This window comes from Corynebacterium kroppenstedtii DSM 44385, from assembly GCF_000023145.1.
GTDB classification, from domain to species: domain Bacteria; phylum Actinomycetota; class Actinomycetes; order Mycobacteriales; family Mycobacteriaceae; genus Corynebacterium; species Corynebacterium kroppenstedtii.
Genome location: NC_012704.1, coordinates 1,326,445 through 1,441,787 on the forward strand (window position 1 = coordinate 1,326,445; position 115,343 = coordinate 1,441,787).

The 115,343-nt window shown below is 57.8% G+C and carries 92 protein-coding genes (2 of these 92 only partly in view); 17 read left to right on the top strand and 75 right to left on the bottom strand.

Going from position 1 to position 115,343, the window contains the following annotated elements:
• The 6 genes from CKROP_RS05540 to dapB form a co-directional block, all read right to left on the bottom strand.
• On the bottom strand, window positions 1-412 hold the beginning of the coding sequence (locus CKROP_RS05540; RefSeq protein WP_012731756.1) for a TerC/Alx family metal homeostasis membrane protein. It extends 611 nt beyond the left edge of the window; the window shows 412 of its 1,023 coding nt (coding positions 1-412); the start codon lies at window positions 410-412; its stop codon lies off the left edge, out of view.
• A gap of 345 nt (window positions 413-757) precedes the next feature.
• Window positions 758-3,877: an FtsK/SpoIIIE family DNA translocase gene (locus CKROP_RS05545; protein ID WP_012731757.1), complete on the bottom strand. Its 3,120-nt coding sequence runs from the start codon at window positions 3,875-3,877 to the stop codon at window positions 758-760.
• Window positions 3,878-4,538: 661 nt separating this feature from the next.
• Complete coding sequence (locus tag CKROP_RS05550; protein WP_012731758.1) at window positions 4,539-6,698, bottom strand: ribonuclease J; 2,160 nt, start codon at window positions 6,696-6,698, stop codon at window positions 4,539-4,541.
• Window positions 6,698-7,603: a 4-hydroxy-tetrahydrodipicolinate synthase gene (gene dapA / locus CKROP_RS05555; protein WP_012731759.1), complete on the bottom strand. Its 906-nt coding sequence runs from the start codon at window positions 7,601-7,603 to the stop codon at window positions 6,698-6,700. Before dapA ends, CKROP_RS05550 begins: the two co-directional genes overlap by 1 nt.
• A gap of 38 nt (window positions 7,604-7,641) precedes the next feature.
• Window positions 7,642-8,412 carry an FAD-dependent thymidylate synthase gene (gene thyX / locus CKROP_RS05560; RefSeq protein ID WP_012731760.1) on the bottom strand — a complete coding sequence of 257 codons (771 nt, stop codon included), beginning with the start codon at window positions 8,410-8,412 and terminating at the stop codon, window positions 7,642-7,644.
• Window positions 8,413-9,165, bottom strand: a complete 753-nt coding sequence (gene dapB / locus CKROP_RS05565) for a 4-hydroxy-tetrahydrodipicolinate reductase (RefSeq protein WP_012731761.1) — start codon at window positions 9,163-9,165, stop codon at window positions 8,413-8,415.
• Between the two features lie 349 nt (window positions 9,166-9,514).
• On the opposite strand from dapB, the gene CKROP_RS05570 reads away from it, so the two are divergent.
• The 5 genes from CKROP_RS05570 (at window position 9,515) to CKROP_RS11815 (ending at window position 15,052) form a co-directional block, all read left to right on the top strand.
• Window positions 9,515-10,456, top strand: a complete 942-nt coding sequence (locus tag CKROP_RS05570) for an ABC transporter permease (RefSeq protein ID WP_237698472.1) — start codon at window positions 9,515-9,517, stop codon at window positions 10,454-10,456.
• Window positions 10,457-11,317 carry an ABC transporter permease gene (locus CKROP_RS05575; protein ID WP_012731763.1) on the top strand — a complete coding sequence of 287 codons (861 nt, stop codon included), beginning with the start codon at window positions 10,457-10,459 and terminating at the stop codon, window positions 11,315-11,317. It begins immediately after the preceding gene.
• Window positions 11,314-13,251, top strand: a complete 1,938-nt coding sequence (locus CKROP_RS05580) for an ABC transporter ATP-binding protein (RefSeq protein WP_012731764.1) — start codon at window positions 11,314-11,316, stop codon at window positions 13,249-13,251. The genes CKROP_RS05575 and CKROP_RS05580 overlap by 4 nt, the downstream gene beginning before the upstream one ends.
• Window positions 13,252-13,322: 71 nt before the next feature.
• The gene (locus CKROP_RS11810; RefSeq protein ID WP_272867013.1) at window positions 13,323-14,294 is read left to right on the top strand and encodes an ABC transporter family substrate-binding protein; all 972 of its coding nucleotides are present in this window, start codon (window positions 13,323-13,325) and stop codon (window positions 14,292-14,294) included.
• Window positions 14,295-14,329: 35 nt separating this feature from the next.
• Window positions 14,330-15,052, top strand: coding sequence for an ABC transporter substrate-binding protein (locus CKROP_RS11815; protein ID WP_369688110.1), 723 nt, complete (start codon window positions 14,330-14,332; stop codon window positions 15,050-15,052).
• Between the two features lie 5 nt (window positions 15,053-15,057).
• Here CKROP_RS11815 and CKROP_RS05590 read toward each other — a convergent pair whose 3' ends face one another.
• The 4 genes from CKROP_RS05590 to CKROP_RS05605 form a co-directional block, all read right to left on the bottom strand.
• A complete protein-coding gene (locus CKROP_RS05590; protein WP_081429411.1) occupies window positions 15,058-15,930 on the bottom strand; it encodes a YwiC-like family protein in 873 nt (290 codons plus the stop codon).
• A gap of 112 nt (window positions 15,931-16,042) precedes the next feature.
• Window positions 16,043-18,325, bottom strand: a complete 2,283-nt coding sequence (locus CKROP_RS05595) for a polyribonucleotide nucleotidyltransferase (protein WP_052292364.1) — start codon at window positions 18,323-18,325, stop codon at window positions 16,043-16,045.
• Window positions 18,326-18,600: 275 nt separating this feature from the next.
• Window positions 18,601-18,870: a 30S ribosomal protein S15 gene (rpsO, locus tag CKROP_RS05600; protein WP_012731767.1), complete on the bottom strand. Its 270-nt coding sequence runs from the start codon at window positions 18,868-18,870 to the stop codon at window positions 18,601-18,603.
• Between the two features lie 215 nt (window positions 18,871-19,085).
• Window positions 19,086-20,051: a bifunctional riboflavin kinase/FAD synthetase gene (locus tag CKROP_RS05605; RefSeq protein ID WP_012731768.1), complete on the bottom strand. Its 966-nt coding sequence runs from the start codon at window positions 20,049-20,051 to the stop codon at window positions 19,086-19,088.
• Window positions 20,052-20,318: 267 nt separating this feature from the next.
• Here CKROP_RS05605 and CKROP_RS05610 point away from each other — a divergent pair, with 267 nt between their 5' ends.
• Window positions 20,319-21,374, top strand: a complete 1,056-nt coding sequence (locus CKROP_RS05610; RefSeq protein WP_012731769.1) for a tRNA pseudouridine synthase B — start codon at window positions 20,319-20,321, stop codon at window positions 21,372-21,374.
• Window positions 21,375-21,414: 40 nt separating this feature from the next.
• Here the strand turns inward: CKROP_RS05610 and CKROP_RS05615 are convergent, their stop codons facing one another.
• From CKROP_RS05615 to rimP, 8 genes are all read right to left on the bottom strand, one after another.
• Entirely contained in the window at window positions 21,415-22,260 is an 846-nt protein-coding gene (locus tag CKROP_RS05615) for a 4'-phosphopantetheinyl transferase family protein (RefSeq protein ID WP_148209647.1), read from the bottom strand.
• Entirely contained in the window at window positions 22,170-23,516 is a 1,347-nt protein-coding gene (locus CKROP_RS05620) for an MATE family efflux transporter (protein ID WP_012731771.1), read from the bottom strand. The genes CKROP_RS05615 and CKROP_RS05620 overlap by 91 nt, the downstream gene beginning before the upstream one ends.
• Complete coding sequence (locus tag CKROP_RS05625; protein WP_012731772.1) at window positions 23,513-24,580, bottom strand: DHH family phosphoesterase; 1,068 nt, start codon at window positions 24,578-24,580, stop codon at window positions 23,513-23,515. The genes CKROP_RS05620 and CKROP_RS05625 overlap by 4 nt, the downstream gene beginning before the upstream one ends.
• On the bottom strand, window positions 24,570-25,037 hold the full coding sequence (gene rbfA / locus CKROP_RS05630) for a 30S ribosome-binding factor RbfA (RefSeq protein ID WP_012731773.1): 468 nt from the start codon (window positions 25,035-25,037) through the stop codon (window positions 24,570-24,572). The genes CKROP_RS05625 and rbfA overlap by 11 nt, the downstream gene beginning before the upstream one ends.
• Before the next feature lie 99 nt (window positions 25,038-25,136).
• Entirely contained in the window at window positions 25,137-28,235 is a 3,099-nt protein-coding gene (infB, locus tag CKROP_RS05635) for a translation initiation factor IF-2 (RefSeq protein WP_012731774.1), read from the bottom strand.
• Window positions 28,236-28,464: 229 nt separating this feature from the next.
• Entirely contained in the window at window positions 28,465-28,794 is a 330-nt protein-coding gene (locus CKROP_RS11110) for a YlxR family protein (RefSeq protein WP_012731775.1), read from the bottom strand.
• 156 nt (window positions 28,795-28,950) lie between these two features.
• Window positions 28,951-29,937, bottom strand: coding sequence for a transcription termination factor NusA (nusA, locus tag CKROP_RS05640; RefSeq protein ID WP_012731776.1), 987 nt, complete (start codon window positions 29,935-29,937; stop codon window positions 28,951-28,953).
• A gap of 112 nt (window positions 29,938-30,049) precedes the next feature.
• A complete protein-coding gene (gene rimP, locus CKROP_RS05645; protein WP_012731777.1) occupies window positions 30,050-30,619 on the bottom strand; it encodes a ribosome maturation factor RimP in 570 nt (189 codons plus the stop codon).
• Window positions 30,620-30,689: 70 nt separating this feature from the next.
• On the opposite strand from rimP, the gene CKROP_RS05650 reads away from it, so the two are divergent.
• A complete protein-coding gene (locus tag CKROP_RS05650) occupies window positions 30,690-31,835 on the top strand; it encodes a DUF4439 domain-containing protein (protein WP_012731778.1) in 1,146 nt (381 codons plus the stop codon).
• Window positions 31,836-31,896: 61 nt separating this feature from the next.
• Here CKROP_RS05650 and CKROP_RS05655 read toward each other — a convergent pair whose 3' ends face one another.
• On the bottom strand, window positions 31,897-33,669 hold the full coding sequence (locus tag CKROP_RS05655; protein WP_041628839.1) for a proline--tRNA ligase: 1,773 nt from the start codon (window positions 33,667-33,669) through the stop codon (window positions 31,897-31,899).
• A gap of 387 nt (window positions 33,670-34,056) precedes the next feature.
• Here CKROP_RS05655 and CKROP_RS05660 point away from each other — a divergent pair, with 387 nt between their 5' ends.
• On the top strand, window positions 34,057-35,136 hold the full coding sequence (locus CKROP_RS05660) for an inositol-3-phosphate synthase (protein ID WP_012731780.1): 1,080 nt from the start codon (window positions 34,057-34,059) through the stop codon (window positions 35,134-35,136).
• Between the two features lie 56 nt (window positions 35,137-35,192).
• Window positions 35,193-36,068: a peroxide stress protein YaaA gene (gene yaaA, locus CKROP_RS05665; RefSeq protein WP_012731781.1), complete on the top strand. Its 876-nt coding sequence runs from the start codon at window positions 35,193-35,195 to the stop codon at window positions 36,066-36,068.
• A gap of 38 nt (window positions 36,069-36,106) precedes the next feature.
• Here the strand turns inward: yaaA and cobA are convergent, their stop codons facing one another.
• From cobA to mqo, 6 genes are all read right to left on the bottom strand, one after another.
• Complete coding sequence (gene cobA / locus CKROP_RS05670) at window positions 36,107-36,901, bottom strand: uroporphyrinogen-III C-methyltransferase (RefSeq protein ID WP_012731782.1); 795 nt, start codon at window positions 36,899-36,901, stop codon at window positions 36,107-36,109.
• Window positions 36,902-37,017: 116 nt separating this feature from the next.
• On the bottom strand, window positions 37,018-38,541 hold the full coding sequence (locus CKROP_RS05675) for a cobyrinic acid a,c-diamide synthase CobB (protein ID WP_012731783.1): 1,524 nt from the start codon (window positions 38,539-38,541) through the stop codon (window positions 37,018-37,020).
• Window positions 38,535-39,155: a cob(I)yrinic acid a,c-diamide adenosyltransferase gene (cobO, locus tag CKROP_RS05680; protein ID WP_012731784.1), complete on the bottom strand. Its 621-nt coding sequence runs from the start codon at window positions 39,153-39,155 to the stop codon at window positions 38,535-38,537. Before cobO ends, CKROP_RS05675 begins: the two co-directional genes overlap by 7 nt.
• A 132-nt stretch (window positions 39,156-39,287) precedes the next feature.
• Window positions 39,288-40,136: a vWA domain-containing protein gene (locus CKROP_RS05685; RefSeq protein ID WP_081429414.1), complete on the bottom strand. Its 849-nt coding sequence runs from the start codon at window positions 40,134-40,136 to the stop codon at window positions 39,288-39,290.
• Window positions 40,069-41,244, bottom strand: coding sequence for a magnesium chelatase ATPase subunit I (locus CKROP_RS05690; protein ID WP_012731786.1), 1,176 nt, complete (start codon window positions 41,242-41,244; stop codon window positions 40,069-40,071). The genes CKROP_RS05685 and CKROP_RS05690 overlap by 68 nt, the downstream gene beginning before the upstream one ends.
• Window positions 41,245-41,382: 138 nt before the next feature.
• On the bottom strand, window positions 41,383-42,879 hold the full coding sequence (mqo, locus tag CKROP_RS05695; protein ID WP_012731787.1) for a malate dehydrogenase (quinone): 1,497 nt from the start codon (window positions 42,877-42,879) through the stop codon (window positions 41,383-41,385).
• Between the two features lie 411 nt (window positions 42,880-43,290).
• Between mqo and mtr the strand changes: the two genes are divergently transcribed.
• A complete protein-coding gene (gene mtr / locus CKROP_RS05700; RefSeq protein WP_012731788.1) occupies window positions 43,291-44,832 on the top strand; it encodes a mycothione reductase in 1,542 nt (513 codons plus the stop codon).
• Between the two features lie 122 nt (window positions 44,833-44,954).
• Window positions 44,955-46,358 carry an MFS transporter gene (locus CKROP_RS05705; RefSeq protein ID WP_012731789.1) on the top strand — a complete coding sequence of 468 codons (1,404 nt, stop codon included), beginning with the start codon at window positions 44,955-44,957 and terminating at the stop codon, window positions 46,356-46,358.
• Here the strand turns inward: CKROP_RS05705 and CKROP_RS05710 are convergent.
• From CKROP_RS05710 to CKROP_RS05725, 4 genes are all read right to left on the bottom strand, one after another.
• Window positions 46,355-48,019: a cobyric acid synthase gene (locus tag CKROP_RS05710; RefSeq protein WP_012731790.1), complete on the bottom strand. Its 1,665-nt coding sequence runs from the start codon at window positions 48,017-48,019 to the stop codon at window positions 46,355-46,357. The genes CKROP_RS05705 and CKROP_RS05710 overlap by 4 nt on opposite strands.
• Before the next feature lie 33 nt (window positions 48,020-48,052).
• Window positions 48,053-48,994, bottom strand: a complete 942-nt coding sequence (gene map, locus CKROP_RS05715; RefSeq protein WP_012731791.1) for a type I methionyl aminopeptidase — start codon at window positions 48,992-48,994, stop codon at window positions 48,053-48,055.
• Window positions 48,995-49,108: 114 nt separating this feature from the next.
• Window positions 49,109-50,986: a penicillin-binding transpeptidase domain-containing protein gene (locus CKROP_RS05720; RefSeq protein WP_012731792.1), complete on the bottom strand. Its 1,878-nt coding sequence runs from the start codon at window positions 50,984-50,986 to the stop codon at window positions 49,109-49,111.
• Window positions 50,987-51,052: 66 nt separating this feature from the next.
• Window positions 51,053-52,339 (bottom strand): M50 family metallopeptidase, encoded by a 1,287-nt coding sequence (locus tag CKROP_RS05725; RefSeq protein WP_012731793.1) that lies wholly within the window; start codon window positions 52,337-52,339, stop codon window positions 51,053-51,055.
• Between the two features lie 267 nt (window positions 52,340-52,606).
• Between CKROP_RS05725 and CKROP_RS05730 the strand changes: the two genes are divergently transcribed.
• Window positions 52,607-53,023, top strand: coding sequence for a DUF2631 domain-containing protein (locus tag CKROP_RS05730; protein ID WP_012731794.1), 417 nt, complete (start codon window positions 52,607-52,609; stop codon window positions 53,021-53,023).
• A gap of 69 nt (window positions 53,024-53,092) precedes the next feature.
• Here CKROP_RS05730 and rlmN read toward each other — a convergent pair whose 3' ends face one another.
• The gene (gene rlmN / locus CKROP_RS05735; protein ID WP_012731795.1) at window positions 53,093-54,277 is read right to left on the bottom strand and encodes a dual-specificity RNA methyltransferase RlmN; all 1,185 of its coding nucleotides are present in this window, start codon (window positions 54,275-54,277) and stop codon (window positions 53,093-53,095) included.
• 115 nt (window positions 54,278-54,392) lie between these two features.
• On the opposite strand from rlmN, the gene CKROP_RS11695 reads away from it, so the two are divergent.
• Window positions 54,393-54,962 carry a LapA family protein gene (locus CKROP_RS11695; RefSeq protein WP_237698403.1) on the top strand — a complete coding sequence of 190 codons (570 nt, stop codon included), beginning with the start codon at window positions 54,393-54,395 and terminating at the stop codon, window positions 54,960-54,962.
• 20 nt (window positions 54,963-54,982) lie between these two features.
• On the opposite strand, the gene CKROP_RS05745 is transcribed toward CKROP_RS11695, so the two are convergent.
• The 5 genes from CKROP_RS05745 to rpsB all read right to left on the bottom strand — a co-directional run bounded on the left by CKROP_RS05745 (window position 54,983) and on the right by rpsB (window position 59,344).
• Window positions 54,983-55,861, bottom strand: a complete 879-nt coding sequence (locus tag CKROP_RS05745) for a phosphatidate cytidylyltransferase (protein WP_012731797.1) — start codon at window positions 55,859-55,861, stop codon at window positions 54,983-54,985.
• A gap of 33 nt (window positions 55,862-55,894) precedes the next feature.
• Window positions 55,895-56,452, bottom strand: coding sequence for a ribosome recycling factor (frr, locus tag CKROP_RS05750; protein ID WP_012731798.1), 558 nt, complete (start codon window positions 56,450-56,452; stop codon window positions 55,895-55,897).
• A gap of 102 nt (window positions 56,453-56,554) precedes the next feature.
• Window positions 56,555-57,319: a UMP kinase gene (gene pyrH / locus CKROP_RS05755; RefSeq protein ID WP_012731799.1), complete on the bottom strand. Its 765-nt coding sequence runs from the start codon at window positions 57,317-57,319 to the stop codon at window positions 56,555-56,557.
• Between the two features lie 303 nt (window positions 57,320-57,622).
• Window positions 57,623-58,450 carry a translation elongation factor Ts gene (gene tsf / locus CKROP_RS05760; RefSeq protein ID WP_012731800.1) on the bottom strand — a complete coding sequence of 276 codons (828 nt, stop codon included), beginning with the start codon at window positions 58,448-58,450 and terminating at the stop codon, window positions 57,623-57,625.
• Between the two features lie 33 nt (window positions 58,451-58,483).
• Complete coding sequence (gene rpsB, locus CKROP_RS05765; protein ID WP_012731801.1) at window positions 58,484-59,344, bottom strand: 30S ribosomal protein S2; 861 nt, start codon at window positions 59,342-59,344, stop codon at window positions 58,484-58,486.
• Window positions 59,345-60,237: 893 nt separating this feature from the next.
• On the opposite strand from rpsB, the gene CKROP_RS05770 reads away from it, so the two are divergent.
• The gene (locus CKROP_RS05770; protein ID WP_169302952.1) at window positions 60,238-60,732 is read left to right on the top strand and encodes a M23 family metallopeptidase; all 495 of its coding nucleotides are present in this window, start codon (window positions 60,238-60,240) and stop codon (window positions 60,730-60,732) included.
• An 87-nt stretch (window positions 60,733-60,819) separates the two neighbouring features.
• Here the strand turns inward: CKROP_RS05770 and CKROP_RS05775 are convergent, their stop codons facing one another.
• The 35 genes from CKROP_RS05775 to CKROP_RS05945 form a co-directional block, all read right to left on the bottom strand.
• Complete coding sequence (locus CKROP_RS05775; protein ID WP_012731803.1) at window positions 60,820-61,803, bottom strand: tyrosine recombinase XerC; 984 nt, start codon at window positions 61,801-61,803, stop codon at window positions 60,820-60,822.
• A 29-nt stretch (window positions 61,804-61,832) separates the two neighbouring features.
• Window positions 61,833-62,906 (bottom strand): DNA-processing protein DprA, encoded by a 1,074-nt coding sequence (dprA, locus tag CKROP_RS05780; RefSeq protein WP_169302953.1) that lies wholly within the window; start codon window positions 62,904-62,906, stop codon window positions 61,833-61,835.
• Between the two features lie 223 nt (window positions 62,907-63,129).
• The gene (locus CKROP_RS05785; RefSeq protein ID WP_012731805.1) at window positions 63,130-64,803 is read right to left on the bottom strand and encodes a YifB family Mg chelatase-like AAA ATPase; all 1,674 of its coding nucleotides are present in this window, start codon (window positions 64,801-64,803) and stop codon (window positions 63,130-63,132) included.
• Window positions 64,803-65,267, bottom strand: coding sequence for a YraN family protein (locus tag CKROP_RS05790; protein ID WP_012731806.1), 465 nt, complete (start codon window positions 65,265-65,267; stop codon window positions 64,803-64,805). The genes CKROP_RS05785 and CKROP_RS05790 overlap by 1 nt, the downstream gene beginning before the upstream one ends.
• Before the next feature lie 275 nt (window positions 65,268-65,542).
• Window positions 65,543-65,848 (bottom strand): DUF2469 domain-containing protein, encoded by a 306-nt coding sequence (locus CKROP_RS05795; RefSeq protein WP_012731807.1) that lies wholly within the window; start codon window positions 65,846-65,848, stop codon window positions 65,543-65,545.
• A gap of 71 nt (window positions 65,849-65,919) precedes the next feature.
• Window positions 65,920-66,627 carry a ribonuclease HII gene (locus tag CKROP_RS05800; protein WP_081429415.1) on the bottom strand — a complete coding sequence of 236 codons (708 nt, stop codon included), beginning with the start codon at window positions 66,625-66,627 and terminating at the stop codon, window positions 65,920-65,922.
• A gap of 88 nt (window positions 66,628-66,715) precedes the next feature.
• A complete protein-coding gene (lepB, locus tag CKROP_RS05805; RefSeq protein WP_012731809.1) occupies window positions 66,716-67,708 on the bottom strand; it encodes a signal peptidase I in 993 nt (330 codons plus the stop codon).
• A gap of 94 nt (window positions 67,709-67,802) precedes the next feature.
• Window positions 67,803-68,867: a lipase family alpha/beta hydrolase gene (locus CKROP_RS05810; protein ID WP_012731810.1), complete on the bottom strand. Its 1,065-nt coding sequence runs from the start codon at window positions 68,865-68,867 to the stop codon at window positions 67,803-67,805.
• Window positions 68,868-69,325: 458 nt separating this feature from the next.
• On the bottom strand, window positions 69,326-69,667 hold the full coding sequence (gene rplS, locus CKROP_RS05815) for a 50S ribosomal protein L19 (protein WP_012731811.1): 342 nt from the start codon (window positions 69,665-69,667) through the stop codon (window positions 69,326-69,328).
• 291 nt (window positions 69,668-69,958) lie between these two features.
• Window positions 69,959-72,364: a Tex family protein gene (locus CKROP_RS05820; RefSeq protein ID WP_041628840.1), complete on the bottom strand. Its 2,406-nt coding sequence runs from the start codon at window positions 72,362-72,364 to the stop codon at window positions 69,959-69,961.
• Entirely contained in the window at window positions 72,303-73,244 is a 942-nt protein-coding gene (gene trmD, locus CKROP_RS05825) for a tRNA (guanosine(37)-N1)-methyltransferase TrmD (protein WP_052292481.1), read from the bottom strand. Before trmD ends, CKROP_RS05820 begins: the two co-directional genes overlap by 62 nt.
• A gap of 39 nt (window positions 73,245-73,283) precedes the next feature.
• Window positions 73,284-73,931, bottom strand: a complete 648-nt coding sequence (locus tag CKROP_RS05830; RefSeq protein WP_012731814.1) for a ribosome maturation factor RimM — start codon at window positions 73,929-73,931, stop codon at window positions 73,284-73,286.
• Between the two features lie 40 nt (window positions 73,932-73,971).
• Window positions 73,972-74,244: a KH domain-containing protein gene (locus CKROP_RS05835; protein WP_052292482.1), complete on the bottom strand. Its 273-nt coding sequence runs from the start codon at window positions 74,242-74,244 to the stop codon at window positions 73,972-73,974.
• Window positions 74,245-74,371: 127 nt separating this feature from the next.
• Window positions 74,372-74,845 carry a 30S ribosomal protein S16 gene (rpsP, locus tag CKROP_RS05840; protein WP_012731816.1) on the bottom strand — a complete coding sequence of 158 codons (474 nt, stop codon included), beginning with the start codon at window positions 74,843-74,845 and terminating at the stop codon, window positions 74,372-74,374.
• 273 nt (window positions 74,846-75,118) lie between these two features.
• The gene (gene ffh / locus CKROP_RS05845) at window positions 75,119-76,735 is read right to left on the bottom strand and encodes a signal recognition particle protein (protein WP_012731817.1); all 1,617 of its coding nucleotides are present in this window, start codon (window positions 76,733-76,735) and stop codon (window positions 75,119-75,121) included.
• A 122-nt stretch (window positions 76,736-76,857) separates the two neighbouring features.
• Complete coding sequence (locus CKROP_RS05850; protein WP_012731818.1) at window positions 76,858-79,314, bottom strand: acyltransferase family protein; 2,457 nt, start codon at window positions 79,312-79,314, stop codon at window positions 76,858-76,860.
• Between the two features lie 296 nt (window positions 79,315-79,610).
• Entirely contained in the window at window positions 79,611-81,815 is a 2,205-nt protein-coding gene (locus CKROP_RS05855) for a [protein-PII] uridylyltransferase (protein ID WP_012731819.1), read from the bottom strand.
• 30 nt (window positions 81,816-81,845) lie between these two features.
• Complete coding sequence (locus CKROP_RS05860; RefSeq protein ID WP_041629389.1) at window positions 81,846-82,184, bottom strand: P-II family nitrogen regulator; 339 nt, start codon at window positions 82,182-82,184, stop codon at window positions 81,846-81,848.
• Between the two features lie 100 nt (window positions 82,185-82,284).
• Window positions 82,285-83,571: an ammonium transporter gene (locus tag CKROP_RS05865; protein WP_052292483.1), complete on the bottom strand. Its 1,287-nt coding sequence runs from the start codon at window positions 83,569-83,571 to the stop codon at window positions 82,285-82,287.
• 627 nt (window positions 83,572-84,198) lie between these two features.
• Window positions 84,199-85,014, bottom strand: coding sequence for a GDSL-type esterase/lipase family protein (locus CKROP_RS10720; RefSeq protein WP_012731822.1), 816 nt, complete (start codon window positions 85,012-85,014; stop codon window positions 84,199-84,201).
• Window positions 85,015-85,293: 279 nt separating this feature from the next.
• Window positions 85,294-87,201 (bottom strand): signal recognition particle-docking protein FtsY, encoded by a 1,908-nt coding sequence (gene ftsY / locus CKROP_RS05875; RefSeq protein WP_041629392.1) that lies wholly within the window; start codon window positions 87,199-87,201, stop codon window positions 85,294-85,296.
• A gap of 72 nt (window positions 87,202-87,273) precedes the next feature.
• Window positions 87,274-90,939, bottom strand: coding sequence for a hypothetical protein (locus tag CKROP_RS05880; RefSeq protein WP_012731824.1), 3,666 nt, complete (start codon window positions 90,937-90,939; stop codon window positions 87,274-87,276).
• Between the two features lie 67 nt (window positions 90,940-91,006).
• A complete protein-coding gene (smc, locus tag CKROP_RS05885) occupies window positions 91,007-94,591 on the bottom strand; it encodes a chromosome segregation protein SMC (RefSeq protein WP_012731825.1) in 3,585 nt (1,194 codons plus the stop codon).
• Window positions 94,592-94,625: 34 nt separating this feature from the next.
• Complete coding sequence (locus CKROP_RS05890) at window positions 94,626-94,940, bottom strand: acylphosphatase (protein ID WP_012731826.1); 315 nt, start codon at window positions 94,938-94,940, stop codon at window positions 94,626-94,628.
• An 81-nt stretch (window positions 94,941-95,021) separates the two neighbouring features.
• Complete coding sequence (locus CKROP_RS05895; protein ID WP_012731827.1) at window positions 95,022-96,551, bottom strand: alanine/glycine:cation symporter family protein; 1,530 nt, start codon at window positions 96,549-96,551, stop codon at window positions 95,022-95,024.
• A gap of 120 nt (window positions 96,552-96,671) precedes the next feature.
• Window positions 96,672-97,412 (bottom strand): ribonuclease III, encoded by a 741-nt coding sequence (rnc, locus tag CKROP_RS05900; RefSeq protein ID WP_012731828.1) that lies wholly within the window; start codon window positions 97,410-97,412, stop codon window positions 96,672-96,674.
• Complete coding sequence (locus CKROP_RS05905) at window positions 97,405-97,995, bottom strand: YceD family protein (RefSeq protein WP_052292484.1); 591 nt, start codon at window positions 97,993-97,995, stop codon at window positions 97,405-97,407. The genes rnc and CKROP_RS05905 overlap by 8 nt, the downstream gene beginning before the upstream one ends.
• Window positions 97,996-98,116: 121 nt before the next feature.
• Window positions 98,117-98,875 carry a FliH/SctL family protein gene (locus CKROP_RS05910; protein ID WP_012731830.1) on the bottom strand — a complete coding sequence of 253 codons (759 nt, stop codon included), beginning with the start codon at window positions 98,873-98,875 and terminating at the stop codon, window positions 98,117-98,119.
• Between the two features lie 103 nt (window positions 98,876-98,978).
• Window positions 98,979-99,452, bottom strand: a complete 474-nt coding sequence (gene coaD / locus CKROP_RS05915) for a pantetheine-phosphate adenylyltransferase (protein ID WP_012731831.1) — start codon at window positions 99,450-99,452, stop codon at window positions 98,979-98,981.
• A 103-nt stretch (window positions 99,453-99,555) separates the two neighbouring features.
• On the bottom strand, window positions 99,556-100,122 hold the full coding sequence (locus CKROP_RS05920; RefSeq protein WP_012731832.1) for an RsmD family RNA methyltransferase: 567 nt from the start codon (window positions 100,120-100,122) through the stop codon (window positions 99,556-99,558).
• Between the two features lie 112 nt (window positions 100,123-100,234).
• On the bottom strand, window positions 100,235-100,444 hold the full coding sequence (locus tag CKROP_RS05925; RefSeq protein ID WP_041629395.1) for an acyl-CoA carboxylase biotin carboxyl carrier protein subunit: 210 nt from the start codon (window positions 100,442-100,444) through the stop codon (window positions 100,235-100,237).
• Window positions 100,445-100,516: 72 nt separating this feature from the next.
• On the bottom strand, window positions 100,517-102,856 hold the full coding sequence (locus tag CKROP_RS05930; protein ID WP_081429419.1) for an ATP-dependent DNA helicase RecG: 2,340 nt from the start codon (window positions 102,854-102,856) through the stop codon (window positions 100,517-100,519).
• Window positions 102,856-104,673, bottom strand: coding sequence for a DAK2 domain-containing protein (locus CKROP_RS05935; protein WP_041628841.1), 1,818 nt, complete (start codon window positions 104,671-104,673; stop codon window positions 102,856-102,858). Before CKROP_RS05935 ends, CKROP_RS05930 begins: the two co-directional genes overlap by 1 nt.
• On the bottom strand, window positions 104,658-105,332 hold the full coding sequence (locus tag CKROP_RS05940; protein ID WP_012731836.1) for a uracil-DNA glycosylase: 675 nt from the start codon (window positions 105,330-105,332) through the stop codon (window positions 104,658-104,660). Before CKROP_RS05940 ends, CKROP_RS05935 begins: the two co-directional genes overlap by 16 nt.
• Before the next feature lie 49 nt (window positions 105,333-105,381).
• The gene (locus tag CKROP_RS05945) at window positions 105,382-106,380 is read right to left on the bottom strand and encodes a thiamine-phosphate kinase (RefSeq protein ID WP_041628842.1); all 999 of its coding nucleotides are present in this window, start codon (window positions 106,378-106,380) and stop codon (window positions 105,382-105,384) included.
• Between the two features lie 166 nt (window positions 106,381-106,546).
• On the opposite strand from CKROP_RS05945, the gene CKROP_RS05950 reads away from it, so the two are divergent.
• Window positions 106,547-107,635, top strand: coding sequence for a DUF3515 domain-containing protein (locus CKROP_RS05950; protein WP_012731838.1), 1,089 nt, complete (start codon window positions 106,547-106,549; stop codon window positions 107,633-107,635).
• 36 nt (window positions 107,636-107,671) lie between these two features.
• Here the strand turns inward: CKROP_RS05950 and CKROP_RS05955 are convergent, their stop codons facing one another.
• Window positions 107,672-108,748 carry a D-alanine--D-alanine ligase family protein gene (locus CKROP_RS05955; RefSeq protein ID WP_041629397.1) on the bottom strand — a complete coding sequence of 359 codons (1,077 nt, stop codon included), beginning with the start codon at window positions 108,746-108,748 and terminating at the stop codon, window positions 107,672-107,674.
• A gap of 179 nt (window positions 108,749-108,927) precedes the next feature.
• Entirely contained in the window at window positions 108,928-109,926 is a 999-nt protein-coding gene (locus CKROP_RS05960) for an NAD(P)H-dependent glycerol-3-phosphate dehydrogenase (protein WP_012731840.1), read from the bottom strand.
• Window positions 109,927-110,146: 220 nt separating this feature from the next.
• Between CKROP_RS05960 and CKROP_RS05965 the strand changes: the two genes are divergently transcribed.
• Window positions 110,147-111,256 (top strand): NUDIX hydrolase, encoded by a 1,110-nt coding sequence (locus tag CKROP_RS05965; RefSeq protein WP_012731841.1) that lies wholly within the window; start codon window positions 110,147-110,149, stop codon window positions 111,254-111,256.
• Between the two features lie 59 nt (window positions 111,257-111,315).
• On the opposite strand, the gene leuD is transcribed toward CKROP_RS05965, so the two are convergent.
• Both leuD and leuC read right to left on the bottom strand, forming a co-directional pair.
• A complete protein-coding gene (leuD, locus tag CKROP_RS05970) occupies window positions 111,316-111,903 on the bottom strand; it encodes a 3-isopropylmalate dehydratase small subunit (RefSeq protein ID WP_012731842.1) in 588 nt (195 codons plus the stop codon).
• Between the two features lie 99 nt (window positions 111,904-112,002).
• Window positions 112,003-113,457, bottom strand: a complete 1,455-nt coding sequence (leuC, locus tag CKROP_RS05975; protein ID WP_148209737.1) for a 3-isopropylmalate dehydratase large subunit — start codon at window positions 113,455-113,457, stop codon at window positions 112,003-112,005.
• A 193-nt stretch (window positions 113,458-113,650) separates the two neighbouring features.
• Here leuC and CKROP_RS05980 point away from each other — a divergent pair, with 193 nt between their 5' ends.
• Entirely contained in the window at window positions 113,651-114,403 is a 753-nt protein-coding gene (locus CKROP_RS05980) for an IclR family transcriptional regulator (RefSeq protein WP_012731844.1), read from the top strand.
• A 24-nt stretch (window positions 114,404-114,427) separates the two neighbouring features.
• Here CKROP_RS05980 and CKROP_RS05985 read toward each other — a convergent pair whose 3' ends face one another.
• A protein-coding gene (locus CKROP_RS05985) for an Nramp family divalent metal transporter (RefSeq protein ID WP_012731845.1) crosses the window boundary here: on the bottom strand, window positions 114,428-115,343 show its 3' portion. It continues 314 nt past the right edge of the window; only the last 916 of its 1,230 coding nucleotides appear in the window; its start codon lies beyond the right edge, outside the window; its stop codon occupies window positions 114,428-114,430.

The window sequence follows — 115,343 nt, forward strand, 5'->3', positions numbered from 1 at the left end:
AGATATCCGACCACGCGTTAATCGCCGCAGCACCCAAAGCGATGAAGATACCGCGAAAAACGATCGCCAGCGCGATGCCGTAGGCCAGGACTTTTTGTTGCAACTCTCGCGGGACTTTAAACGAGCTGATGATCAAGGCGAAGATGAAGAGATTATCGATGCTCAAGCTCAGCTCGGTGAAGTAGCCAGAGAAAAACTCAAGCCCGTGCTTGTGTGGGTCCCCCGGGGCCGGCCAGGACACCCACAAGAAAATCCCAAATATCGTGGCCAGACCGACGTACATGCCCAACCACAAGCCAGCTTCTTTCATGCTGGGCGTGTGGTCCCGCCGGACGTGCCCAACGAAATCGACCAACAAAATTCCAACGAGGACGACGATTGTGATCGCCCACGTTAACCCATCTACATGCATTAAATACCTCCGGTCGTCATTACCAAGGACCGGAGGTCTTTCCCACTAGGCTCACCACACCATCAACCATTGACAACCACGCGGACGCACCACCTTCTGCCTTACACAGAAAGCCGTGTGTCCTCGGCTGATCATGATCGGCCTAGCCGTTGATACCGGGTGCTGCTGTGCTCGTCACCTACTCACGTACTCCACACGAACACAGGCACCGTGTTGACGACACCAACGCGACGGGGATACTCCCCTCCAGCTACTAGAGGGTACATGAAGCATGTGTAAAAACCACGATCATGGTGCGTGACCAGCCAAGACAACACCGCACAGCCAGAAAAAGGGATTACCCAATCAGACGATGCCGCTCGACGGGTTGGCGCTAACTACCTTTGTCGTTGAGGCCGACGCCGACCCACCTGGTGCAGCGTCGGCTTCCCCGTTGTCACTCGGGTCTTCTTTCGGCGCCTCAGCAGGATCAGCACCCTTAATCATCCACAAAATGGTGTCCAGCTCCTCCGGTTTCACCAACACCTCACGCGCTTTCGACCCTTCTGACGGGCCAACAATTCCGCGCGACTCCATCAAATCCATCAAGCGACCAGCCCGAGCAAATCCCACGCGAAGCTTGCGCTGCAACATCGATGTCGAGCCATACTGGCTGGTCACAACGATCTCGACGGCTTGCAACAGGTCCTCGAGGTCATCACCGATATCTTCGTCAATCTTCTTTTTCGAGGATTCAGCCTGTTCGACCACCTTGGGATCGTATTCCGGCTCACGCTGGGCTTTCGCCGCATCGACGACGGCCTGCACCTCAGTGTCAGTGACAAACGCACCCTGGATACGCATCGGCTTGCCCGCGCCTTGAGGGATAAAGAGGCCATCGCCCATGCCGATGAGCTTCTCAGCCCCACCTTGGTCAAGGATGACTCGCGAGTCCGTCAGCGACGAGGTCGCGAAGGCCAAGCGCGAGGGAACGTTCGTCTTAATCAACCCGGTGACAACGTCGACCGACGGGCGCTGCGTCGCCAATACTAGGTGGATACCCGCGGCACGAGCTTTCTGGGTGATCCGGACAATCGAGTCCTCAATCTCTTTCGGAGCCGTCATCATCAGATCGGCGAGCTCGTCGACCACGCAGACGATAAAGGGGTAAGGCTTGACTTCCCGCTCAGAGCCGAGAGGAGCTGTGTACTCACCCGTCTCCACCTTGCGGTTGAAGTCCTTAATGTGCCGGACACCGGCGGACTTCATATCCATATAGCGCTGTTCCATTTCATCGACCAACCACTGCAACGCGCTCGCAGCCTTCTTGGGCTGAGTGATAATTGGAGTGATGAGGTGCGGTACTCCCTCATATGGCGTGAGTTCCACCATCTTCGGATCCACCAGGATCAGACGGACGTCCTCCGGTGTCGCGCGTGTTAGCAAGGAGACCAGCATGGAGTTCACGAACGCAGACTTACCTGAACCGGTAGCACCAGCCACCAGCAAGTGAGGCATCTTCGCGATCGAGTGGGCAACGAAATCGCCTTCGATGTCTTTACCCAACCCGATGAGCATCGGATCAGTGTTCTGCATAACCTCCGGAGCGTGCAGAACATCAGAGAGCCGAACCATTTCACGATCGGCGTTCGGCACCTCAATCCCCACCGCGGACTTGCCGGGGATCGGGGTGAGAAGACGCACGTTGTCCGTCGCTGCTGCATAAGCCAAGTTGGACTGCAGGTTCGTAATCTTGGACACCTTGACGCCTGGCCCGAGCTCAACCTCATACCGCGTCACTGTCGGCCCACGCGAGTAACCGGTGACCTTCGCATTGACCTTAAACTCCGAGAAGGTCTCCGAGATCGCAGCAATCATCCGGTCATTGGCTTCGGTCCGAGTCTTCGCTGCTTTGCCCGGGATGAGCAAATCGGCACTAGGCAGCTCATAGTGATGCCCCGCCTCCGATGACGATGCAGCAGTACTGCGGTCTTGGCTCCCCGAAGCCGACTTCGCCGCCGCCGAGGCACGCTGCGATCGCTTCTTCCCCGGTGCTTTACTTGCCGCATCAATACCCGAGCGCGCAACAATTGCCCGACGCATGGCCTCACGACTGGCACTGACCGCGTCCGTACTGCTCTCGCCGTGTTCACCGTCGCCATCGTCCACCAGCTCAGGTGCACCTTCACCCGCAGCATTAACTTTTACTGCCGACGATTGAGGCGAATCCTCATTCGCTGCGGAGGGAACATCATCATCCTCGGTGAGAGAGGCGTCGGCTCGCGTGTCGTTGACGTTACGTTGCTGCACAGCATCTCGCTGATGTGCCGCGTCTACGGACGTCGGCATTCCGCCATGGAAACCGGCGATGTCAACGTCGGTGGGCTGATCGTCCAGTGTCGGCGCAGGCCTTCTCCCCGAAGTATTGCGTGAAGAGCGGCCACAATCACTACCCCGCGACCCCGATGAGAACACTCGTGTGGGCGCAGCATCTTCGTCCAAGGGATAGTTGTCCATCGGCGTATTGCCATACGAACCGTACTGCTGAGCGCCCGAGGGCAGCTCGTCATCGTCAAACCCGGAGCCGTCGTCGATAATCGCGTGGGAAGAGGACTTCTGCGCCCCCTCCCCGACGATGAGGGGCTGCCCATCTCTGTGTACCCGAGGATCGGAAGGCACGTTGCGTGCCGGGTAATGTCTGCGCCCAGAATCGTAAGGAGTCAGGTCGCGGTCAGAGCGGGCATACCGAGGGTCGGCTCCAGCGCCATCGTCATAGGCGGCACCGTCATACTCGGCGTCGATGTCATAACCGGATTCGCCATACTCGTCGGGGCCATAGGAATCGTACGAAGCGTCGTCGTATGCTCCCCTGCCCCATCGGAAGCCCATCCAGTCGGACACGGCATAAACCGTATCTTTAATGGTCGTTCCAGCAAGTGTGATCGCCGACCAGACGATAATAAGGAGCAAAATCGGCACAGCAAGCCACACCGAAAACCCGGTTGCCAACGGCGTTCCGGAGAACAGACCTATGGCACCGCCTGCGTGGCTCCGCCCTGCCCATGTCGCCGGTTGGCCCGCGAAAAGGTGGGCGAGTCCCAGCATCGCAATCAACAGCAGTGCCAGTGCTCCCCCGGACCGATAATGATTCACTTGGCGGACGGTTACTCCCACCATCAGTACCCAGGCGACGAAAAACAGAGCAACCGGAACCAGGTATGCAGCTGCGCCGACGACCATCATGAGGCCGGTAGACAGGGCGCCACCCACTGGACCGCCAATCCCGAACCACAGTGATCCGGCGGTGATGAGCCCGAGGGCGGCGACGATCAAGGCGGGGGTGTCGTACCCGCCGCCAATCACCACTCCGGCATCGTCGGCGTAGGCATCACGATCCTGGTCCACACCCTCATCCATGAGGCCGCGCTGTGCGGAGGACGCGCGCCGTCGACTGCTGCCACCACGCCTATGTCCCCCCGACGACACGTTTTCTCCTTCGGAATAATCGTCAACATTCTCTTCACTATCGGCAGTATGCCGGGCTGAGGGCTCCGACGTCCTAGACGTCCGACGGAACCGGCCACTGCCCCGTCGCGGTTCCCGGTCAAGGCTCTGATGATGACTATCAGGGGTGCGATCGCCCGAAGCATCGTTACCGTCGGCACTATCGTCGAAGAGATCGTCATCATTCGACCCTCGGACACTACCTTGTGGTCCTCGAACGGAAGCGACTTTGCGTGTCAGACTTCCCAAACCCCGCGCTGTACTACTGAAAAAACCGGCCAGGCCAGAGCCCACGGCCGAAAACGCGCTGCCTGTGCGCTCGAATTCCTGGGTAGGAATCAGCTCCTCGCCGCGGTTAGCGGGCCGGGATCCCCCTCGTGGTCTCGATGCTGGCGCACCCCTCCGGGACCGTGCACGCGTAGAACTCGCAGGGTGAGTCTTCCGGTTACGTGTACTGGTTTTCCGAGGGGCAGTCATGCATGCCACTTTAGACTCTCAGATCACATCATTCACATTATTAACCTACGCAGGGCGTTTAGATGGCTGCTGCAGGACCGGCTCATTAAACACCTCATAATGAAAAAGTCCTGGCCCCAATTTCATGGGACCAGGACTCTCACCAAGCTATGAGGTAGTGCCTACATCACAGCGATTCGCGTGTACCTGTCACATCGGACACCAACGGCTCGTCGGATGTCATGGGAACAACTGTCGGGACAACAAATGGCTTCCGACGCCACTTCTCGCCCACAAACTTGGTGATCCGACGCTTGATCTGCTGAGCCATTCGGTAAGGATCATTTTCTCCCTCGCCTGACAAATCAAGCAGGGTGTTATCGACGAGATCCTCAACCTCATGCATCATCTCGCGCGACTCGTCCGAGAAGCCGGATGCCACAACGCGAGGCTTCTCCAACGCCATGCCCGTCCGGTTATCGATCACGACGGTGACAGAGATGACGCCGCCCTCGCCCATCTGGGCGCGGTCTTCCAGAACCTCAGCGTTCACGTCGCCCATGGTGACACCATCGACGTAGAGGTTTCCGACAGGGATCTGTCCAACAACGTCGGCGTGTTTATCCACGAGGTCAACAACGACGCCATTTTGTGCCAGCACGGTGTTATCTTCACGAACACCCGTCGAGATAGCCAGTTGCTTGTTGGCCCTCAGGTGACGCCACTCACCATGCACAGGCATGAAGTTCTTCGGACGCGCTGCGTTGTACAGGAACAACAGCTCACCGGCGAACCCGTGACCCGAGGTGTGGACCTTAGCGTCTTTACTCGTCACCACGTGGGCGCCGATCTGCGAGAGCATGTTGATCACGCCGAAGACGGCCTCTTCATTGCCCGGCACCAGTGACGACGACAGAACAATGAGGTCACCATCGCGGACGGTGATCTGGCGGTGCTCACGTCGTGCCATACGGGACAGTGCAGCCATGGGCTCACCCTGCGTACCCGTCGTCACGAGCAGAACCTTATGCGGAGCCATCTTCGCGGCGTCGTCCATAGAAACAATGGTGTTTCGTGGAACGTCCAAATAGCCCATCTCTTCCGCAATTTGCATATTGCGGATCATCGACCGGCCATTGAACGCAACTTTCCTACCCGCGGCAACGGCTGCATCCACTGCAGCTTGGACTCGGTACACGTTCGACGCGAAGGACGCGATAATGACACGCTGCTTGGCTTCGGCAACGAGACGTTTCAACGTCGGAGCCACATCGGCCTCCGACCCGGAGAAACCAGGCGTCGCGGAGTTCGTCGAATCCGCCAGCATGATGTCAACACCCTCATCACCGAACCGGGACAATGCCGGCAAATCGGTGGGGCGGCCACCCGTCGGAGTCTGGTCGAGCTTGATATCACCCGTGTGAATCAGAAGCCCAGCGCCTGTCTTCAGCGCAATACCAAGACAATCCGGGATGGAGTGGTTCACATTCCAGAAGCGCAGGTCAAACGGACCATACTTCTCGTGAGAGGTCTCATTAACTTCGATCAGCTTCGGGTGCTGATGGTGCTCACGACATTTCGCCGCAATCAAAGCACACGTAAAGCGCGAGGCCACGATAGGAATATCAGACCGCAATTTCAGCAACCACGGGATCGCACCAATGTGGTCCTCGTGGCCGTGGGTAACGACCAGCGCCTCGACACGATCCATCTTGTCTTCCAAGTAGGAAAAATCAGGAAGAATCAGATCGACGCCGGGTTCGTCGGAACTTGGGAAAAGAACGCCACAGTCAATGATGAGAAGCCGGTTGTGGTACTCGAAAACGGTCATGTTGCGGCCGATTTCGGAAATACCACCCAAAGCGACGATGCGCAGACCGTCTTTTGGTGCCTTGGGGGGCTCAGGCATGCGCTGAGTGAGGTCAGCTCCCTGCATGGATTTCACGACAGAGCGGTTCTTGTTGTGTCCTCTGTTGCGGTCACGGCCTCGTTTATTGGGGCGATTGTTTTTCCCGTTCTTGTTTGAGTTCCGGGAACCGCCGCGCTCTGAACGACCATTGTCGTTTTTATTGTTGCTGCCACGGTTGTTGCGACCTTTATTACCGTTGCCGCCACCGTGCTTGTTATTGCCACCACGATTCGATCGGCCCGATGAACCATTTCGGTTTCCATCACGTCCATTGCCTTTGTTGCCGTCGGCGTGGCCTTGATTGTCATCGGACGTTGGTGAGGACTGACTACGTGTAGTGGCTTTCGGCTCTGTAAACTCTGGACGCTGAGCTGCGTCAACATCAGGCGACCCGGCCTTACGCGTCGATCGCCGACCGCGAGTGCGGTTATCTGGCACTACAGAACACCAGCCTTTCGCATATCATCAGCAAGTTCGTCGAGCTGTGACGGACTGGGGGAAATTTGAGGCAAACGAGGTTCTCCTACATTAATGCCCTGCAAGTGCAGAGCTGCTTTGGCAAAACTTACCCCGCCGAGTCGTGCTTGCGCATGATAGAGCGGGGACAACGATGCTGATAAACGCTGAGCTTCAGGGAGATCTCCGGAATCATACGCGTCGTACATTCTCCTCAGCACAGGAGCAGCAATGTGTCCGACGACAGAGATAAGGCCCGTTGCACCAACCGACAACCATGGAAGGTTGATGGGATCGTCTCCGGAATACCAGGCCAATTCAGTGGACTGCATAAGCTCTAAGGCCTCTGCGAGATTCCCTTTCGCATCCTTAACAGCTGCAATACGCGGGTGCTCGGACAAGCGAGCCAGCGTCTCCTTCGCAACCGGAATAACACTACGCGATGGGATGTCATAAATCATGACGGGCACGTTCACAGCGTCGGCAACAGCCGTAAAGTGCTGATAAATGCCCTCTTGACTTGGCTTCGAATAGTACGGAGTCACAACGAGGAGTCCATCCGCGGCAGCCTCTGCTGATGCGCGGGATAACTCGATACTCGTCGCCGTATTGTTTGTTCCCGACCCCGCGATAATACGGGCGGAATCTCCCACCTCTTGTTTAACAGCCTTGAGCAACCGCAACTTCTCTTCGACGGTCGTCGTCGGGGACTCGCCTGTAGTCCCAGCGAGAACCAGGGAATCACACCCTTGATCAATGAGGTGCTTAGCCAACGACACCCCTGCGGATATATCGACGTGACCGTCGCTATCGAAGGGCGTCACCATTGCTACGGCAATAGTTCCGAAAGTTTCGGCGCCGGCCCGTGTTGCAATACCAGTGCTCATATCGGTCAAGAGTACCCGCGGGGCACGGGCACAAACAACTAGCTTTCACTAACAAACGGGCTTGTTGCGACCTCATTCCCGTCGCTGAGCTCGGTCACAGAAAAATCACCGAAAGCATGAGGAGCCACCGACTGAAGCTCTTTCAAGATCGCAATAGCTAAGTGCCGGATCTCTTGATCCGCATTTTCCGTCGCTCTCATCCCGATAAAGTGACGCCACGTCCGAAAATTTCCCGTGGCCACCAACCGAGTTTCGGTTGCCGACGGCAAAATCGCCCGCGCTGCTTGCCGCGCTTGCTTCTGACGCAACAGGGCATTCACACGTCTCGACGCCCCACCCGGAGTCTTTTTCTCGAGGCTGCTCAGTAGCTCCGAAAAGGTATCTCTGGCCACATCACACGCTTCGAGGAACAAATCTGTTAACTGTTTGTCTTTCGCAATTTCTGCGGGGACAACGACATCAATGTCATCATCCGGCGTGAAGCGCTGTGAGAGCTGAGAAAACGACAAGTGACGGTGCCGCATAAATTCATGGGCACACCCCCGGGACAGCCCCCGGATATAAAACGTCGCCGTCGGATGTTCAAGGAGAGCGGTATGCCCTACCTCCATAATGTGCCGAATATAGGCTTCATTCGACGCTGTATGGGGGTTGGGGCGATCCCATGTTTCATAGCAGGCGCGGCCCGCAAACTCGACTAATGAATCCGCATCGGAAGAGTCTTTAATAAAGCCCAAGTCCATCCCCGTGGGGAGAGTAAAAGACGTGTGGGCAATAAGAGACACTTCACATGGCTTAGGTGTTGCCATTTACAGCCCCAAGAAAGAATCCAAACCGATGGTTAAGCCTGGGTGTTCAGGCACTTTGCGCACTCCCAGGAAAACACCGGGAACAAATGAGGTGCGATCGTAAGAATCTTGACGGATCGTCAAGCTCTGCCCCTGGGAGCCGAAGATAACTGCTTCGTGCGCAACGGCACCTTTCATCCTGATGGCGTGGACAGGAATTCCATCTACCGACGCTCCACGAGCTCCGTCAAGTGCTTGCTCGGTAGCATCCGGCTGATCGCCACACCCAGCCTTGTCCCTCGACTGAGCAATTGTTTGTGCCGTGTGAATAGCAGTGCCCGACGGCGCGTCCTTCTTGCCTGGGTGGTGCATCTCTACTACTTCGGCAGAGTCGAAATATGGCGCAGCTATTTCCGCTAATTTCTCCGTTAATACCGCGGAAATAGCAAAGTTCGGAGCAACTAAGACACCTGTCTTGGGCGAATCCTTGAGCCATTCACGGACCTGGTCATAACGATCATCAGTCCATCCCGTCGTTCCGACGACTGCGTGAATTCCATGGTCAATGAGGAATTTAACGTTATCCATCACAGCTGAGGGTGACGTGAAATCGATGGCGATTTCTGCACCAGAATCAACCAACGTATCCAAGGAATCGTCGTGGTCCACCGCAGCAACGAGTTCAAGGTCTGACTCCCCCTTCAATGCCGCAACGAGTGTTTGTCCTACATTCCCCGAAGCACCGATGACACCGACTTTGAGTGGTGAAGTCATTATTTCTCCCATCATTAGTGGATATATCTGTCTTGTAGGTGGCCGCGGCCACCGCAACGGCGTTAGTCTACCCCTTCTGGCACGATACCGAACTGCCCCCGGACGGTTGCCCCACTTCTTGAGTGGCCCCGATTAACGTCACGAATCGTAGTCATGTTCTTCCAGCTCAGCTTGATAGAGACCGCGACGTAATACAACCGAAACATTTTGTAACCTCTTTGTTTCGACATATAGCAACGCCTCGTCATCAATCAGTTTTACATTTCAATGCGTAAAGCTTGTCTTCGTGACGATGAGGCCCCTGACTATGACGAAATATTTGGTGAAGAAGCTAGGCGGATAGCTCGCCATCATCTTCATTGCCACTAACATCACATTCTTCCTTGCAACCGCATTCCTAGATCCCAAGTCAAACTATGTCGGCAGACGACCTCCGCTGCCAGAGGATCAAATTCAACGCACACTTCAGCCGCTGAATCTCTCCGATAACACACCGCTTTTCGAACGGTGGTGGACATGGTTATCAAATATCTTGTTTCACTGGGATTGGGGAGAGTCTCCCCTCGGCGAGTCTGTTAACCAGCAGATTTCATTTCGTATCTGGGTCTCGGCAGAGCTTCTTCTGTTAGCAACAGTGTTATCCGTCATCATTGGTGTCGCTATCGGTGTCTATACCGCGAGTAATCAATACAAAATGGGCGATCGTATTTGGCAAGGAATTTCGATTGTCACCATGAACCTCCACATCGTTGTCGCATCGATCATTACGGTGGCCTTTGGTTTATGGGTCAACCGAATCACTGGTTCCCGAATTTTTTATGTCACCGGCGCATCGAAATATGGCGTCCACGGATTCTTTCCGACGCTCCTCGACTTTCTTCAGCACGTCGCGCTACCGACGTTCTCACTCTTGTTGGTGAGCTACGCGGGCTACCACATGATGCAGCGCTCACTGCTCCTCGATAACCTCAACGCCGACTATGTCCGCACAGCCCGGGCAAAAGGTCTGCCCCGGCGAAAAGCTATCCGGAAACACGCCTTGCGGACGTCGATTATTCCGGTGGCTACCTCAGTGGCGTTCTCTATTCCAGGAATTTTCACCGGCGCCATTATGACCGAGAAGATTTTCGCCTGGCAGGGAATGGGCGATTATTTCATTACGGCGTTATCGCACAATGACGTATACGGAACGGTAGCCGTTGCCGCCTTCGGTGCTTTCACAACCGCAGTGGCAGCAATTCTCGCAGATATAACTGTAGTGATCTTAGATCCCCGGGTAAGGGTGAGTTAAATGGCTCAGCATAAAACTGCCTTATACGCGCGTCGTTTCGCGCGAAACAAACTGGCCCTTATCGGCGTCGTTGGTTTTCTTATTCTGGTTTTCGCTTCGATTTTTGGACCCTATATTTCGAAGTGGAGTTATGAGGAACCGGATTTTCTCCACCTCGCCTCTGCCCCGAGCGCTGAACACTGGTTTGGGACCTCAGACTCAGGAAATGATCTCTTCGCCCAGACAATCCACGGGTTAGGACGGTCACTCATCATCGCTGTGACAGTCTCCCTCGGTGTGTCTATTCTCTCCGCGCTCATCGGCTGTATCGCCGCACTCTTGGGTGGCATCGCGGAAAAGATCATTCTGACCTTCATTCACTTTATGTTGGCGATCCCCTCCTTCTTGATCATTGCTTTACTAGTGTCTGGTTCGGGTGGAGACTGGAAGCTATTGATATTAGTTCTGATCATTTTCGGATGGATTTATCCCGCACGCGTCATTTGGTCAATGGCGTTATCAGTCAAACAGAATGACTATGTCAAAGCAGCCCAATATATGGGTGTCAATACTCCCCACATCGTGATTAGGCACCTTATTCCTAATATTGGTTCGCTCTTAATTATTCAATTTGCACTCGGACTTCCCGCGACGGTGATGACAGAAACCGGCTTGTCATTCCTCGGGCTAGGAGTGAAGCTCCCCGACGTATCTCTGGGCACTTTGTTAACAGTCGGTACCGGAGCCGTCGACGCATCACCGTGGCAGTTCTACTTCCCGGCCCTGATCCTTACACTCCTGACAATTTCCATGGCGTTTATCGCTGACGGCCTGCGCGATGCTCTGGATCCCTATTCTGCTGCTGGAGGACATGTCTCATGACATCTGAAGCGTTGTCATCTACTCAGACGCGGTCGACTGAAAAAGCTGAAAAGCCTATTCTCTCCGTCCGTGAACTCACCATTCGTTTCCCCTCCGAGGCGGGAACTGTCCACGCCGCTCGCGGTGTTGATTTCGACCTCTACCCGGGACGCACTCTCGGGATTGTCGGCGAATCGGGATCAGGTAAATCCGTCACCTCTCTGGCGGTCATGGGGCTTTTGCCTGACTCGGCGGCGATTTCCGGCTCAATCAAACTTGACGGCCGCGAGCTCATCGGCATGAACGATAAGGACATGAGCGCCATCCGCGGGAAAGACATCGGCATGATCTTCCAGGATCCGCTGTCGTCCCTGACGCCGGTGTTCAACGTTGGTGAACAAATCGTTGAGGCCATTCAATGCCATTCCTCCATGTCAAAGTCCGACGCATGGAAGCGCGCTATTGAGCTACTCGATATGGTCGGCATTCCGGAGCCACACAAGCGTGTGAAAGCCTTCCCGCATGAGTTTTCCGGTGGTATGCGGCAGCGCGTCGTCATCGCCATTGCGATCGCGAATAATCCGCGCATACTTATTGCCGACGAGCCCACCACCGCTTTGGATGTCACCGTCCAGGCGCAGATTCTGGACCTGATCAAGGTGGCGCAGAAGGAGACAGGTGCGGCGACGATCATGATCACGCACGATATGGGCGTCGTCGCAGAAACGGCCGACGACGTGCTCGTCATGTATGCCGGCCGCCCCGTGGAACGCGCCGATGTGTCGTCGATATTTCACAACCCAAAGATGCCGTACACGATTGGGCTGCTGGAATCGACTCCCCGCGTAGACAAACAGGCGGGAGGAGCGCTTCCCACTATTCCTGGGCACCCGCCTATGCTGATCGATCTCCCACAGGGATGTCCCTTCGCGGCCCGCTGCCCCGTCGTTATCGACAAGTGTCGGGAAAAAGAGCCTCTCGCGATTCCCCTCGACGATAAGCCCGACCACAACACAGCATGCTTCCGGTCCCATGAGGTTATTGATCAAATGATCGACAATACGAGGATGTATCCGCCACCTGTCCTCGCCGATGACATTCTCGCCGGAACGCCACGGAACGAACGGTCGACTGTGTTGTCTGTGACGAACCTCCGCAAGGAGTTCCCGTTACTCAAGGGTGCCCTCGTTAAGCGACGTGTGGGTACCGTTCACGCTGTTCGTGGCGTCGATATCGACATTAAACAAGGCGAATGCTTCGCGATCGTCGGCGAATCGGGATCCGGAAAAACAACCACACTCCTAGAGATCATGGATCTGAATCCGCCAGAAGGAACTGCGATCGAACTGTGCGGGGAATCCGCGGCTCGTTTCACTCGGAAGTCACGACTGAAGGCTCGTCAGAATATACAGATCGTCTTCCAGGATCCTATGGGCTCTCTCAACCCGCGCATGACGGTGCGCGAGATTATTACCGAGCCATTAAAGAGCCTTGGTTTCGACGGGGACGTTAACGAACGCGTGACCGAGTTGATGAAGCTTGTTGGCCTCAACGCTGCACATATCGACCGCTTCCCCAGTGCGTTCTCTGGTGGTCAGCGGCAACGCATTGGTCTTGCCCGTGCTCTGGCAACAAATCCTGCACTCATCGTGCTGGACGAACCGGTATCGGCCCTCGACGTTTCAATTCAAGCCGGGATGATCAACCTCCTCGACGACCTCAAGCGTCGGTTAGGACTTTCCTATCTGTTCGTTGCCCACGATCTGTCCGTCGTTCGACATATCAGCGATCGTGTCGCGGTGATGTACCAAGGAGAGTTCGTCGAACAGGGAAATACCGACGACATTTTCGACAATCCCCAGCACCCATATACGAAAAAGCTGTTGGCCGCTATCCCGATTCCGGATCCACACGCAGCGCACGACCGATCTGTCCATACTGTGGATGCCAAGTAGTGAGTGTCGTGGCCATGCATCGTGATCGAGTTATCCATCAACCCGCCAGATCTTCGTCGGAAGGTAAAACCGTGAACGTCCCCTTATTCGCGCCCCTGCGGCACTCCGTTCGACACGCACAACGGCGCGTGCGCGCGAAGGTCATCATGGCCCTCGTCGTGATTGTTTCGACATCAAGCATGTCTCTGACTGCCTGCGGTTATAACGACGACGCTGAAGGCTCTAACCGGGGATATGACCAAATTGCCGACTACAAACCGACGAGCCGAGACCAAATAAAAGATGGTGGGCATCTCAATTTAGCCATTGACGAATTAACGACCCAAGAGAATCCTTTCCATGGTGACGGTACCGCGTACACCACCACGATATGGTCGTATTACAACCCTCAATTGGCTATGTACACCCCGCGTGGTGAGTTCTCTCCGAACCATGACTATGTGACTGATATTAAGGAAGACACAAGTTCTGGCAAGACGGTTCTGACCTACACCATCAATCCGCGTGCTGTGTACAACGACGGCACACCGATTGACTGGCGTGCTTTTGAAAACACGTGGAAGGCAAACAACGGGACTGATGAGGATTACATCCCCTCCTCCACCGACGGATACAAGCTCATCGAATCTGTTACGCCCGGTGAGAATGATAAACAAGCAGTAGTGACGTTCTCCCAGGTTTATCCCTGGTGGAAAGGTCTATTCAATATACTGCTTCCTCCACAAGTTTCGGATGCGAAGAAGTTCAATAACGCATATAAAAGCACTCTGCATCCTGAATGGGGCGCTGGGCCCTACACCGTTGACCATGTTAACTTTAAAAAAGGCGAAGTCGTCTTTAAACGGAACGATAAGTGGTGGGGCGATAAAGGAAAACTCGATTCCATTACGTTCCGGCAGATGGAACCACAGGCCTCGATCAATGCCTTGCGCGCCGGTGAAATCGACGCAGCTTCGGTGGGTAGTCGTGAGCGGCTCAAAACAGCAGAAAAGATGGGTAAGCTCGTCGACATTCGCACCGGGCCGCACCGTTTACGTCGCTAATCACTCTCAACGCGAAGTCAGATATTCTCTCCGACATTAACGTTCGTAAGGCGGTCATGACGGGAATTGATCGGTCACAGCTCGCGACCATCAGATTCAATGGCATGGGATACTCGGAGAAACTGCCTGGTTCGTTCCAGCTCTTCAGCCGTCAGAAGGGATATGACGACAACTTCGGTGCCGTCGTGAAGTTCAATAAAGACGAAGCACAACAGATACTCGAACAGGATGGGTGGAAACCTGGGTCCGACGGTGTCCGGAGGAAAGACGGAAAGAAACTGCAGCTGAAATATGTGCTGCTTGGCGATGACAGCCTCTCCCGGGCAACGGCCCAAGCAACACAAAAGATGATGTCCGATATTGGTGTGCAGCTATCGATCCAGGAGCGGCCTAGCTCGGAGTTTTCCGACGTTGTTACGCGTCGTGACTTCGATATGTTCCCGATGGGATTTAGCCAGTCGGACCCGTATGGCGTCGCGTATTTCCAGCAGACCTATGCCTCTGATTCTCAGCTGAATCGATCCGGAACTGGTACCCCGGAGATGGATGAAAAGATTAATGAGCTGCAGAAACTTCCGACCGAAGATGAACAAATCCGTCGGGCCAATGAACTCGAAAAAGAGGCGTTCGCGCGGTACGGGATTATGCCGGTGACCAATGGGCCATCCATTACGGCGGCTAACCCGGACCTCGTTAACTTCGGCCCTAAGTTCTTCGGCAGCGTCAAACTGCAGGACATCGGGTGGAAGAAGAAGTAGGCCCCCTACAGCACGAGTGCTATGACGACACCGAGGGTAACGAGCTGCTCAGTTTTCCCCACCCGCTTTGGCGTCCACTTCCCACCATTGTGCGCCGAGCGGGGTACAGCCCAACTACGAAACAGTGATATGGCGGCCGCAATAACAAGCAACCAGGTTCCCACGGTCCACCACAGACCTGTATAGGGCGCGAATCCTGTGAGAACCCCACACGATGCCAAGACGGCAAACACGAGGGAAATAAGAACAAATACCGCGTGGTATCCGATACTGAACGTCAAATAACGCGGGTTGTTGCGCTCACGAATCATTGTCTTGACATAAATAATCGTCCCCGTGAAGTAGATGCCTAACATGAGGGCCCACCACCACGCGATTCCGTTAATACTCCCCCGGATCGTGTGGTCTGCCACGGGAACCATCAATACGGACGCAACCACCGTCGCAATACCTGAAAGCAGAGAACGTGGGCGTTTTCTGACGACTTCCCACAGCGCAACACCCATGACAATGGCGAACACGGGTGCCCACAACAATAGGCTCGGACGAAGCGCCACAGTAATGAGCGCTGCCACGAGCGTAATTGCACAGTACGTAGCTGTTGCTACAAAAGCCTTCTGTTTACGCTCGGATGACCGGCCGTTCCGCGGCGGCGGTATCTTAACCCAGAGCCCCCACGCGAAAAACGCAAAATAGCCGACTACCCAGGCTATTAATAACACTACCGACCGGGTTACCCCCATGATCACTGCACCGGCCGATGATGAGTCATTTACCAAAGTACGAATGCCTAAGCTCATTCCCATGATGATGGGAAGCAGAAGCATTGCCCACGCCCCATGTTGGTTAGGTACCCAGGGACTAACTGCACGTGCCATGCGAATTAGTGTATAACCGTTAGCCGAGCCTTAACAAGAAGCTCAAAACTACATGGGAGGGCCCATTAACGGCGACCCGCTCTGATTATCCAAGAGCGGGTATTAGCCAAAATTAGTCGTCGACGGGAACCAGCGAGATCTTCCCGCGATTATCGATATCGGCGATCTCAACCTCGAGCTTGTCACCGACGTTGACGACGTCCTCGACCTTCTCGATACGCTTCTTGCCACCGAGCTTCGAGATGTGCACGAGCCCATCGCGGTTCGGAAGGATTGACACGAACGCCCCGAACGCCGTGGTCTTCACCACAGTGCCCAAGAACCGCTCCCCCACCTTCGGCAATTGAGGATTGGCAATCTCGTTAATCCGGTCGACCGCGGCTTCAGCCGAGCCACCGGAGGTGGCGGAAATGAACACAGTACCGTCGTCCTCGATGGACACACGGGCACCGGTATCTTCCGTGATCTGGTTAATGTTCTTGCCCTTGGGGCCGATCACTTCACCGATCTTCGAGACCGGCACAGAGATCGTCGTGATGCGCGGTGCATAGTCACTCATCGGGTCGGGCTCATCAATGACCTCAGCCATCGTGTTGAGGATTTCAAGCCGAGCCTCGCGAGCCTGCTTCAACGCACCAGCAAGAACGTCCGACGGAATGCCGTCGAGTTTGGTATCCAGCTGAAGCGCGGTAATGAAGTCTTCCGTGCCCGCGACCTTGAAGTCCATATCGCCAAAGGCATCTTCAGCGCCCAGGATGTCCGTGAGAGTGACGTATGTCATCTTCCCCTTGACTTCGCCGGACACGAGGCCCATTGCGATACCTGCAACCGGAGCCTTCAGCGGAACACCAGCGTTGTACAGGGACAACGTCGACGCGCACACCGACCCCATCGAGGTGGAACCGTTAGAACCCAACGCCTCGGAGACCTGACGGATGGTGTACGGGAAGTCATCGCGCGACGGGATCATTGGCTTCAGAGCGCGCTCTGCCAGCGCACCATGCCCAATCTCACGACGCTTCGGGGAACCAACACGGCCCGTCTCACCGGTGGAGTACGGCGGGAAGTTGTAGTGGTGGATGTAGCGACGGTGATCAACAGGTCCCAAGGAGTCAACCTGCTGCTCCATCTTCAGCGTATCCAACGTCGTCACCCCGAGAATCTGGGTTTCACCACGCTGGAACAGCGACGAGCCATGGGCACGAGGAACAAGATCGACCTCAACATCGAGATCTCGAATATCCTCGACGCCGCGACCGTCGATGCGGAAGCCGTCGGCCAAAATACGCGACCGGACGACCTCTTTTGTTACGGCGTTATGAGCGGCACGGATTTCCGCTTCACGCTCCGGGAACTCTTCGAGCAACGCCTCAACCGTGTCATCCATGTCTGACGAAAGAGCTTCATCGCGCTCTTGCTTATCAGCAATGGACATAATGTCGCTGATACGCCCTTTGGCCTCAGAATCGACAGCGGCCAAAACGTCGGCACCATAGGGCGGGAACAGAGGAAATTCCTCGGTCTCCGGATCCACAGCCTGGCGAAGAGCCTGCTGAGCGCCACATAGTTCAGCAATAAAGGGCTTTGCTGCTTCAATCCCCTCAGCGACGACGGACTCGGTGGGGGCAGGCGCACCATCATTGACACGCTCAACGACGGTTTCCGTCGCTCCCGCTTCCACCATCATGATCGCAACATTGTCGGTCTTCTTCCGTGGACTCGACTTGCGACCGCGACGACGTCCCTTGCGTGGCTTCTCCGGGACCTGTTCGTCGGTCAAACGGCCAGCAACGACCATCTCAAACAACGCGGATTCGTGCTGTTCGCGGGTGGGGAATGCAACCCACTGACCATCCTCATGATCGTCGTCGACGATGAGAGCCATTCTCACGCCACCGACCGGGCCCGACACGGGCAAGCCCGAAAGCTGGGTCGACGCCGATGCCGCGTTGATCGCGACGACGTCGTACATGTCTTTCGGATCTAAGGACATCACGGTGACGATGACCTGAACCTCGTTACGCAATCCCTTCACGAAGGTGGGGCGCAACGGGCGGTCGATCAGGCGGCACGCCAAAATGGCGTCGGTGCCTGGGCGGCCTTCCCGGCGGAAGAAAGAGCCAGGAATACGGCCAGCGGCGTACATGCGTTCTTCCACGTCAACGGTCAACGGGAAGAAATCGAAGCCCTCGCGGGGTTTGGATGATGCGGTCGTCGTCGACAGCATCATGGTGTCTTCGTCGAGATACGCGACGACGGAACCATTCGCCTGGCGAGCTAGTTGTCCGGTCTCTAATCGAATAGTGCGTGAGCCGAAGTCGCCATTGTCAATCGTGGCTTCGACAGAATGGGTGCCAAACTCTTCGTCATAAAAAACGGAGTGATTATTGGTCATAAAAGGGGGAATCCGTCCTTCTCTATGGGTGCCCCGGGCGATCATCGGTGTCGCCAACGAGAAATCTCTTCTTCATATATCTTCAGGCGACCTCATCTTAGCAGGTGAAACCTGGAAGAGCAGGACGACGGGGTATGAACACGCCGAGCTACCTCTACGGGAGGCTTCATTACCGATACCACAATCATGTCCGAGCACCGCCGACGAGCTCCAGATATGAAAAACTCGGCCCCGCCGCACTGTGCAGAACCGAGTCAGAATGGCCGACGCCGTAATTAACGGCGGAGACCCAAACGAGCAATCAGGTTACGGTAACGATCGACGTTGTTAGCAGCCAGGTACTTCAACAGACGCTTGCGACGACCGACCAAGAGCATAAGCCCACGACGTGAGTGGTGATCGTGCTTGTGCTCACGAAGGTGCTCCGTCAGCTGACGAATGCGCTCGGTCAACAAGGCAACCTGAGCCTCGGTTGAACCGGTGTCGGTCTCATGAAGACCGAACTCGGAAAGGATTTCTTTTTTCTTTGCAGCGGACAAAGCCATAGGAAAACTCCTAAAATTGAGGTCGTTATTTCAGTCCGTATGCGCCGTGCCGCAAAGAGGCACAGCTTTCACAACTGCAACGGACCGCAGTTGATACTCGGACGAGGCTACCACATGTTCGGATGGACTCGAAATACCATCCAAAGGGCCTAAGCCAAGGGGATACAAAACCCTGGAAATACTGAAGCGCCGGACTCTGCTCCTGTTTTCCGCGCCTATTTACGAGCCGTCATCGCCCGTACCGCGTCGACGTCGCGGTGCATGGCAGCGAGAAGCTCGTCAACACCCGAAAATGTTTCCATTCCCCGGACGTAATCAATGAACTCGACCGTCGCATACAGCCCGTACAGATCCGCGTGCCTATCCAGCACAAAAGATTCAACCGACCGACGATCGTCGTTAAATGTTGGGTTCATGCCCACAGAAATGGCGGTCGGATACCGAACTCCCGGCTCCATGTCTCCGTCGACGGTCTCTCCAGGATCAATCGTGAACCAGCCGGCATACACACCATCTGCAGGCAACGCGCGCTCCGGGCTGATATAGAGATTGGCCGTGGGATACCCCAGTTCGCGGCCTCCCCGCCCGGCGCCGTGTTCGACCTCGCCATACACGGAATATGGGCGCCCGAGAGCCCACGCGGCCTCGTCGACATGTCCTTGATCAAGTTGAGAGCGAATGAATGTCGAGGAAATCGTGTGGCCATCCTCGCTCAACAGCGGCACAATGTCCACATCGCAGCCATACAGAGGCCCCTCGGTTTCCAGCGTCTGAGACGTCCCTGCTGCTTTGTGGCCAAAGGTGAAGTTCTCGCCAACCACGATGGCCCGGGCATGAAGCTGATGGACAAGGACCTGCTCGATGTACTCAGTGGGGCTCAAGGCGGCCAAACTTCGCGTGAAATCAACAGTCAGGAAATAATCCACGCCCAGCTCTTCCGCCATCGCTTGACGGTCCTTCAGACTACCCAAGAGCCGCGGAGTACGTTCCGGTGCGAATACCTTGACCGGGTGGGGTTCGAATGTCATCAACACGCAGGGAACATCTAGTTCACGAGCACGACGGACAGCAGTACCGATAAGCCGACGATGCCCACGATGAACACCATCGAACACACCAATCGTGACGACGGACGCGTCGAGGGACTGCGGTATGTTATCCAACCCGTGCCAAATATCCACGTGAATAGCGTACGTCACAGGGACGAAGTTCTGCGATACGGCCCCGATATAAACAAGAGTGCCGACGCTCCCCTCCCCGGCTCATGGCCCCCGCCCCCACAGTCCTCCCGGGCTCATGGTCCTTCGCGCTCCATGAGGAAGACGTCAACTACGCTAAACCCCGTGAATGCCTCAGAGAACCACGGCCAGTCCTCTACAACACGTCCACGTACACAGCGTCCACGCGGCGAAGCATCACACAACGCAAGTTCGTCGACGCATTCATCGATGCTGGACCGCTCCGGCATTGTCATCGTCGATAAGCCCGCAGGAATGACGAGCCATGATGTCGTCTCGGCGATGCGCCGCCTGATGCGGACGCGCAAGGTTGGGCACGCTGGAACGCTCGATCCGGCAGCCACCGGTGTCTTAATCCTTGGAATTGAGCGCGGCACAAAATTTATGACGCACTTAGTGGCGAACACGAAATCGTACGACGCCACCATCCGCCTCGGTTTCGCCACCACGACCGACGATGCGGAGGGAGAACCGATCCCCTACCCCGATGACTCTGAGGAGAACTCCATCCAAGCAGCAGCCCGTCCCCTCATTAGCCCGTCCACTCGCGAGCGCCTATCACTATTGCTTTCTAAGCCCGAGCGGATAGACCGGGCCCGCGAGCAACTCACCGGCGATATCATGCAAAGACCGAGCAGCGTGAGTGCCATCAAAGTGGACGGCCGTCGCGCTTATGACCGTGTGCGATCTGGGGAGGAAGTCTCTCTTCCCCCGCGGCCCGTCACCGTCTCCACCTTTGATATTCGTGATATGAGGACGGCGACTATCGACAGCGGCGATAACAACGATGGCGATGAGGATGTCACCGTGATCGACCTCGACGTCACTGTCGATTGTTCTTCAGGTACCTATATTCGCGCACTCGCGAGGGACTTGGGCGAAATACTGGGAGTTGGGGGACATCTGACGGCACTTCGTCGCACACGAGTCGGCTCTTTTAGTCTCGACGACGCCAAGACACTCGACCAATTGCGCGACGAGCAGTCCCTAGCCGAGCAGCGGATTCGCGACGAACAGTTGACCGGCGAAACTCCACGGGCATCGCTCAGCTATTCCCTCGACCAGGCCATTACTCGGTCCTTCCCCATCCGGCACTTGAGGGACGACGAAGCCACCGCGGTCTCGATGGGGAAACGTATTCCTGCGTCGGATCTGAAGGATGTCTACGCGGGGGTATCAGCCGATGGACACGCTATAGCTTTAATGAAGAACGAGGGCAAGATAGCGAAAACGGTGTTCGTCGCCCGCCCGGCAACCTTGTCATAAACTCACCTTGTCATGAGTACCACCGCGGGCCGCGCTCGAGCTAGGCGATCGGCGTAATCCACGTACTTGTCACGACGTACCCTGAGCTGACCATCCATCGCCCCGGTATCGTCCGTGGCACCGCTCCACAAGCCACGTCATGATGGACGAACGCGGTCAATGTTCCGTCGTGGTGGAGTTCAATGTCTGCCTGGGCAAAATCAAGGAAAACCCGGGCCAGCGGAAACCACGATTTATAGAGCGCCTCTTTCGCCGAGAAGACCACTGTTCCCAAGATCTTTTCTGCCGACGACAACTGTAAATCTCCCACGTGGTGCTGCACATCCTGTTGTCCATGTTGTTGCACGGCAGCGATATGTTGCAGGTCGCGAGGGGTAAGAACAGCATCGGACACACCGTCAGGTAGTGGCTTGGCTACTTCCGCATCCACGCCGACGGACTTCAACGTATCGGTTCGCGCGACGACCGCTGCGCGGAAACCTGTCGTGTGAGTCAGCGATCCGACAATGTCGTGGGGAAACAGAGGCATTCCACGCTCGCCCTTCCCGATGACAGTGTCAGCGTGGCCATACCCAGTGAGATCCGATAAAGCGTTTATGGCGCACGCGCGTGCGTCAGCGAATTGCGCCCGCCGTAGCGGCACAGCGTCGCTGACATAAGCGCGTTCTTGGGGATGCAAAGCGTCCCAGTTCCTACGGCTGACGGACGGCCACTGCGCGTTGCGTGACGGCTGCGTCGGCTCAGGGACACGCAATTCAGACCAAGCACAGCCGTTGGGGAAGAACACCGTCGGGATCACTGCGCGCCCACTCGAGCCCAGTTTCCGCGGAGGAATCGGAGCGTGGTCGTCGCCAAGCGGAACAAGAAGAAGGTGATAAGCCCCCACCAGACACCAACTAGTCCCCAACCTTGGCTCAGGGAAATCCAGGTCAGCGGTAGGAAGCCCACCAAGGCCGACACCAGGGTCGCGTTACGGAGGAAGATGGCGTCGCCGGCGCCGAGCAAAATCCCGTCGAGGGCGAAAACAAAACCGCCCAGGAGGACCAGAACCACGAGCTGCCACCACGGCCCCGCCATTGCGTCGAGCACACTCTCCGAATGGGTGAATTGGCGGGGAATCCAGTAATACCCAGCAGACATGCCACCGGCGAGAACCACGGCAAAGAGTGACGACCACTTAATAATGGAGCGCCCCACGGCCTTCGCATTAGTCGACTGCCCCGCCCCGAGAGCAGCACCGACAAACGCCTGCGCGGCAATAGCCAACGAATCGAGAACCATGGTTAAGAAGTTCCACAGCTGCAACAACACCTGGTGGGCTGCCAAAGATGCTGCGCCGAAACGACCAGCAACAGCGGCCGCCGAAATAAAGGACAGCTGAAAACTCAGTGAGCGTGCGATCAGGTCACGGCCCATCACCAATTGGTCTTTCATAATCGACCATCGTGGTTTCCACGAATTCTCGTACTTGCTGTTCTCCCGTATCAGGCAGACGAGGAAGCACAATGACGTAATAGTCTCACCGGTGACATTGGCCAGAGCGGAACCGACGATCCCCAACCGCATTACCAATATCGGCACCAGGATAAGCGCTGGGCCGACCCCCGCCAAGGTGAAATACAGCGGGTACCTGGCATTTTGGACCGCCCTCAGCCAACCGTTCCCCGCCATGGTCATAAGAGTCAGGGGCACCGCGGGCGACGCAACACGCAGCCACCTCGTCGCCTCTTTGCCTACCCCGGGATCATCCGCCAACCAGTTCGTCAACACCGGGGCCAGAATCCAAATCACCGCCGCCAAAGCGATTCCCACGAGCACAGCGATCCATGTCGACTGCATGCCTTCTTGAATCGATTTATCGCGTCGGCCTGCACCATAGAAACGCCCCGCGCGAGCAGTCGTCCCGTAGGACAAAAAGGTCAGCTGCGTGGTGACTTGGGCAAGAATGGTCGTTGCTGCAGCAAGAGCAGCCAAATCCGTCTTGCCTAGCCGCCCCACCACGGCCGTATCAAACAAGAGATAAATAGGGGTGGCCGCCAGGACACCCAGAGATGGAAGAGCGATCGATAAGATCTTCCAAACACCAACCCCGTCGCCATCCCTGCCGGAATCGACAGAATGATCGACGTTATCACTACTCATCGACCGTTTTTCTCCTCTTGGTTCACACGCTGTCGAAAAGCATCCATAAAACCGTCCCGGGTGCCTTGCCAGGTTAAACCAGCGGCCTGCGCATGGCCCCCGCCCCCTAATTCTTCCGCCACCCGGGCAACATTAACCGCACCACGGGACCGCAACGACACCACAATCTCACCCGGCCGATATTCCTTCAGAACCATCGCAACCTCGGCCTCCGATGCCGTCCGAACCACGTCGATAACTGACTCGACATCGCATTCAACAGCCTCTTGCGCTTGGCTATCGGTGACAACACCCCACACCAAACCACGGCCATTCACTGCCGACGGCTCATACACCAGGTCGGACAACACGGCACCCAACATCCGCAGATACGGAACGGAATGGTCATCAATTAACGACGACGAAACGCTCCGTGTATCAATTCCCGTCGAAGCCAGCCGATGGGCCGTCGCGAATTGACTGGGACCACCCCAGCGGAAGCACTCCGTATCGGTCACAAGACCGGCGTAGAGCGCCGTCGCCATGGTCCGGTCAATCGTTTCCGAATACATGTCACACAAAGACGTGAGCATGCTCGTTGCGGAATCGGCATCCGGGTGAACCCAGTTAATGCTGCCAAAATTGGTCGCGGTCTCATGGTGATCAATCACCAGAGAGCGCCCTTTCTCTGTGGCGCGCTCGACCATATCGACGGCGACTCCACACCGATCAAGGGAAGCCGTGTCAACGCACACCACCGCGATGGGATCACGAGGGATGTCCTCGAGCGGGACGTACACATCCTCTGTATTCAGAGCAGAGAAAGCAGATGACGGCACTCCACCGTCGGCGTCCACGGCCACAGCAGTGCCGCCCCACCGACGGATGAGATGGACAAGAGCGCAGGCCGACCCCACGGTATCCGCATCCGGGCGCACGTGACTGATCACAACGCAGGGATGCAGAGCGCGTTCGTCGTCGGCAAGAGCATGAGACTCCCAGGCCATGGCCTGCAGGAACACCCATGCATCCCGATCTGTCACCGGCAGCCCGCGTGGGATGAATGTTGAATCGTTACCATCCATCCGCTTCGCTCTCAGGACGTCCCTCGTGCGGCGAGGTTTTGTACGGATTAGCGTCCCCGGCTGGGGTTGCTCCTTCGGCTTGACGCGCAACTTCCTGGTCTCGCTGTCGAGCCTGGGCCAAAAGCTCCTCGAGACGAGCACTTGTTTCCGGGACCGTGTCCAGAGTGAATGTCAAGGTCGGAGTGAACCGAACTCCCAGCTGGTCCCCCACGGCTTTCCGCAGTTGACCACGTGCCCGGTGAAGTGCTTCGGCCGCTTGTTCACGGTCGGGTTCCTCGTCGAGAGTGCGCCCACGGACCGTGTAAAAAACGGTAGCGTCGTGCAAATCGCCGGTGAGCTGGGTATCGGTGATGGTAACGAGCTCTAAACGGCGGTCCTTCACACTATGTTCGATGGTGTTCGCCACGATAGTTTGGATGCGCTTAGCCATGCGCGCAGCGCGAGCGCGATCAGCCATTAGAAAAACTCCCTCCATTATCTACGTGGAGGGAGTTTACCTGACGATCACCCCGATCACCCGATCAGGAGATCGCCCTGGCCAACGAAGGGCTTATGGTTACTTGCTCTTCGAGGCCTTCTTGTTCTGCTTGTCCCGAGGAACCTCGACCAATTCGTAGGCCTCGATCTTGTCTCCGACGGAGATGTCGGGGTAGGACAAGACCATACCGCACTCGTAGCCGTGCTGGACTTCTTGGACATCGTCCTTACCGCGGCGCAGCGATGTGACGGTTGCCTTATCGGCAACAACATTGCCATCGCGAACCAACCGGACTGTCGCATTTCGCTTAACGACGCCTGTCTCAACCATGCAGCCGGCAATAAGACCAACTGCGGAGGCCTTGAACAGCTGACGGATCTCGGCGGTACCCAGGTCACGCTCTTCGTAGATCGGCTTGAGCATGCCGCGAAGAGCAGCCTCGATTTCTTCGATGGCCTTGTAGATGACCGAGTAGTACCGGACATCGACGCCCTCAGCGTGGGCGGCCTCAGTGGCCTTGCCTTCAGCACGGACGTTGAACCCGATGATGATCGCATCCGAGGCAGCCGCCAAGTGGACGTTTGTCTCGGTGACGGCACCGACGCCGCGGTCGATGATGTTGAGCTCAACTTCGTCTCCGACGTCGAGCTTAAGCAGAGCATCTTCCAGGGCCTCGACGGTACCGGCGTTATCACCCTTAAGGATGAGGTTGAGGCTGCTGGTCTCCTTAAGAACCTTATCCAGATCCTCAAGGGAGACAAGCTTGCGGGAGCGAGCCGCCAGGGCGTTACGACGCCGTGCGTCACGACGATCCGCAATCTGGCGGGCCGTGCGATCGTCCTCGACAACGAGGAGGTTATCGCCAGCGCCGGGGACACTGGTGAGTCCCTGGACCTGCACGGGTACCGAGGGGCCAGCATCGGTAATGTCATTGCCACGTTCGTCGGTCATACGACGGACGCGACCATGCGCGTCACCCACGACGATCGAGTCACCGACGTGCAACGTACCGCGCTGGACGATGACGGTGGCAACCGGTCCACGTCCACGGTCGAGGTGGGTCTCGATGGCAACACCCTGAGCATCCATGTCCGGGTTGGCCACCAGCTCGAGCGATGCATCCGCAGTCAACAGGACTGCTTCAAGCAGCTTGTCGATGTTCTGGCCCTGCTTCGCAGAGATATCCACGAACATGGTGTCCCCTCCCCATTCTTCTGGGGTGAGACCGTATTCGGTCATCTGGCCACGGATCTTCTCCGGGTCCGCGCCTTCTTTATCAATCTTGTTGACAGCAACGACGATCGGAACGTCGGCAGCTTTCGCGTGATTGATGGCCTCTACGGTCTGGGGCATAACACCGTCGTCAGCCGCGACCACCAAGATGGCGATATCGGTGGACTGAGCACCACGGGCACGCATGGCGGTGAACGCCTCGTGACCCGGGGTATCCAGGAAGGTCACCAAGCGGTGCTCGCCATCCAAGTCAACCTTCACCTGGTAAGCACCGATGTGCTGAGTGATGCCGCCGGCCTCGCCCGAAGCGACATTGGCTTTACGGATCGTGTCCAACAGGCGGGTCTTACCGTGGTCAACGTGACCCATGACGGTAACCACCGGAGGACGCTTAGTCAGATCCTCTGCGCCACCTTCGTTCTCACCGAACTGGAGGTCGAAGGATTCGAGGAGCTCACGGTCCTCGTCCTCAGGTGAGACAACCTGGACCTTGTAGTCCATCTCGTCGCCGAGAAGCATCAGAGTCTCGTCAGAGACCGATGCCGTCGCGGTGACCATTTCACCCAAGTTGAACAGGGCCTGGACCAATGCGGCTGGATCAGCATCGATCTTGTCCGCGAAGTCAGCCAGGGAGGCACCACGCGCGAGGCGAATAGCCTTGCCATGACCGTTGGGCAGCTTGACGCCACCAACAACGGTCGGGGCCTGCATTGCCTCGTACTCGTGCCTCTTCTGCCGCTTCGACTTACGACCGCGACGCGGAGCGCCACCGGGACGCCCGAATGCACCTGCGGTTCCACCGCGACGGCCTCCGCGACCACCGCGTGGACCGCCACCGGGTCCGTGTCCGCCACGGCCTCGACCGCCACCGAAGTGGTTCGAGGACTTGGAAGGCATCTGACCCGGGCTCGGGTGGGATGGCATCATCGCGGGAGTGGGAGCGTGCCCACTGCCCTGCTTCGAAGAGCGCTCGTTGCGGTTACCACCGCGACCACGACCGCTCGGCTTCGTGTGTGCACCGGGGCGTGGTGAGTGCTGACCGCCACCGCGCTGGCCGGGCTTACCCGACGTTCCACCGGGACGTGGCATATCTCCACCACGCGGGCGCGGGGCGGGCCGTGTTCCCGAGGAGAACGGGTTATTCGCTACACGAGGAGCTCGCTTGCCACCGGGCTTTGCACCTGGCTTCGGAGAGCCTTGACCCGGCTTCGGGGTCGAACGCTGGGAACGCGCAGCTTGATCACTCGGTTTCGGCCCGGGCTTCGGAGACTTCTTCCCTGCCGCCGTCGGTTCTTCAAACCGTGGCTGACCGGGCTTCGGCGATGATTTCCCAGCCGATGGCTTGGGCGATGCCGCTGACTTGGAGGCAGACGGCTTTCCAACACCCTGAGCGGACGACTTGCTACCGCTCTGTGCGGGGCGGGGAGCATTCGGGCTTCCCGAGGCACGGGCAGCTGTACCCGGAGTCGGACCAGACGGACGACGCTGCTGTCCCGGCGTCGACTGACCAGCTGCCGAGGAAGCCTTTCCACTAGCTTTGTCAGCAGATGCGGAGGCTGCAGCGGAATCCGACTGAGCACTACCAGTTGACGTACCCGACTGATTCGCCTTAGAGGTTTCTCCGCCTTTAGCGTTCTTTCGATTGGCCATCGACGCAGGCGACGGCGATGCCGAAGGATTCCTACGATGGGCCGCTGCGGCAGCAGCTGCGGCAGCTGCGGCCGCCGGATTCGACTTCGATGACGGTGACCCGGAGGACTTATCAGCCACCCCATAGTATTCCTTCATCTTTTTAACGACGGGAGGCTGGACCGTCGACGACGCGGTCTTGACAAATTCTCCCTGCTCTTCGAGCGCAGCGAGCAGCTTTTTACTTGTTAATTTAAGACTGCTGTCTAGCTGGTTGAGCTGTTTAACGAGCTCGTGGACACGAAGCTTTGGCACTACTCTCCTCACTTGTGGAGTCGAGGGCCTTCATGCCGCGTCGACTCCGGGGTTAACTGTTGACATTCATCGCTGATGCTTCATCGTGTGCTCATCAGTGTTCAGGTCTTCCTTCGTTCAATGGTTCCTACTGAGTGTGCAGAGTTCGGGTTAGTTGTACTGTCCGCCATCCCGATCCGTCTCAATCCTTGTGCAGAAAAGAGAAAGACACGGGTAAAACTGGCGTCGATTAGGTGGCAGTAACGCTCCCTGACTCCAATGACTCGATGTATTCACCGATCTGGCGGGTATCAGCCTTACCTGATACCCGGAGGGCGCGCTCGAAAGCACGCCGCTGACGAGCCCGTTCAAAGTTTTCGGCTGTGGGGATAATCCATGCCCCTCGACCTGGTAAGGACCGGGAAGGATCTGGAATAATCACAGCCTCTTTCTTTGATGAGCCGTCCTGTGATGCACCGTCTTGCCTTAGGACGACACGCAACATGCGAGTGTCAGAGCACCGCGTCCGAGTAGCAATGCAAGTGCGTTTGCGGACGGGGGTTGAACCCTGGCGATGCACTCTCTGCCACTCTCCTATCGCAGTAACTCTGTGTATGACTCTCTGTTGTGACTACTACGCGCTGAAGGCCATCAGAGCGTGCGTCATCGTCCCTCGTCATGGAAGGGCATACAACAGTGTAACGTCACAGACTGATTTACGCGAACTTACCAGCGTTTATTCAGTATCCGAGTGTATGTCGATACGCCATCCGGTTAGACGTGCAGCAAGACGGGCGTTTTGCCCTTCTTTACCGATGGCCAGAGATAGCTGATAATCCGGAACAGTCACCCGTGCGACTTGTTCCTCCGGATCAACAACCTCAACTTTAAGAACCTTCGACGGGGCCAAAGAATTCCCGACGAAGGTAGCGGGGTCCTCGTCGAAGTCGATGATGTCGATCTTTTCGCCGCCGAGTTCGTCCATGATCGCTCTCACGCGCTGCCCGCGAGGGCCGATGCACGATCCCTTCGCGTTCACGCCATCGATGGTCGATCGCACGGCAACCTTCGAGCGGTGGCCAGCTTCACGAGCAATGGAAACAACCTCGACGGAACCGTCGGCAACCTCGGGAACTTCGAGCTCGAACAGGCGATGCACGAATTCCGGGTGCGTCCTGGAGATCATGATCTGCACGCCACGTGGCCCGCGGTTGACGTTGACCACGTAGAACTTCAGGCGCTTGCCGTGAGGATATTTCTCGCCTGGGATCTGCTCGGCGGGGAGCAGCGTTCCGTCATTCCCGTGTGCTTCCGTGCCAAGGCGGGCAATAACGATCCCTTTCGCCCGCGCGAAAGAATCTGCCTCAACAATGCCTGTGACAACCTTCGAGGTCAGCGACGCATATTCCTCGTAGGTCTGGTCTGCTTCTGCCTCTTGCAAACGAGCCACCATTGCCTCGCGGACCGTGCCGGCGAATGAACGGCCAAAGTCCGACGGGGTTTCGTCGACTTCCGCGATGACGTTACCTTCGTCGTCTCGCTCGGTGACGATAACGGCCACATGCCCATCGTCGGGATCGACATCGACGCGCGCTTCTGAATCACCCCCCGAAGACTTCTCCCACGCTTCCAGCAGAGCCTTTGCGATGGTGGCTGTCATGTCTTCCACGGACACCCCGCGCTCACGTTCAATCGCGCGCAGCGTGCTCAAGTCGATGTTCACTTGTAGCCCTTCGATTTTGTACCTGCAACCTCAACTTCCCATAGGCTACTCACTGGTCGTTTGGTCGCAAAATGTGGCCCGTGGCGCAATCATGTGTAGCTATTCTCGGGCACTATCCCAACTGATCAAAGGGCGTGTTAACGAGGCTCATTTCGGCCTCGGGCGGAGTTGAAAACTCCACTTCGAGCTTCGCTTCACGGATCTGGTCCAGTGGGTAGGTCTTCACCGACGGTTCTTTCTTCCCGGGGAGAACTACAGCCAGCTCGGTCTCGTCAGCGTTCAAGGCACCGACTCGGGCGACGAAGCGAGCGTTGGCGGCGTTGGCCGTAGCGTGTTCGTCGTCGGCCTGGTTGAGAACAAACGTGGCTATGTGCCCCCGTTGGCGTCGGAAATGACGAGCGGCGAGCAAGGGTTCATCGAAACCTGGGGTCGAGACCTCAAGACGGTAACCGGCGCCGAAGTTCAACTCCCCATCACTTTCGGCGGCGTCGAAGTTGCGGGAAATCTCGTCCGAGAGTTCCTCGATAACGTCCAGATCAGGGCGCTGGTCACCGTCGATGCGGATAATGACGGCAGACTTCGCGCCCGCTTTTTTAATATCGACCTTTTCAACATCCAATCCACGCGGACCCACGATCTGTTGCACGCGCTGTGTAATCTCTTCTGCCGTCGGGAAAGCCATAAAACCAGGATAACGAGTACCAGCCAAGCCCACTAACCGCCTGTGAGAGACTAGAACGGTGATGAGGAACGTGAAAAGCTCGAAGACGACGAGGAATAGCAGTGCTGAGCAGCTGAAACAGAATAGCTCACGTGAAAACCGCGGTGCTGCCCTATCTCGGCGGGCTTTCTTCGGACGCTCCGCGCAGGCCATAGGTGCTGCCGTCGCCGTTACGGTGCTCTCCGGAAGCGGCCTGCTAGTCGGGTGCGAATCTACGCACACCAAGCCTGACCAGAAATTATCTGACCTCTACGCACAGGCCAACGGGGTGGCGGGCTCACTTGACGCTTCAGAACACCACGATGCCGCGGTCTTTGTTCACGCCCACGCGGATGCACTACGACAAGAAATCCGACGCATATGTGGCACGGATAAAGACGGGAATTCTCCGTCAACGTGCTCGGATTCCACATTGGATTCTGAAGGCAACAGCGGTAATCCACAACCTGCTGGCGGCAACAGTGACGAAGAGTTATCCCAAAAGCTGAAGGATCTCCGCTCGTCAGTTGTCTCGGTGGCATCTCAAGCGGACACTAAACGCAATAACGGTTTACTTGTCTCTATTGCTTCATCACTATCGGTCATCGCCGCGCAAACGTCGTTGGGCGACTCGGACTCGGCTAACACGGGGACGGCACAGGACAACGATGCTGCTTCACAATCCAGCCCCACCGCAACGTCGGGTTCATCGAGTGGCAACCGTCGTCCCAATAAAGCTGATGTCACCGCAATGACCACGCTGCTCACGACGGAGTATCAAATTATCTACGGGTTCGAGTTAGCCCTGCCCTTTGCGGACTCTGCGCTAAAAAAGAGCATCGAGTCGGCAGCGAATAAGCACCGGGCGACGCGGGATCGCATCATTTCATGGCTCGAGGATCAGGCGAAGGTGTCTCAGAAAAACGTCCCCCTCGCCGATGCTGCATACTCATTTGCAGCCCCGCCGACAGACTTAGAAACCGCCCACCAGTTCCTGATTAACCTGGAGCTACTTGCGTGCGCTCGAACGTACGACCAAGCTCGGGGTATGAACACAGGTAGTGCGATGGACATAGCTTCCTCGCTGATGACGCCTTCAGCCGTGGACGCCGCATACTTCATCGACAAAGCTGGGGGAAGCGCGATGAATGATGATCGCCTCCACCTGCCAGGCATGGGGACGTCGGCAAATATCTAGCCCCACCCTGGTCAGCTCCTCCGGCGTTAGCTTGCCGCCGTTAATTTTTCACACAGCGACGTTAGCCTTTCACGAGGCGAGCGATATGCTCTGCCGCATCGTCGACGGGGACAGTCTCCACCGAATCGGCCAACCGATCGCGCACCTCAATTTTGCCTTCCTTGAACGCGCGACCTAGCACCACAACGTAGGGCATACCCAGCAGTTCCGAATCCTTGAACTTCACACCTGGGCTGACCTTCGGCCGATCGTCGAAAAGAATGTCGAGCCCACGGTTGGATAGTTCTTCCGCGAGAGTAGACGCCGCTTCCGCTGCCTCCGCATCCTTATTCGCAACCACGAGATGGACGGGGAACGGCGCAACGCTGACCGGCCATTTCAGGCCCTTGTCGTCGTGGTACTGCTCAGCAACGACGGCGACCAACCGCGAAACTCCGACCCCATAGGATCCCATCGTGGGCCGCGAGCGCTTACCGTTCTCATCCAACACATCGAGTTCGAAGGCGTTGGTGTACTTCCGGCCAAGCTGGAAGATGTGGCCGATCTCAATACCCTGCTTGAGGAGCAACGTGCCCGTTCCATCCGGTGCAGGATCTCCCTCTTTCACCTCGGCGGCCTCGATAGTGCCATCCGGCGTGAAATCGCGGCCCACCGTGACATCAACGCTGTGCTGGCCGTCCACTCCGGCCCCGGTAATCCACCGCGTACCCGCTACCACGCGTGGATCAACAAGGACCTTCACATCGTGCTCCGCCATTCCCACTGGACCGACGTAGCCCTTGGGCAGGAAGTCATGCTCGTCGAAATCTTCCTGCTCAGCCAGGACAACTTCTTTCGGCTCCAGCGAGGCCTCGAGGCGTTTCATGTCCACCTCGCGGTCACCAGGGATCGCAATAATGGCGTACGAGAAGTCCTCTTCCCCCGGTTCCCGCGTCTTCACTACCACGCATTTCAGGGTATCTTGAGCAGTGATTTCACGACCGAACCGCTGGGACACAGTCTCATTCGAATTGGCCCAGTCCACCAGCGTGGCAATCGTCGTACAGTTAGGCGATTCCAGTGTGATCGCTGGCTCAATCGAATCGATCGCGTTTTCGTCGACAGTCGGTGCAGGAGTAACGACAGCCTCAACATTGGCCGCATAATCAGAGCTTGTCGACGTCACAAACGTGTCTTCGCCGACGGGCGAGACAGCGAGGAATTCCTCAGACGCGGACCCACCCATCGCACCAGACGTCGCAGCACAGATAGCGTAATCGAGGCCTAAGCGGTTAAACATGCGCTGATAGGCGGCCCGGTGCTTCTGGTACGACTCCTCTAGCCCCTCGTCTTTCATATCAAAGGAGTAGGAATCACACATGACGAATTCCCGCCCGCGCAAAATTCCTGCGCGAGGCCGTTCTTCATCTCTGTACTTGGTTTGAATTTGATACAGGGTGACGGGGAAATCTTTATACGAGGAGTACTCGCCTTTCACCGTCTCGGTAAAAATTTCCTCATGAGTAGGGCCTAAGAGATAATCGCCTTTTTTACGGTCTTTTAACCGGAAAAGGGCGTCGCCGTACTCTGTCCATCGACCTGTCACTTCATAGGCATCGCGAGGAAGTAAGGCAGGTAATTCAATTTCTTGAGCACCTATACCGTCCATCTCTTCCCGCACAATCCGCTCAATGTTTCGCAGAACCTTGAGCCCGAGCGGCAGCCACGAATACACACCGGGTGCGATGCGTCGAATAAAACCGGCCCGAACAAGGAGCTTGTGGCTAGGAACTTCTGCATCTGCAGGGTCTTCACGCAAGGTTCGCACAAAGAGAGAGGACATACGGGTAATCATGGCTCGATACATTACCCCACAGTTTCAGTGAGGTCGCGCTCCGGTGGATGGCAATCTCTGTGGTGGAGGTGCGCGTTCACATCTCAGCGCGGTGTTAGCAACAAAGCCATCGCCAGAGTCACGGTCAAAGCCATCATCAGAGCCTCCGTCGAACCTGGCTCACCATAGCCGTAATTACACCTGCATAGGGGTAAAATCCCAACACGTAATAAAAACTATTCTTTCTTTTTTAACGCCATTTTGCGCCTGGATACACCCTCTTAATCGATCAACTACAACGATTAACAAACCAGCTGAGCTGAGAAAATACACGCATTTTCGACATTAAAGTGTCCGCTGTGCCTGCACACCCGTGCCGAACATCAGTAAATAACGGAAGGAGACTCTATGTCTGAACGAAAGCCCATTCGCGTGGCGATTGCTGGAGTCGGAAACTGCGCCTCATCACTCGTTCAAGGGGTGGAGTATTACAAAGACGCCGATCCGGAAGAAACAGTCCCCGGACTCATGCACGTGAAATTCGGCGACTATCACGTCGGCGATATTGAATTTGTCGCCGCATTTGACGTCGATGCAAAGAAAGTTGGCACTGATCTTTCCAACGCCATTAATGCGTCAGAAAACTGCACGATCAAGATTTGCGACGTTCCCTCGAGTGGATTCACTGTTCAGCGTGGTCCTACGTATGACGGTTTAGGTCAGTACTACAAAGAGACAATTGATGAGTCGGCCGAAGAACCTGTTGATGTCACTCAGGTGCTCCGCGATACCCAGGCGGACGTCCTCGTGTCATATCTGCCCGTGGGATCCGAGCAGGCCGACAAGCATTATGCGCAGTGTGCGATTGACGCTGGCGTTGCGTTTGTTAATGCACTCCCCGTGTTCATTGCGTCCGACCCAGAGTGGGCCAAGAAATTCGAAGACGCCGGCGTGCCGATTGTTGGTGACGATATTAAATCACAAGTCGGGGCAACAATTAGCCACCGCGTGATGGCGAAACTCTTTGAAGATCGTGGAGTTCGGCTTGACCGCACGATGCAATTAAACGTCGGCGGAAATATGGACTTCAAAAATATGCTGGAACGCCGCCGGCTCGAATCAAAAAAGATTTCTAAAACGCGGGCGGTGACGTCGAATCTTGAGCACGATATGGGTGAAGGCAATGTCCATATTGGGCCGTCCGATTATGTTAGTTGGCTTGACGACCGAAAATGGGCCTATGTGCGGTTGGAGGGAACAACTTTCGGCGATGTCCCACTCAATCTGGAATACAAATTAGAAGTTTGGGACTCCCCTAACTCGGCCGGAATAATTATCGACGCTCTTCGCGCGGCAAAAATTGCGAAAGATCGAGGGGTATCCGGTCCTGTGTATTCGGCCGCGTCGTACCTCATGAAGTCGCCACCGAAACAGCTGCGCGATGAGGTTGCTCGGCAGCAGCTCGAAGAATTTATCAGTGGCGAATAATTCCTGCCTCCGCCCCTCAGCGTGGTACCGGGATGATCGCCCGATAGGCTTTCCCCATGCTGATAATCCTTCCGCCATCGGAGTCACAATCTCACCCAGCCGATACTGCGGATCGTGGATCCTCCCACGGTGATGGCCCAACTTTGGATTGGGACACGTTGCGCTTTCCCTCTCTCAATCCGACGCGCCAGGAGATCGCTCAGGAGCTCATCGCCTTGTGTAGCGTCGAGACTGACGAAGGGCGGGCGCACGCTCGGGAAATATTGGGGTTGTCTGAGCGCCTTGATTCCGAGCGCGCATCAAACGCTCAGCTTTTAACCAGTCCAGCTGCTCCCGCTTTAACGATCTACACGGGTGTCCTGTACGACGCACTCGCTCCGTCGGGCCGAGGCGAGCCCATCACGAAAGCCGGTCACATTTGCCCTGCTGTGGGACCTTTGCCCTCCTCAGCTACGCGTCGTCTAGCCATAGGTTCAGCATTATTCGGGGTTATTTCTGCCGACGACGTCATCCCTCATCACCGGCTATCCGGCACCGTAACCTTGAACGACTCGACGATGCGGGCGCGGTGGAAACCGGCCTTAACTCATGCTCTAGTCGAATGGTGCGACAGCACGGACGCGCAATCCAACGCGATATTCGATTTTCGCTCCGGGACCTACCGGAATCTGGGGCCTGTGCCCGGCGCGACAGAAATACGCGTCGAGACGATCGACTCGTCTGGAAAACGGAAAGTGGTCTCTCACTTCAACAAGTTTTATAAGGGCCTGGTCGCTAGACACTTGGCGGAAGCTTCTGAATGTAATCAGGAAGACGCTGCCGAGCTTTTATCCAGCGTGATCGACAAGGAGTTGGGGTTCGCAACGGAAATCCAGGCGGGAGCGGTGAAAGGGACGAAAGGCGACCTCGTCACCATGCTCATTCCGCAGTAGAGCTCACGCGGCGTGAGAGCCGAGTTCGCGTGAAGGGCTTATTCTGCGTGGGGACGCGGTACCGCGACGTCACCGATAACAATCACCGCCGGCGGATCGACGTTTTCCAGCACCTGCCCTAACGAGGCCAACGTCGTCGCAATCGATTTTTCGTTGGACGTCGTTCCTTCTTGAGTGACAAAAGCTGGGGTCTCAGGGTCACGACCTGCATCCATCAGCGCTTGTGCGATGGCGCCACCATTTTTCACGCCCATGATGATGCAAATTGTGCCCCTCATGTGGCCTAATGCATCCCAGTTCACGAGTGACTTGGGGTGCCCGGGCGGCACGTGGCCCGACACCACGGTGAAATCATGAGTCACGCCGCGTTGAGTCACAGACACACCGGCGGTTTCGGGCACAGCAATGGGGCTTGTTATCCCCGGGACAACGGTGACCGACACATGCTGGTCTTCGCAGTACTCTTGCTCTTCGAGCCCACGGCCGAAAATGAATGGGTCCCCGCCCTTCAGCCGAACGACAAATTGACCGGCTTCCGCATGTTCAACGAGCATCGAGTTGATTTTTTCCTGGGCTACCGACTTGCGGTATGGCAGCTTTGCCACATCAATAACATCGCAATCAGCGGGAATAATTGACGACAAATCCGGCGCTAAGTGGTCGATCAAAATGACGTCCGCGGCCCCCACATATTGATATCCGCGGTACGAGATCAAGCCTGGATCGCCTGGGCCACCACCGACTAAGGCAACTGTTCCACGAAGCTGTCCTCGGATATCGCTGATAGTCTCCGACGGCAGCGGTCGGAGGGTCACTGGTGGCAAATCGGTCATAGCCTTCAGCTTAGTCTCGGTCTCGTTGGGGGCGGACGCTGGTGGATGGGTTGGCTGTGTACGCAGGTTATCGCGCCACTAACGACGAGGTGACGGCTCACGCGTACCGCGGCAGCTCACGCGTAATGGTGCGACGGCTGATCGTGAAACTCGCGGCATGCGTCGACAAAATTGACGATAGCGCTGGGCATGGCGGCAGGATGGGTATGCAAATACGACGCATGAATGTTGTTGCGCACCCAACCCTCGTGGACGTCACGGCCGTCCCATCCCGTCCATGTCCACGCAGACTGACGTTCTGACGGATCACTCGAACCGCCCGTAGCAGCGTCGTCAATAACGAGGGATGTGTGATGGAATTCGTGTCCAATGAGCTGGTCACCCTGATGCCATAACGCTGAGGACTGTGTTGCGGTCGCCTCGCGGTAGCCGAGAGTTACCCGCTTGTTCATGTGCGCGGACGCCGGGAATACCCCACACATGGGATAGCCCTCCAGGCTCTCAAGGAGCCACAAGAGCCCAGCGCACTCGGCGTGAATAGGGCGATGGCAATCCGCTGATTCGCGGATGAGTCCAGCCAAGCGTCGCCTCGAGGACAGCTCCTTCACGTGCTCTTCCGGGAACCCTCCCGGGATGATAATTCCGTCGGAGCGCCGGATAGCATCGCACGCGGTGTCTTCATCCCCCAGCGGATCCACATCGATGACATCAGCACCCGCTGCGTCGAGCAGTTCCCGATGCTCTGCATACGAGAAGCTAAATGCGGGCCCACCGACCATGGCAATCAATGGGCGCTCTGATCGACGAGGACCGGCACCGGTGTGGCACCGCTTGATCTCCTCAGCAGGATTCCACACCGGGCCCGGCACGGGCGGTGTGGCTAGGTCGCGCACAGCGTCCAGGTCAACGGAGTCTTCCACCATGTCCGCCATATGACTGACGGCTTCCTGTGCTTCGGCACTCCACTCGGATGTCGTGATGAGCCCCAAATGCCGGCTCGGCACCTCGACATCGACGGCACGCGGAACTGCACCAATGACCGGAACGCCCTGCTCTTCGACTGCTTTTGTTGCGACAGCCGTGTGTCTGGTGGAGCCCACTCGGTTCAAGATCACGCCAGCGATGGTCACGTCCGGGTCCAGGGTCGAAAAACCTTTTACGACGGCTCCGACCGACTGGCTCATTCCGCGGACATCAATGACGAGGACGACGGGGAGGCCAATTAGCCGGGCGACTTCAGCCGTGGAGCCACTGGCTACTGAACCGCTGACAGCTGCGCCACTCTGGGCGGCAACACTTTTCTCGTTACCGACGTGCGAGGACAAGGCCGGAATTCGACCGTCGAAAAGGCCCATCACGCCTTCCACCACGGCAATGTCCGCAACCAAGGAGCCGTGACGATACAACGGGGCTATGCGGTCGGTTCCGCACATGACTGAATCGAGGTTACGTCCTGGCCGGCCCGTGGCTACACCGTGATAACCAGGGTCAATGTAGTCGGGACCGATTTTAAACGGCGCAACAATGTGTCGTCGGCTCAGCGCCGCCATAAGACCTGTGGCAAGCGTCGTCTTTCCCGTCCCCGAGGCGGAACCGGCAATAACAAGTCCCGGCGCGCCCGTACCTTGGGTGTCTACCACTCGATACCTTTCTGGCCTTTTCGTCCTTGATCCATGGGGTGCTTGATTTTCTCCATCTTGGTTACAAGGTCGGCAACGTCAATGATCTCTTGTGGTGCACGCCGGCCCGTAATGACGACGTGCTGGGTGCCGGGGCGGTTCCGGAGCGTCTCGGCTACTTTCTCAACAGGGACCCATCCCCATGACATGGGGTAGGTGAATTCGTCCAGGACATAAAAATCGTGGGTTTCCTCGTGGAGCCGTCGGGCAACCTCGTGCCACCCATCGAGGGCGTTGCGCGCGTGGTCGTCTTCGGTTCCCTTGGTCCGGGACCATGACCACCCTTCGCCCATTTTGTGCCATTCGACGGGTCCGCCGACGCCGGTCTCGTCGTGTAGCTCCCCCAGTTTCCGGAAGACAGCTTCCTCGCCGACCCGCCATTTCGCGGACTTGACGAACTGGAAGACGCCGATGCTCATCCCCTGGTTCCACGCGCGCAGGGCCATTCCGAAAGCAGCTGTGGATTTTCCTTTGCCATCGCCCGTGTTGACCGCGGTGACGGGGAGCATCCGTCGCTGTCGTGTTGTTAATCCGTCGTTGGGAATGTTCGCGGGATCAACTTTTCCTTTGGGCATTGTCGTCTCTCTCCTCAGTGACTGTCATTGCCTGCGCGCGTGCTTCTATCCAATTATCGCTGTGCGTATTCAGGGCTAAGCAGAGTGGTTGCTTTGCCCCGACGCTCTGGCTCGACGTTCTAACGCAACGTACTAGCTCAACGTCTTGATGACTCCACCTAGATTATCGGCCGACAGCTCATCTAACCGAACACACGGGGCATGGAGGTAAGCCGCTAACCGCGATGCTAAACCTAGTCGCACCCGGCCTTGGCGTTCACAATCGATGACGACACTCCCTGCGAGCCCCCGACGAGCGATACGGCGAGCTGCTGCTTCGGCGGCGGCCAAACCGCCTTTGCCATTGGCACGTCCATCCGATAGGCACATGAGGATGGCTCTGCGGCCGGGCTCCCGATAATGCTCGCGAGTAATGAGCTCATAAGCCTTATCGAGCCCAGCGGCCAACGGTGTACGTCCACCAGTTTTGACATCGGCTAAACGACGGGCAGCGATCGTGATCGACCGCGTCGGCGGAAGGACGACTGTTGCTTCCGACCCATGAATAGTGATCACGGCGACTTTGTCGCGGCGCTGGTAAGCGTCGGTGAGCATCGACATAATCGCCCCTGTCACAGCTGAGAGACGGTCACGTGCTGCCATCGATCCCGAGGCATCAACGAGGAACACGACGAGATTTGCTTCCGATCCTCGACGAATACTTCCGCGCACGTCATTCGATTCCAGAGGAACACGGTGCGTGTGATTGTCGATCCGCGCTCCACGGTCTGCCGCGGCGAGGACCGTACCTACGACGTTAAAACCGTGGCCGTCTCGTACGGCTCGAATCGTTGAGCCGTGCGCTGATATGGCATGCGATCGTCGCCCCAGCGCGGTGGATTCGACCTGGCCTAATTTCTGAAGCTGAACAAGCCTAGCGGCGAAAGGGCGCGCCCTGGACGGCGCGGCCTCCTTCCTGCGGTGCCGGACCGCGGTTGTCATCGTTGGCCGCATCGGACTGGTTCTGCTGCGATGTGGGCTGCTCAGCGCTGGGGTCAGGGGTCTCATCCGAGTGGCCATCGTCGCTGGTGGTGTCGTCGGCATCGTTAGTATCGACGTCACCATCACTGTCCTCAGTGTTGTCCGGCGCGGAGTCGTCATCCGGTTCGTCGGGGACCTCGTCACGTGCGCGGTCCAGCGCGTCGTCCAGCTCGTCGTCGCTGATATCAGGGGAATCGAAGGGGTCCCGACGTCGGTGAGGGAGCGCCAACTCGGCCGCGACTTTAATGTCCGAGTCTTTGATCGTTGTCCGGCCCTCCCAGGCAGCATGGGCGGCGGCGGCACGGGCAATCACGAGGTCTGCGCGCATGCCATCGACATCAAAGGATGCACAGATGGATGCGATTCGTCCTAAGACGACGTCGGTGAGTTCTACTTCTGCCACACGTTCTTTAGCCGCAACAATGCGCGTTGCGATGTCTCGCTCGGCATCGGCCCAGTGCTCGAGGAATTCCTCGGGGTTCTCATCGAAGGCCAAGCGGCGGCGCATTACTTCCGTCCGCGACTTCGTGTCACGCGGCGCGGAAACGTCGACCGCCAAACCAAACCGGTCCAAAAGCTGGGGGCGCAACTCCCCTTCTTCCGGGTTCATCGTGCCGACGAGGACAAAGTCGGTGTCCTCAGTGTGAGAGACCGCGTCGCGTTCGATACTGATGTGGCCGGTTGCTGCAGCGTCGAGAATGATGTCGACTAAGTGGTCCGCTAGCAGGTTGATTTCATCGACGTACAGCACTCCCCCGTTGGCTTCACTGAGCAAGCCGGGCTGGTATTCAGCGTGGCCGGTGGTCAAAACGCGCTCGACATCAATAGAGCCCACCACACGGTCTTCCGTTGCACCCAACGGGAGGTTAACGACCTTCGCCTTCGGGTCCGGAAGCATCCGGGAGAAAGCGCGGACTGTCGTCGTCTTCGCCGTGCCCTTTTCGCCTCGAACAACGACGCCGCCGATGCGAGGAGAAATAGCGGTCAAGATCAGCGCTAATTTCAGCTGGTCCTGCCCAACCACGGCACTGAAAGGGAAAAGCGAAACGCTGTGTGACGAAGGCAACATACTTCCTACTCTAGAGGCTTCCTACCGTGAACGGTTTACCGCCACTGATAATAAACACCAGGATGCGACAAGTGAAAGGCACGAGAAAACGGCCCGGAACCGAACATTCATCGATTCCAGGCCGTGCTCAATAGCCGTTTAGGATTCCAGCTGCAACGCCTTCTGCGAACGATCCCACTGCTCATGGAACAGATCGGTGTGACGCGACATCAACTTGCCGTACGACGGCACCATTTCCTTGATCTTCGGCGCCCACTCGATCATCTTGCTGCCGAAGCACCGCTCCAGCAGTTCGATCATTGCGGACGGAGCGATCGAAGCACCCGGCGACGCACCCATCAAACCGGCGATGGAACCGTCGTTGCTCGAGATCACCGCGGTTCCGAACTCCAAGGAACCAAACTTCGGCGCACCAATCGGCTTGATGACCTGAACACGCTGACCAGCGGTAACCAGCTCCCAGTCCTCGGCACGTGCCGACGGCATGTATTCACGGAGCGACTCCACACGAGCGGTCTGGTTCTTCAACACCTCTTCCACGAGGTAACGGGTGAGGCCGAATTCCTGAAGGCCGACGCCGACCAACGACGCGATATTCCCTGGACGCAGGGACTTCGGCAGGTCCAAGAAGCTGCCCTTCTTAAGGAACTTCGGTGTCCAACCAGCGTAGGGGCCGAACAAAAGGCCACGTTTGCCGTCGATAATGCGAGTATCCAAGTGCGGTACCGACATCGGCGGAGCACCCACGGATGCCTTGCCATACACCTTCGCAGCGTGCTGCTTGATCAAGTCCTCGTTGGTGCAGCGCAACCAGGCACCGGACACAGGGAAGCCACCGTAGCCCTTAATTTCCGGGATACCGGCTTTCTCCAGGAGAGGCAGGGCCATTCCGCCCGCACCGACGAAGACGAAGTTTGCGGTAATGACCGACGTGTCCCCGGTGTGGAGGTTCTTCGAGGTCACCTTCCAGTGACTGCCCTCTCGAGAGATGTTTTGAACCTCATTGCCGTACCGAATTTCGACGCCATTCTGGGTGACGTAGTCAATATATTGGCGAGTCAAGGCACCGAAGTTAATATCCGTGCCCTCGTTGGTCCACGAAATCGCCACTGGTTCCGTGTAGTCACGGCCGCGCGCCATCAGGGGCAGTTTCTCAGCGAACTTTTCGTTGTCATCCGTGAAATGCATCCCCGGGAACAAGGGGTGCTTGCTGAGAACATCAAAACGCTTACGGAGGAAACGGACCTGCTCACCGCTGTGCCCGAACGACATGTGGGGGCACTTGTTAATGAACTCACGCGGATTGCCGAGCTTATTTTCCTCAATGAGGTAGCTCCAGAATTGACGAGAGATCTGGAACTTCTCGTTCACACTCACCGCTTTTGTAATGTCAATGTCGCCATTGACTTCCTGCGTGTAGTTCAGCTCACACAGTGCCGAGTGGCCAGTGCCCGCATTATTCCATGGTGACGACGACTCCCCCGCCGGAATATCAAGACGCTCCAGGATCACCTGATCCCAATCCGGTTGAAGCTCTTTGAGCAAAGTACTTAGCGTAGAGCTGATAATTCCGGCACCGATGAGCACGACGTCGGTATCGGTTCCTTTTCCTACGCGATCAGTGGATTCTGACACGATTTTCATCATCCTTCGAAGCGCCGCGAACCAACGCGACGCCGGTAAGAGAAGCGAGTTGTTATTCGTTCTGGTCTGTCATATTGCGCAAAACGGCCCGCGGCCAATTGCTATGGTGACCCGTCACGGCCAAGAACCATGAATCGTGGGTCGATCCCAACGCGGAACCATCCCACCGTTTGAGAGTACCCGGCGCGGAGGACGGGCACGGTATAACCGTCGTGGAAAGTCCAACATAATGACCATTTACATGTCATCAGCACCCTTAAACGGGGGAAGCCCACAGCTACCGTTAATGAGGCCACGTGGGAACAGGACTCGCCTCTGCGGTGTTAGTCGAAATGTAGACTCGCGTGCGCATGATAAAGCGACGGCATCATTCGCATGTCATCGATATAGAAAGGACGTTCAATGGCTGCAACCTCGACGGCTGAGCGCAATAATCCTGTCATTCCTCAACCCGTCCACAATGGTCCCGAAGCACCGACGCGGCACTATGACCTCATGATTATCGGGACGGGGTCCGGCAATATGATTCCGGGGCCTGAGTTCGGTGATAAGCGGATCGCTATCGTCGAAAAGGGAACGTTTGGGGGGACGTGCCTGAATGTCGGCTGTATTCCCACCAAGATGTATGTGTATGCGGCCGATATTGCGGAGGCTGCGCGGGAATCCGAACGGTACGGCGTGCATGCCCACGTTGACGGGGTCGATTGGCCCGCCATCGTGCGTCGTATTTTTGAGCGTCGTATCGACCCCATTGCCCGCGGTGGCGAAGAATACCGCCGCGGTGATGAAAACCCGACGGTGGATGTCTACGACCAGTTCGCTCGTTTTATCGGACCACGGACTCTGGCGACCGGGCAGGGTGATCAGCCCGTGACGATCACAGCGGATCGCATTATCGTGGCGGCAGGTTCGCGGCCGTTCATTCCGTCCGTGATTACGGATTCAGATGTGCCCTATCACACGAATGAAGATATCCTCCGGATTCCTGATCTCCCCTCATCGATGATCATTCTTGGTGGTGGGGTTATCGCCGCGGAATTTGCCCACGTCTTCAGTGCGCTCGGGGTGGACGTGACCGTTATCAACCGGTCGCCTCATCTGCTCAAGCGGTTCGAAACGGACCTTTCAGAGCGTTTCACTGAGATCGCGTCCGAGCGGTGGACAACATACCTGGGCCGAACCGTCACCAAGGCGGAAAGAAAGACAGAAAACACCGAGGGAGTCACCCTTACTCTTGACGACGGAACCACCGTCAGCGCCGAGACGCTTCTCGTCGCTATGGGACGAACCCCCAACGGCGATCTCCTCAACGTCACTGAGGCCGGGATGGACCTTGATGGTGGCGGGCGAATCGTCGTCAATAAGTACGGCGAAACGACTGCTCCCGGTGTGTGGGCGCTGGGCGATGTGTCGTCGCCGTACCAACTGAAGCACGTGGCCAATCACGAGGCGAAGGTCGTCAAGCACAATGTTTTGCTCGATATGGGGCTCTTGGAGAGCCCTGACGAAGCACGAGCCGGCATGGGCGAGATAGCCACGAGCGGCCCCGATGCTGGCAAACAAGCCTTCCACCACACATATGTTCCTGCAGGAGTGTTTACCCACCCGCAGATCGCAACCGTTGGTATGACGGAGGACGAAGCGCGGAACTGGGCGGACGAGAATGACACGACCGTGGCCGTGAAAACGCAGAACTATGGCGATGTGGCCTATGGCTGGGCGATGGAAGATACCACCGGGTTCGTGAAACTCATTGCTGATACGACGAGCAAACGGTTGCTGGGTGCCCACATCATTGGGCCGCAAGCCACGACGTTGATCCACCAATTCATCACCATGATGGAGCAGAAACTGACCGTCCCTGAGGTGGCCGAGGGCCAATACTGGATCCACCCGGCACTGTCGGAGGTCAATGAAAATGCTCTCCTCGGGCTGGAGTTGTAGTCCCACACGCATAGCCCCGCTGTAGTCCCACAGCGGGGCGAGTGGTCCTACCCGCCCATCGTCGTATATAAACAGGTGGTCAATTAGCGAAAAAAGAAGTGTATGAGGTAACTGCTCAATCTATGGCTGGAAATAGGTTTGCTCTCAAGGGGTCGACGTCCGACGCCCAGGAAGGCCTACTCTCATCGCAATATCGTGCTCTCACGATCGGGTTGATAACGCTCATTACCATTGCTGCGTTTGACCAGACGGCAGTCATGTCCGTCATGCCCACGATTACCGCAAGTCTGGGAGCACCCGGGGGAACCGCATATACGTTAACGTTCACTGCGGCAACGGCAGCGTCAATTTTCGCCATGGTTGCTGGCGGAATGCTCGCGGACTCCCGGGGCGCAATGAGAACATTGCGAGGGTCCGGCCTCTTATTTGTGGCAGGCCTGGTACTTGCTGTTGTCACCCCGACGATGCCGATTTTCCTCGTCGCGCGCGTGCTCCAGGGGCTCGGCGGGGGCGCCATTGTGGTGGCGATCTATGCGATTATCGCCGTCATTTACCCCTCTCAGCTGCAGACGAAAATGTTCGCAGCCTTAGCGGGTGCCTGGGTGATACCCACACTCATTGGACCTGGGGTTGCGGGGATTATTACAGAGAGTCTCAGCTGGCATTGGCTTTTCGGCATCTCAGCTGCAGCGTCGATCATTGTGTTCCCTCTCCTCCCCCGCACGACGACGCCATTAACGCGTGAGACCGATCATCGGAACGCAACGAAGATGCTCATCGCGGCGCTCGTTATCGCGATAGCGTCCTATCCGCTCTCGATTTCCGGTGATTTCGCGGCGTGGGGTGTTGTGGTCTTCCTCCTCGCTACAGGCGTCACCGCCGTCGCGATTCGCCCGCTCGTGCCCGTCGGAACGTTCCGCGCCGCGGGTGATGTGCCGTCGATGGTTCTTTTAAGGTTCCTTTTCGACGCTTTCTTCGGTCTCGAGGCACTTATCCCTCTGCTTCTTGCCCGGCGCGATGGATTGCCACCGACGCTGACCGGGCTCGCGTTGACGGGAACGGGGATTACCTGGTTTATCGGATCGCAAGTGCAGTCGAGCGCCAAACCGCGGTCACTCCCGGTGACGTTGTGGATCTCTGCTGCGATCTTGGGGATCGGCGCCGCTGGTGTCGGTATAAGCAGTGCATCCGGAGCGCATTGGGCGTGGATAACAGCGTTTTGGACATTGACCGGATTTGGTGTGGGATACAGCTACCCCCGAATTAACACGGCAGCGATGAGCTTGTCCCCAGCTGATAAGGCCGGTTTTATGGGATCTGCGCTGCAGGTAGCAGGCATGACAGGGATGACGATGTCGGTCGCGGCCGCGACTCTTCTTCACACTCTCGTGCCTCTGTCGACAGGCGGATCCTTCGGCGTGGTGTACATGGTCGCCGTTCTTTCACCTATATTCATCGCACTCATCGCACGTAGATGTGGACATATTGACGATGCAGCACGAAATAGCGTCAGTAACGCCGGCTAGTCTGTTACGATTCCCAATCGTTCGGGCCAGTCGTCGCCCAGGGCTGCGTCCACAGCGTCGGCTAACCGATCGACCTGTTCAGCGCGAGCATCGTAGAAACTCACGTCACCGGGGATGAACCCGGATAAGCCACAGGTCCGTGCAACATCACGGAGGAATTGGCGTCGGAAAGAGTCGACCTCTAACTGCCCGTGCCGGTGTGTGCCCCACACGGCTTCGTCATGTGCACCCTCGTAGCCTGCTGCACTGCTGACGTCGTTGCCTGAATTTGCATGTTCATCTGGGCCCACGTGATCGCCAGAACTCTCGTCACCTGGAAGTGGCCCGATCCACCCTGGGCAGTTTTGACGGACAACTCGACCGTGGTGGATCTCAAAGGCTGTACCGTGATTGGCCAGTGTTTTTTCGGGGAAAAACTCGATATCGATGTCCAAGAAATCCAGACCGGCGACGGGTTCAGAGTGGCCGGACTCGACGGGATCCGTAATGGAGTGGCAGAGCATCTGGAATCCGCCGCATATTCCTAAAATCGGCCGGCCGGCGCGGTAGCGTTCCTGAAGCTGAGGGCCAGCTGTTTTCGTCAACCACTCTAAGTCGTGGATCGTGGACTTCGACCCCGGAATGACCACTAGATCCGCCGATGCGATAGCCGCGGGAGAGGTGGTCCATTCCACATCAACGCCAGGCTCGCAGGACAGAGCTTCGATATCGGTGCTGTTAGAGACCCGCGGTAGGCGGACCGCGGCTACCCGTATGGTGTCGGTCCCGATAGGCGGAAGGCCGGGGCCCACTCGCCCACTGGCACCCGATAGTGAGTCTTCAGCATCTATCCAGAGACCGTCGATGAATGGGATGACGCCGAGCGTCGGAACACCGGTTCGGCGTGTGACCTCGTCCAATCCAGGCTGGAGGATGCCGACGTCACCGCGGAATTTGTTGACAATGAAACCTTGAAATCGGTCGCGGTCACTGGGGTCGAGAATGAAATAGGTTCCAAAAAAGTGCGCGAGCACACCGCCGCGATCGATATCGCCGACGAGGACGGCGGGAAGATCCGCAGCTTCTGCGAGCCCCATGTTCGCGATGTCGGTGTGGCGGAGGTTAATTTCTGCTGGTGAACCCGCCCCTTCACAGATGAGCACATCGTATTCGCGGCGGAGCGACTCCAACGCTTGAGCGCTGACCTCACGCAAGTGCGTGCGGTGTTCAATGTAATCCCGCGCGCCGACGGTGCCGGCTGCGACTCCGCGGAGGACTAGTTGGCTTCGACGGTCTGCCTCCGGTTTCAGCAGGACCGGGTTCATATCGACGCTGGGAGTCGCGCCTGCCGCGAAAGCTTGCAATGCCTGGGCTCGTCCGATTTCCCCAGCGACGAGACGTTGACCATCCCCGTGAGTGGAAGCCAGATGCGAGGCCGCTTCCCCACTCCCCGAGTTGCCCGCACCTGTTGAACAATCCGTCGCCAGCACGACGGCCGAATTATTCGACATGTTCTGCGCCTTGAAAGGCGCGACACGGTAACCCCGACGTGCCAATGACCGGCACATGCCAGCAACGACGACCGACTTGCCAGCGTCTGATGTACATCCGGTCACCAACAGTGCCGGGGCTAAGGAAGACTCAGCCTTGTCGTACCCGGCCTTTTCATAGTCAGCATTCATGGGTATTTAACTCGAACCACGCACGTTCGATTCTCACGCTTCGTCGATGGAGAAGTCTGGCTGCGTCAAAATCTCAACGCCGTCCTCGGTCACGACGAGGGTGTGCTCAAACTGCGCAGTCCAGTTTCCTGGTTGCGTCAGCTGGACGGTCCAATCGTCATCCCACACGCGGTAATCGAGGTTCTCCGTTTGCGTAATCATGGGTTCGATGGTGAAGGTCATGCCCGGTTCCATGATGTCATCCGGCCATGAAGCGTCGTAATGCAAAATGACAAGCCCATTGTGGAATGTGGTTCCAATACCGTGACCAGTGAAATCACGCACTACGCCATACCCGAAACGGCGGGCATAGGACTCAATCACACGGCCAATCATGTTCACAGGCCGGCCCGGTTTACACGCTTTGATGGCCCGGTACATGCTTTCTTCTGTGACTTTGACCAGCTTTTTGTGCTCTTCAGAGACGTTTCCAGCCAGGAACGTTGCGTTGGTGTCACCATGAACCCCATTTTTGAACGCCGTGACATCAATATTCACAATGTCACCGTCCTGCACGACGGTGGTGTCCGGAATCCCGTGGCACACGATCTCATTGAGGCTGATGCAACTAGCTTTCGGGTAGCCGCGGTAATGCAGGCAGGACGGGTAAGCATCGTGCTCAATGAAGTAATCGTGAACGATCCGATCCAGCTCATCCGTCGTCACTCCCGGTTGAACTGCTTCCCCCGCCTTCTGTAAGGCATTTGCCGCGATGACGCTCACTTCGCGCATCCGCTCAATGTTTTCGGGAGTCTGAACGAGGGGTTCCCCGATCCCCTCTTGAGGCTCTTTACCACTGTTAACGTATTCAGGACGCGGGATATGGGCCGGGACATGGCGGATAGGAGTGGCATGTCCGGGCTTGAGTGGCGCACGGTCACCGCCGTGACGCTGTGACTCCGATGTGTGAGATTTCTTTGCTGAACCGTTAATCATGACCACATGGTAGCGCGGTCCATTAACGACGCCGATGCGGGCGACCACTTACGCTCAGTGGGGCCGACCGCGTGCGCTCGTCGTCGGCAGCTTAAGTGCGAGCCAGCCAGCGTATTATTCGTCGCCACCCAAGTTCTGGAAAAAGGATTGGGTGATGGCAACCGAGTGTTCCGACCCGCCACCCATGGGGATCAGAGTAGCGAAGGCAAGGTCTCCCCGATAACCGGCGAACCACGCGTGTGACCCATCGGAGACTTCCGCTTCACCGGTCTTACCGAAAACATCGCCCTCACCTGCGATAGCACGAGCAGTACCCGAGGTCACAACAGCTCGCATCATCCCGCGCAGCTTGTCGATGGTGGGGGGATCAATCGTCGGCACATTGGTATTCTTGACCGTCGTTTTGTGGGATTCAATCAAGGTAGGAGTCGGAGTTTTCCCCGCTGCAGCTGTGGCAGCAACAAGAGCCATACCGAACGGGCTAGCCAAGTCTTTACCCTGGCCAAAGCCACCTTCCACACGATCCACGAGCTCATCGGCCTGTGGCACTTGACCTGTCAGCGTGTCCAACCCGTCAATCTTGTAGTCCTGCCCGATGCCGAACTGTTGGGCAGTAGATTTCAGCTCCCCCGGCTTCAGCTTGCTGGACACGTCCGCAAATGTGGTGTTGCACGATTGCGCAAACGCCTTGGTCAAAGAAACATTGCCCAAGCTGAAATCGTTGTAATTGTGCACAACGCGGCTTCCAATTTCCATGGTGCCCGGGCACGGCACGGTGGAATCGGGCGTGACCAACCCGTGTTGCATTCCCGCCGTTGCCGTCACCATCTTGAACGTTGATCCGGGTGGGAACAACCCCGTCAGAGCCAGATCGCCCTTTTTATCGGCATTAGCCGTCTGAGCAACCGCGAGGACCTCACCCGTCGACGGGCGAATCACGACCATCATCGCTTCGGTATCCGCACGGGTATCCACCGCTTTTTGCGCAGCGTCCTGCACCTTCTTGCTCAAACTGATCTTGACCGACTGGGCAGGCGTTGGTTGCTGCTCTTCCAGGCTCTTAATGACAGCCCCATTGGGGTTCACAGAGGCCACTTGCCAGCCATTTTTCCCATCGAGTTCGTCATTCACTATCGACGACACCCTGCTCAGAATGTCAGGGGCGAAGTTCGGGTCGGGGCGGACCAGGGCAGGCTCCACGTTGAGAGTGACTCCATCCACGCCTTTGAGTGCATTAACGACGTCGTGCGCACGTGAAGGCACCATCGCGACGGAGTAATCGCCATTGACGTTTTTCACGGATTGGTGGACAGCGGAGGCGTCAATCGTCGGAACTCCCGCGTCCGCCCCGTGGCCGTCATTGAGGATGGATGCGACATGATTAATAGTCGCCGAGTCATGCTTATTAAGAAGCACGCGGAATTGGGTTCCCGGTTCGAGCAGGACCTGGTCATCCGACCCAATAACGGGTGCACGATCCGCCTGGAGCGCCCGAAGCTCTAAATGCTGGTCGGAGCCCAGATCGGGGTGAATAACCGCTGGCTTCCACCGCACTTTCCACGCCTGGTTCGTCTTAGCAAACGTGGCTTTGGCGTCGTATGAGAGTGAACGGTCCTTCGGCAAGGTCCAGTCATAGTGATACGTGGCGACGGACACATCACCGGACGAGGAGAAATCTTTCAGGCTGACTTTAAGGTCCTGCGCCTGCAGTCCCTTCCAGGAGTCCGTAATGCTTGCCTCTGCTGCCGACTTATTGTCCGTTGCATCGGCCGCTTTATCGGCGTGGTCGATCGGCTGATCGTTATTGGCATCGCCGTTTTCATCTTGCGACGAGGCCATCGCGCTGAGCTGCTTGGCGAAGTCAGTTGCCGCTTCCCGCGCTCCAGCTGGTTTTGGTGTACACGCGCTCAACGTCGCCAAAACGGTGACCGAAGCCACTGCCAGGATCTTCTTTCCGCCATGACCGTACCGACGAAGCCTCACGCGCTGCATGGTACGAAACCTAGCAGCGTTCAGCGTTCTCTAGGCTCCGACCCGCCGACGTTTCCCCACCGGGTCTTAGCCGAAGAGTCTGATGGGGTTCACAACGTCCGCCACAATGACCAGCGCACCGAAACCGAATAAGAGGACAAAGACGGCAACGGTCAGCGGCATCAATTTGGTGTAATCGGCGGGCCCTAGTGGCGCTAAGCCACGGAGCCGTCGCACCATGTCGCGGAGCTTCTCCCAAATCGTGACGGCCACGTGCCCACCATCGAGCGGTGGCAAGGGAACGAGGTTAAACAAGGCGAGGAAAAAGTTGAGGCTAGCCAGGAGAAGGAAGAAGGACGACCACTGATCGTGTTTGACCAAGTCGCCACCTGCCACCGAGGCTCCAACAACGCTCATTGGTGAGCTCTCGCTGCGCTCACCACCGCCGATCGACCGGACAACTCCCGGAACAGATGCCGGCAGTTTCGCCAAACCAACGACCGATTGGCCGATCATGTAACCGGAATAGTGCAAGGAGCCCGGGATAGCGGACAGCGCGTTGTAGTGCGAATACATATTGTTGGGACGCTCCCAGGTCATCCCGATAGCACCGACAGTCACCGTCTTGCCCTGCGTGGTCTCCCGCTGAACACGCTGGATAGTGACATCAACCGTTCGTGTTTCACCGTTTCGCTCGACAACGACGGGGACGGTGGGGTCGTGGTCGTCATCCGCGTGGTCACGTCCGATCTTTTGGACGACGTCGCCCATCGTCGTGAAGTCCGGGGTGTCGTGACCATCAACCTTGACGATCGTATCGCCCTGGCGGATTCCAGCCTTCCCCGCGGGCCCGGGACCGCTACAGTCAGGCGTCGACGAATCGTCGGACGAACTATTCGCGGATGCCGATTGCGGAACACACTGCGTAGAACCAACTTTTGCCGACAAATCGACGTTCGGATTGGGAAGTCCCCACGCAACGGCAACGAAGTACATCACGACGACGCCGATCAACAAGTTCATCATGATGCCCCCCAACAGCACGATGAGACGCTGCCACACGGGCCGTTTGACCATGGAAAATGGCTCATCCTCTGGGGCGACCTCATCGATCGCTGTCATTCCGGCGATATCGCAAAATCCACCAAAGGGGACAGCTTTGAGGCCATATTCCGTCATGAGGGGACGCCCCGCCGCTGCCGACGTCTTCTTCTCTCTCCGTCGGAAAGAAAAGAGCGTCGGCCCAAAACCAATAAAGTAACGACGCACGCGCATCCCGCAGGCGCGTGCAGAGACCATGTGGCCACATTCATGCAGCGCGATGGTCAGAACGATCCCCAAGGCGAATAAAACAAGCCCCACGATGAAACTCATGAGGGCCAACCCTACCGCGTTCCATAAGAGAACGCTGCTACGCGCAGACCACACCGGTTTTTCACAGAATCACCACCAACAGGGTGTATTGGTCATGGTCGACGCGCTACCCCACTATGGCTGAGAATTAATTTGGGGTAATGTAAACGACAGCAGTGTGACTGAAACGTCGACAATAAATACCCCACTGGTCCCGCGGAATCGCACCGGACACATACATCAGACGTGGATCGTCACTGTTCCGGCAGAGATAGAGGAGAGGTTCTCGTGTCTGAGACGAATGAGAAAGTGTACGACGGCGTATCAACCAAGGACGAGCCATCCGCATACTGGGGTTGGCATGATCTAGGCCGGCGTCCGGTTATTATCTCCGGCATCGTTGGTGGTCTTTTCCTCTTGTTCATGCTCATCGGTAACCACAAGGGCCATGTCGAAGATATTTTCCTCATCGCGACCGCTGCCCTGTGCTTCATTGGAGCATTGCTGATCGCTCTGCGTCCTAAGCTCAACCAGGTTCGGACCGTGACCGCTCGCAATAAGCCGGCCGACTACGTTGAGCGCGACTGGGCTGCTGACCAGCTCAACCTCCGCGGAGCATATTCCAATCTTTCCGACTCGCAGTTGCGTTCCTTCAACATTGATCCGGCGACGGTGAAGGGTCAGCGCGCTGTCCAGGGGAACTAACTGATACGAGATTAGTTGCTGGGCCTTTTGTCCTGGCCGCTACCCCGGCCCCGGCCCCCTGGCCCAGCTTTACGCAGTCTTTTCTTCCGCAGCTAGCTGTCCGCAGGCTGCGGCAATTTCTTGTCCACGGGTATCACGAACGGTGCACTCAACACCTTGTGTTTTCACCCTGCGGACAAATTCTTCTTGTTGCTGTTTCGTCGACGCATCCCAAATAGACCCCGGCGTCGGGTTCAACGGAATCACATTCACGTGAACCTTGGAGTGAAGCGCCTTTTTCAGCTTCTTACCTAAGAGGTCCGCACGCCACCCTTGGTCATTGACGTCACGGATGAGCGCGTACTCGATAGAAACACGACGCCCAGACCGATCCGCATAATACGCAGCGGCATCCAAGACCTCTTCCACGGACCATCTATTGTTCACGGGGACGAGGCTATCGCGGAGCTCATCATCAGGAGTGTGCAACGACACTGCTAGCGTGACCGAGAGGCCTTCGTCGGCAAACCGGCGTATTGCTGGCGCGAGTCCTACCGACGACACCGTCACGTTGCGCTGAGACAAACCGAATCCGCGTGGCGACGGATCAGTAATCTGCCGAACGGCGCTGACGACGCGCTTGTAGTTCGCCAGAGGCTCGCCCATTCCCATAAAGACGACGTTGGACAGGCGGCCTTTGCCACCAGCAACGTCACCCCTGCTCATCGCGGCTGCGGCGGCGCGGACTTGGTCCACGATCTCCCCCGTCGACAGGTTACGATGCAAGCCGCCTTGGCCAGTTGCGCAGAACGGGCAGGCCATGCCACACCCCGCTTGGGAGGAAATACACAACGTGGCTCGGCCCGGGTACCGCATCAAAACCGACTCGAGCAAAGTGCCGTCGTGAAGCTTCCACAATGTCTTCCTGGTCATGCCCTGGTCACACGAGATATTGCGGACCTCAGTCATGAGCTCGGGGAAAAGAGCTTTCTGAACCGGCTCACGCGCAGCAGCCGGTAAGTCCGTCATGGTCTCAGGGGATGCCTCAAATCGGCCGTAATAGTGGCGGGCCAATTGGTTCGCGCGAAACGCTGGCAGCCCCAAGTCCTTCACGGCCTGCTTCTGCTCATCCACCGTCAGATCCGCAAAATGTGTTGGAGGTTTTCCGCGACGCGGAGCGGCGAACTTCAGCTGGGCTTTGTTATCAGCTCGATTGAGGGATTCGACGGGCTTAAGACCCAAGTCGTTGTGTGTTTCTGTATGTGTTTCCGTCATTACTTATATTCTGCCTACGATGCGAGAGGATAATCCAATCACAGCCCACCGGTGAGTGCGACGGGATGTCTGCGAACCGACGTGCTGGTGGATGTTGAGGTATTGTTACGGAGCAATGAGTACATCACCAAAATCTAAGGACAACAAATCGACTCGGGCCGATAATGCGGTGGGTCGCCCCCGCATGGACGGTAAAAGCGACACCGAGGCACGCACACCGAGCGTCGTTAGACCAACCCCTGAGGGTGAGCGGAAGAAGGCCGAGCGCCAACAGAATGAAGAAGCTGCACAGAACCAAGATGCGCAGCACGCTGAGCGGGCCACGGGTAGCTCCTCTCCTGCTGGTTCCTCCGATGATGAGCCGCGTACGGAGCGTCGTCGTGTGAATCGGGAGGGAACTGACACCAATGCTGGCCCGATGAAGAATAAGACTGACGTTCAGGGCTCCGTTGCGGGAAGCACATGGGTGGCACTGAGTGTCGGAATTGCTCTGTTAGTGCTTCTTCTTATTTTCATTATCCAGAATATGGAATCTGTCACGTTGACAGTCTTTTTCTGGACGGTGTCGTTCCCCGCGGGTGTCGGGTTCCTCCTCGCCGCGATTATTGGAGCTGTCATTATGCTCTCTGTTGGGTCCGTTCGGATGTTTCAGTTACGTCGGCAGATCCACCAACAGAGAAAATAAGAGAACACAGCGCGGACCGGTCACATTTGGAGAACAGTCGCGATGATCCAGGTCATCGCTGCCGCGGGAAGCAGACTATCCAACCGGTCCATGAGCCCACCATGCTCGGGAAGAAGCGTGCCCATATCTTTAATTCCCAGGTCTCGTTTGAATTGGGACTCAACGAGATCCCCGAGCGTGGCGGCACAAGCAAGAAATACGCCGACCACAATGCCCTCCCAGGGGGCTCGGTGAAGTAACAGCCAGGTGGTTATTACCCCAACAATCGCCGCAAATACGAGGGAACCTGCGAATCCTTCCCACGATTTCTTCGGGCTGACGGCCGGTGCAAGCGGGTGCTTACCGAAGAACACACCGGCCGTAAAACCACCCACATCGTTGGCAACAACGCACAAGATGAATGTCGCAATGAGGGCCCATCCCCGAAGACTTCCCTCGTTAAACAGGGTGAGATGTGCGGCAGCCGTTCCACATAGCGAAATCCACGTCAGAACAAAGACCGCCACTGACATGTCGCGAAGGTAATTCGTCGGTGCGTGGTGGGTTCCCCGATGGAATAGTCGGGTGATCATGATCGCGCCGACGGACACGATATAGCCCATCAGCATGCCCCTAGCCCCCCACGGCAAGGACAACCACAGTATCAGCTGCCCACCAGCCAGCATGGTCAGGACCGGGACGTCGTACTCATGCTCCTTGAGGCGACGGGACACCTCGAGGGTTGCTAGCGGAATGATGACAGCTAACAGCGGGTACCACGCGTGCGGAATAATGAGGCATCCGATGATTAAGGCCCCGAGTAGAACGCCAACAATGATGGCGACGGGGACATTACGCCCTGCCTTGTTGCGTGGGCGCGGCAGAGAACTGCCGTCGGAACCGCGCTCACTTACCTTCATCAGCTATCCCCGAGCTTTCTGTTGCAAGCTACCCTAGACTTCCATTAATTCTTTTTCTTTAGCCTCAATGAGCTTGTCCACCTGGGACACATACTCGTGGGTGGTCTTGTCCAGTTCCTTCTCCGCGGCCTGGACCTCATCTTCGCCGGCTTCGCCGTCTTTTTGGATCCGCTTGAGCTCGTCCATTCCCTTACGGCGAATGTTACGGATCGCGATGCGCGCGTCCTCCCCCTTGCTCTTTGCGAGCCGGACCATCTCTTTACGACGCTCCTCGGTCAGCTGCGGCACGGTGACACGCAAAACTTGACCGTCGTTAGTCGGGTTGACGCCCAGATCCGAATTGCGAATAGCGTTCTCGATGGCGTTCATAATGCTGGGCTCGTAAGGCTTGATCAGCAGCATTCGTGGTTCTGGGACGCTGATTGTTGCCATCTGCGTAATCGGCGTCATCACCCCGTAATATTCGGCTTGAACTCCGTTAAACATCGACGGGTTCGCGCGGCCGGTGCGAATCGTCGTGAGGTCTTCACGAGCGTATTCCACCGACTGGGTCATACGTTCTTCGCTCTCTAGCAGTGTGTCATCAATCATGGTGTGTACCTCACAGTGTGTTGTAATAAGCGCGACGTCATGGGCACGCGGGTTTCATGCCGTCGCCTCATCGGCCATGGCGTCTAGCAAACGATGGCTGTATTAATCATTATCAGACGAACGGACCAGCGTGCCGATGTTTTCGCCATTGACCGCCCTCGCGATATTTCCTTCAACGAGCAAATTGAAGACGAGGATGGGCATATTGTTATCCATGCATAGGCTGAAAGCGGTAGCATCAGCCACCTTCAGTTTCTTATCAAGGCATTCACGCGGAGTGACTTCCGTGTACATGGTGGCGTCGGGGTTTTTACGCGGATCATCGTCGTACACTCCGTCGACGGCCTTCGCCATCAACAGCACTTCACAGCCGATTTCCAGTGCTCTCTGGGCCGCGGTGGTATCAGTCGAGAAGTAAGGCATTCCCATGCCCGCGCCGAAAATGACGACGCGGCCTTTCTCGAGGTGCCGGGTTGCGCGGAGCGGAAGATAGGGTTCCGCGACTTGCGCCATGTTGATCGCTGTCTGAACGCGGGTCTCGACGCCCTGCTTTTCCAGGAAGTCCTGGAGGGCCAGGCAATTCATCACGGTGCCGAGCATGCCCATGTAGTCGGAACGCGATCGATCCATTCCCCGCTGGGACAGCTGTGCTCCGCGGAAGAAGTTGCCACCCCCGATGACCACACAAATTTCAACTCCGTTGCGGGCAACTTCGGCGATCTGACGAGCAACATTGTCGACGACGTCGGGGTCAACTCCGACTTTGCCGCCGCCGAACATTTCACCGCCCAGCTTCAGCATGACCCTCTTATATGGTGATCGATGAGGACCGTGAGCAGGTGAATTGGGGGCGTCATTCTGCGCCATTCTGGATGTCTCCTCATGAAGTTGAGTGTGCGACCCTACCTGAACCGACCAACGTGGACGCTGCCTTAGACAGCGAAGGGGTCAGTGGGTAACCCGTTCGGTTTTCCTCGTGACATCCTACCTGGCTCTCTGGACAAGAACATAACTTGACACCTGGAGGCAGCGGGAGGAGATGAGAATCCGGCCACTCATCCACTACTTGAGCATCGTTTCTGCCGGTAGAAAGCAAAAAACCTCGGTCCCTTTCCCTGATATGTGGAAAGGGGCCAAGGTAGTTTCACTCACTAGGTGAAGCTCACCAGATTACTGCTGGCCAACTTCGTAGCGACGGAAGCCGGTCAAGGTGACGCCAGCCTCATCCATCAGCTGCTTAACAGTTTTCTTGTGGTCAGCGACGGAGGGCTGCTCCAGAAGCACAACGTCCTTGAAGAAGCCGTTGAGACGGCCTTCGACGATCTTCGGAAGAGCCTTTTCGGGCTTGCCTTCCTCGCGGGAGGTTGCCTCTGCAATGGAGCGCTCTTTCTCGACGATGTCGGAGGGAACGTCCTCGCGCTTCAGGTACTTTGCCTTCAACGCAGCAACCTGCATGGCAGCGTTGTGGGCTGCTTCTTTCGCTGCGTCGCCTTCACCTTCGTACGCGACCATCACGCCGACCGCCGGCGGGAGGTCAGCGGAACGGTGGTGCAGGTAAACAGCAACGTTGTCGCCGTCGATGGTGGTAGCACGACGAAGAGCCAGCTTCTCACCGATCTTGGCCGAGAAAGCCTGCAGGGCTTCCTCTGCCGGGGTGCCGTCGACGTTGACAGCAGCCAGGTCCTCGGCCGAGTTTGCCTTGGCCTCATCAGCGGCCTTCGCAACCTTGTCCGCGAATTCTTTGAACTCGGCGTTCTTAGCAACGAAGTCGGTCTCGGAGTTGACCTCGATCATGGTGTTGCCGGACACGGCAATCAAGCCTTCGGCCGCGGTGCGCTCTGCGCGCTTACCGACGTCTTTCGCACCCTTGATGCGGAGGAATTCCACGGCCTTGTCGAAGTCGCCGTCAGCCTCCTCTAAAGCTTTCTTACAGGACATCATGCCGGCACCGGTGATCTCACGGAGCTTCTTGACATCAGCTGCAGTGTAGTTCGCCATCAGCGATTCTCCTTCAGTTTGTGAAAACGGGTCTTACTTTGACTCAGCTTCAGAGGATTCGGCGGCGGACTCATCACTGGAGGTCGCCGTCGTCTCAGATGCCGTGGAAGCAGCGTCGGAAGCCACTTCTGTGCTCTCACCTTCGGAAGAAACAGGCGCATCGTTGTCGCCAGCAGCAGCCTTAGCCTCAGCCTGGGCACGCTCGGCACGAGCCTTCTTGCCGTCCTCAACGGCGGAGGCAATGACGCCAGTCAGCAGCGCAGCCGAACGGATAGCGTCGTCGTTACCCGGAATCGGGTAGTCAACGACGTCGGGATCGCAGTTCGTGTCCAGAATGGCCACGACCGGGATGTTCAGCTTTTGGGCCTCGGAGACAGCGATGTGTTCCTTGTTGGTGTCGACGATCCAGATCGCAGACGGAACCTTGTTCATGTCGGAGATACCGCCAAGAACGCGCTCGAGCTTCTGGCGCTCGCGGGTCAGCATCAAGACTTCCTTCTTGGTGCGACCTTCGTAGCCGTTCTCCGCTGCGTCCATGGCCTGAAGTTCCTTCAGACGACCCAGGCGCTTGTGGACGGTTTGGAAGTTGGTGAGCATGCCGCCCAACCAGCGGTGGTTGACGTACGGCATACCAACGCGCTCAGCCTCGGTTGCAACTGCTTCCTGGGCCTGCTTCTTGGTACCGACGAAGAGGATGTTGCCGCCATGAGCAACAGTCTCTTTAACGAACTCGTAGGCAGAATCGATGTAGGTCAGTGTCTGCTGAAGATCAATGATGTAGATGCCGTTGCGCTCCGTGATGATGTAGCGCTTCATCTTCGGGTTCCAACGACGGGTCTGGTGGCCAAAGTGGACACCGGCGTCAAGGAGCTGACGCATGGTTACAACAGCCATATATTTCTTGGGAAGCGCATCGGGGACGCTTAGGTGCTCGTTGCACCAGGTGGTATGTACCAACTCCCGGCGCGGAACACAGCGGTCCGGCTTCCCTCCTCGCTTTCTGCTCGGACGTAGTGGTTATTTCTTACATGTCAGCTTGACCAGCTGACGTGGTTGTGTGGGTTTCCTCCACACCCTGGTGCCATCGGGTTCGAATACTTGCGAATCACAACAGCGCCGGACAACAGGCGGGAACTACTTCCCTACCGGCGATACCGCGATTCCCGAGACCACATTCTCTCCCTCGTCCCTTCGTTGTTAACGCGGTGCATGTCCTTGGCTTTTGCCGACGTAGCTACTACCACGTAGACAAAAATAAGGCCTTAACGGCTATGACGCGTTAAAGAAGGGGCGTGATGGTCACGCGAAGTCAATGGTCATACGGGGAAACCACGGGGAGTCATGAACGGCGTCGTGCGGCTGTGAAGCTTCTTAGCTCACTGCCACGATGTCCGTTGCTAGCTCTACGCGGCCCACACAGACACATTGCATCGACTAACTGTACTGCTTAGAACGCTTTTTCCCAAGTCCTAGAAAACGACGTAACTCTGACACGACTCTTATGCAACTCTCAGGGGAAGAGTTGTGGCGTCACTCCTCGGTTCGGTTTATCCACAGCCCCACAGTTATCCACAGAACGAGTGGTGATCGGCCCTCCATCACACTCCGATTTGTGTGAATAAGCGGACTCTTATGTCATGGCTTTTTTAGCACCACTTGTCTGCCGACCACATGTCTCCCGGCTCCGTACACGCAGTTCCCTCACCGTGTTGTTCACGTTGTTCACGGTGGTGACCATAGTGTGGGTCACGGCGCTCATCCTTTGTCCTGCTCATAGCCCTATTCTCATGGGATCCGGGAACACGCTCTATACGGCCGTGGCCCATGTGGAGGGCACTCCCGACGAGGCATCGCTCAGGCAGGCCACTGCATATCACCATATCCGACGGCATCGGTTACCCATAGCATCAAAGGTGATCGTTCCCTTCAAAGCTCCCCCAGAACCCTGGCTCTCCGGCCATCGCGGAGTTGATCTTGAAGCCGCTCCTGGCACACCCATTCGCGCTTCGTTGTCGGGGACTATCGCGTTCGCCGGGCAGGTCGGTGGCCGACCGGTGGTGTCGATCCAGCACACCGACGGTATCCGGACCACGTACGATCCTGTTATTTCTCAACGCGCCCGTGGCGACGTTGTCCGGCGGGGTGAAATTATTGGTGTTCTTGCGAACGAGAATGAAGCAACCCACGGCCCCGGACTTGGGTGGGGAGCAAAGATCGGCGAGAGTTACATCGACCCACTGACTCTTCTGGGACGATCAGAAGTGAGGTTGAAGCCTCAATGAGTGAGCCAGCGCTAGAACCAGTTCCGACGCCACCTGCACTGTGCATTTAACATTCGGTGAACCAGTGTTCGGTCCAGCAGTGCGCGGTCACGCTCGCGGGTGCGCTTGGTTAAACACCGCTTTCAAACGTTCAGAATCGACATGCGTGTAAATCTGAGTTGTTGCTAGCGAGGCGTGTCCCAGCATTTCTTGGACCACTCGAAGATCCGCTCCCCCTTCAAGAACATCAGTGGCCGCACTGTGCCTGAGCGCGTGTGGGGAAACATCCCCTCCCGATACGGTTGAGGTCGCTTGATGAACAACCGTTCTGACTTGACGCGGGTCTATCCGACCACCCCGTTTCCCTAAGAAAACAGCCTCATCAGCGTCCTTGTGATGCCCGTTCGCAGCAATCGCGGGCCGTCCAATATCGATCCATCGTTTCAGTGCGTGTGCAGCAGACTCACCGAAGGGGACGACACGTTGTTTATTGCCTTTGCCCAGAATGGTGACCGTCTGCCTCGCGAAATCTAGGTCGCCAATATTGAGTCGACACAGTTCAGATACTCGCACGCCGGTGCCGTACATAAACTCGACCATCGCGAGGTCGCGAAGCGCGATGGGGTCTTCTTCTTCCGCACCGACTTCCAAGTTGTGGAGTATTTCTGCCGTTTGATCAGCAGCTAAGACACGCGGGAGCGTTTTATCCGGACGTGGCGACGACAAACGAGATGCCGGATCGCTTTGCACAATTCCTCGGTGTTCAAGCCACCGTCCGAAATTCCTCACCGCTGAGGCGCGACGTGAAAGACTCGATCGCGCATGCCCGGCCCGCAAAGCATCCGCCTGCCAACGTCGTATGTGGTGCAAAGTGAGTTGATCGACCGTCGTTAGCCCGTCGACGAGCGAGTGAAGGTCATTGCGATAAGCCTTGACCGTGTTCTCACTGCGCCCTTTGGTGAATGTGAGGAAGTCCAGATAGTCCTCGATAATGCCGTCCCACTGCGCCGATACGGCTGGTTCCTTGTCCGACGCAACATCATTCCGGTCTTTACTGGAACCAGTATCGGGTGAATGCGGTGTTCCGGCCATGTGTACTGAGTATAGGTGCCGGGACGCGATCACACCGTTGACGCGGCAGTGTCACGTTCCCATAGGTTTCCGCTCCGGCTAATTAGTCCTTTGTCTCTGAGTTCACACAGGATCGTCATGGTCTGCACCAAGGGCAGACCGGAGGACGCGGCTATGGCGGCTGCATCGGATCTCTTCCCGCTTACTGCGTCATAAACACGTAACGACGGTCGATCAAGCCGCTGGACGTCCGTCGCTGGATAATCCATTTCCAACTGGGCATCGCTGTCCAGGGTTCCCAAGGGGCTCAGTGATTCGATAAGGTCCGCTCCACTTTCAATCAATTCGGCGCGACCTTCGCGGATGAGTCGATGACAACCGTGAGATGATCGCGATGTCACTGCCCCGGGTACTGCGAACACCTGCTTGCCCATCGTTTCGGCCCAGCTCACGGTGTTGAGCGCGCCAGAGCGATAACCTGCCTCGATAACCACCACGCCTTGGCCCAAGGCCGCTGAGAGACGGTTTCTGGTCAAGAATCGATGCCGGGCTGGACGTGTTCCCGGGGGATATTCCGTGATCACCACTCCTTCGCGGGCGATGTCGTTGAACTCAGTCCTATGGGCTGCGGGATAGGTGACGTCAATGCCGTGGGCCACGATGGCAACAGTGGAGTGGCCGACGCGGAGGGCTGCACGATGCGCACTAATGTCGATCCCGAAGGCACCTCCTGAGACCACTGTCCACCCATGGGTGGCACACTCAGCGCCGATATCTGCAGCGACCGCATTCCCGTACCGCGTGGCAGCACGTGTGCCAACAACAGTGATCGCTTTCTCCGTCAAGGCTCGAGCGTTCCCGCCTTTGACCCATAGGCCGTGCGGAGGGATTGCGTCATCGTGATGAGATTTCGCCCCGTCGGCAGTGCGGGAAACGTGAAATGATTCGGCGAGTACTGGACCGGGCCACGCGTCGTCATCGGGGGTGATGAAACATGCCCCGACGGAGGCTGCCGAATGAAGGTCTGCCAACGGTTGGAACCATCCGCAGCGCGACTCCGTGGCACTCAACACCTTGGGCGGAAGACTCGGATCACGACGAATGATCCGTATAGCAGCAGACACCGGATCCGATTCCCCACTTTCCCAAATCAGAGCCAAAAGATGCGCATTCGGCCCCTCTACAACCCGGTTGAGGTACGCCCACGCTTGATGCCGCGCTGTAAAATCTGCCGTGCCCTTAAAAACGGTCGAATGAACTAAAGAAGGCGCTCCCCTACTCGGCCCACTCCCTTCAATCGCTCGTCCGCCCTCGTAGTCATCTCCCTGACCTGTGTGACAGGTACCGTTATCGCCCAATGTTGTCTACCCCCTCATGTAAAGATTGTGCTTCATCAAAATGGTCGAGCGTCACGTGAGAAAGCCCGACCACCGCATCCGTCCCCGACGAACCCGCATCGCCATCGCCAAACGCCCCTGCCTCAAGATCCGCAATCGTGAACGCCACCCGACACAACCGATCAACCCCTCGCTGAGTCACCGCATCCGTACGCAGTAAATAGTCGACATAGCTGGCCACCATCGGAACCGTGCTCAACCACTCACGGATCCATTTTCCCGGGACGTGGGAGTTCGTGATTGGCCCAAGCCCCATAGAATCCCACCGTCGCCGAGCACACCGGTGGGCGTAGCAGACTCTGCGTCGTATCGATTCTGACGATTCACCCCGACGTATCGACGACACCATGGAATCCTTCGGTGCCGTCGTCACAGCGAGGTCGATTCGGTCTAAGAGTGGGCCCGACAATCCGGAGAGGTACGTCGAGCGAACACGACCTGTACACCGACATTCCTGAGGTGTTGCTGCACCACAAGGACACGGATTTGCTGCCATGATCAACTGAAAACTCGACGGATACACGACGGAAAAACGATTGCGCGAAATCCGCACAAAGCCCTGCTCAAGTGGCGTACGCAACGCATCGAGGACCCGGGCCTTCATCTCCCCGACCTCGTCGAGAAACAACACACCGTGGTGCGCCCGACTGATAGCGCCCGGCCGTGGCCGCCCCGAACCTCCACCAATGAGCCCAGCGACTGAGATCGAATAATGCGGATCCACAAATGGAGGTCGAGTGACCACGTCGATCATCGTCTCTGATGACAACGAATGAATCGCCGTCACTTCAAGACATTGCTGTTCACTTAATGGCGGGAGGATGGTGGGAACGCGGGCCGCCAACATTGATTTCCCGGACCCCGGAGGGCCGATAAGAAGCATATGGTGGCCACCAGCAGCTGCGATTTCAATACCGCGCCGGGCTAGTTCTTGACCGAGAACGTCCGACATGTCCAGCGTCTCATTGGGTTGACTGGCCGCAGACGACACTCGGTGATGTTCGCACCGAATACACGCGTGCTGCACAACTTCTGAGGCCAACGTCGGTTGATCACTCGTCATCGGTTGTCCCGTGCACACCCACGCCCATGCCGCGCGCAATGAGGTCACAGCCCACACTGAAATACCCGCGACCAAGGAGGCTTCCGCTGCGTTGGCCGCGGGAACAATAGCGGCCGTCATTCCCTGGTCACGCGCTGCGATAATGGCAGGGAGCACACCAGCAACAGGGCGGACATCACCATTCAGCCCCAGTTCACCGATAAAAACCGTCGAATCAAGGCGGGCTCTTATGTCTCGGTCTCGTTTCTTCGAACTACACGATCCGTTCGCTGACCTGCTGGCATTCGAGGCTAAAACCGCGATCACCAGAGCAAGGTCATAGCCAGATCCGTTCTTCGGTAACGACGCAGGCGAAAGGCTGACCACGATCTTCGTTTTTGGCCACTCGAGGCCGGAGTTTCTCGCCGCTGATCGGATGCGGTCGCGCGCCTCTGATACCGCCGTATCCCCCAGGCCGACGACGTTCATTCCGGGTAAGCCCGGACCAGAATCCGCCTCAATAGAGATAGGGATTCCGGAAATCCCTTGAAGGGCCACAGAGTAGGTCCGCCCGACAGTCATCACGCCACCTCTTCAAAGTGCTCCAGCGAACAACGCCACGGCATGGCTTCGCTAGGGGGATGGACCGCAATGTCGATCAAATCGATACGGATGAACTGGGGATGGACGTCAGGGTGGGCGGCTAACCACTGGCTCATTCCCCGCCGGAGAGTCTGCTGCTTCTTCCGCGTGATGGCCTCAACTCCTCCACCGAAAAACTGGGTTCGACGCGTTTTGACCTCGACGACGGCGCACACCGCCGGTGAGTTGCGCGCGTCGGTGTTCAACGTGGCGACGATGTCCAACTCGCCTCCGCGAAAGCGCCAGTTCCTGTCGACGATGACGAACCCTTGGCGGACTAGCCATTCCGCTGCGCGGTCTTCACCCCACCGGCCTAAAAGCCGAGTGGAACAACTCCCTACAAAGGCCGACGCGTAATCGTCGTCAAGACAAAGTTGTGTCTGTGTACTACCGTCAGTCCCCACCGCGACCCCCTACTACCGATGTCAGTCATATCCGTGTGGGCGATAGCTTCTCATAAAAAGGCCCCAGCGACGTCGGCATTCAGTGTGAACACCACGCGTCGCTGGGGATAACTTCCGGCCTGGGGATAACTAGCTAACAAGCACACTATGTAGAGCACAAAACGTGCTACTGCCCCTATGGATTCCCTGAACATGAGGGCGTACGAGTTCCAAAAAGGACTCTAAAAAGGGCTCGAACGAAAGCGCTCTAATAATTCTCGCTAGCGCGAATCAACCTAATCCGGAAGCTGGATATCAGGCTTATCTAGCTCCTCGATATTGACGTCTTTAAAGGTGATAACTCGCACGTATTTAACAAATCGAGCAGGCCGGTACATGTCCCATACCCAGGCATCCGACATCCGAACTTCGAAATAGACTTCCCCGTTCGAATTATTAGGTATGAGCTCCACCGCGTTAGCTAAATAAAACCGGCGTTCCGTTTCCACAACATACGAAAACTGGCTTACCACGTCGCGGTATTCGCGATACATGGATAATTCGACGTCGGCCTCGAAATTTTCAAGATCCTCAGCACTCACTGAAACTCAATCCTCCACATCAGATCCGGATATACGACTTAATGTACGTCAATTCAATAAAGGTGAGACGATCAGATCGAATGATGAGTACGATACGCACCTACCGCCTCGGCCACATTCCGATAAGTGTAACGATGCTCGGGCGTCCCGCCGTGGAGGCGCACCGCGTCAATATGTTGAGCGGTCCCGTAGCCCTTGTGCTTCTCCAGACCGTACCCGGGGTAGCGCTCCGCGAGATCGCACATGTAGCGGTCACGAGTAACTTTCGCCAAGACGCTTGCGGCCGCGATGCACCGGGCCGCCGAATCCCCACCGATGATGGGGAGATGCGGTTGCGTCAGGCCATCGACTCGCATGGCGTCGGTAAGAACATAGTGTGGACGTTGGTCTAATACCCCTACGGCACGTCGCATTCCAGCGATATTCATGGCTTGGACTCCATATTTATCGATATCTGCAGCTGGAATAAGAATGACTGACCATGATTCAGCGGAATCCTTAATAATCGGGAACAGTTTTTCTCTCATTGTGGGAGAAAGTTTCTTAGAATCAGTCAGCTTATCCAGGGGATGAATGGGCTTTGCCGGTAATATGCACGCGGCTATGGCCATCGGACCACAGCACGCTCCCCGACCTGCCTCATCCACACCGGCGACGGGGCCTAAACCCGCCTTGACCAACGCATCCTCATATGTCCGGGCTTGTGGCATACGACGAATTCGCGTGGCCTGAACATTCAACCAGGCACCAGTATGCCTAGTACCAGCATGTTTGCTCATGTCTACACATGCTCTCACCTGGTTAAAGCTACGTGAATGCCCGTCAACGAGCAGTCCACGCCCCGACGTTATCAGCACAACCGATCCCCTACGACTGAATCTGAGGATGCTTCACAGTACCTATCCGATTGAACGGCAAAATGCGGGCATCAACGCGACCAATCACATTATCCACTGGAACAGTTCCTTGATATTGATCCCCCATATGGAACCGAGAATCTCTCGAATTGGTCCGGTTATCACCCATGACCCACAGATGATCCTCGGGAACTTTCACAGGCCCGAAGTATTCGCCCCCACAGGCAATCGAACCGCCTTTAGTATCGACACTCCGAGAAGGCGGATTCATGATATACGAATTATCAATATCCTTCCCGTTAACTTTGACCCCATTATCGCCAGGTAAGCATTCCACTGTCTGGCCACCAGTCGCTATCACACGCTTAACAAGATCATTTTCGTCTGGTGCAACAAGCCCGATATACGACCCTAAGTTTTGAAAACCACGGACAATCCGATTACTCGACCGACTCGTTGTGTAGGCATTATCCCAAGACTCTGGGCCTTTAAAAACAACCACATCACCGGGCTTGGGGTCTTTAAAGTCATACACCATTTTATTGACGAAAATTCGGTCATTATTGCAGTCCGTACATCCATGAAGCGTGGGCTCCATAGATTCAGAAGGAATGACATAGACCCGCCCCACTACAGCTTGAAAAGCAATGGTCGCTATCAGCGCAATCGCAATAATGATGGGAACATCGATATACCACGGACGCTCAGAACGTGACGACTGTTTTCGCGAGCGCTCTCTTTTCGACGGAGCAGCAGCACGTGTGACACGGCGTCCTGTCGGGGGGTTGGGACGTCCTATCGGACGGTTGGAAGGCCTATTGCCGACGCGAGAACGCTGCTTTTCACGGAACGCTCTGCTGTCCTGCCTGACCGAGGTGTGTGACGGCTGAGGCCCAACCCGTCGCCCATCAGGTGACGAACGATCGATGCTCTTCGCCCTCGACGCACGTAAACGGTCGGGGCTCGTACGGGGGCGCCAGCCCGATGGGTTAGTTTCGGTCACAGGCCGTCATAGTACCAGCAGAATTCAGCAAAACATGATGTCTCCACCGCGATAGCGGATCGCAGTGGAATAACACTTCCGCCGGGCACACCACCTATGACGTCGCGAACAACACCGCGGGAACGCACGGAACGGCGACATCCCGGCCCAACGCATTCTTCGCGTAAGCGATCACACGCGGATTCGTCGTGTACGAGAGGTGATCGCCGAAGTCCTTGTTGCACCCGTCTTGCGTCACAATGTTGCTGACATCAACGTCTTTGCCCGATTCCGCAGCCGTCGTGAACTGCGCATGGCTCGTCGGCGTGACCACTAAATCAGCATGAGACGAAATGGACACATACTTGACCCCAGGAACCTCGATGTCGCTCATCTCGTGGGTCATGAAATCTGAACCAGTCAAAAGGTCATTCGACGCGGGTCCACCCAGCTTGCCGACGACATTGCTGAGCGGCAATCCCGCAGCATCCAGCTCCTGGTAGAGGTGATTAACCCCGACCAGCGTCGTGCCTTTAAGAACACCGCCGAGGGTGATGACCTTGCCGACGCCTTTTCCTTCTTTGCGCTTGGTGTACGCAGCTGCCATCGACCCGCCTTCGGAGTAGCCAATGATGTCGACATCGCTGCCCCCGAGATTGTCGCGGATCGCATCGATCTTGGCGGTGACTTCATCCACGCTATCGGCCATCGGGTTCAGGCCATTGAGACCAGGGATCAGTCCGGGAGCCGTCGCGGTTTCGGCTCTCATCGGCCGCGGGTCACCGTAATTGAATCCATAGACGCAGAAACCCGCAGCTGCCAGTTCCGGAGCCATCCGTGCATACGTCGAATAGAAATTCGAGTTCAAACCGTGAAGCAAAACAATGGGATTCTCGCCGGGGCGCGGAGTGCATTCCACATTTGCACCCTGAGGAGCAAGAGCCGGATCGGCCATGCCCAGCAACGTGGCCTGAACAAAACTGTCCTCTTTTGGTCCATGGCCGACGGTTTCAGCCCACGGAACATCCTTCGCCGCAGGGAGATCAACCTGTGTCGTGATGGGGTTGGCGGAAGCCTGTGGTTCGGTGCCGACCGCACCTGTCATTCCGGCGATAGCGGTAGCGGCGGCAAGGACACACGCGGCCACTTTCTTAGTCGACGAGTGAAGCGATGAGAGCATTCTGAGCCTTTCACACAACTTTGCACTCGATTCGACGTGACCAGAGTTCATTCACTGCGACTGAGTGCAACATGTATTCGATCCAGTAAAAAAGGTTTCGACAGATCTCGATGACAACACTGCAGGAGTAGCTCGCAGCCATTCGAGAGGGGAAACTGAAGAACCAACATTGAACCTACCTACGAAACCGTAGAAAAAGGCCTATCGCACGGAAATTACCCCCGTTGAAGGTAGGATTCCCCGCTCTATCCAGATGATCTCTACGTAAAAGACGTGATTGGCGCCCACATATTCGTGAGAGACCTTGTGACGCGCTTAAGGATTAATAGGTCAGTCGTCACGACCTATACGAGCCATGCAGCAAAACTCGGCATCAAAAAAGACCAATGCGATGTGCCTAAGCACTCACATTGGTCTTCATTGTTAAACCACCGAAGTGGTTAACGACAGGCAGTCGATTAACGACGCTCCTTGATCTTGGCTGCCTTACCGCGCAGGTTACGCAGGTAGTACAGCTTGGCGCGACGAACGTCACCGCGAGTCAAAACCTCGATGTGGTCGATGTTCGGTGTGTGAACCGGGAAAGTACGCTCCACGCCGATGCCGAACGACACCTTGCGGACGGTGAAGGTCTCACGGACACCGGAACCCTGGCGACGGATAACAACGCCACGGAACACCTGGATACGGGACTTTTGTCCCTCGATGACCTTCACGTGGACATCAACGGTATCGCCGGAACGGAACTCCGGAATGTCATCGCGTAGCGATGCAGCATCAACCTTGTCAAGAATGTTCATAAATACGATCCTTCGTAGTCGGAGCAGAGGAACCTAGCGGCACTTCCCGAGGGGCGCTCGGCCGGTTCGTACCCAGTACATTTTCACTGTCTAGTTACGCAGAATGCTCCGGGATAGCGTTGCAGCATCCCAGCATCAACGTCGATTGTTACAACGATGGCTTTCGCTTGCACTCGGCGAAATAGACAACCTCGAAATTATTGCACTACAGCAGTTATTTCTCCAACTCTGCCGACGCAACCGGTGTGTCGGGTGAAACTTGAGTCACCGGATCCCGACGTCGGCTCCCGCTTACTTGCCAAACCCGGCACGACGAAGAGCGTCGGCCATGGAACCACCCTGCTCACGTCGATTACCCGATCCTCGACGGCCACCCTGATGAGGCTTGCGGCCACCCTGATTGGGCTTGCGTGAACCCTGGCCACGTCGATGAGAGGCATGATTGCGCCCATCTCGACGGTTCTCGCGATGTTCACCTTGCCGACGCTGGCCTCTCTCCCCCGGCTCGTCGTTCAACCGCAAGGACAGCCCAATACGCTGCCGATCTGTATCCACGTCCATGACTTTGACGCGAACGACCTGGCCGGACTTCACAACATCGTGCGGATCCGACACAAAACGATCACTCATCGCCGACACATGGACGAGCCCGTCCTGGTGGACTCCGATATCGACAAAGGCTCCAAAGGCGGCGACGTTCGTGACTGTGCCCTCAAGCACCATCCCGGGAGTGAGATCAGAAACTTTTTCTATGCCCTCTTTGAACGTTGCGGTCCGGAACTCCGGACGCGGATCGCGGCCCGGTTTATCGAGCTCAGCGATGATATCGGTCACTGTCGGAATTCCCACTGCCCCCTGGGCAAACTGAGCCGGATCGAGCCCACTGAGTACGCGGGAATTGCCCATCAGGTGGTCCACGTCCAGGCCAGTGGTCTCCGAAATTGTTGACACAACGCCGTACGACTCCGGGTGTACTGCCGACGCGTCGAGCGGCTGCGAACCTCCACGGATACGCAAGAAACCAGCGCATTGTTCGAATGCCTTCGGTCCCAGGCGCGGGACCTTCGTCAAGGTTTTGCGCGAATCGAAAGCACCGTTGTCTTCGCGATACGCCACAATGTTCTCGGCGATGGTCGGAGTCACGCCGGCCACCCGGGTCAGCAGCGGAGCCGACGCGGTGTTCAAATCAACCCCCACGGCGTTAACCGCGTCTTCCACCACAGCGTTCAGAGCATCGGTCAAGGATGACTGGTTGACGTCATGCTGGTACTGCCCAACACCAATCGATTTCGGATCAACCTTGACCAGCTCAGCCAACGGATCCTGCAGGCGACGGGCAATCGACACCGCTCCACGCAAGGAAACATCGAGATCAGGGCACTCTTTACTCGCTAGTTCCGACGCCGAATAGACGGAGGCTCCCGACTCTGACACCACCACGGGGGTCGGGGCGTCGCCACCCAGCTCCTTCACCCTGGCCGCCACCTCGCGAGAGAGTTTTTCCGTCTCGCGGCTGGCCGTCCCGTTGCCGATAGCCATCAGGGCAACATGGTGGCGGACGCACATCGTCGCCAATTCATCGATAGCTGCCGACCACCTGTTCTGTGGCTGATGGGGGTACACGATCGTTGTATCCAGCACTTTCCCCGTGTCATCAACGACCGCGACTTTCACGCCATTGCGGTACCCGGGGTCAAGGCCGATCGTCACTTTCTGGCCAGCAGGCGCAGCGAGCAAGACGTCGTGGAGGTTCTTCGCAAAGACCTCTACCGCGGTCGCTTCGGCCTTCTCCTTCGCCCGCATACGGGCATCCAAGCTCGCTGAGACGCTCAGTTTTGTCCGCCAACCCCACTGGATCGCTTTCTCAATCCAATCCGCGGCGGGACCATCGTGGTCAATAGCGCTCCCCAAGTCCGCGTCGTCGGCAATGAGGCCAACATAGGGATCGTCGTCACCAGGATCGATCGAGAGGGAAATGACACCCTCACGCTCACCGCGCAGCAAAGCCAACACGCGGTGCGAGGGCACATCCGAGAGCTGCTCCGCGAAGTCGAAATAATCCCGATACGTCGCCCCCTCCTGCTCCTTGCCCTCCACAACGTGAGCCTCGAGAGCGCCAGAATCCCACACCCTATCGCGAATATGGCCGACGAGATCCGCGTTCGTCGCTAAGCGGTCAACGAAAATAGCACGGGCACCCTCCAGCGCCGCCTTCGTGTCCTCGAACCCCTCGGCGGTGTAGGACTGCGCGGCCGATTCCGGGTCCAGCGTGGGGTCGGCAAGTAAGGAATCAAGGAGCGGCTCAAGACCAGCTTCCCGTGCCTTATCTGCCTTCGTCCTGCGGCGCTTTTTATAGGGCAGATACAGATCCTCTAAGCGAGCCTTTGTGTCGCACTGCTGGATGAGCTCCCGCAACTCGTCGGTGAGTTTGCCCTGGCTATCAATTGCTTCGAGAATCGTCTGCTTGCGGTCCTCGAGCTCCCGCAGATAGGTCAAGCGCTCCGACAGGGTGCGGAGCTGAGCGTCGTCGAGACCGCCCGTCATTTCTTTGCGGTAGCGGGCAATAAAGGGAACCGTATTACCTTGGTCCAACAAGTCGACCGTCGTGCGGACTTGTTGTTCAGTAACACCTAATTCATGAGCGAGGGTCTGAATAATCACCCGACCGATGGTAGCCGTTACGCTCCAGCCACTCATCGTCAGCATGGCTCAGTAGCCCTGCAGCCCGGCAGCGCTCAATCAAATCTGGCCGACGTCGGGCCGTGATTTCTAGGGCACGCTCGCGATTCCACTGATCGACCTTCGCGTGATCGCCCGACAGCAAAATATCGGGGACGTCCCGACCGCGCCACGACCGTGGCTTCGTGTACCTCGGCCCCTCCAGCAGCCCCTCAGAGAACGAATCCTCCTCGTGGCTGCGCCGGTTACCAAGGACACCCGGGATCAGCCGAACAATCGCTTCCGCCATAACAAGCACTGCAACTTCACCGCCGACCAAAACATAGTCGCCGATCGACACTTCCTGAACGCGATAATGACCGCGGGCGTCATCGAAAACCCGCTGGTCAATGCCTTCATAACGACCGCAGGCGAAAACCAGGTGATCTTCCTGAGCTAGCTCGTGCGCTAAGTTCTGGGTAAACGGAGTACCTGTCGGGGTTGGTACGACGAGGACCGGCGTCGACGAGGTGTGGCCTGACTGGCCAGACTGACCAGAGTGGCCAGTTTCGACGACCTGCCCCGACGAACCACTGGCGCCATCAGATGAATCGAGGAGGTCATCATGCCTCGGTTGGCGGCGGTGAGGCTCGGCCGTGACAAGGTCCGCGGACTCGGCGATGGGGCCAGTGCCCTGGGCGACGTCGTCAAGCGCGCTCCCCCACACGTCGGGCTTCATCACCATGCCCGGGCCGCCACCATAGGGTGAGTCGTCGACGGACTTGTGAACCCCCGACGCCCACTGCCGAAGATCATGAACGCCGACGCTGATGATCCCCTGCTCGATTGCTTTACCTAGCAAGGCGTGCCGCAAGGGCTCCATGTAGGCGGGAAAGATGGTGATGACATCAAGCCGCAGGTGGTGAGGCACGGTCGTTTCCTTATCCATCCTGTCCTCCTACGGTAGATCCAACAATCCCTCGGGCGGGGTCACAACAATGGCCTCATTGTCGATATCAACGATCGGCACAATGGCCTGGACAAATGGAATGAGGACCGTCCGTGGCGCACCATCGGACGCTGTATCAGCGGACTCTATCTCCACTTCCAGCAAGCGCTGGGCAGGGCCGCGCAACACATTCTTGACAATTCCGATGTCCTCGGGCTCTGGTTGAGCCCCCTCATAAGCCCGCGCGTGCGCTTCCTCCGCACTCACTGGGCCCACGGTGAGGACATGAAGCCCTTCCAACTCAAAGTCATAAAACTCGTCGCCGGAGTGGTCAATAACAGGCTCCGCAACGAAGCGCACTCCCCGCAAAGACTCGGCGGCATTCCGATCCGGAATTTCCTCAGCCTTCATGATGATTCTGCCTTGGTGCCCCCGAACCGACGCCACGGTCAAAGTAAAAGGCTCCTGAGATCCGCCATTCCGACGCTGGCGCCCACCTACAGGCATAGCCTTGACGACGCTTCCCACCGCGAAGCGCCCCTCGGGGTCATCCGTGGTTGGCTCGACGACGAATTCTCCCCGGACCCCATGCGGCTTAACGACGCGACCGATCTGTACGTAATTGGGATCGTCCGCGGAATTATCATGCTTGGTCACGACGTCATTATCACAAAATCATGGCCGCGGAGCGAATACGTTAACGAATCTCTATCCGAGTATCGCGGTCGAGACTGCGCAGAATCGTGCGAAGTGCCTCAGCGTGACGCCCTTTGCGCCCGATCACCATGGCGCGATCGTCGGGGTGGACGTAGACGATGAGCACGTGCTGCCGGCCCCGGTAAGTCGTCCGTACGGTCACGTCATCGGGGTGAGGAACAATGCCCCGGACAAGGTGGAGGACAATTTTTTCTTCCGACGACGTCACCTCTGATGTGGTGCGGCGGAGATCGGAGGGAGATGCATTCGTCATAGCTGCCACTATAGTTCCTACGACCCCGAGGAACCGGAGCAAAACAAAAACCGGTGCGCAGAGTCACTCTGCACACCGGGTAAGCACACGCTACACGTTATGAGGCACAGCCCCACAGAACGTGAAACTACTCAGCTGATTCTTCCTCAGCCTTGTCTTCGGCAGCTTCCTCAGCTTCCGCTTCTTTAGCCGCTGCTTCTTCAGCAGCCTTCTTCGCAGCCTTGCGCTTTTCGGTGATGGCTTCCAAGGTCGGGCCATTGTTCGCCTCAGCAAGAGCCTCGTTGAAGAGGTCCAGCTTGGATTTCTTCTCCGGCTGAGCCTTCAGCGTGCCCTCAGCACCGGGGAGACCCTTGAACTTCTGCCAGTCACCCGTGACCTTCAGCAGAGCGAGGACGGGCTCGGTCGGCTGAGCGCCAACGCCCAACCAGTACTGGACGCGGTCCGAATCGATGCGGATCACTGAAGGATCCGCCTTGGGCTCGTAGATGCCCAGGTTCTCGATAGCGCGACCCGAACGACGGGTACGGGAATCGGCAACGATAACACGGTAGTGCGGGGTACGGATTTTACCGAGCCGCTGCAGCTTAATTTTGACAGCCATATTCTTCTTTCTGTGGTCACCGGGCAGTGCAGACACTCCCTACCAGGAGGGAGCCGGTTCAGCCCTTGGATTTAACCTGCGCGTGACCACCGGTCGGCCGTGGCCGAGGACGGTGTTACGCAGGAACGCTACGCGCTGTCCCATCGGCACTACTCGCGGACGAGTACACCGAAACAGACAACTTTCCGAATGCTAGCAGATCACACCCGAATTACCGAAACACCGCGCGCTGTGTTTCATGTGGGGGTCATTCATCGGCGTGACTTATCAGCGCTACTTCTTCCGTCGGCCCTGAGAACCTTGCCCGAAGTCGAGGTTGTTGAGGTCGATATTTTCCATTCCCTTGGGCAGGTTCTGCTGCCCCATCCCGGGCATACCGGGCATTCCACCGCCCATGCCCATCTGTTGCTGAAGCTGCTGCAGCTGGTCCATGTTCGGCATTCCGCCCCCGCGCTGTGCCGCGGCACGGTTCTTATTCTTGTTCTTGCCCTTCTTCCCCTTCTTGCCCTTGCGGCCTTTCTTCTGCTTCTTTGTTGCGCTACCCCCGCCCATGCCAAAACGGCTGGTCATTTTGCTCATCATCTTCTTCGCCTCGAAGAAGCGCTCAACCAGCTGGTTAACATCCTGAACGGTCACACCAGAACCGGCAGCAATACGGCGGCGTCGCGATGCATTCAGTATCTTCGGATCATTGCGCTCAGCGGGAGTCATACCGCGAATAATGGCCTGGATGCGGTCGAGCTGCTTTTCGTCGACCATATCGGCCATTTTGGACATCTCGGAGCCACCCGGAAGCATCTTCAAAATGGCGCCCATCGGTCCCATGCGACGCACCATCAGCATCTGCTCAAGGAAGTCATCCAGGGTGAGTTCCCCAGAAAACATTTTCGACGCCGACCGCTCAGCTTCTTGCTGATTAATCTTCTGCTCAGCCTGCTCGATGAGCGTCAGGACATCGCCCATGCCCAGGATCCGGTTGGCCATCCGGTCCGGGTGGAAGACGTCGAAGTCATCAAGCTTTTCACCAGTGGAGACGTAGAGAATCGGCTTCCCCGTCACCTCACGGATGGAAAGGGCCGCACCACCTCGAGCGTCGCCATCGAGCTTGGTGAGAACGACGCCGGTGAAGTCAACGCCTTCTCGGAACGCATCGGCAGTATGAACCGCGTCCTGACCGATCATCGAGTCGATCACGAAGAGGACTTCGTCGGGGTTGGTGGCGTCGCGAATATCTCGCGCCTGCTTCATGAGGACTTCATCGATACCGAGCCGGCCGGCCGTATCGATGATGACAACGTCGTGTTTCGTGCGCTGCGCTTCCTCAATACCCGCGGTCGCAACACCGACAGGGTCACCATGCGACTGACCCATTTCATGCTCGACGGTGTCCGTCCGGGTCCCCGGATCCGGCGCGAAAGTTGGCACGTCAGCACGTTGACCGACGATTTCCAGCTGCTGGACAGCTCCCGGGCGCTGGAGGTCACACGCCACCAACATGGGCGTGTGCCCCTGCTTCTTCAGGTGGTGCGCTAATTTCCCCGCCAGCGTGGTTTTACCAGCACCCTGCAGACCGGCGAGCATGATCACCGTCGGGGGATTTTTAGCTAACTGCAGGCGCCGCGTCTCACCACCCAAAATGCCGATGAGCTCTTCATTGACGATCTTGACAACCTGTTGAGCAGGGTTAAGCGCCTCTGACACCTCAGCACCCGTAGCGCGCGCCTTGATGTTCTTAATGAAGGCGCGGACGACGGGAAGCGACACATCTGCTTCCAGTAAAGCTAAGCGGATCTCGCGCGCCGTGGCGTTAATATCTGATTCAGTCAGCCGGCCTTTACCGCGCAAACCTTTGAGCGCTCCGGTCAATCGGTCAGACAGTGACTCAAACACAGATTCTCCCCTGTTGGGTTGTCGGCATGAACTCCCCTAGCATACAAGCTCGAGGCTTGCAGTACGGAGCCCACTCGTATCGGATGGGTACTACCTACACACTCGGACCTATGAACGAGGCCCTATTTCTTGTTGTGAGCAAGGGTGGAAAAGGCCTGTTTAATGCAATCCACAAAAATAGGCATTGCCCCATAGTCCGGGTGAATTCCGTCGGATTGCAGGTCGCCCGTGTGCTTTGCTGCCACATCGGACCAGTCCGCCACAGTCACGTTCGGATATTTCGCCGCTATCTTCTGGTACTCATCCGTCACTTGCGGTTCCCAGCCAGCACCATACGTGTTGACCAGAACCACGGTCCGACCACGCTGAATCTCGTCGATTTCCTGCTCAACAGCCTGGGGATCGCGAACACCCCAGTTTGTTCCCAGCGCAATAACGACGGCGCGGCGGATCTTCCCCTGGCGCTCCATGTCTTGCATGATCGGAATAGCTTGCTCCCACGCACGCTCCGACTGCGCAACGATATCCACGCCCGGATAGTCCTTGACAATCTCCGGGGCCGTCGTGACCAGCATGGAATCACCGAACATCGTCGTGTCCTTGCCCTCCGGCGGGGTGTAGTCCACTGTGTCCGAGCGATCTGTCCCCTGCCCGCCCGTCGCGCCAGCACCATCTCCCGCAGAGGAACCGTCGCCAGTATTGACAAGGTGTTCGTTTTCGGTGATTTTCTGCTCGACGAGTGTTTTGTCCGGCGCAGTCGAGGCCACAGATACTGTGCATGCCGCGAGCGCGACGGGAACAATCAGGGTTGCCACAGCGGCCGGTGTTAAGCGAACACGCCGTGATTTCGTGGGTGCCCGACGTGACGACGTCCGACGACCGTCGTTGTGCGTATCCGGGCGTTTAACGAAGAGCCCGCAAAAAGCTGCCCACGCGCCACGGAACCCTAAACGCCTGATCGGAGTTTCCAGATAGCGCAGGGAAATCTCACACACGATGAACGTGACGACGACGGCACCCAACCGCACAGCCCACGACGCTGCGCTGTTGTCCGGTGTCGGGATGACGATTTGCGCGAGGATGATCAGCGGCCAGTGCCAGAGATAGACCGCGTAGGACCGATCGCCGAGCCACGACGCGGGGCCGGATGACATCAGCTGGACTAACCCACCACGTTTCACCAGGAAGCTGGCGATCATGATCGCGGTCAGGACGTTCGCCACGGCAATGCCGCCGTGGAACGCCTCAGTTGAACCGTCGCCAATGATGATCATGAGAACGATCAATCCGGCGCAGGAGAGCCAGCCGAGGATCGGCCCCACCGCAGACCAGAACCGTGTTGTGATGAAGCCGCCGTCGGCACGCGATGCCTCGAAGGCTAGGGCCGCGCCGATCATAAGCCCGAAGAGGTGCGTGTCTGTTCCGTAATACACGCGCGTCGATGAATCGGGGCTGAAGAGAACTGCCATGCCAACGGCGGACGCGGCGGCGACGATGAGCAGGGAGAATGAGACCCGACGTCGGGCAAACTGTCGTCGAGCTATCCAGACGAATACCCAGGGCCACAACAGATAGAACTGCTCTTCCACCGCCAGCGACCAGAAATTCATGAACAGCTGTGGGACGTTGCGGGTGAAGTAGGACGACCCGGCGGCGATTTCGACCCAGTTGTAGGAGAAGGTCAAGACCCCGATTATCTGCGGAGCAATGCGTACCAACAGGTCCTGGGCTTGTTCGGCCCAGCGCGTGCACAGCCAGGTCAGCGGGACCACGATGATAATGAGGCTGACCAGCGCCGGGATGAGCCTGCGTGCACGTCGAATCCAGAAATTAGCCAAATTCGAGTGACCTGTTTTGTGGCGTTCGCGGATTAAGAGCGTCGTGATCAAGAACCCTGATACGACGAAGAAGACGTCGACGCCCATGAACCCGCCGGGCAGCAGATCGGGATCGAGGTGGAAGAGGAGGACCGACAGAATTGCGATAGCACGGAGGCCATCCAGCCCCAAGATCCGGCCACCGGGAAGTGTGGGTGACACGCGGGTGGGCTGAGCTTTCGCGCGACGCCGGGTGCCCTGGTGTGAGCGTGGTGCGCGCGTGGGTTGCGGCGCGTGTGAGGGCCGCTGAGCTTGTGACGTCGGCCGGGCACGATGGCCGGCCGAGGTGGAAGCCCTGTCTACTCGGTTGTAGTGAGTTTCCCGGGTGGCGCCGGCAACGCGATCTGACGATGGTTCACGGGTGAGGAAATCTGCTTCGGGACGACGTCGGCGGGCCTCTGCCAGCGCTTCTGCCCGAATGGAATAAAAATTGTCGCTGGGTAAGCGGCGCCCGTTGCGGTCTAAACGTCCCCGCGTGTATCGCTGCGGGTACTCTGTCCCCCGGTTCTGACGGGGATATGACTGACGGGGTTGTGCAATGTGGGGAGGTCGTGCTTGTTGCTCACGAGAGTGACGACTGTGGGTCGTCGACGCGCTCTCCGGCCCCTGGTTGGTACGGCGATCATGACGACCATCGGAGGGCGACCATGTGACACGGGCCTCGCGCCCCGACTGTCGGCTATCACGACGGTGGTGTGCCACAAAAACCACCTTTCTGGAAAATCTCCACACAAAGCATAGCGGAAATAAAACTTTACTGGAGAAATGCTGAAAAAGCGTGACAACTATCGCGTGTCCATCACTAAAACTAATTATTTTAGGTAAATAACGTACCTGACTAGCAATGGCAATGACACAAAAATCGGAACAATCCCGCGATCGGACGGCGGCACAGACCCGGCTGCACGGTGCTTACTGATAACGATGCTCTACCGAGCCCACCGATCACGCCCTTTACCGTCGCGGGCAACCACTACCCCGCCCCGGGTTCCGATGCGTTAATCACCGAGGGCGTGCCTAATCCGCATGACCGCAGCGTCCTTCTCTTTACGAGTCAGCCCCGGCTTCACACCAAACTGATCGACGACCGTATCGGCAAACGTCGAGACCGTTGCCCAACGAAGCTCCGGAAGAGCACCAATCACCGCAGCCAACACACCTAAACGATCCCGGGCGCGAACCTCGAGAATATCGCCATTCCACACCAGTTCAGCATCATCTTTGGTGAAAGGAAGACGCGTTTGTCGGGACTTCTGTTGCGCATAAAGCGACTGAAGAACGGAGTTATCGGGCTTGCCCTCATGCACCGGATGCAGGGCAAACATCGCAACGGTCTGGGTCAGCCCCTTGTCGGTGGGCTCATCACACATAATTCGGGCCTGCAGGATGTGCCACTTGCGGTCGAGCATCAGGTTGATCACGCGCTGAAGCGCCGACGGGTCATCGTCGTCAAGGATTAAGCGCCAAAAGTGCTTGTCGTCCTGCATTTCGACCGGGGCAGAAGTCTCCTTCAGGTCAACGACGTCGGCCGCGAAGTCAGGGTGCTGCACGGGTGCAATCCGCATCTGCGACCGAGCCAAGCGGGCGAGGCGTCGGACAGAAGCGGCAGCTCGCGGGGTCCACACGGTGGGACCAGTCCCCTGGGCATCGCACGCGGTGAGCACCTCGAGAAGATCGAGAACCAATGGGATGCTATCGACGCAATCGACCAGCTCACGCGCGGTCTCCGGATCATTGGGATCCCGGTTCAGCGCAAGCCGCATGAGATCCGTGTGGTGGGCAACCAAGACTTCTAGCACGCGAGCATCAGCGGGATTGAGGCCCATGCGCCGGGCAGCATCTTTGACCATTCGAGCACCGACCACGCTGTGGTCCTCGGGCTGATCCTCGTCCCCCGTCTGCTTGCCCAGATCGTGATACAAAGCAGCAAGCAGGAGCAGATCGGGGCGGGGCACATGAATCGTGTTCTCCGCCGCTTGCTTCACCACCGCGAGCGCGTGCTTATCCAAGGTCAACACGTGGGTCCGTTCCCGCGGCATGACTCCACGAATACGGCGCCACCCTGGCACAATGGGCTCCCAAAGATCGTGCCGATCCATAGCCTCGACGACGTCATTCGTTCGATCCCCGCCCGCAAGGACCGCGCAAAAATCAGACAGTGCCGACGACGGCCAGGGCTCGGGCAACCGCGGGCAGGATTCCAGGCGCGTCCATACGGCTTCACCGACGGGGAGAACAGTTCGCGCGGCGGTAGCTGCGACGCGTAGAGGAAGGCCGGGATCATCCATCTTCACCGAGCGAGCTAAAGCGATCTGCCCATTATGATCCACCACGCCTTCGTCGAGAGGACGACGGATGGGGCGACGAAGGGCCGTGCGTGACGGTAGCGCCGCGCGTGCCGTCGAAAAGCCAATAGTCAATGCGGCGTCGATGTTTCGTGCCGCGGCGGCGACCTCTTCGGATAACGCGTAGCGGTCACCGCGCCCCATGGCGACGGCGATATCCGCGGCAAACTCGGGATCCAGAATGTCGCGAGCACGACGGACAGAATCATGCAACAGTGTGCGTACGTCTAATAACAGCTGGTAGTCCGTATCGGACACGGTGGCATTGGCCACTTGCGCGAGGGCGAGCGCTCGCAACAGCTGCGCGTCACGAAGCCCGCCGCGGCCGTGCTTGAGATCTGGCCGGGTCATCGCGACAACCGACCCGGAGCGGTGCCACCGCGAGGCTGCGGAGGCAACCAAAGAGTCGAAGCGTTGAGGGATGGAGGACCGCCAATCCGCCATGATTTTCGCCCTGGCGGAGCTGGCGAGTTCTTCGTCGCCGGTGACGAAACGAAGGTCCACTAACGAGAGTGCGGCGGTCATGTCCGCGGATGCCGTCGAGATCATGCCCGACACGGTCCGCACGGAATGATCGAGCGGAATGTTGCGATCCCACAGCGGGTACCAGACCGACTCCGCGACCGAGGCCACCACATCCGATTTGATGCCATCCGCGTGGAGCAGCGTCACATCGAGATCGGAATAGTGAGTCATTTCGCGACGGGCAAAAGACCCCGTTCCACACAGCGCGAAACCATCCGGCAAGTCGCACTGACTGAGCATCTCCTCATACGAGGCTGTGACTGCCTTGCGAACCGACGCCGGCGACGACGGAAGGCCGTCTGAATTACGCGCAGCTGAGTTATCCCCGGCCAATCGCTGTCCTCTACTTGTTACGCCCACTTGTTATACAGCGTCCTCACCGCGTTCCGCCGTCCGGACTCGCGCAACATCATCGACCGGTGTCACCCAAATCTTCCCGTCGCCGATCTTCCCGGTACGAGATGCGGAAATAATTGCTTCAATGACGTCGGAATACAAATCATCCGACACAACAACTTCGATCTTTATTTTTGACACGAAGTCAACGGCATATTCAGCCCCGCGATAAACCTCGGTATGCCCTTTTTGCTGCCCAAATCCTTGGACCTCGGTAACCGTCATGCCGCGCACGCCGACATTTTCCAAGGACTCCTTAATATCGGTGAGCGTAAAAGGCTTCACAATAGCGGTGACAAGCTTCACGATCATCTCCTCCTTATTCCTGCTCGGACTCTCTGTAGCTCTGGGTTAAATCTGTTTCTTGTGCCCATACACCGTACGCCATTCGCCGGATCAACAACGCCTATCGAATGTCCATCCCGACGAAGTCATACGCGGTCTCGCTGTGCATGGCGAAGTCAATTCCGCCTCGTTCAGCGGAATCGTCGATACGCCACCCCATCGCAGCAGAGAGAATCGTTCCGATGATTGTGGTGATGATCGCCGTGAACACCATCGCGACAACCGCGATAACCACCTGAATGATGAATAGTCGGAAGCCATCTGCACCGCCGCCGGTCAACAGCCCGGCGTGGTCTTTCGCTAGCAGACCGACGCCGATCGTTCCCCAAATACCCGACAGGAGGTGAACACCGACGACGTCTAAGGAATCGTCAAACTTGAGTTTGTACTTGAGGCCGACGCCGTAAGCTGACACCACGCCAGCGACAGCGCCGAGGATGATCGACGTCACAGGTGTCAAGTTTCCACACGCCGGGGTGATAGCAACCAGACCAGCAACGACGCCGGAAGCCGCACCCAAGGAGGTGGCGTGCCCGTCTCGTATGCGCTCGACGGCTAGCCAGGCCATCATGGCAGCGCAGGCCGCAACCGTCGTGTTGACCCAGGCCAGAGCAGCATTGCCGTCGGCGGCGAAGGCGGAACCGGCGTTAAAGCCGAACCAGCCGAACCACAGGAACGTCGTACCGATCATGGTGAGGGGAAGGTTGTGAGGGCGCTGAGGGGCTTTCAAGAAGTCACGCGATTTGCCGACGATGAGGGCCAAGACGAGGCCTGCAACACCGGCGTTGATGTGGACCACTGTTCCACCTGCGAAGTCGATAGGGGCGATTTTCGCGACTTTTTCGCCGTCGTCCATCGTCGTCCCGAATAACCATGCAGCAATGCTGTGTTCGGAATCGGACAGCAAGCCGCCGCCCCACACCATGTGGGCCAAGGGGAAGAACGCGAAAGTAACCCACAGCACCGAAAACACGAGCCAGGTGGAGAATTTCACACGGTTGGCAAGCGAACCAGAGATGAGCGCTACCGTGATCACCGCGAAGGTCAGCTGGAACGCGACGTCGATAATTTCGGGGTACCCATTGCTACCCGTGGGGAATGTTCCGTCGTCGGACGGGAGAATTCCTCGCAATCCGAAGTTGGTGAAGGGGTTGGCGAAGATGCCGCCGATGTCGCCGCTGGAATACGACATCGAGTATCCCCACAGCACATAAATAACTCCGATTGCCCCGAGAGCCCCGAATGACATCATCATCATGTTGAGGGTGGACTTTTGACGTGACATTCCGCCATAGAAAAAGGCGACGGCTGGCGTCATTAACAACACCAGGGACGCGCTAATGAGCATCCACGCGGAATTGCCAGCCGTCACACCATTCTCCGTTGCCGAAGCGGCAAGAACTACTTGGTCGACGAGCACACGAGACTCCTCTCGCAGGTCTCCGCGCAGGGGCTAGCAGCGCAAATGGGACATATTCTCGTGCGTCGGCGCCTCAAGCGGGAAGCCTGATTGTGGGCAGATAATTATTCGGGGCATTCACGCTCGGCACGTCGACAGTGATTGTGAGTTTTCACTCCACGGGCAAGGAGGTGATGCCTACAGGAAAAGCATGGTTATCTCGTGTTTCCGACGTCGCAGTATGACGTTTCATTCGTGTGAAATAAAACCCATATTGTTTCGCTTTTGTTACGAGGAAGATGTTCGCTGGAGTATGCAGTGGGGATTTTTCACGCAATACGACAGGGACGCGTTAGAACAGTGCGACGGAATAACAGTGCAGCGTGATTTCGGGGTTACGTGATGGCATACGCGAAAACCCCAGGTGATGAACCCGGGGTTACCTTTAGCGCGCCAGCTTGTTAGGGCTATAGCTTAGAGCCTGAAGCTTAGAGCCTGGCCGTAATTTGCTGCGCCATGTTATCTACACCTTGGTAGGTCATGTGCATGGACATTGCAGCGTTGTTGCCGTTGGTTTCAATCAGACCTGAAACCCAGTTTTCCCGACTGTGGGGCACACGTACTGTGCCCCACAGTCGATTCGGCCATATCAAGGTAAGTGCCACCGTTACGCTCTGCAGCCGACGACTGCTGGCGCTTAATAATGTTGAAAGCGTTCTGGAACCCGAAGCCAGGAGTGTTGAACGGGCGAGCATCGCCAGCTTGAATCCAGCACATCATATTCGGATCGTCAGGCGCAGTGAGCTGGGGGTAGGACAAGAAGATCAGCTTGGCGTTCGGAGCAGCTTCACGGATGCGATGCGCAGCCTTGTCCAGCTCGGCGCCAGCCTCAGCCTCGTGAGCAGGATCCTCAGGGGTGAAGCTCCACGCGTACCCGGTCTTATAGAAGTCATTGATACCGATCAGAATCGGAACAGCCTGGGTATTCGGGTTCAATGCTCCGCTATCGATCGCCTTGGTCACCAAGGTATCAAGACGGTTGGGGTTCAAGTTAGTTTGAGTCGGTGCAGCGGCCAACGTCGCGCCTGAACATGCGTAGTTCTCAACTTTTCGGCCCGAAATAGACTGCAGAACAGAGCCGACATCGTGCTGGTCGATGGGGCAGCCGGAAGCAGCTGAACCCGTGACAGGAGCGAACCGGGGAGCGACAGGAATAGCTGCTTGAATGTGGTCATTGAGGAGAGCCAGCTGGTTTGGGGTGGCCATGTACGAATCACCCAACAGCACGATATTGGAGTCTCCCTCAGCTTCGGCTGGGTGAGCAGCTACGGCTGCACCGGCACCAACAGCAAGAACACCGATGAGGGCAGAGAGCTTTTTAGCTAAGGACATTTCACTTCTCTTCTTTTTACGGGCGGGGGAGTTTCCATGTGCCAACGCAGTTCGCTACACGGCGGTGGAACTGGCCTAACACACAGAAAGGCGCCCTGGTTCAGGTGCCGCACTAGTCCGCACGGCCCACTACACAACGGCCTACAAAGTGTTTCGTTGGAACACGATATATTATTTCATCTGAAAAGCATAGGTTGCAGAATGAGCTTTTCACGCTGACCTATTCGGGTGCTGACGCGACCGGTAGACGCACAATCATCACCGGCCACGGCCATATTCTTACCCGAGCAGTGCGTCAACGAATCCCTCAACCTCAAACGGGGCTAAATCGTCGACGCCCTCCCCCAGGCCAACCATCTTCACTGGAACACCGAGCTCTTCCTGCACCTGGAAGACAATTCCGCCCTTGGCCGTACCATCCAACTTCGTCAAGACCACACCAGTGATGTCCACTGTTTCCGCAAAGATGCGGGCCTGGACCAGACCATTCTGGCCGACGGTCGCGTCGAGAACCAGAAGTACTTCATCCACGACAGCCTTCTTTTCGACGACGCGCTTCACTTTGCCCAGCTGATCCATCAAGTTGTTCTTCGTGTGGAGCCGGCCTGCGGTATCCAACACAACAACATCCGCGTGATCAGCGACGCCGGCGGCCACCGCGTCGAATGCCACCGATGCGGGATCGGCATCTTCGGGACCACGCACAGTGCGGGCATTAACGCGACTCCCCCACGCTTCAAGCTGATCGGCCGCCGCGGCACGGAAGGTATCCGCAGCACCCAAGAGCACGCTGTGGCCCATGGCAGTCAACACTCGTGCCAGCTTTCCGGCCGTCGTCGTCTTGCCCGTGCCGTTCACACCGACAACAAGAATCACAGCAGGTTTGCCCTCATAAGGCATCGCGCGGATAGAGCGATCCATCTCCGGGTGGCACGACTCGATGAGAGCCTGGCGGAGCAAAGCTCGCGCTTCCTGCTCTGAAGAAACACCCTGAGAAGCGATTTTCTCCCGCAGGGAATCGACCACTTTCATCGTGGCCGCAGTACCCAGGTCCGCCATGACGAGCGTGTCTTCGACGTCTTCCCACGCATCCTCGTCAAGATCGCCGCCGCCCAGAATTCCTAGAACGCCTTTACCGATGGCGTTCTGGGAACGTGACAGCCGCCCACGCAAACGATGAATACGACCATCGACGGGCTCGGGAGTTTCTGCGGGTTCCTCCGGCTCCGCCTCAGCTACAGCCGCGGTGCCTTCATCGGTGGGTTCCGTGGACGACGGGCGTTCCTCAGCGGTGCTGCTCTCGCGCGCGAGATCAGCTGCTGCTTCCGCACCGACAGCAACAGACTGTGCTGCAGCAGCTGCCTCTTCGGCCTCGGTCTTTTCTTTCTCAGTGAGGTCGCTCTCTGAGAGCTCACTGCTATCCGACGCCGGTTCCTGTTGTGCCGACGAGTCCTCAGCTTCGGCGTCATCTGGCTGCGCTGACGATGCAGCGAGGACTGGTTCCGCGGGAGACTCTGTCTCTACCGGCTGTGCTGACGGCTCCGTCTTGTTGCCTTCGTCGGCGCTATCGCTGTCCGACGGGGCCGTCGTTTCCCGCGTTTCCTCTTCGGATTCCTGATCGGCTGTTTCAGCCTTGTCGGCCTTTTCAGCTTCATCAGCCTTGCCAGCCGAATCGTCGACTGCCTCATCAGCAGGAGGAACAACCGGCTCATCCTGTTCGCGATCAACGGTTTCCGGGGATTCCGTCACCCCAGCAACGTGATCATCAGGACTCTTCGGTGCTTCGTCGGCACGACTATCGTCGGCAGATTCAGTTGATTGAGGTGCAGCTTTTTCTGCGTGAGCACTAGTTTCTGACTCAGCAGCCTGGTTGCTCGTCGAGGAACTACTTTCAGCAGAAACTGGTTCCGGTTCTTTTTTAGCCTGTTTCGTTTGCCCAAATTCACCGGCGACGACGTCGGCCTGTGACGGCTTGTGCCCCGTCGCAGGCCCAGCGGCGAAATTGAAACCGCCTTTTGCCTGGTAATTGCCCGAGTCGGGGCGCTTCTTCTCCTCGGTGTCACTCGCCTTACTTTCGAATGACACCGTGTTCTTTTTACGCCTGTGCAGCCCAAAAATAATGAGGAGCGCAAGGAGCACCAGGACAACAACAACGCCGACAATGGTCCACAACACAACAGGAGACATAGTGGCCATTATGTCAGCAACCATCGCACTGTGAAGAAGGAGCCACAGGATGTCGTACTATTTGCTGCCTATTTACTTCCTTTTGTGGCCGACAACACCCAGCACCATCGCATCGGCAGAGACAATATCCCCGGCGACGAGGTCCGGCAGCATCTCGGCGACACGAGCCCACCCTGCTACTGCTTGTGGAGACAAGGCGCCCATTTTGCCTGCACCGTGGGCTTCCAAGCGCGCGGCCAAGGCAAAAACGAGAGAGACGATGGGAGCCAACGCCCACCGGTTGTCGACGGATTCCGTATCCACGCCCTCTAGGCGATCGAACCGGACGCGCGCCGCTGCGTACAACTGGCGATTGCTGTGTCGAATCCTCTTCAGAAGTTTCGCAGCCGTGACCATGAGGTCTTCTTCGCCCAGAAGCTGAGTTAGCTCCTCCCGGTGGGAGAAGGTCTCCAAAACGGCCAACAAGCGGGAGTTATCCTCGCTAATCGGCCCTGGCATGATCCCAGCACTGTCCAAGAACTGCTGCAAAATCACCTTCTGCTGAGCCTCCGGCATGCGCGCGATGTGAACAGTCGTGGGGTCCAAGCACGCGTTGTCCAAACTCTGGTCACGCCCGGTGGTAAACGCCTCAACAGCGCGGTCCCCGACCAGGGAACGGAGTTTCTCCAACGCATTGTTCCGCCCTTGAGCAGGAGCGACGTCAGGATCAGGAGCCAGGTCGCTCGCCGCATCCTTGCCCTGGCCATTGTCGCCGGCGTCACCATCGTCGCCATCGGGTGACTCAGATGGTTCGGACGACTGTTCCGCGGCTTCCTCCGCAGCAACCATGGCCGCATCCCAACGCTCAACCTCAGCTAAGGCTCCCAACGCACCAATCCACGGAGCCGCCGATCCTTGAGAAGTCAACGACTCTGAATCAATCGCGGTGGGATCGAACGCCGAGCGCACCAGCCCACTCGAGATCAACACACTTGGACGCTTCGAGGCGTCGACAAGCGATTGAGCCAAGCCGACCAACGCAACACTCGGCTTAGACAGGAAGGCGTCACGGACCACTTCAGCACCGCGAGGCAATGAGGTGAACGCCCGCGAATCCGACATCCAGCCCGCTTGCAAGTCCCACAGCAAACTGAAGGTTTCGGCGCCGCCCTCGATTTCTTTCGATTCACCGGCCAAAAACGCACTCAGAGAATCGAGCCCGTGGCCCGTCGCATATCCTGGCTGATCCACCATGACAGCTTGAGGGCCTGGACGTGCCGGGGCGCGCAAGTTTTCACTGACATCCGCGCAATACACCTGAACAACCAAGGGCCCGACGTTGCGAAGCTCCTCGGGCAAAGTCGCTTCACCTTCGACGACACGAACGCTCAAGGCGCGGCGCCACGGGGCCGTCGTCGGCCACATCCACAAACCCAGCGGACGGCCATCGGGCGAGCCCTTGACCACTGCGACCGACGTCTCATCCCCCGGGGCTTTATCCGCCGACACCACCACGGTGTCGTCTTTCAGCTCGATCTGCCATTCCGGCGTGGGGGCCAAGGTCACAAGGCGGACCGATGTGCTCTTCCGGGTCTCTTCATCGACCCAGCTCAGCTCGGTGCTTCCGCCAGACTGCGATGCCAGCGCAGAGGCAAAGTCCTTCAAGGGGATGCGCCAGGTCATGCCGTCCCAGGTGATCATTTTCTTCGTGCGCACCGGGGAGCCGTGGTGATTCCTCGCGGTAATGACCGGTTTGTGGAGCTCACTGCCCGTGCGGACACGCAAGAACATCTCGCCGTTCAACTCGGAACCCGCGCACACCAGCGGCGTTGACCGCCAGCGGGCTTCCTCCCCCTTGAGGGGAACTTGGAAGCGCAGCCGAGGAGGCGTCACCACGATGGGGAGCAGATCGCCATCATCGGTGCTCACCGTCGCCGATCCACGCGCCGAATCCGCGCCGACCTCAACCGGGTTCGGTTCAATCGACGCCGGCTTTTCCGTCGCCAATTCGACTGACATCGGTGAGAGCCCGCCGGCAACCGGGATACGGAAACCGTGGTTGTCCTCAAGGGAGGTCACCAGGCCTTGAACGATCGCGTACCGGTGGCGGAAGGACTCATTCCGCGGACCACGCAAGCGAACGATGTATTCGCCCGTCCACGGCGATTCATACAAATCGGGGTCGAACACGTAGACGGCGCCACCATCGGCGGGCACCTCGACAGGTTCCGCAGGGGTGACTTCAACACCGGCCTGACCAGGGCCAGCGTAGGACGAAATCGATAGATACCAGACCTCATCGGCACCGGACAGCGTCGCCGGGAATTCCGCCAACAGACTTTCAGAATGAACAGGTAGCCCAGAGACCGACCGAACGTGTGAGCACAACTCGCCCTCGGTGAAAATCACCCTCTGCCGAGGATCAACACTGCGCAAGGCCGTGCCGGCAGGCTCCCCCGGGCGACGCACCTGGAAGGACGCGGCATCATTAACGTCGACGGTCCGCGCGATCCAGCCATTCCAGCCCCGAAGCTCCACTCCATCGTCAGCGGGTAAGGGCGTCTCACGGACAGGGTCGACGATTTCCGCGTCATCGGGCGAAACCACAATGAGGTCCGTATGGTGCAGCGATACCTTGCTCGTCACGTTGTGGCCGCGCATCGTGAACGCCAGGAACGGTTCAGAGAGCACAGGGATTGTCCACGAGACCCGACGAACAATTTCCTTGACGACGATTTCCCGGGCGGCTTTGCGCACTGGGACGTCGAGGATTTCAGAGAATCCTTCCGTGTCATTGTCGTAGCCGGTGCGGTACTCGACGACCTCACCGTCAATAGAGACGCGCCACCGCAGCTCAACGACGGTTTCGTCCAAGGGCATTTGTGGCAAACGAAGCACCACGCGCTCCCGGTTGACGTCGTAGACCAAGCGCGGTGACGTCTCCCACGACGCCGTCCCCACCGTCGATAAGCGGTCGACTGTGCCCGCGGGGCGTTCGCGTAATTCGTCGACAAGATCTTCAAGAATCAGTAGCGGGACGCGATAGGAGCCATCTTTGCCCACTCCCCATTCGGCCCACTGGTCGACCTCGTACGGGTGCTGGGCGGCCCACCGATAGAACTCGATGATGTCGTCGAATAAGCGGGTGGCGCGCTCGGGTGCCACTGTGCAGAGGGGCCCCAGCTGCCGCGTCGGCGATGTCTCGACAAAATGCTCAGTCAGCGACGCACCGGTGACGTTATCGGGATCCTCGTCGATGAGCGCGATGAGGCTCGGAATCCACCCCGCCGGAATTGTTGCGTGCACTAAAAGCCGGCCCAACTCGCCATCGGAGCCCGACGCAGCAATGTCCATCGGATCGAGGCCCGCACGAGAGAGAATCTCGGCCACGTGGCCGTCGAAACACCCGTAAAACTGCTCGGCCAGATCGCGGTGTACGCCCAGGCCAGCCCAATACTCAGAATCGAAATTGCTTAAATCGGCGATGCGGCCAGCGCGACCCACCAACGTCGTCGCCACAATGGCCGGGCAAGCCTCCAGAACAGCGGAAAGCTCTGCTCCGGCAGAAATTTGTCGAGTGACAAAACGACCCCAGAAACGGTCCAGGCGCTCTAACTCGTCGCCACTGAGGTTGACCTCGACGGCGAAATCAAGGTCTGACAGCTGCCGAGACAGTTCAAGCTCCGTCGTCGATGCCCAACCCAACAAGGGGTCAGCGGAATCTGCAATAAAACTCGTGGGGGCGTCAACGCCTGACAACTGAGTAATCCTTTCCAAGACGCAATTGTGGCTACACGATTATTCGACGTACACCGATCATGTGAGCTCACGACACTTCCGGTGAACCAGCTGCCGATCCGGCGGCTGAGCCAGCAGATGTGCCGGGAGCTGAACCGGCCACAGCAGGGTCGCTCACTGGCTGGGAGTGAGGGCTCATTCGTTGAGAGATTACACGTGTCATCCCGTCGCCGCGCATTGTCACGCCATACAGCACATTCGCAATGTCCATCGTCGGTTTCTGGTGTGTAATCACAATCAACTGTGAGTCTTCCCGGAGCTCTTCAAAGAGCGCGATCAACCGTCGGAGATTGACATCATCCAGGGCTGCTTCTACCTCATCCATGACGTAGAACGGGGATGGCCGCGCGCGGAAGATCGCTACCAATAAGGCTAGTGCTGTCAGGGACTTTTCGCCCCCAGAAAGCAGCGATAGCCTCGTCACTCTCTTCCCTGGCGGCCGCGCGTGGACCTCAATACCGGTGGTCAACATGTCATCGGGATCGGTCAGGGACAACCGACCTTCGCCGCCGGGGAACAGTGTCTCGAACACCCGGGGGAATTCGGCTTGGACATCCTCCCAGGCATCGGTAAAGAGCTGCAAAATGGTGGTGTCGACATCTTTAATCACACCGCGGAGGTCCTCGCGGGCCTGCTCAACATCCATGAGCTGGGTGGAAAGGAATGAATAGCGCTCCTCCAGCGCCTTATATTCCTCCAGCGCCAAAGGGTTAACCTTGCCGAGCTGTTTCAAGGCACGCTCCGCGGACGCCAGCCGTTTCTTTTCCGACGCGGGATCAAAGTCGGTCAGATCCTGGCTTGCCACAACGTCCTCGGGATTGAGACCAAGCTGCTCGACGATGTGCTTCTCAGCCTGTTCCACCCGCACCAACGCTGCTTCACGTTTAATATCCGCATCGTGCGTCGTTTTGAGCGCATGTTCGCGTTGCGTCGTGATGGCACTCAACGCGTCCCGGGCGCGCCCCCGCTGTGCCGTGGCTTCCGACATGCGCGCGTGGAGTGTGTCGCGCTCCTCGGCCGCCTTGTGGACTGCGGTGTCCACCCGTTTCGCCAGGCTTTCACACCACTGCGCGATGTGGGCTGCTCGTTGCCGTGCACGCCGACGAGCCCGCTGTGCTTCTTCGTGCCGACGTCGGTGGGCCCGCTCATGCTCGGCTTGGCGGCGAAGCCTCTCCGCCTGGCCTTTGATCGCCGATGCGCGTTCCTCGGCGCTACGCAGCGCCAACCGGGCCTCGGTTTCCATCGCCCGCACTTGGGTCAGTTCCTCGTGGGCCTGATCCCGAGCGATTGCCGACGACTCCTCTGAGGAATCATCGGCGTCACTGATTTCCGCGTCGATGCGGGAGCGTCGATCAGCCAAGTCGGCCAGTTCGGCGTGGATATTGTCAATGCGCCCTTCGGCGTGGGCGCGGTTCTCCTGGACCTCGTGGAGTTCCTTCTTCAGGCGTTCGACGGCTGCTTCCGCAGTACTCACGCGCTCTTTGAGGTTCGATGCCACGGCGGTGAACTCGGTGTGCGCAGCACGGGCGGCACCCAAGGCGTCTCGTCGTTCCTGCACTGTCGTCTCTGCGCCGGCAATAGTGCCCGCGAGTTCCCTCGCCTTGGCCGTGTAGTCCGCCAATTCTTCTTGTGCCTGGTCGACGGAGGACTTGATGTCAAGGGTCGTGGCTTCACCGGAACCCCCGCTCATCCAACCAGGGCCGATGACGATACCGCTCTTCGTCACAGCACGCAGCCTGGCGTCATCGCGAACCAGCGCAACCCCCGCGGCCACCGACGGGACCGCAACGACGTCGACAAGCAGACCAGTCACCGCGTGGGTGAATTCACTATCCACCGACACTTTGTCTAAGAACCACTCGCAACCGGCGGGAAGGTCCGCATCCAACCGCCAGGTGGATTCCTGCGATTGGCCCATAATCCACGCCCGGCCAGCGTCGGCAGCGACGAGCGATTCGAGGGCTTCACCCACGCTTTCCGACGTATCCCCCGGCGCGGTGATGGCTTCAGCCGCCTCCCCCAGGGTCGAGGATAAGGCCGCTTCCCATCCCCGTTCGACAGTGACGGAGTCGACGAATGATCCCCACTCCACCGATGAATTCGTGCGGAGCCAGGCGACCCCGTTGGTGGGGCGAACCGTGGCTTCTAAGGTGTCGATGCGCGATTGAAGTGCAGAAATGGACCGTTCGTAGTTTCGATCGGTATCGCGGAGTTCGCGGAGGCGATCATCCGCGCTCGCGACATCGCGCTCGGCTTCACTAACCCGATCCAGTATCGCCCCCGCCTGGGAATCGTGGTCCTGCAGGGCGGCTTGGGCTGAATCAACATCACTTTTCGCCTGGGCTAGGGCCGGAACAACCGCATCCACGGCCTTCGTTGCGCGTTGAAGGTCGTCATTCGCAGCCTCCAACCGCTGGCGTGCGGAATCTTCCGCGGCATCTAAACGGGCGACGCCTTCCCGACGATCCGCAATAGCCCGCAGAGCAGCGAGGTGTTCTTTCTCAACCTGCTGGGCTTTCTCTTCCTTTTCATCAACCTGCTCGCGGATTGTCTCTAACCGCTCAGCTGCTTCTTCCACCGCAGCAGTGGTCTCTTCTTCGCGCTCTGCGACCTCGCGGGCCCGCGCTTCCAGATCCTCTGGGTCCGGGCCGTGGTAGTCCTCGGATTGATCATCCGCCGAGGCCCGATCGGCGGCAATACGCCCGGTCGCCGTGACACGCTCCGACAAGGACGACAACCGGAACCACAGCTGCTGGGTCTCTTCACTCCGCGGTCCTAGCTCGGCAACGCGATGTTCCAGTTCATCGACGTGTTCGCGCAATTCCTCGAGCTTTTCGACGAGAGCTTCCTCTTTCTCCCGCGCCTCATTGGCCCGGCGCGTCAACTCGTCGGCATCATCCCTCGCGGTAACCAATGAGTGCGCGGCGAGATTCAGTCGAGCTTCGCGCAGATCCGACTGCACTGTCGCTGCTTTTTGGGCTGCCTCCGCCTGCCTGGCCAGCGGTTTAAGCTGTCGTTCGAGTTCTGTGGTGAGGTCGCGCAGCCGATCCACATTGGCCTGCATAGACACGAGCTTGCGCTGGGCTTTTTCTTTGCGACGGCGATGCTTGAGGACGCCGGCTGCTTCTTCGATATATGCTCGCCGGTCCTCTGGTTTGGATTCCAAGATGGTGGACAGCCGCCCCTGCCCCACGATGACGTGCATCTCTCGGCCGATTCCCGAGTCAGAGAGCAGCTCTTGGATATCCATCAAGCGGGCTCTAGCACCATTTATTTCGTATTCGCCGCCCCCGTCGCGAAACACCCGTCGGGTAATGGAAACTTCCGAATAGTCGATCGGCAGAGCGCCGTCGGAATTGTCGATCGTGAGGGTGACTTCGGCACGACCAAGGGGTTTGCGTGCGCCTGTTCCGGCGAAGATGACGTCGTCCATGCTTCCGCCGCGCAAAGACTTGGCGCCTTGCTCCCCCATGACCCATGCGAGGGCGTCGACAACGTTGGATTTTCCTGACCCATTCGGCCCGACGACCGCGCAGATTCCGGGTTCGAGTTTTAAGGTCGTCGACGAAGCAAAGGACTTAAATCCTTTAAGGGTCAGCGACTTCAGGTACATGCCAGTAAATCTATTCCGTTGATCAAATTAGCGGTTACCGAGTTTCGAACGTTTGGTACCCGCCCCGTGGTTCTTCCCACGACTCCACCACATTATCGACGGAACCGGGGCGATTGGTCGACGTGGGCTCTTCGCGCAACCGCGCCAAGAGCTCGGTGACGGGCGCCCGCTCACCTTCAGCGCACACGAGGACTCGGCCGTCGGAGTAGTTCGTCGCAGAGCCCACTAATCCGAGTTCGAGGGCTTGGCTTCGTGTCCACCAGCGGAATCCGACGTCTTGAACGTATCCATGAACCCACGCGGTCAGGCGAACGGGGTCATGTGACTGATCGGATTCAGCTGTAGTCATAAGCTTTGGCCCCTTCCCTACGAGAGTCTACTGCGCAGTATCCTACTCGGCTGCACCGGTTAATGGGCGGCCTGCGAATTCTCACTCGGCGCGGACAGAACCGTTAGCACTGCGCCGAATGACTTGCGGGGCGGGCGTTCCCGGACGACGCCCATAAACTTCCTGACCATCGCCACGGATGGTGAGGGGATCACTCCCGTCCCAGCACTCGATTCGGTCATGCCCGGGCAGATTCGGCAGATCGTCACGGTGGAAGACCGGCGACAATCCTTGGTTACGTTGTTGTCGGTAATTCTTGAGAAGCGCGATCGCAGCCCCGCCCAACGGGAGAATGGCGGTGAGGTTGATGGCCACCATGATGCCGGCGAACAGGTCCGCGAGCGCCCAGACGATGCCGACCTTGCCCAGCGATCCACCCAGCACACAGAGGCACACGAGGAACCGGTATGCGGTCATCACCTTGTTATTCCTGGTGAAGAACTCGATGTTGGATTCACCGTAGTAGTAGTTTCCGATGACCGACGAAAACGCGAGAAAGAAGATAATCACCGTCACCAGGTGGACTCCCCAGTGACCGACGGCGGCCGCAACAGAGTTCTGGGTCAACGATGTCGACTCAACGCCTTCACCAAAGGACGGGTTGTTGAGCAAAATGATGAACGCCGTGATCGAGCACACGATGATCGTGTCAAAGTACACGCCGAGGGTCTGAATAAGTCCCTGCTTGACCGGGTGACTAACCGACGCCGTCGCAGCAGCGTTCGGGATCGACCCCTCACCGGCCTCATTCGAGAACAAGCCACGACGAATGCCGTACATGAACGCCTGCCCGAAGGTTGCCCCAGCGACCTCGCGAATACCCAGGGCCGACGTCACGATCTCCGCAAACATGTGAGGAACCTGCTCGATATTCACCGCAACGACGATGAGACCGGTGACGATGTACAGCACGGCCATGATGGGAACCAGCCAGTTGGTGACCGACGCGATACGCTGCACGCCACCGAACACGATGAGTGCCGTCAGGATGGCCAGCGCGACGCCCAACAGCGCCTTCCACCACATCGCGTCGGAGCCCGTCGACTCGGTAATGGCGTCGACAATGGAGTTGGACTGAACCGCGTTATAGACAAATCCGTAAGTCACGGTAATGGCGACCACGAACACAGCGGCCAACCACTTAAGATTCAACCCCTTGGTGATGTAGTAGGCCGGGCCGCCTCGATAGGAATCGGTGTCCTTCACCTTGTACAGCTGCGCCAGTGTGGACTCGACAAATGCGGTGGCGCCACCGACTATCGCGACCAACCACATCCAGAACACAGCGCCGGGCCCACCGATGGTGATGGCCACTGCGACACCGGCGATATTGCCTGTCCCCACCCGCGATGCCGCCGAAATAGTAAACGCCTTGAACGCGGAGATTCCTTTTTTATCTTTCGAAATGTCACTGGGTTTTTCTGTCAGCGACCGAAACATTTCCGGAACCATACGGATCTGAACAACGACCGTACGGAAACAGAACCACACACCTGCCGCTAACAGCACCCACGTGATGACGGTCCATAACCCGTCACTCGAGCCAGTCACCGCGTTCTCAATAGCTGTCATAGTGAACTACCCTACGACCAACGACAGAAGATCCAGAATTTCTGATGGCCCGCTCGGCGCTATCGGCAAACATTTAACATGTTTGAAATAAATGGGCAGAGAATCTCCAGAGAATCTCCGTCACAAAGCGTCGTTGGCTTCGCGGGCCGCGTGGTGCTCCGCTTCTTTCTTGGTGTGCCCCTCCCCGTGGCCCCACACTTTGCCCTGCAAGGACACTGTCGAGGTGAAATGCGGATCGTGAGCCGGCCCCGAAATCGTCGTGTTGTATTCCGGCTCGCCTAAACCACGGCCAGCAATCTTCTCTAGCAGCTCCGTCTTCCAGTCCATATGCAGTCCGACGGTCGGCGCAGATTCAATCCTGGACTTAAACAAACGCAGAATAACGTCTTTCGCAGTCTGGAAACCGTGCTCCAGATAAATCGCACCCAGCATGGCCTCTGTGGTGTCAGCCAGAATGGAATTCTTGTCTTTGCCATTGGTCAGCTGCTCACCGCGGCCCAGCAGCACGTGGTCACCCAAGCCAATCTCTCGTGCCACATCGGCCAATGCGTACATATTGACAACGCCGGCCCGCATCTTAGAAATCTCCGACTCGGTGCGGTCGGGGTAATCCCGGTACAGGCGCTCCGCAACGGAGAGCCCTAGCACCGCGTCGCCGAGGAACTCGAGGCGCTCGTTATTCGGCAGCATCCCGTTTTCGTTAGCGAACGAACGGTGGGTCAGCGCCAGACGTAAAGCGTCGGCAGGAAGAGAGACTCCGAACCCATCGAGCAAAGGCTGATGATCAACATCGCCAAAAGCGGCGGCCCAGGCTTCTTCGCCCGTCAGCCGCTCGTGCTTCGAATTCTTTTGTTTAGACATCACGTAGATCTTTCAGCTTGTCCTGCAATCCTGCCCACCGCGGATCGACCGTCTCTGTCTCCCCGGACACCCCGTCGGGCTCGGGAGTTTGGGAGTCACACTCCTCACCGAACTCTTCGCATGTGGGCGAGAAAGGCAAGGACACTCCGGCTTCGTCGATCACGGCCTGGGTGAGATCCAACCGATTGTCCTTCACCATCGGGGTCGGATCATCGTCATCATCATCGTCGGAGTCCTCCGAGGTGATAAAACCCTCTGTCAGCGCCCATACCCCGTTGATGTGGAAGGACAGATGCGGGGTTAATGGTTTGAGGCACCGCACACACTCGGCTTCACCGGAGCCCGAAATCTCAGCATCAACCACAAGCCCCTCGCCGACATTGGTGACCGTCGCGTGCACACCCAGAGGGGTACCGACGCCAAACGCGATCATTTCTGGGCCGATGCGTACTGGCGATGGACCTTCGGTATCGATGGTCTCTACAGCGCCCGATTGCTGCGATACCGTTGAGACATCCAGGGACAGCGGGTTATGTGCCGTCGGTGTCACTGATTCTTTGCGGTCAGAATGTGAAATTCCCATAACACCGCCCATGGTAATGCACCGCGGACACTACGTCCTCCTGTACCAACTCGACTATCGCGTCGGCGAGCTAAAAGCGCACGACAACGCTGTTTTCGCTGAGTCTCAACAGTGGATGGTTTTAGTTCCGACGTGCGTCTCGGCCGCGGTAGTCGTCGCGAGGTTCACGGGAAGCGGACCGGGAACGCCCGCCGGAGATCCCCGCGCCGCCCCGCAAGGCAGCGCGATCCTTACCGACCGTACGCAGCACTGAGGTCAAGGACTCTTCAAATTCGGCCAACTTCTGGTCGACGTACCGGTCGCAGTCGCTGCGGAGCTTATCCGAATCAGCATGAGCGGAATCGCGGACGCGAGTCGCTTCCTCATTCGCCATCCGTACGACTTCTGATTCGCTAACCAGGCGGGCCTGTTCTTTCAGGCCTTCGTTCACGCTACGGTCGTAGGACTCATTACCCGACGCGACCAAGCGCTCCGCTTCAGCAGCCGCGCGGCCTGTGACGTCATCGTATTCACGCTGGGCATCTTGGACAATGGAGTCTGCCTCGTCCTCGGCGTGGGCGACCATGCCATGGGCGCGATCTTCCGCGTCATTCATCATCGCGTCGCACTTTTCTTGTGCTTCGGCTACTAAACGCTGGGCTTCAGCCTCGGCATCAGCCACCATGGAGTGCGAGCGTTCAGTGGCTTCATTAATGATGCCGTCGCGCTTATCCAGAACATCCTGCGCATCGTCCATCTCAGTAGGTATGGCGTTGCGGATTTCGTCTAAAAGATCCAGGACTTCCCGGCGGGGAACCATACAGTTACTAGTCATGGGTACGCCGTAGGCCTGATCGACCATTTGGAGTAGTTCGTCGATGCCTTCGAAAGTTCTGTACATAACCACTAGCTTGGCAGAATTTTCGTAGTTTTGCAGGAAGCCACGCCAACTAGCCGACGAGACCCTTTAACATTCCTGCTCATCACGAGGGCTTAGACGCGAATTACTCTGAAAACTTCTCTTGCATTGCCGCGATGACGTGATCAGGCATGAGCCCCGACACGTCGCCGCCATAGCGGGCCACCTCTTTACATAGGGTCGACGAAATATGCCCGAACTTCGGCGTCGTCAACAAGAAAAGCGTATCGATGCCAGAGAGCGACCTGTTCATCTGCGCCATCGGCAGCTCATAGGCGTAATCAAGTGAGCTGCGCAAACCTTTCACAAGCGCACTGATCTGGTGTTCCGTGGTGTAATCAACCAGCAACTTGTTCCACGAATCAACATCGACGTTCGGCAGGTGCTCCACTGCTTTCCGGATCAGGTCACAGCGCTCCTCGACGGAGAAAAGGCCGTGCTTATTCGGGTTAAACGTCACCAGTACCGTGACCTGGTCAAACTGAGCAGCTGCCCGCTCGATAATGTCCACGTGTCCGTTGGTGATGGGATCAAATGACCCCGGGCAGACAACATGCATCCTTCCGTTCCTCTCTCTGGCGCTCCGCGTCCGTGCGCATCATTCTGTGCACATAATATCGAGCGCAATGCGGGCTAACGCTGGTTCTACTTAGAAGCTGGTTCTACTCCGAACGAGTAAAGGACGCCATATCCATACGCGCGGCACCATATGTCCGCTTCTTTAACTTCTGTCCGGTCGGCTCATATCCTTCTGGCCACTGTGTCTCAGGGCTGGCGGAGGAACGCTCCACCACCACAGCAGCCCCGTCCCTCAGATGTGGAGCCAGCGCTACCAACATGTCGTGGACGGCCTCGTCGATCAGCGCATAAGGCGGATCGATCAGCACGATGTCGAAATAATTCTCCGGTGCGCCCGACAAATAACTGGATACTTTGAGTTGGACGACGTCGGCATCCACATCGCCGACGCGACGAATGTTGTCCTTGATGGTCTCGATGGCAGCCGAATCCGTATCGACGAAAACGACGCTATCTGCCCCGCGCGATGCTGCTTCCAAACCCAACGCGCCGGACCCCGCGAAAAGGTCAAGAACGCGGGCCCCGTCAAAACCGAACCGGACACTGAGCGAGGAGAACACTCCCTCTTTGGCCCGGTCAGATGTGGGACGTGTGCCTTCGGCGGGGGCTTTAATAGTCCGCCCGCGCGCGTATCCTGAAATAATTCGCATCTCAATTCCCCTCTTTATGCCTGGACTGCGCTGCCGTATGCGCCAGCGTATGTGTGGCCGTGTGTATTGCCGCGTGCGCTACTGCGTTGTACCGCCACGCAAGAACTTCTAACTAATCCGTTATGGCTACGATCCTGTCGCCACCGTCAACATTGGAAAAATCGTCACGATCAAGTGAACCTACCGTACCGGCGACGGGCGATACCACGGGAGCTTCTAGTTTCACAGCTTCGACAACTGCGAGGGTTTCTCCAGGCTCTACCCGCTGGCCCGGGGTGACGTGGTAGTGAACAACTCCCGCGAAAGGCGCACAAATGTCCATGCGGTTCACTTTACCGTCCATGTTGGACTGCTCTTTGTTCACCTCACCTGGGGAAAACTTACCCCGGGTAACTCACCCTTTGCCCAAGAACTCACGTTCAGTACTGCTATAGCCTTCGCTAAGCCGTCGGGCGAGACCAGGATCCGTCTGCACGATGTGCTCAGCTTCGGTTTTCGCCGCCTCGATCAGCGGCTCGTCGTGGACGACGTCGAGAAGTCGAATATGAGTGGACCTGCCGGACTGATCAGCCCCGACGAGGTCGCCCTCGCTGCGGGTGGCTAGGTCTAATTCTGCGAGGGCAAAACCGTCGGTGGTGGCAGCAACCCCCTGGAGACGTCGGTATGAGTCACTATCTTCCGGCTGGGCGGTGTGGAAGAGGCACCATGATGCATGACTCCCCCGGCCGATCCGCCCACGGAGCTGGTGAAGCTGCGAGATGCCGAAGTTCTCGGCTTCGCGGATCAACATGAGCGTTGCGTTAGGAACATCAACGCCCACCTCGATCACGGTCGTCGAAATCAACACGTCACAGTCGCCGCGCGAAAACTTCCCCATGATGCGTTCTTTGTCGGGATTGGGCAGCTGCCCGTGAAGCATCCCCACCCGCAACCCGTGGAGAGGACCAACCGTCAGCTTCTCGTACATATCGTTCACGCCACCGTCGCCTTGGATCCGCGGGCACACGATGTAGGCCTGCCGGCCCGACTCTACTTCCTCTCGAATCCGCTGGTAAGCGCGGTCAAGCCACCCCTTTTTCCACTCCGGAACGACGGAACTCTGGATAGGTTTCCTACCACCGGGAAGCTCCGTAATCGTCGAGACATTGAGATCCCCAAAAGTGGTCATAGCGACGGTACGCGGAATGGGGGTGGCGGTCATCACCAGCTGATGCGGAGTGAGCGGCCCGTCTTCCGTGTCACGCCCCCGACCGCGCAGCCGGTCACGCTGCTCAACACCGAACCGATGTTGCTCATCGACGACGACCAACCCGAGGTTGAAGAATTCGACATTGTCGCTGAGTAGCGCATGGGTACCAACGACGATGTCCGTCTCCCCGGTCATGAGGGATAGGAGGGTCTCTTGGCGGGAGGACGTCGACATCGACCCTGTCACCAGCCGAATCGTGGCGGCAACGCCGGCATTAGCCATCATCGTCATCAGCGAGTGTGCGTGCTGCGCGGCCAACACCTCAGTGGGGGCTAAGAGCGCCGCCTGACATCCCGCGTCCACCGCCTGAAGCATGGCGATCAGAGCAACAATGGTTTTGCCCGACCCCACGTCGCCTTGGAGTAGTCGGCACATCGGTCTGGTGGCGGCAATATCGTCGCCAATCTCCTCCGTGACCGCGCGTTGCTGATCGGTCAGGTCGAAGGGCAGGCCGGCTAACAATTCGGCGCGGTATCCGTCCTCACGAGGAGCGCACTGCGGGGCGCGACGGTCCGCTGCAGCGTGGCGTCGTGAAGCAAGAATCAACTGCAATCCCAAGGCCTCGTTAAAAGCGAGGCGCTTGCGGGCCATGGCTTGATCTGCCCACGAAGAAGGCATGTGCATCGCGCGGATGGCGTGATCCAGCGACGGCAGGAGTTTGCCCTGCACAGTAGGCACGCGCGGCAGAGGGTCCGGGATGGGATCGCTATGGGTGAGGACGGTGGTAATCGCGTCCAACGCGGTCCACGAATCCACACGAACCGGGCGCTTCGAACCTGGTTTTGAGCGCTTCGCTGGACGTTTCGTTGATTGTTTGCCCGTCTTTGAACTGCCCGTATCACCATCAGTAGCCGACGCAGACCGCGATGATTCACTCTTCAGCGGATAGATAGGCAACAGCGGCAGCTTGGTGACCAGCGCCGCGGTGTCGCGATCAATAATGTTTCGGGAAGAGCTTCGTTTCGGCTGCTCATCGGCGGGTTGAGTGTCTAACGTCCACTCCTGCGCAAAATCAATCACCTTGTAGGCGGGATGAGCCAGTTGCAGCGCCCCTCGATACTCCGAGACGGTCCCCACAAAAATAGCCCGGGTTCCGACCACCAGGTCCCGCGCCGGGGCGAACGCGTTAAAAAACGTGGCGTTGATAGTTTGGGTGCCGTCGGTAATGACCACCGTGTACAGGCGCTTTCGGGTGCGGGTCGTGATCTTGTTTCCGCGGAGGATCTCCCCCACGAAAGTCACGGTGGTGCCCACGTCAACAGAGCCCATGTCCGACGTCGACCCGGGTTCGACATACCGACGCGGGAACCATTCCACGAGCTCGGCAACCGTCGATACCCCGACGGCGGCTAAATGCGAGCGCGTCGAGTCGGGAAGAGAATCGGGCAGGGGAACGACGAGTGGCTCCCATCCCATCATTGGGCGCACGTATGCCCCCTTCCTACTGCCGACGCTGGTCCGGCGTGCTCCGTTGGACGTCACCATTACTCCACACCGATCATGACAGCTGCACCGCACTTCGGGATCGTGAAGAACGAATACTCCGAGGTGTCCGACTGTGGAAGGGACTGCATTACCTGCGACCAATGATCGTCGCCAGAAATGACGGTGACGAGTTCGCCACCTTTCTCGAGTAACTCGGATACGGTTTTCCAAGCGCGGATAACCTCGGGCGACGGTGGGAGTTCGGCGCTGGTGGACTCTCCGTCACTACGGTGACCCAAGTCGTCGTAGCTCAGCGTCATCGTTGTTGTTCCCCGGGCCGCGTCAACCATAGCCGCAGCATCCGCGTCGAGCGATTGTGACGGATCGTGAACCGCCATGGCAGCCAAACCCGCGCACAATGATGACGCCGGAACAACGACAACATTCGCGAGGCGCCCATCCACTTCGTTGGGGTCAACGATGCCGTTCGTGACGAGCACTACTTCATCAACATCTTCTTTCTCGATGGCCTTACGCACAACCCCGTATTGATCCTGGTCAGCGACGTTTTCATCTGCTTCTATGACGACGGTGTCCGCCCCGGCCCGACCAAAGAAGGCGGCAGCATCCTCACTCGGCACCACGGCTAAGACGGACCGTAGCCGTGGCCGAGCAGTCTGCAAGGAGGACGGACGATCTGCAGAGACCTGATGCAGCGTCTCAACCGTGAGTTTAGACACGTCGCCGCGCTCATAAGCCCCAGAGATAACGTCGCCAGCCCGATTGGTGTGAATGTGGATGCGCGCGGAATGGTCCGTCAGCGCGCCCACAATCAGGCTATCGCCCAGGGGAACTAAGAACGTCCGCAGATCCTCGAGGTCCGTGTTCTCGATAAAAAACATGACTTCGAGCTGTGAAGCCGACGCATTCGGTGCTGAATTTCCAACACTGGAACTTCCGCCACCGATTTCATCATTCCCCGTGCCCGGCGCGGGAGTTCGCGAGGCGTTCACCCGGTCACTGGCCGACGAATCCGGGCGCAATTGCCTACTCCCCGTCGACAATTCACCATCGCTAGTCCACGAGTTTTTTCCACCAATGTGCGCCGGCGTGAAAGCGTTAATGTCAACGTCGTTAAAGCCTCCATCCCAACTATCGCCATCTCGCGTGGTAAGAACGCGCTCCAGCTCTTCTAGCAAAACGACGAGACCTCGCCCGCCGGCATCAACAACACCGGCACGTCGTAAAACAGGAAGCTGCGACGGGGTGCGTTCAAGAGCTCGGCTGGCGGCGAGCCTAGCAGCATGTGCCACCGCACCCGCACTGTCGGTCGACTGAGCAGCCGACGTCGCTGCAGCAGCCGCGGACCGCAACACGGTGATAACTGTTCCCTCGACCGGGTTCACGATGGCAGCCTGCACGAAACGCAAACTATTCGATAACGCGTCACATACCGAAGTACCGTTCAAAGGCCCGGCTTGTGCAGACTCGGCGAGCCCTCGAAGCAGTTGAGAAAGAACAACACCTGAATTTCCGCGCGACCCCTTCGTCGCTCCAATAGCTAGGGCTATGGCCGCTTCGGACGTCGTTAAGCTTGCATCGGTAGTTAAGTCCGTACCGCTCTGAGCACCATTTCCAGCACGCGACCTGCTCTTTTTCATCTCCCGCTCGCGAAGAGCATGATCCAATGCCGACACGGCCGACGCCATCGTAAAAGCCATATTCGACCCAGTATCGGAATCCGGCACCGGGAAAACATTCAGGCGATTAATCTCTTCCTTCTGCCGAGCCAGGGTGTGAGCGCAGGCACGAGCCCACCGCTGAAGCGTGGTGGAGTCAATGGCGTCAGGCAGCGAATTCGTCATGGAAGTGCCCATTCGACGGGTTCCGCACCTTGGTTAACCAATAGCTCATTGGCCCGGCTAAACGGGCGTGAACCGAAGAATCCCCGGCTCGCCGATAGTGGCGATGGATGCGGGGAGCAGACGGTCGGGGTGTTCCCCAACCATTTCGCGGTATTCTGTGCGTCTCGTCCCCACAATATGGCGACCAGCGGGCGATCCCTTTCAGCCAGCGCTTTGATGGCGCACTCGGTTACTTCTTCCCATCCCTTGCCACGGTGCGATCCCGAATGGCCGGGTCGCACAGTGAGAACCCGGTTAAATAACGCAACACCATGTTCCGACCACGACGTTAGATCCCCAGTGGAAGGGGCCGGGCATCCGATATCCTCCTGTAATTCTCGGAAAATGTTCGCCAAACTGCGGGGAATCGGTGTGACATCCGGGTGAACCGAAAAGCTCAACCCCATCGGATGGCCAGGTGTCGGATATGGATCTTGTCCCACAATCAAGACCTTGACCTGGTCGAATGGGTAGGTGAATGCCCGCAACACGTCGGTCCCTGCTGGCAAGTATCCACGGCCGGCTGCGTTTTCCTCTCGCAAAAAATCGCCGAGCTCGTGGATCCGGTCGGTGACGGGATCCAGTGGCTCTTTCCAGCTGTCGTGGATCGGTAACGGTGTTTGCAGGGTCATGGTTCACACTTTAGCGACGCTGGCCCGGCGGACTCCACACTCTTCGGTATTACTCTCTATCGGACGAGTCGCTGCCAAAAGACTCTTCCCCGAAAGGATCCCACCCTAATGTGAACGTCGGCGACTGACCGTCGATAGTTAACGGCTCGGCACCCTGTTTGTGGACGCGGCCGAGGAAGCGGAAGCCCGACGGGATGTCTGCCCCGGTGGTGGCGAGAAGAGCGTGGTCCTCACCGCCCTGGCATATCCATTCCATGGGGTCGCGGCCCAGCAAGCGAGCCGCTTCACGCACAGCCGGATCCGGCGCGATCGCGTCCTTATCGAGGTCAATCGTGACGTGACTGGCCCGAGCCATCGTCGAGAGGTCAACAACAAGCCCATCCGAGTTATCCGTCATCGCTGTGGCTCCGGTGGACCGTGCCACCGTGCCCCGCGCCCGAGCCAAAGAGGGGACGCGAAAAGCGTCCACCAGCGTCTGAAGGTGCTCTGAATCGGGAATGGCGTCGGGCGAACCAAAATGCTCAAGCAGCGCCCAACCCGCTGCCGAGTACCCCAACCGTCCACTAGCTATGAGCGTTTGCCCCGGATGAGCACCTGATAGCGACAAGGCCGGGGCGGGCCCTGCCAGCTCACCGATCGCGGTGATGCTAAGCGTCAACCGCTCGCTGGTCACCACATCTCCCCCAACCAGTTCCGCGGGCCACCGGCCGGCCTCGTCGGCAATGCCCTTGGCAATCCCGGTGAGAACGTCACTATCCAGCTCTGGTGGCGCAGCAACTCCTAAAAGCAGAGCGACCGGGCGCGCACCCATCGCTTCGATATCCGCGAAATTTTGCACCACAGCACGGCGGCCCACGTCGTAAGGCGTCGACCAATCACCCCGAAAATGCTGGCCCTCCACCAAAAGATCCGTGCTACACACCGTTTTCGACGCAAACGATGACGGAGAGAGGACGGCAGCGTCATCACCGTTCATGTCGGAAGGAGCGGCTGAGCGGATGGCGTCGATCACGCCCCGCTCACCAAGGCTATGTATAGGTTGTCCCATTACTCTCTCATCTCGGCGCGACTATCGACATGATGATAATTGATTCCGTAACAATCGGCCGTTGACGCTCCGAGACACACCGGGACACACCGAGCGCGCTCCGGGGCAGCTACAGAACCGCCACTGGCACCCGAGCAGCAATCTACCACCAGTACACTGAGAAATTATGTCTGATGACCAGCCGACTACAGACGAAATCCAACGACTCACCGGCCCGGGGACGATCATTTCCCTCGTCTTGGCCGTCGGGTTAGTCGTCGGTGTCATCATTGCTGCGCGAATTGCGTACGACCACGCCGAGCACCAGCCCGTCACTCTCAACACCATCGACGCACCGGGTGCGTCGTCGGCGGAATGCAGCAGTCTTATCGATAACCTCCCCGACCACCTCGGCTCGTATGATCGGGTATCGCTGGCAGACCCAGCCCCTGATGGTGCCGCTGTCTGGATGGATGGCGACAATCGCATAACGCTGCGCTGCGGGGTTCAGCCGCCCGATTCCTACACAGCATTATCGACGACGGAAGAACACGGCGAGGACGAATCCGGCGGCAAGTCGGAGGGTATTCGCTGGTTAGGCATTGCCGACGCCCGCGGCGGCAATAAACCCGTCACGGATTCCGTGACCTGGTACACGCTCGGGCGCGCGCAAGAAGTTGCTGTCACTGGGCCCGAGGATGTGGCAGATGATTTAAGCGATCTTTCTGGGGCGCTTCACCACAACCCGGTGTCGGACGCGTCGGCAACCGCGCGTCCAGCTCAGACGCCGTTATCCACGCTCCCCGTCACGGATGAGGCGGCTCGTGGCAAGCAATGTCGTAGTGTCCTCGACGCGCTCCCCGATCACTTCGGCACGTTACAACGTACGACAAAGGACGCGCTGGGGAACGATCTTCCCGACGGAATGGCAGCGTGGACGGCACCCCGGCGCGACCCGGTCGTCGTGAGGTGCGGAGTACAGCAGCCCGAGAGCTACCATGCTGGGGCTCAGCTCCAACAGATTAATGATGTTCCGTGGTTTAGCGACGGAACGCCCGGTAACCAGCCCGAGGCGGAGGATTCCTCGGGGGATTCGACGGACAGCTCAGCGCAGAACGCGCCCGAGAACACTTCCACGTCGGCAACGGATAACACCTGGTACGCCCTGGGATACAGCGATATCGTCGCTCTTTCGATGCCGGCGTCGTCGGGAAACAGCGTCATCACAACGCTGTCCAACGCAATCAGCAAGAATATGGAAAAGTCCGGGGACTAGACGAGGGACTAAGCCAGGAGGCTAAGCCAAAAATCGTTAGGCCCCGGGGTGGGCCACCATCGCACGTTGAATCAGGAGATCCAAGAGGTCGGGATAGTCAATCCCCATCGCACCAAACATTTGTGGATACATCGAGATCGGCGTGAACCCAGGCATGGTGTTGATCTCGTTCAGCACCGGACCACGGTCTGTCACGAAGAAATCAATGCGTGCCAGGCCTTCACAATCCAAGGCGTGGAAGGTCTCCACAGCGAGTTCGCGGATGTGGCGGATGGTGTCGTCGTCAAAGTGCGGTGGAATCTGCGCTGTAATGACGTTATCCAGGTACTTTGTGTCGAAACCGTAGAACCCTTCGTCACCCGACTCAGTGTCCTCGAGCTGCGCGGGAAGGGAGGCCTCAACGGTGCCATCTGGCCGCTGAAGAACGCCGCACTCCACTTCCGTGCCCACAATCATGGACTCTACGATGACCTTGGAATCATGCTGACGCGCCAGATCGAGAGCGTCATCAAGTTCATCCCACTGGTCAACCTTGGAAATACCGATGGAGGATCCGCCTCGAGCAGGCTTCACGAACACCGGCAGGCCCAGAAGATTCTTTTCCTCCTCGGTCAGGGAGCGCGTCTCGCGGAGGACGACGTCACGGCCAATGGGGAGCCCTTCCGCCGCGGCCAGTTTCTTGGTGAACTCTTTGTCCATCGACGCCGCCGACGCCAATACACCTGCACCGACATACGGGACGGACGCCATGTCGAAGAGCCCTTGTACGGTACCGTCTTCACCGAAACCCCCATGAAGGACAGGGAAAATGACGTCGACGTCCGCAAAGACCTGACCAACGTCGGGGCCATCCGCATAGACAAAACGTCCAGCGTGCTGCGGATCGAGTGATAACGACAAGCTGGTGCCGGCCTTCACTTCCGGCAGCTGCCGCTCACGAATGGATAGCTCTTTCGGATCCGAGGACCCCACTACCCAGCGCCCATCTCTCGTGATACCGATCGGAACGACCTGGTAACGGTCGGGGTCCAGGTGAGAAATCACGGCGCCCGCAGACACACACGAAATGGAATGCTCAGAACTACGCCCACCATAAACGACGGCGACGCGGATGCGACTGTGCTCGTTATGGCCGCTGTTCTCGTCGCGCTCCCCGCCAGCACCCGGACCTGATTGAGTAGAAGCAACCAGGGGCGATGCCGACTGCGATGTGATGTCCGCCGACGAGGCAGATGAAGGTTCAGATGTAGTCACGGGGACTAAGTGTAGCGGCACTACGCGATGTCGCGGTACTACTCCGCTTTGGTATCGCGCTCCATCAGGTTCATGATGCTCTCTTTCACGGTGGCACCGTCGAAGCACACCGAGACCACCGCATCCGCGATGGGAACGTCGACACTATGGGCCCGGGCCAGCGACTGAATTGCCCGGCACGCGTTGACGCCCTCCGCGACTTGCCCGTGGCACGCTTCTTGAGCTTCCTCGAGGCTCATTCCCTGACTGAGGTGCTCCCCGAATGTCCTGTTACGGGACAACGGTGAATTACAGGTTGCTACTAAATCGCCGAGCCCGGCCAGGCCGGAAAAGGTTGCAGGGTTCGCGCCGAGAGCCGTCCCGAGACGCACTGTTTCAGCAAGTCCGCGCGTGATAATCGTCGCTGCAGTGTTGAAACCCAGGTTCTGGCCAGCGGCCATCCCCGCAGCTAAAGCAATCACATTCTTTGCTACTCCCCCGATCTCACAGCCAATGACATCCGTGTTGGTGTACGGCCGGAAATACGCCGTCGTACACGCTTCCTGAACCCGTTTAGCACTGTCATGATCGGTACAGGCCACCACCGTCGCCGCCGGCTGCTCGTCCGCTACCTCTTTAGCCAAATTAGGTCCAGACAGGACGGCGATCTTCTCCGACGGCCGCCCAGAAGCCTCCGCGATGACCTCACTCATCCGGCGCGCCGTGTCACGTTCAAGCCCCTTCGGCAGCGACACAATCAGCGCATCGTCGGGAAGGAAATCCCTCCAGCGGGTCAGGCTGTCCCGAACAGCATGGGACGGAACCCCCAGCACAACAATGTCCGCATCCGTCAAGGCCACGCGGGGGTCACTCGTCGCAGTCACAGCATCCGGGATAACGACGCCCGGGAGGTAGCACTGGTTACGCCGCGTCGATTGAATCTCATCGGCCACCTCGTCGCGCCGGGCCCACAGTCTGACCGTGTTTCCAGCGTCGGCAAACACTTTCGTCATCGTGGTTCCCCACGATCCTGCCCCCATCACCGCTACTGCAACCATTGCGGACCATCCTTCCCTTCGTCATGCGCACCCTATGTCATGCGCACTATCGTGTGGGTGCCGTGCCCTTCCCCACCGTATGTGTCGGCTCGTCTTTTGGATCCAGCCTAACCGCCCCTATTCGGGCTCGCGCGGATTAACCTCTCACCATTGTTTGAGTTCCTCGCTTATCGTTGACATAGATTCACTCCACAGAATCCCCGGGAGGATACACATCACTATGTCGAAGAAACGTTCATCCCAGTCAGACCAAGCCACTCTTGCCGACGCTCCTCTGCCCGGATCACAGGGAAGTGGCACAAACACGAAGCACCGGTCCGACGCGGAGGGCCGCGTGCAAGGTATCGCCCGTCATCCCGCCCGGGAGCTGGGCAAAATCACGCTGGCCGCCGGTGCCGTCGTGTGGCGACGTCGGCAGGGAGCGGATTCTTCTACACCGGCTGTTGATGAATCGTCGCGTGATTCGTCGGCAAGTACTGTGACCGTGGATGACATCGAGGTCCTCCTGATTCACCGGCCGCGGTATGACGATTGGTCGCTAGCGAAGGGGAAGCTGGATCCCGGCGAGACACTCCCCATGACGGCTATTCGGGAGATCAAGGAGGAGACCGGTTACGACGTCACGCTGGGGAAACTTCTGGGCCGGGTGACGTATCCGGTGAAGAGCAGGACCAAGGTGGTGTATTACTGGACGGCCGAGTGCGTTGGTGGTTCGTTTGAGGACAATGACGAAGTTGACCAGCTGGTATGGCTGCCGTTAGAGGAAGCGAAGAAGCGCACAACGTACAAGGTGGACTCGGAGATCCTTGAGAAGACGGCGCGCGAGATTGCTCTCTCCCCCACATCCCGGATCATTCTTATCCGCCATGCTCATGCTCATCCGCGCGAGGGGTGGGGCGGTAACGATAATCTCCGGCCCCTTGACCGGAAAGGCCGCCGTCAGGCCGACATGTTGCCCCGCGAATTGGCGGGGTTTGGAATCACCCGGTTGTATTCGGCAGATCCGATCCGCTGTCAGACCACGGCCGAGCCACTATCTCAGAGCTCGGGGCTGCACATTACTATCGACGAGCTGTTCGGCGACAACGGCTGGGACGCGCACATGGCCGACGCGAAACGACGGATTTCGGACATCATTACGCATGGCGGAGTGTCCGCGATTGTCAGCCAGGGCAAAGCGATTCCGGAGATCATTGCCTGGTTGTCGTCGGGAGGGGCTGTGTCTATCGACGACATACCGTGTAAGAAATCCAGCGCATGGGTGCTGACCTTTGTCGACGGGAAGCTATCCGGCGCGGACTATTTCGCCAGCCCGCTGCCGATTAAATAGGGCCGCTGGATGCCCTGGTAAATGGCGGCCCGCTGAGTGCCGGCCCCGGACGCTGGGCGCTAAATCGTCCTCGGCATGAACGGCGACCGCGACTTTTCGTATTGCGTAATGGCGTCTTCATTGCGCAGCGTAAGCGCAATGTCGTCGAGGCCCTCCATCAACCGCCACCGCGTGTGGTCATCGATATCAAAACCGAACACCGCATCGCCGACCGTGACTGTGCGTTCTTCGAGGTCGACGGTCATGGTACGGCCCGGTTGTTCATCCAGAAGCTTCCAGATCAACTCGATATCTTCTTCGGTCATTTGCGCGGCAACAAGCCCGTTCTTGCCTGCGTTGCCGCGGAAAATATCGGCAAACCGCGCCGATATAACAACGCGGAACCCATAATCCATCAGGGCCCAGGCCGCGTGTTCGCGGGAGGATCCGGTCCCAAAATCTGGCCCGGCAACAAGAATCGACCCGTTCTTATACGTGTCCTGGTTGAGGACAAAATCGGGGTCTTCCCGCCATCGCGCGAATAGTCCATCCTCAAATCCAGTCCGCGTGACCCGTTTCAGGTACACGGCGGGAATTATCTGATCTGTATCGACGTTGGAGCGCCGGAGTGGAACTCCCACCCCAGTGTGGCTAATGAATTGCTCCATAACCGACCCTTTCTGTGTGGCGTTGTTCGTGGTGTGTGCGTTTTCCTATGCGCGGTTTTCTGAAGCGCGCGTGCGCAGCGTTCTTCCCGCTACCCCGCTCTATGCACTCGTCGCGGTGCTCTGCGGTGACGCCGTCTCACTGTGTGCGCTACCTACTGGACTGAGATCTGCTGGCGACGCAAAACGACCTTGAACAGCAGTAGCTGCGGCCACATAGGGGCTCACGAGGTGCGTCCGTCCACCCCGCCCTTGGCGGCCTTCAAAGTTACGGTTCGACGTCGACGCACAACGTTGACCTGGCGAAAGCTGGTCAGGGTTCATCCCCAGGCACATCGAGCACCCGGGCAGACGCCACTCGGCACCAGCCTCGGTGAAAATGGCGTCCAGGCCTTCTTCTTCGGCTTGCTGCTTCACGCGCGCGGATCCTGGCACCACCAGCATGCGGACCCCGTCGGCAACTCTCCGTCCCTTCACGACGGAGGCTGCCGCGCGCATGTCTTCAATGCGGCCGTTCGTACACGATCCAACGAAAACAACGTCGATGGGAACGTCGCGCATCGACACCCCAGGGGTGAGATCCATATACTTCAGGGCTTTTTCACAAGCCGACGCTTCTTCTGCGTCGGTAAAGTCTTCCGGCCCCGGAACGGGTTCCCCGAGTGCAATGCCCTGGCCGGGGTTTGTTCCCCACGTGACGAAGGGCGTGATGTCGCTGGCATCGAGGGTAACGACGGTGTCGAATTCCGCGTCATCGTCGGTCCTCAACGATTTCCAATATTCGACGGCACCGTCCCAATCCTTCGGAGCGTGCGGACGGCCCTTGATATAATTGAACGTCGTCTCGTCGGGAGCGATCATTCCGGCCCTCGCGCCCGCTTCAATCGACATGTTGCACACCGTCATCCGGGCTTCCATCGACAGCTGGTGGATCGCTTCGCCGCGGTACTCAATGATGTGTCCTTGACCGCCGCCGGTTCCGATCTTCGCAATGACAGCCAAGATGATGTCCTTGCCCGTCGTTCCTTCAGGGAGGGTCCCGTCGACATTAACCGCCATTGTTTTGAATGGCTTGAGGGGCAAGGTCTGCGTGGCCATCACATGTTCTACTTCGGAAGTTCCGATGCCGAATGCGATCGCTCCGAAAGCTCCGTGGGTTGCGGTGTGCGAGTCCCCGCACACCACCGTCATCCCTGGCTGGGTCAGCCCCAATTGTGGCCCGACCACGTGAACAATGCCTTGTTCGCGGTTCCCCATTGGGAAGAGCTTGACGCCGAATTCTTCGGCGTTTTTCCGTAGCGTCGAGACCTGTGTGCGCGACGTGATGTCTTTGATTTCGGCAACGTCGCCGGTCTTGACCCCAATGGTGGGGACATTGTGATCCTCGGTGGCGATGGTGAGGTCAGGCCGGCGCACCGGGCGGCCCGCCATACGGAGACCGTCGAACGCCTGAGGCGAGGTCACTTCATGAACCAGGTGCAGGTCAATGTAGATGAGGTCAGGGTCCCCATTTTCCCCGCGTGAGACAATATGGTTTTCCCATACTTTCTCCGCCATCGTGCGCGGACGGTCCTTGTGGTCGTCCTCAGCAGAGTCCGAGAGCGTCGTCGATGGGGTGCGAGTGGTAGAAGCTCCGGGGGTTGCGGAGGTTTTGTCTGCGGTGGAGTTCGTCATTCTCCAATCCTTCCGTCGTGTCGGCTGCCGTTCCGACGTCCGAGCGTCTCACTATGCAGAATGATAGTATCAAAATATGGGAAAATTAAGCGACTTTGACAACGAACTCGACGACAATCACGCGACCTTCAACCCCGATAGTGGGATCAAAGTTCTTGATCGATCCTTACTCATCCTGCGCACGGCGACAGCCCAACCCATGAATCTGAGCGAAATATGCTCCTCAACAGGGTTACCTCGCGCAACGGCACACCGATTACTGACAGCACTCCACGTTCACCGATTACTCGAACGAGACAAAGACGGCCGGTGGAGAGCCGGACCAGGGCTGTCTGAATTATCCCCGGCCAGCTCGGACCGAATTATCCAGGCCGGAATGACGGTCATGCGCAGTCTGATGGAAAAAACCAACGAATCCGTCCAGATTTATCGGCTTACGGGCAATGTCCGCACCTGCATCGCCTCGATCGAACCAGCCAGCGGGCTACAGAACACTGTTCCCGTCGGTGCGCGCATGTCGCTACTTCGCGGTTCAGCTGCGCGAGTGTTAATGGCCTGGGCACCGGAGGAATTGGTTCAGTCCATCATTCCCGACGCCGCCTTTACGGAAGACGATCTCGCGGAGATACGGACGACGGGCGTCGCTGAATCAATCGGCGAACGCGACCCAAGTTTAGCCAGTGTATCGACGCCGATCCGCGCGAATCAGGGCGTCGTCGCGGCCTTGTCTATTTCAGGTCCTGTGGAACGCTTACGACCGTCACCACAACAACTGTATGGAAACCTCATCCGCGAGGCAGCTAAAAGGATTAACCAGTCATTGCAGTGAATTTTCTCAGGCTTATCAGGCTTGTCAGGCTTGGCCGCGAAGAGTCATCACAATAAGGACGATATTAAGACCGATAATGAGCGCTGAGATAATAACGCCAATCCATTTCAGCGCTTTATCTCGATACTGCCCCATGACTTTCCCGCCCGTCACCATTTGCAACGGGATGAGGGCAAACGGAATACCAAAGCTTAAGACGACTTGTGAAATAACAAGTGCATAGGTGGCATCAATACTCAGCCCAATAATGAGGAGCGCCGGAATGAGCGTAATTGCGCGCCGTATCCACAGCTTCACTTGGAAATGAAGCATCCCCTTCATCACTTCGGAGCCCGCATATGCGCCGACCGACGTCGAAGCGAGGCCGGAAAACAAAAGCCCGATGGCAAAAATGACACCTATCACAGGCCCTAATGCGCTGCTCAAAGCTGCATGGGCGCCTTCGATGGTGTCGGTCCCGTGCCGGCCACTTAAGGCGGATGCAGCCAGCAAGAGGAGCCCGATATTCACAAGCCCCGCGATTCCGAGCGCGATAATAATGTCGATACGGGTCGCTTTTAATAAACGACGAATGACGTGGGGATCTTCATGGCCGGCACCATGCCGATGAATAACTAATGACGAATGTAAGTAAATAACGTGAGGCATCACCGTCGCCCCCAACATGGAGGCAGCGAGTATCACGCTATTGCTTCCTTCAAACCGGGGAACTAATCCGCCAGCGATCCCCCGGAGATTAGGTGGCGCAAGAAACAAACCTGCAAGGAAACCAAAAGTGATAATGACCAGCATTACTATGATGAGCCGCTCGAATACCTTTTGAGCGGTTCCCTGCGTTAACAGCAGAGCCATCGACACGGCCCCGACAATAATCCCGCCCGTCAGCGGGGATACCCCGAACAATAAATGCAGGGCGACGGCACCACCGATGATCTCTGCG

What these genes read in the sequence shown, in the direction of transcription:
- dapA (WP_012731759.1), bottom strand. Translation starts at nt 7,603, where the DNA reads ATGAGCACTGGTATTGCAACACGGGCCGGCGCCGAAACTTTCGGAACT.
- thyX (WP_012731760.1), bottom strand. Translation starts at nt 8,412, where the DNA reads ATGGCAACACCTAAGCCATGTGAAGTGTCTCTTATTGCCCACACGTCT.
- dapB (WP_012731761.1), bottom strand. Translation starts at nt 9,165, where the DNA reads ATGACTTCACCACTCAAAGTCGGTGTCATCGGTGCTTCGGGGAATGTA.
- CKROP_RS05575 (WP_012731763.1), top strand. Translation starts at nt 10,457, where the DNA reads ATGGCTCAGCATAAAACTGCCTTATACGCGCGTCGTTTCGCGCGAAAC.
- CKROP_RS05580 (WP_012731764.1), top strand. Translation starts at nt 11,314, where the DNA reads ATGACATCTGAAGCGTTGTCATCTACTCAGACGCGGTCGACTGAAAAA.
- CKROP_RS05590 (WP_081429411.1), bottom strand. Translation starts at nt 15,930, where the DNA reads ATGGCACGTGCAGTTAGTCCCTGGGTACCTAACCAACATGGGGCGTGG.
- CKROP_RS05595 (WP_052292364.1), bottom strand. Translation starts at nt 18,325, where the DNA reads ATGACCAATAATCACTCCGTTTTTTATGACGAAGAGTTTGGCACCCAT.
- rpsO (WP_012731767.1), bottom strand. Translation starts at nt 18,870, where the DNA reads ATGGCTTTGTCCGCTGCAAAGAAAAAAGAAATCCTTTCCGAGTTCGGT.
- CKROP_RS05610 (WP_012731769.1), top strand. Translation starts at nt 20,319, where the DNA reads ATGCTGGACCGCTCCGGCATTGTCATCGTCGATAAGCCCGCAGGAATG.
- CKROP_RS05620 (WP_012731771.1), bottom strand. Translation starts at nt 23,516, where the DNA reads ATGAGTAGTGATAACGTCGATCATTCTGTCGATTCCGGCAGGGATGGC.
- CKROP_RS05625 (WP_012731772.1), bottom strand. Translation starts at nt 24,580, where the DNA reads ATGGATGGTAACGATTCAACATTCATCCCACGCGGGCTGCCGGTGACA.
- rbfA (WP_012731773.1), bottom strand. Translation starts at nt 25,037, where the DNA reads ATGGCTGATCGCGCTCGCGCTGCGCGCATGGCTAAGCGCATCCAAACT.
- rimP (WP_012731777.1), bottom strand. Translation starts at nt 30,619, where the DNA reads ATGGCTTTCCCGACGGCAGAAGAGATTACACAGCGCGTGCAACAGATC.
- CKROP_RS05655 (WP_041628839.1), bottom strand. Translation starts at nt 33,669, where the DNA reads ATGATTACCCGTATGTCCTCTCTCTTTGTGCGAACCTTGCGTGAAGAC.
- CKROP_RS05660 (WP_012731780.1), top strand. Translation starts at nt 34,057, where the DNA reads ATGTCTGAACGAAAGCCCATTCGCGTGGCGATTGCTGGAGTCGGAAAC.
- yaaA (WP_012731781.1), top strand. Translation starts at nt 35,193, where the DNA reads ATGCTGATAATCCTTCCGCCATCGGAGTCACAATCTCACCCAGCCGAT.
- cobA (WP_012731782.1), bottom strand. Translation starts at nt 36,901, where the DNA reads ATGACCGATTTGCCACCAGTGACCCTCCGACCGCTGCCGTCGGAGACT.
- cobO (WP_012731784.1), bottom strand. Translation starts at nt 39,155, where the DNA reads ATGCCCAAAGGAAAAGTTGATCCCGCGAACATTCCCAACGACGGATTA.
- CKROP_RS05685 (WP_081429414.1), bottom strand. Translation starts at nt 40,136, where the DNA reads ATGACAACCGCGGTCCGGCACCGCAGGAAGGAGGCCGCGCCGTCCAGG.
- CKROP_RS05690 (WP_012731786.1), bottom strand. Translation starts at nt 41,244, where the DNA reads ATGTTGCCTTCGTCACACAGCGTTTCGCTTTTCCCTTTCAGTGCCGTG.
- mtr (WP_012731788.1), top strand. Translation starts at nt 43,291, where the DNA reads ATGGCTGCAACCTCGACGGCTGAGCGCAATAATCCTGTCATTCCTCAA.
- CKROP_RS05705 (WP_012731789.1), top strand. Translation starts at nt 44,955, where the DNA reads ATGGCTGGAAATAGGTTTGCTCTCAAGGGGTCGACGTCCGACGCCCAG.
- CKROP_RS05710 (WP_012731790.1), bottom strand. Translation starts at nt 48,019, where the DNA reads ATGAATGCTGACTATGAAAAGGCCGGGTACGACAAGGCTGAGTCTTCC.
- map (WP_012731791.1), bottom strand. Translation starts at nt 48,994, where the DNA reads ATGATTAACGGTTCAGCAAAGAAATCTCACACATCGGAGTCACAGCGT.
- CKROP_RS05720 (WP_012731792.1), bottom strand. Translation starts at nt 50,986, where the DNA reads ATGCAGCGCGTGAGGCTTCGTCGGTACGGTCATGGCGGAAAGAAGATC.
- CKROP_RS05725 (WP_012731793.1), bottom strand. Translation starts at nt 52,339, where the DNA reads ATGAGTTTCATCGTGGGGCTTGTTTTATTCGCCTTGGGGATCGTTCTG.
- rlmN (WP_012731795.1), bottom strand. Translation starts at nt 54,277, where the DNA reads ATGACGGAAACACATACAGAAACACACAACGACTTGGGTCTTAAGCCC.
- CKROP_RS11695 (WP_237698403.1), top strand. Translation starts at nt 54,393, where the DNA reads ATGAGTACATCACCAAAATCTAAGGACAACAAATCGACTCGGGCCGAT.
- CKROP_RS05745 (WP_012731797.1), bottom strand. Translation starts at nt 55,861, where the DNA reads ATGAAGGTAAGTGAGCGCGGTTCCGACGGCAGTTCTCTGCCGCGCCCA.
- frr (WP_012731798.1), bottom strand. Translation starts at nt 56,452, where the DNA reads ATGATTGATGACACACTGCTAGAGAGCGAAGAACGTATGACCCAGTCG.
- pyrH (WP_012731799.1), bottom strand. Translation starts at nt 57,319, where the DNA reads ATGGCGCAGAATGACGCCCCCAATTCACCTGCTCACGGTCCTCATCGA.
- tsf (WP_012731800.1), bottom strand. Translation starts at nt 58,450, where the DNA reads ATGGCGAACTACACTGCAGCTGATGTCAAGAAGCTCCGTGAGATCACC.
- rpsB (WP_012731801.1), bottom strand. Translation starts at nt 59,344, where the DNA reads ATGGCTGTTGTAACCATGCGTCAGCTCCTTGACGCCGGTGTCCACTTT.
- CKROP_RS05770 (WP_169302952.1), top strand. Translation starts at nt 60,238, where the DNA reads ATGGGATCCGGGAACACGCTCTATACGGCCGTGGCCCATGTGGAGGGC.
- CKROP_RS05775 (WP_012731803.1), bottom strand. Translation starts at nt 61,803, where the DNA reads ATGGCCGGAACACCGCATTCACCCGATACTGGTTCCAGTAAAGACCGG.
- CKROP_RS05785 (WP_012731805.1), bottom strand. Translation starts at nt 64,803, where the DNA reads ATGACTGTCGGGCGGACCTACTCTGTGGCCCTTCAAGGGATTTCCGGA.
- CKROP_RS05800 (WP_081429415.1), bottom strand. Translation starts at nt 66,627, where the DNA reads ATGAGCAAACATGCTGGTACTAGGCATACTGGTGCCTGGTTGAATGTT.
- CKROP_RS05810 (WP_012731810.1), bottom strand. Translation starts at nt 68,867, where the DNA reads ATGCTCTCATCGCTTCACTCGTCGACTAAGAAAGTGGCCGCGTGTGTC.
- rplS (WP_012731811.1), bottom strand. Translation starts at nt 69,667, where the DNA reads ATGAACATTCTTGACAAGGTTGATGCTGCATCGCTACGCGATGACATT.
- CKROP_RS05820 (WP_041628840.1), bottom strand. Translation starts at nt 72,364, where the DNA reads ATGAGTGGCTGGAGCGTAACGGCTACCATCGGTCGGGTGATTATTCAG.
- CKROP_RS05835 (WP_052292482.1), bottom strand. Translation starts at nt 74,244, where the DNA reads ATGACGAATGCATCTCCCTCCGATCTCCGCCGCACCACATCAGAGGTG.
- rpsP (WP_012731816.1), bottom strand. Translation starts at nt 74,845, where the DNA reads ATGGCTGTCAAAATTAAGCTGCAGCGGCTCGGTAAAATCCGTACCCCG.
- CKROP_RS05865 (WP_052292483.1), bottom strand. Translation starts at nt 83,571, where the DNA reads ATGCTCATTAGCGCGTCCCTGGTGTTGTTAATGACGCCAGCCGTCGCC.
- CKROP_RS10720 (WP_012731822.1), bottom strand. Translation starts at nt 85,014, where the DNA reads ATGTCCTTAGCTAAAAAGCTCTCTGCCCTCATCGGTGTTCTTGCTGTT.
- ftsY (WP_041629392.1), bottom strand. Translation starts at nt 87,201, where the DNA reads ATGTCTCCTGTTGTGTTGTGGACCATTGTCGGCGTTGTTGTTGTCCTG.
- smc (WP_012731825.1), bottom strand. Translation starts at nt 94,591, where the DNA reads ATGTACCTGAAGTCGCTGACCCTTAAAGGATTTAAGTCCTTTGCTTCG.
- CKROP_RS05890 (WP_012731826.1), bottom strand. Translation starts at nt 94,940, where the DNA reads ATGACTACAGCTGAATCCGATCAGTCACATGACCCCGTTCGCCTGACC.
- CKROP_RS05895 (WP_012731827.1), bottom strand. Translation starts at nt 96,551, where the DNA reads ATGACAGCTATTGAGAACGCGGTGACTGGCTCGAGTGACGGGTTATGG.
- rnc (WP_012731828.1), bottom strand. Translation starts at nt 97,412, where the DNA reads ATGTCTAAACAAAAGAATTCGAAGCACGAGCGGCTGACGGGCGAAGAA.
- CKROP_RS05905 (WP_052292484.1), bottom strand. Translation starts at nt 97,995, where the DNA reads ATGGGAATTTCACATTCTGACCGCAAAGAATCAGTGACACCGACGGCA.
- CKROP_RS05910 (WP_012731830.1), bottom strand. Translation starts at nt 98,875, where the DNA reads ATGTACAGAACTTTCGAAGGCATCGACGAACTACTCCAAATGGTCGAT.
- coaD (WP_012731831.1), bottom strand. Translation starts at nt 99,452, where the DNA reads ATGCATGTTGTCTGCCCGGGGTCATTTGATCCCATCACCAACGGACAC.
- CKROP_RS05920 (WP_012731832.1), bottom strand. Translation starts at nt 100,122, where the DNA reads ATGCGAATTATTTCAGGATACGCGCGCGGGCGGACTATTAAAGCCCCC.
- CKROP_RS05925 (WP_041629395.1), bottom strand. Translation starts at nt 100,444, where the DNA reads ATGGACATTTGTGCGCCTTTCGCGGGAGTTGTTCACTACCACGTCACC.
- CKROP_RS05930 (WP_081429419.1), bottom strand. Translation starts at nt 102,856, where the DNA reads ATGGTGACGTCCAACGGAGCACGCCGGACCAGCGTCGGCAGTAGGAAG.
- CKROP_RS05935 (WP_041628841.1), bottom strand. Translation starts at nt 104,673, where the DNA reads ATGGGCACTTCCATGACGAATTCGCTGCCTGACGCCATTGACTCCACC.
- CKROP_RS05940 (WP_012731836.1), bottom strand. Translation starts at nt 105,332, where the DNA reads ATGACCCTGCAAACACCGTTACCGATCCACGACAGCTGGAAAGAGCCA.
- CKROP_RS05945 (WP_041628842.1), bottom strand. Translation starts at nt 106,380, where the DNA reads ATGGGACAACCTATACATAGCCTTGGTGAGCGGGGCGTGATCGACGCC.
- CKROP_RS05950 (WP_012731838.1), top strand. Translation starts at nt 106,547, where the DNA reads ATGTCTGATGACCAGCCGACTACAGACGAAATCCAACGACTCACCGGC.
- CKROP_RS05960 (WP_012731840.1), bottom strand. Translation starts at nt 109,926, where the DNA reads ATGGTTGCAGTAGCGGTGATGGGGGCAGGATCGTGGGGAACCACGATG.
- CKROP_RS05965 (WP_012731841.1), top strand. Translation starts at nt 110,147, where the DNA reads ATGTCGAAGAAACGTTCATCCCAGTCAGACCAAGCCACTCTTGCCGAC.
- leuD (WP_012731842.1), bottom strand. Translation starts at nt 111,903, where the DNA reads ATGGAGCAATTCATTAGCCACACTGGGGTGGGAGTTCCACTCCGGCGC.
- leuC (WP_148209737.1), bottom strand. Translation starts at nt 113,457, where the DNA reads ATGGCGGAGAAAGTATGGGAAAACCATATTGTCTCACGCGGGGAAAAT.
- CKROP_RS05980 (WP_012731844.1), top strand. Translation starts at nt 113,651, where the DNA reads ATGGGAAAATTAAGCGACTTTGACAACGAACTCGACGACAATCACGCG.